Origin of the sequence: Chryseobacterium aquifrigidense (assembly GCF_006716485.1) — a bacterium.
GTDB lineage: Bacteria > Bacteroidota > Bacteroidia > Flavobacteriales > Weeksellaceae > Chryseobacterium > Chryseobacterium vietnamense.
The window spans coordinates 814,161-929,503 of sequence record NZ_VFPD01000001.1; the positions used below are offsets into that span (position 1 = coordinate 814,161).

The 115,343-nt window shown below is 34.8% G+C and carries 107 protein-coding genes and 1 riboswitch (1 of these 108 only partly in view); of the genes, 63 read left to right on the forward strand and 44 right to left on the reverse strand.

Annotated features, from left to right (window positions below):
- Positions 1-373: 373 nt before the first annotated feature.
- The 8 genes from FB551_RS03610 to FB551_RS03645 are packed head-to-tail and all read left to right on the forward strand — an operon-like array spanning position 374 to position 11,202.
- Complete coding sequence (locus FB551_RS03610) at positions 374-778, forward strand: very short patch repair endonuclease (protein WP_142015129.1); 405 nt, start codon at positions 374-376, stop codon at positions 776-778.
- A 56-nt stretch (positions 779-834) separates the two neighbouring features.
- Positions 835-2,205 carry a DNA cytosine methyltransferase gene (locus FB551_RS03615; RefSeq protein ID WP_167497819.1) on the forward strand — a complete coding sequence of 457 codons (1,371 nt, stop codon included), beginning with the start codon at positions 835-837 and terminating at the stop codon, positions 2,203-2,205.
- The gene (locus FB551_RS03620; protein WP_142015134.1) at positions 2,202-3,257 is read left to right on the forward strand and encodes a DNA cytosine methyltransferase; all 1,056 of its coding nucleotides are present in this window, start codon (positions 2,202-2,204) and stop codon (positions 3,255-3,257) included. Before FB551_RS03615 ends, FB551_RS03620 begins: the two co-directional genes overlap by 4 nt.
- Entirely contained in the window at positions 3,254-3,949 is a 696-nt protein-coding gene (locus tag FB551_RS03625; RefSeq protein ID WP_142015137.1) for a hypothetical protein, read from the forward strand. The genes FB551_RS03620 and FB551_RS03625 overlap by 4 nt, the downstream gene beginning before the upstream one ends.
- Positions 3,946-5,406 (forward strand): ATP-binding protein, encoded by a 1,461-nt coding sequence (locus FB551_RS03630; RefSeq protein ID WP_142015139.1) that lies wholly within the window; start codon positions 3,946-3,948, stop codon positions 5,404-5,406. The genes FB551_RS03625 and FB551_RS03630 overlap by 4 nt, the downstream gene beginning before the upstream one ends.
- 7 nt (positions 5,407-5,413) lie before the next feature.
- Complete coding sequence (locus FB551_RS03635) at positions 5,414-8,182, forward strand: Z1 domain-containing protein (protein ID WP_142015142.1); 2,769 nt, start codon at positions 5,414-5,416, stop codon at positions 8,180-8,182.
- Positions 8,175-9,176: a PD-(D/E)XK motif protein gene (locus tag FB551_RS03640; RefSeq protein ID WP_142015145.1), complete on the forward strand. Its 1,002-nt coding sequence runs from the start codon at positions 8,175-8,177 to the stop codon at positions 9,174-9,176. Before FB551_RS03635 ends, FB551_RS03640 begins: the two co-directional genes overlap by 8 nt.
- Before the next feature lie 7 nt (positions 9,177-9,183).
- The gene (locus FB551_RS03645) at positions 9,184-11,202 is read left to right on the forward strand and encodes an AIPR family protein (protein WP_142015147.1); all 2,019 of its coding nucleotides are present in this window, start codon (positions 9,184-9,186) and stop codon (positions 11,200-11,202) included.
- A 338-nt stretch (positions 11,203-11,540) separates the two neighbouring features.
- Here FB551_RS03645 and FB551_RS03650 read toward each other — a convergent pair whose 3' ends face one another.
- Complete coding sequence (locus tag FB551_RS03650) at positions 11,541-11,849, reverse strand: helix-turn-helix domain-containing protein (RefSeq protein ID WP_142015150.1); 309 nt, start codon at positions 11,847-11,849, stop codon at positions 11,541-11,543.
- Positions 11,850-12,552: 703 nt separating this feature from the next.
- Between FB551_RS03650 and FB551_RS03655 the strand changes: the two genes are divergently transcribed.
- From FB551_RS03655 to FB551_RS03665, 3 genes are read left to right on the forward strand one after another with little or no spacing between them, the layout of a single operon-like run.
- Positions 12,553-15,699, forward strand: coding sequence for a SusC/RagA family TonB-linked outer membrane protein (locus FB551_RS03655; RefSeq protein WP_226798610.1), 3,147 nt, complete (start codon positions 12,553-12,555; stop codon positions 15,697-15,699).
- A gap of 42 nt (positions 15,700-15,741) precedes the next feature.
- On the forward strand, positions 15,742-17,100 hold the full coding sequence (locus FB551_RS03660) for a RagB/SusD family nutrient uptake outer membrane protein (RefSeq protein ID WP_226798611.1): 1,359 nt from the start codon (positions 15,742-15,744) through the stop codon (positions 17,098-17,100).
- A gap of 48 nt (positions 17,101-17,148) precedes the next feature.
- Positions 17,149-19,629, forward strand: coding sequence for an alpha/beta hydrolase family protein (locus FB551_RS03665; RefSeq protein WP_142015155.1), 2,481 nt, complete (start codon positions 17,149-17,151; stop codon positions 19,627-19,629).
- 28 nt (positions 19,630-19,657) lie between these two features.
- On the opposite strand, the gene FB551_RS03670 is transcribed toward FB551_RS03665, so the two are convergent.
- From FB551_RS03670 to FB551_RS03680, 3 genes are all read right to left on the reverse strand, one after another.
- Positions 19,658-19,930 carry a DUF6520 family protein gene (locus tag FB551_RS03670; RefSeq protein ID WP_142015158.1) on the reverse strand — a complete coding sequence of 91 codons (273 nt, stop codon included), beginning with the start codon at positions 19,928-19,930 and terminating at the stop codon, positions 19,658-19,660.
- 33 nt (positions 19,931-19,963) lie between these two features.
- The gene (locus FB551_RS03675) at positions 19,964-21,466 is read right to left on the reverse strand and encodes a MauE/DoxX family redox-associated membrane protein (protein WP_142015161.1); all 1,503 of its coding nucleotides are present in this window, start codon (positions 21,464-21,466) and stop codon (positions 19,964-19,966) included.
- A gap of 198 nt (positions 21,467-21,664) precedes the next feature.
- Positions 21,665-21,901 carry a hypothetical protein gene (locus tag FB551_RS03680; protein ID WP_142015164.1) on the reverse strand — a complete coding sequence of 79 codons (237 nt, stop codon included), beginning with the start codon at positions 21,899-21,901 and terminating at the stop codon, positions 21,665-21,667.
- Positions 21,902-22,174: 273 nt separating this feature from the next.
- Here FB551_RS03680 and FB551_RS03685 point away from each other — a divergent pair, with 273 nt between their 5' ends.
- From FB551_RS03685 to FB551_RS23465, 3 genes are all read left to right on the forward strand, one after another.
- The gene (locus FB551_RS03685) at positions 22,175-23,881 is read left to right on the forward strand and encodes a helix-turn-helix domain-containing protein (RefSeq protein WP_142015167.1); all 1,707 of its coding nucleotides are present in this window, start codon (positions 22,175-22,177) and stop codon (positions 23,879-23,881) included.
- 120 nt (positions 23,882-24,001) lie between these two features.
- Positions 24,002-24,853, forward strand: coding sequence for an RteC domain-containing protein (locus tag FB551_RS03690; protein ID WP_142015170.1), 852 nt, complete (start codon positions 24,002-24,004; stop codon positions 24,851-24,853).
- A gap of 183 nt (positions 24,854-25,036) precedes the next feature.
- The gene (locus FB551_RS23465; RefSeq protein ID WP_449384930.1) at positions 25,037-25,273 is read left to right on the forward strand and encodes a helix-turn-helix domain-containing protein; all 237 of its coding nucleotides are present in this window, start codon (positions 25,037-25,039) and stop codon (positions 25,271-25,273) included.
- A 99-nt stretch (positions 25,274-25,372) separates the two neighbouring features.
- Here the strand turns inward: FB551_RS23465 and FB551_RS03700 are convergent, their stop codons facing one another.
- Positions 25,373-26,125, reverse strand: coding sequence for an SDR family NAD(P)-dependent oxidoreductase (locus tag FB551_RS03700; protein WP_142015175.1), 753 nt, complete (start codon positions 26,123-26,125; stop codon positions 25,373-25,375).
- A 192-nt stretch (positions 26,126-26,317) separates the two neighbouring features.
- Positions 26,318-27,229, reverse strand: a complete 912-nt coding sequence (locus FB551_RS03705) for a helix-turn-helix domain-containing protein (protein WP_142015178.1) — start codon at positions 27,227-27,229, stop codon at positions 26,318-26,320.
- A 155-nt stretch (positions 27,230-27,384) separates the two neighbouring features.
- On the opposite strand from FB551_RS03705, the gene FB551_RS03710 reads away from it, so the two are divergent.
- The 6 genes from FB551_RS03710 (at position 27,385) to FB551_RS03735 (ending at position 33,305) form a co-directional block, all read left to right on the forward strand.
- The gene (locus FB551_RS03710) at positions 27,385-28,335 is read left to right on the forward strand and encodes a ketopantoate reductase family protein (protein ID WP_142015182.1); all 951 of its coding nucleotides are present in this window, start codon (positions 27,385-27,387) and stop codon (positions 28,333-28,335) included.
- Between the two features lie 214 nt (positions 28,336-28,549).
- A complete protein-coding gene (locus FB551_RS03715) occupies positions 28,550-29,089 on the forward strand; it encodes an OsmC family protein (RefSeq protein ID WP_142015185.1) in 540 nt (179 codons plus the stop codon).
- A 78-nt stretch (positions 29,090-29,167) separates the two neighbouring features.
- Positions 29,168-29,569 carry an OsmC family protein gene (locus FB551_RS03720; RefSeq protein ID WP_142015187.1) on the forward strand — a complete coding sequence of 134 codons (402 nt, stop codon included), beginning with the start codon at positions 29,168-29,170 and terminating at the stop codon, positions 29,567-29,569.
- A gap of 33 nt (positions 29,570-29,602) precedes the next feature.
- Entirely contained in the window at positions 29,603-29,995 is a 393-nt protein-coding gene (locus FB551_RS03725) for an OsmC family protein (protein WP_142015189.1), read from the forward strand.
- A gap of 717 nt (positions 29,996-30,712) precedes the next feature.
- Positions 30,713-32,056 (forward strand): TolC family protein, encoded by a 1,344-nt coding sequence (locus tag FB551_RS03730; protein ID WP_142015192.1) that lies wholly within the window; start codon positions 30,713-30,715, stop codon positions 32,054-32,056.
- Positions 32,043-33,305: a hypothetical protein gene (locus FB551_RS03735; protein ID WP_142015194.1), complete on the forward strand. Its 1,263-nt coding sequence runs from the start codon at positions 32,043-32,045 to the stop codon at positions 33,303-33,305. The genes FB551_RS03730 and FB551_RS03735 overlap by 14 nt, the downstream gene beginning before the upstream one ends.
- A 74-nt stretch (positions 33,306-33,379) precedes the next feature.
- Here the strand turns inward: FB551_RS03735 and FB551_RS03740 are convergent, their stop codons facing one another.
- Both FB551_RS03740 and FB551_RS03750 read right to left on the reverse strand, forming a co-directional pair.
- Positions 33,380-36,058 carry a DUF4365 domain-containing protein gene (locus tag FB551_RS03740; protein WP_142015197.1) on the reverse strand — a complete coding sequence of 893 codons (2,679 nt, stop codon included), beginning with the start codon at positions 36,056-36,058 and terminating at the stop codon, positions 33,380-33,382.
- Positions 36,059-36,985: 927 nt separating this feature from the next.
- Positions 36,986-37,294, reverse strand: coding sequence for a putative quinol monooxygenase (locus tag FB551_RS03750; RefSeq protein ID WP_142015200.1), 309 nt, complete (start codon positions 37,292-37,294; stop codon positions 36,986-36,988).
- Positions 37,295-37,875: 581 nt separating this feature from the next.
- Between FB551_RS03750 and FB551_RS03755 the strand changes: the two genes are divergently transcribed.
- Together FB551_RS03755 and FB551_RS03760 are read left to right on the forward strand one after the other, a co-directional pair.
- Entirely contained in the window at positions 37,876-38,445 is a 570-nt protein-coding gene (locus FB551_RS03755) for a Crp/Fnr family transcriptional regulator (RefSeq protein ID WP_226798612.1), read from the forward strand.
- Positions 38,446-38,517: 72 nt separating this feature from the next.
- Positions 38,518-38,907 (forward strand): RidA family protein, encoded by a 390-nt coding sequence (locus FB551_RS03760; RefSeq protein WP_142015202.1) that lies wholly within the window; start codon positions 38,518-38,520, stop codon positions 38,905-38,907.
- A gap of 80 nt (positions 38,908-38,987) precedes the next feature.
- Here FB551_RS03760 and FB551_RS03765 read toward each other — a convergent pair whose 3' ends face one another.
- The 3 genes from FB551_RS03765 to FB551_RS03775 all read right to left on the reverse strand — a co-directional run bounded on the left by FB551_RS03765 (position 38,988) and on the right by FB551_RS03775 (position 41,624).
- On the reverse strand, positions 38,988-39,899 hold the full coding sequence (locus tag FB551_RS03765) for a helix-turn-helix domain-containing protein (RefSeq protein ID WP_142015205.1): 912 nt from the start codon (positions 39,897-39,899) through the stop codon (positions 38,988-38,990).
- Between the two features lie 73 nt (positions 39,900-39,972).
- Entirely contained in the window at positions 39,973-40,710 is a 738-nt protein-coding gene (locus tag FB551_RS03770; RefSeq protein WP_142015208.1) for an SDR family oxidoreductase, read from the reverse strand.
- An 11-nt stretch (positions 40,711-40,721) separates the two neighbouring features.
- A complete protein-coding gene (locus FB551_RS03775) occupies positions 40,722-41,624 on the reverse strand; it encodes an NmrA family NAD(P)-binding protein (RefSeq protein ID WP_142015210.1) in 903 nt (300 codons plus the stop codon).
- An 83-nt stretch (positions 41,625-41,707) separates the two neighbouring features.
- On the opposite strand from FB551_RS03775, the gene FB551_RS03780 reads away from it, so the two are divergent.
- The 3 genes from FB551_RS03780 to FB551_RS03790 all read left to right on the forward strand — a co-directional run bounded on the left by FB551_RS03780 (position 41,708) and on the right by FB551_RS03790 (position 43,860).
- Positions 41,708-42,340 carry a TetR/AcrR family transcriptional regulator gene (locus FB551_RS03780; protein WP_142015213.1) on the forward strand — a complete coding sequence of 211 codons (633 nt, stop codon included), beginning with the start codon at positions 41,708-41,710 and terminating at the stop codon, positions 42,338-42,340.
- A gap of 63 nt (positions 42,341-42,403) precedes the next feature.
- The gene (locus FB551_RS03785) at positions 42,404-43,033 is read left to right on the forward strand and encodes an NAD(P)H-dependent oxidoreductase (protein ID WP_142015216.1); all 630 of its coding nucleotides are present in this window, start codon (positions 42,404-42,406) and stop codon (positions 43,031-43,033) included.
- Positions 43,034-43,080: 47 nt separating this feature from the next.
- Complete coding sequence (locus FB551_RS03790) at positions 43,081-43,860, forward strand: SDR family oxidoreductase (protein WP_142015218.1); 780 nt, start codon at positions 43,081-43,083, stop codon at positions 43,858-43,860.
- Between the two features lie 137 nt (positions 43,861-43,997).
- Here the strand turns inward: FB551_RS03790 and FB551_RS03795 are convergent, their stop codons facing one another.
- Positions 43,998-44,741 (reverse strand): SDR family oxidoreductase, encoded by a 744-nt coding sequence (locus FB551_RS03795; protein ID WP_142015221.1) that lies wholly within the window; start codon positions 44,739-44,741, stop codon positions 43,998-44,000.
- Positions 44,742-44,843: 102 nt separating this feature from the next.
- Between FB551_RS03795 and FB551_RS03800 the strand changes: the two genes are divergently transcribed.
- On the forward strand, positions 44,844-45,203 hold the full coding sequence (locus tag FB551_RS03800; RefSeq protein WP_142015223.1) for a winged helix-turn-helix transcriptional regulator: 360 nt from the start codon (positions 44,844-44,846) through the stop codon (positions 45,201-45,203).
- Positions 45,204-45,676: 473 nt separating this feature from the next.
- On the opposite strand, the gene FB551_RS23175 is transcribed toward FB551_RS03800, so the two are convergent.
- Together FB551_RS23175 and FB551_RS23180 are read right to left on the reverse strand one after the other, a co-directional pair.
- Positions 45,677-45,823, reverse strand: a complete 147-nt coding sequence (locus FB551_RS23175; RefSeq protein ID WP_165835290.1) for a bacteriocin-like protein — start codon at positions 45,821-45,823, stop codon at positions 45,677-45,679.
- Positions 45,824-45,850: 27 nt separating this feature from the next.
- Positions 45,851-45,994 (reverse strand): bacteriocin-like protein, encoded by a 144-nt coding sequence (locus FB551_RS23180; protein ID WP_002980068.1) that lies wholly within the window; start codon positions 45,992-45,994, stop codon positions 45,851-45,853.
- Positions 45,995-46,268: 274 nt separating this feature from the next.
- Between FB551_RS23180 and FB551_RS03805 the strand changes: the two genes are divergently transcribed.
- From FB551_RS03805 to FB551_RS03830, 6 genes are all read left to right on the forward strand, one after another.
- Positions 46,269-47,129: an alpha/beta fold hydrolase gene (locus tag FB551_RS03805; protein WP_142015226.1), complete on the forward strand. Its 861-nt coding sequence runs from the start codon at positions 46,269-46,271 to the stop codon at positions 47,127-47,129.
- 7 nt (positions 47,130-47,136) lie between these two features.
- The gene (locus FB551_RS03810) at positions 47,137-47,505 is read left to right on the forward strand and encodes a VOC family protein (RefSeq protein ID WP_142018061.1); all 369 of its coding nucleotides are present in this window, start codon (positions 47,137-47,139) and stop codon (positions 47,503-47,505) included.
- A 100-nt stretch (positions 47,506-47,605) separates the two neighbouring features.
- On the forward strand, positions 47,606-48,148 hold the full coding sequence (locus FB551_RS03815; protein ID WP_142015228.1) for a hypothetical protein: 543 nt from the start codon (positions 47,606-47,608) through the stop codon (positions 48,146-48,148).
- 211 nt (positions 48,149-48,359) lie between these two features.
- Entirely contained in the window at positions 48,360-49,100 is a 741-nt protein-coding gene (locus tag FB551_RS03820) for a hypothetical protein (protein WP_142015230.1), read from the forward strand.
- A 69-nt stretch (positions 49,101-49,169) separates the two neighbouring features.
- The gene (locus tag FB551_RS03825; RefSeq protein ID WP_142015232.1) at positions 49,170-50,192 is read left to right on the forward strand and encodes a sensor histidine kinase; all 1,023 of its coding nucleotides are present in this window, start codon (positions 49,170-49,172) and stop codon (positions 50,190-50,192) included.
- 3 nt (positions 50,193-50,195) lie between these two features.
- On the forward strand, positions 50,196-50,963 hold the full coding sequence (locus FB551_RS03830) for a LytR/AlgR family response regulator transcription factor (protein WP_142015235.1): 768 nt from the start codon (positions 50,196-50,198) through the stop codon (positions 50,961-50,963).
- Between the two features lie 23 nt (positions 50,964-50,986).
- On the opposite strand, the gene FB551_RS03835 is transcribed toward FB551_RS03830, so the two are convergent.
- Positions 50,987-51,448 (reverse strand): Lrp/AsnC family transcriptional regulator, encoded by a 462-nt coding sequence (locus FB551_RS03835; protein ID WP_062670399.1) that lies wholly within the window; start codon positions 51,446-51,448, stop codon positions 50,987-50,989.
- Positions 51,449-51,643: 195 nt separating this feature from the next.
- A riboswitch (cobalamin riboswitch) is annotated at positions 51,644-51,829 on the forward strand.
- Positions 51,830-52,004: 175 nt separating this feature from the next.
- On the opposite strand from FB551_RS03835, the gene metE reads away from it, so the two are divergent.
- Together metE and FB551_RS03845 are read left to right on the forward strand one after the other, a co-directional pair.
- On the forward strand, positions 52,005-54,308 hold the full coding sequence (gene metE / locus FB551_RS03840) for a 5-methyltetrahydropteroyltriglutamate--homocysteine S-methyltransferase (RefSeq protein WP_142015237.1): 2,304 nt from the start codon (positions 52,005-52,007) through the stop codon (positions 54,306-54,308).
- A gap of 206 nt (positions 54,309-54,514) precedes the next feature.
- Positions 54,515-55,225: a hypothetical protein gene (locus tag FB551_RS03845; protein ID WP_142015240.1), complete on the forward strand. Its 711-nt coding sequence runs from the start codon at positions 54,515-54,517 to the stop codon at positions 55,223-55,225.
- 1 nt (position 55,226) lies between these two features.
- Here FB551_RS03845 and FB551_RS03850 read toward each other — a convergent pair whose 3' ends face one another.
- Both FB551_RS03850 and FB551_RS03855 read right to left on the reverse strand, forming a co-directional pair.
- Positions 55,227-56,024: a helix-turn-helix domain-containing protein gene (locus FB551_RS03850; RefSeq protein WP_047431501.1), complete on the reverse strand. Its 798-nt coding sequence runs from the start codon at positions 56,022-56,024 to the stop codon at positions 55,227-55,229.
- A 116-nt stretch (positions 56,025-56,140) separates the two neighbouring features.
- Positions 56,141-57,556 (reverse strand): aldehyde dehydrogenase family protein, encoded by a 1,416-nt coding sequence (locus tag FB551_RS03855; RefSeq protein ID WP_142015242.1) that lies wholly within the window; start codon positions 57,554-57,556, stop codon positions 56,141-56,143.
- A gap of 495 nt (positions 57,557-58,051) precedes the next feature.
- Between FB551_RS03855 and FB551_RS03860 the strand changes: the two genes are divergently transcribed.
- A complete protein-coding gene (locus tag FB551_RS03860; RefSeq protein ID WP_142015245.1) occupies positions 58,052-58,696 on the forward strand; it encodes a DUF1062 domain-containing protein in 645 nt (214 codons plus the stop codon).
- Between the two features lie 192 nt (positions 58,697-58,888).
- Here the strand turns inward: FB551_RS03860 and FB551_RS03865 are convergent, their stop codons facing one another.
- The 3 genes from FB551_RS03865 to FB551_RS03875 all read right to left on the reverse strand — a co-directional run bounded on the left by FB551_RS03865 (position 58,889) and on the right by FB551_RS03875 (position 60,583).
- On the reverse strand, positions 58,889-59,290 hold the full coding sequence (locus FB551_RS03865; RefSeq protein WP_142015248.1) for a DoxX family protein: 402 nt from the start codon (positions 59,288-59,290) through the stop codon (positions 58,889-58,891).
- A 13-nt stretch (positions 59,291-59,303) separates the two neighbouring features.
- On the reverse strand, positions 59,304-59,918 hold the full coding sequence (locus tag FB551_RS03870) for a hypothetical protein (protein ID WP_142015250.1): 615 nt from the start codon (positions 59,916-59,918) through the stop codon (positions 59,304-59,306).
- Between the two features lie 65 nt (positions 59,919-59,983).
- Entirely contained in the window at positions 59,984-60,583 is a 600-nt protein-coding gene (locus tag FB551_RS03875; RefSeq protein ID WP_142015253.1) for a Crp/Fnr family transcriptional regulator, read from the reverse strand.
- 209 nt (positions 60,584-60,792) lie between these two features.
- Between FB551_RS03875 and FB551_RS03880 the strand changes: the two genes are divergently transcribed.
- Together FB551_RS03880 and FB551_RS03885 are read left to right on the forward strand one after the other, a co-directional pair.
- Complete coding sequence (locus tag FB551_RS03880; protein WP_142015256.1) at positions 60,793-61,848, forward strand: helix-turn-helix domain-containing protein; 1,056 nt, start codon at positions 60,793-60,795, stop codon at positions 61,846-61,848.
- A 118-nt stretch (positions 61,849-61,966) separates the two neighbouring features.
- Positions 61,967-63,607: a serine hydrolase domain-containing protein gene (locus FB551_RS03885; RefSeq protein ID WP_142015258.1), complete on the forward strand. Its 1,641-nt coding sequence runs from the start codon at positions 61,967-61,969 to the stop codon at positions 63,605-63,607.
- A gap of 76 nt (positions 63,608-63,683) precedes the next feature.
- Here the strand turns inward: FB551_RS03885 and FB551_RS03890 are convergent, their stop codons facing one another.
- The 3 genes from FB551_RS03890 to FB551_RS03900 form a co-directional block, all read right to left on the reverse strand.
- Entirely contained in the window at positions 63,684-64,097 is a 414-nt protein-coding gene (locus FB551_RS03890; protein ID WP_047431480.1) for a hypothetical protein, read from the reverse strand.
- Between the two features lie 197 nt (positions 64,098-64,294).
- On the reverse strand, positions 64,295-65,497 hold the full coding sequence (locus tag FB551_RS03895; protein WP_142015261.1) for an MFS transporter: 1,203 nt from the start codon (positions 65,495-65,497) through the stop codon (positions 64,295-64,297).
- A 115-nt stretch (positions 65,498-65,612) separates the two neighbouring features.
- Positions 65,613-66,569 carry a helix-turn-helix domain-containing protein gene (locus FB551_RS03900; protein WP_142015264.1) on the reverse strand — a complete coding sequence of 319 codons (957 nt, stop codon included), beginning with the start codon at positions 66,567-66,569 and terminating at the stop codon, positions 65,613-65,615.
- A 270-nt stretch (positions 66,570-66,839) separates the two neighbouring features.
- On the opposite strand from FB551_RS03900, the gene FB551_RS03905 reads away from it, so the two are divergent.
- The gene (locus tag FB551_RS03905; RefSeq protein WP_142015267.1) at positions 66,840-67,685 is read left to right on the forward strand and encodes a hypothetical protein; all 846 of its coding nucleotides are present in this window, start codon (positions 66,840-66,842) and stop codon (positions 67,683-67,685) included.
- 132 nt (positions 67,686-67,817) lie between these two features.
- Here the strand turns inward: FB551_RS03905 and FB551_RS03910 are convergent, their stop codons facing one another.
- From FB551_RS03910 to FB551_RS03920, 3 genes are all read right to left on the reverse strand, one after another.
- Entirely contained in the window at positions 67,818-68,429 is a 612-nt protein-coding gene (locus FB551_RS03910) for a response regulator (RefSeq protein ID WP_047431472.1), read from the reverse strand.
- Positions 68,430-68,434: 5 nt separating this feature from the next.
- A complete protein-coding gene (locus tag FB551_RS03915; protein ID WP_142015269.1) occupies positions 68,435-71,425 on the reverse strand; it encodes a ligand-binding sensor domain-containing protein in 2,991 nt (996 codons plus the stop codon).
- A 747-nt stretch (positions 71,426-72,172) separates the two neighbouring features.
- On the reverse strand, positions 72,173-72,820 hold the full coding sequence (locus tag FB551_RS03920) for a DUF1349 domain-containing protein (protein WP_142015272.1): 648 nt from the start codon (positions 72,818-72,820) through the stop codon (positions 72,173-72,175).
- An 89-nt stretch (positions 72,821-72,909) separates the two neighbouring features.
- On the opposite strand from FB551_RS03920, the gene FB551_RS03925 reads away from it, so the two are divergent.
- The 9 genes from FB551_RS03925 (at position 72,910) to FB551_RS03965 (ending at position 81,857) form a co-directional block, all read left to right on the forward strand.
- Positions 72,910-73,647, forward strand: coding sequence for a LuxR C-terminal-related transcriptional regulator (locus FB551_RS03925; protein ID WP_142015274.1), 738 nt, complete (start codon positions 72,910-72,912; stop codon positions 73,645-73,647).
- Between the two features lie 93 nt (positions 73,648-73,740).
- Entirely contained in the window at positions 73,741-74,097 is a 357-nt protein-coding gene (locus FB551_RS03930) for a helix-turn-helix domain-containing protein (protein WP_142015278.1), read from the forward strand.
- 429 nt (positions 74,098-74,526) lie between these two features.
- Entirely contained in the window at positions 74,527-75,783 is a 1,257-nt protein-coding gene (locus FB551_RS03935; protein ID WP_047431456.1) for an aminotransferase class I/II-fold pyridoxal phosphate-dependent enzyme, read from the forward strand.
- 5 nt (positions 75,784-75,788) lie between these two features.
- Positions 75,789-76,421, forward strand: a complete 633-nt coding sequence (locus FB551_RS03940; protein ID WP_047375406.1) for a TetR/AcrR family transcriptional regulator — start codon at positions 75,789-75,791, stop codon at positions 76,419-76,421.
- 97 nt (positions 76,422-76,518) lie between these two features.
- Positions 76,519-77,604 carry a DNA polymerase III subunit gamma/tau gene (gene dnaX / locus FB551_RS03945; protein WP_142015281.1) on the forward strand — a complete coding sequence of 362 codons (1,086 nt, stop codon included), beginning with the start codon at positions 76,519-76,521 and terminating at the stop codon, positions 77,602-77,604.
- A gap of 38 nt (positions 77,605-77,642) precedes the next feature.
- Positions 77,643-78,218, forward strand: coding sequence for a hypothetical protein (locus tag FB551_RS23470; RefSeq protein WP_226798613.1), 576 nt, complete (start codon positions 77,643-77,645; stop codon positions 78,216-78,218).
- 401 nt (positions 78,219-78,619) lie between these two features.
- Positions 78,620-79,699, forward strand: coding sequence for a chorismate mutase (locus FB551_RS03955; RefSeq protein WP_047431451.1), 1,080 nt, complete (start codon positions 78,620-78,622; stop codon positions 79,697-79,699).
- A 161-nt stretch (positions 79,700-79,860) separates the two neighbouring features.
- Positions 79,861-80,787, forward strand: a complete 927-nt coding sequence (gene rsgA / locus FB551_RS03960) for a ribosome small subunit-dependent GTPase A (protein WP_034698541.1) — start codon at positions 79,861-79,863, stop codon at positions 80,785-80,787.
- Between the two features lie 653 nt (positions 80,788-81,440).
- Positions 81,441-81,857 carry a nucleoside-diphosphate kinase gene (locus FB551_RS03965; protein WP_034687444.1) on the forward strand — a complete coding sequence of 139 codons (417 nt, stop codon included), beginning with the start codon at positions 81,441-81,443 and terminating at the stop codon, positions 81,855-81,857.
- A 64-nt stretch (positions 81,858-81,921) separates the two neighbouring features.
- Here the strand turns inward: FB551_RS03965 and FB551_RS03970 are convergent, their stop codons facing one another.
- Positions 81,922-83,769, reverse strand: coding sequence for an alpha-L-fucosidase (locus FB551_RS03970; RefSeq protein WP_142015283.1), 1,848 nt, complete (start codon positions 83,767-83,769; stop codon positions 81,922-81,924).
- Between the two features lie 154 nt (positions 83,770-83,923).
- Between FB551_RS03970 and chrA the strand changes: the two genes are divergently transcribed.
- The 3 genes from chrA to chrI are packed head-to-tail and all read left to right on the forward strand — an operon-like array spanning position 83,924 to position 85,769.
- A complete protein-coding gene (gene chrA / locus FB551_RS03975) occupies positions 83,924-84,145 on the forward strand; it encodes an MNIO class RiPP chryseobasin precursor ChrA (protein WP_142015286.1) in 222 nt (73 codons plus the stop codon).
- 3 nt (positions 84,146-84,148) lie between these two features.
- Positions 84,149-85,246 carry an MNIO family chryseobactin maturase gene (gene chrH / locus FB551_RS03980; protein ID WP_142015289.1) on the forward strand — a complete coding sequence of 366 codons (1,098 nt, stop codon included), beginning with the start codon at positions 84,149-84,151 and terminating at the stop codon, positions 85,244-85,246.
- 37 nt (positions 85,247-85,283) lie between these two features.
- On the forward strand, positions 85,284-85,769 hold the full coding sequence (chrI, locus tag FB551_RS03985; protein ID WP_226798614.1) for a chryseobasin maturation helper ChrI: 486 nt from the start codon (positions 85,284-85,286) through the stop codon (positions 85,767-85,769).
- Between the two features lie 305 nt (positions 85,770-86,074).
- On the opposite strand, the gene FB551_RS03990 is transcribed toward chrI, so the two are convergent.
- The 3 genes from FB551_RS03990 to chrP form a co-directional block, all read right to left on the reverse strand.
- Entirely contained in the window at positions 86,075-87,406 is a 1,332-nt protein-coding gene (locus FB551_RS03990) for an IS1182 family transposase (RefSeq protein ID WP_142018062.1), read from the reverse strand.
- 124 nt (positions 87,407-87,530) lie between these two features.
- Entirely contained in the window at positions 87,531-88,181 is a 651-nt protein-coding gene (gene rpe, locus FB551_RS03995) for a ribulose-phosphate 3-epimerase (protein WP_047431435.1), read from the reverse strand.
- Positions 88,182-88,521: 340 nt separating this feature from the next.
- Positions 88,522-89,595: a chryseobasin maturation metalloprotease ChrP gene (chrP, locus tag FB551_RS04000; RefSeq protein WP_047431432.1), complete on the reverse strand. Its 1,074-nt coding sequence runs from the start codon at positions 89,593-89,595 to the stop codon at positions 88,522-88,524.
- Positions 89,596-89,646: 51 nt separating this feature from the next.
- Between chrP and FB551_RS04005 the strand changes: the two genes are divergently transcribed.
- Positions 89,647-90,351 (forward strand): DUF4294 domain-containing protein, encoded by a 705-nt coding sequence (locus tag FB551_RS04005; protein ID WP_047431430.1) that lies wholly within the window; start codon positions 89,647-89,649, stop codon positions 90,349-90,351.
- Positions 90,352-90,372: 21 nt separating this feature from the next.
- Here the strand turns inward: FB551_RS04005 and FB551_RS04010 are convergent, their stop codons facing one another.
- Both FB551_RS04010 and mnmD read right to left on the reverse strand, forming a co-directional pair.
- Positions 90,373-90,789, reverse strand: a complete 417-nt coding sequence (locus FB551_RS04010) for an NUDIX domain-containing protein (protein WP_142015296.1) — start codon at positions 90,787-90,789, stop codon at positions 90,373-90,375.
- A 208-nt stretch (positions 90,790-90,997) separates the two neighbouring features.
- On the reverse strand, positions 90,998-91,672 hold the full coding sequence (gene mnmD, locus FB551_RS04015; RefSeq protein WP_047431425.1) for a tRNA (5-methylaminomethyl-2-thiouridine)(34)-methyltransferase MnmD: 675 nt from the start codon (positions 91,670-91,672) through the stop codon (positions 90,998-91,000).
- Positions 91,673-91,757: 85 nt separating this feature from the next.
- On the opposite strand from mnmD, the gene FB551_RS04020 reads away from it, so the two are divergent.
- The 8 genes from FB551_RS04020 (at position 91,758) to FB551_RS04055 (ending at position 99,678) form a co-directional block, all read left to right on the forward strand.
- A complete protein-coding gene (locus FB551_RS04020) occupies positions 91,758-92,828 on the forward strand; it encodes a branched-chain amino acid aminotransferase (protein WP_047431422.1) in 1,071 nt (356 codons plus the stop codon).
- Positions 92,829-92,999: 171 nt separating this feature from the next.
- Positions 93,000-93,512, forward strand: coding sequence for an FKBP-type peptidyl-prolyl cis-trans isomerase (locus FB551_RS04025; protein ID WP_047431418.1), 513 nt, complete (start codon positions 93,000-93,002; stop codon positions 93,510-93,512).
- An 82-nt stretch (positions 93,513-93,594) separates the two neighbouring features.
- Positions 93,595-94,632, forward strand: coding sequence for a peptidylprolyl isomerase (locus FB551_RS04030; RefSeq protein ID WP_226798708.1), 1,038 nt, complete (start codon positions 93,595-93,597; stop codon positions 94,630-94,632).
- A gap of 167 nt (positions 94,633-94,799) precedes the next feature.
- Complete coding sequence (locus FB551_RS04035) at positions 94,800-95,375, forward strand: hypothetical protein (protein WP_142015298.1); 576 nt, start codon at positions 94,800-94,802, stop codon at positions 95,373-95,375.
- Positions 95,376-95,522: 147 nt separating this feature from the next.
- Entirely contained in the window at positions 95,523-95,744 is a 222-nt protein-coding gene (locus tag FB551_RS04040; protein ID WP_142015301.1) for a hypothetical protein, read from the forward strand.
- A gap of 185 nt (positions 95,745-95,929) precedes the next feature.
- Complete coding sequence (locus FB551_RS04045; protein WP_142015304.1) at positions 95,930-97,633, forward strand: DNA cytosine methyltransferase; 1,704 nt, start codon at positions 95,930-95,932, stop codon at positions 97,631-97,633.
- Positions 97,590-98,843, forward strand: a complete 1,254-nt coding sequence (locus FB551_RS04050; RefSeq protein WP_142015306.1) for a hypothetical protein — start codon at positions 97,590-97,592, stop codon at positions 98,841-98,843. The genes FB551_RS04045 and FB551_RS04050 overlap by 44 nt, the downstream gene beginning before the upstream one ends.
- Before the next feature lie 7 nt (positions 98,844-98,850).
- A complete protein-coding gene (locus tag FB551_RS04055) occupies positions 98,851-99,678 on the forward strand; it encodes an esterase/lipase family protein (protein WP_142015309.1) in 828 nt (275 codons plus the stop codon).
- 60 nt (positions 99,679-99,738) lie between these two features.
- Here FB551_RS04055 and FB551_RS04060 read toward each other — a convergent pair whose 3' ends face one another.
- Positions 99,739-99,969: a hypothetical protein gene (locus FB551_RS04060; RefSeq protein WP_142015312.1), complete on the reverse strand. Its 231-nt coding sequence runs from the start codon at positions 99,967-99,969 to the stop codon at positions 99,739-99,741.
- A 656-nt stretch (positions 99,970-100,625) separates the two neighbouring features.
- On the opposite strand from FB551_RS04060, the gene FB551_RS04065 reads away from it, so the two are divergent.
- A complete protein-coding gene (locus FB551_RS04065; RefSeq protein ID WP_142015315.1) occupies positions 100,626-101,078 on the forward strand; it encodes a hypothetical protein in 453 nt (150 codons plus the stop codon).
- Positions 101,079-101,407: 329 nt separating this feature from the next.
- Here FB551_RS04065 and FB551_RS04070 read toward each other — a convergent pair whose 3' ends face one another.
- The 7 genes from FB551_RS04070 to FB551_RS04100 all read right to left on the reverse strand — a co-directional run bounded on the left by FB551_RS04070 (position 101,408) and on the right by FB551_RS04100 (position 109,440).
- A complete protein-coding gene (locus tag FB551_RS04070) occupies positions 101,408-102,766 on the reverse strand; it encodes a M20/M25/M40 family metallo-hydrolase (RefSeq protein ID WP_142015317.1) in 1,359 nt (452 codons plus the stop codon).
- Between the two features lie 3 nt (positions 102,767-102,769).
- Positions 102,770-104,128, reverse strand: coding sequence for a M28 family peptidase (locus FB551_RS04075; protein ID WP_142015320.1), 1,359 nt, complete (start codon positions 104,126-104,128; stop codon positions 102,770-102,772).
- A 2-nt stretch (positions 104,129-104,130) separates the two neighbouring features.
- On the reverse strand, positions 104,131-105,534 hold the full coding sequence (locus FB551_RS04080) for a M28 family peptidase (RefSeq protein WP_047431399.1): 1,404 nt from the start codon (positions 105,532-105,534) through the stop codon (positions 104,131-104,133).
- A 54-nt stretch (positions 105,535-105,588) separates the two neighbouring features.
- The gene (locus tag FB551_RS04085) at positions 105,589-106,833 is read right to left on the reverse strand and encodes a DUF1015 domain-containing protein (protein ID WP_047431396.1); all 1,245 of its coding nucleotides are present in this window, start codon (positions 106,831-106,833) and stop codon (positions 105,589-105,591) included.
- Positions 106,834-106,835: 2 nt separating this feature from the next.
- Positions 106,836-107,801, reverse strand: a complete 966-nt coding sequence (locus tag FB551_RS04090; RefSeq protein ID WP_142015322.1) for a D-2-hydroxyacid dehydrogenase — start codon at positions 107,799-107,801, stop codon at positions 106,836-106,838.
- A 112-nt stretch (positions 107,802-107,913) separates the two neighbouring features.
- A complete protein-coding gene (gene serC / locus FB551_RS04095) occupies positions 107,914-108,978 on the reverse strand; it encodes a 3-phosphoserine/phosphohydroxythreonine transaminase (protein ID WP_142015325.1) in 1,065 nt (354 codons plus the stop codon).
- Between the two features lie 111 nt (positions 108,979-109,089).
- The gene (locus FB551_RS04100) at positions 109,090-109,440 is read right to left on the reverse strand and encodes a 4Fe-4S binding protein (RefSeq protein ID WP_034698512.1); all 351 of its coding nucleotides are present in this window, start codon (positions 109,438-109,440) and stop codon (positions 109,090-109,092) included.
- Between the two features lie 59 nt (positions 109,441-109,499).
- On the opposite strand from FB551_RS04100, the gene FB551_RS04105 reads away from it, so the two are divergent.
- The 3 genes from FB551_RS04105 to FB551_RS04115 are packed head-to-tail and all read left to right on the forward strand — an operon-like array spanning position 109,500 to position 111,746.
- On the forward strand, positions 109,500-110,534 hold the full coding sequence (locus FB551_RS04105) for an acyl-CoA reductase (RefSeq protein WP_142015328.1): 1,035 nt from the start codon (positions 109,500-109,502) through the stop codon (positions 110,532-110,534).
- A 47-nt stretch (positions 110,535-110,581) separates the two neighbouring features.
- On the forward strand, positions 110,582-111,019 hold the full coding sequence (locus tag FB551_RS04110) for a peptidylprolyl isomerase (protein ID WP_226798615.1): 438 nt from the start codon (positions 110,582-110,584) through the stop codon (positions 111,017-111,019).
- A gap of 37 nt (positions 111,020-111,056) precedes the next feature.
- Positions 111,057-111,746, forward strand: a complete 690-nt coding sequence (locus FB551_RS04115; RefSeq protein WP_142015333.1) for a Bax inhibitor-1/YccA family protein — start codon at positions 111,057-111,059, stop codon at positions 111,744-111,746.
- A 986-nt stretch (positions 111,747-112,732) separates the two neighbouring features.
- On the opposite strand, the gene FB551_RS04120 is transcribed toward FB551_RS04115, so the two are convergent.
- The 4 genes from FB551_RS04120 to FB551_RS04135 all read right to left on the reverse strand — a co-directional run.
- Positions 112,733-112,981, reverse strand: coding sequence for a DUF6952 family protein (locus FB551_RS04120; RefSeq protein WP_002980002.1), 249 nt, complete (start codon positions 112,979-112,981; stop codon positions 112,733-112,735).
- Entirely contained in the window at positions 112,981-113,289 is a 309-nt protein-coding gene (locus FB551_RS04125) for a thioredoxin family protein (RefSeq protein ID WP_034698499.1), read from the reverse strand. The genes FB551_RS04120 and FB551_RS04125 overlap by 1 nt, the downstream gene beginning before the upstream one ends.
- 113 nt (positions 113,290-113,402) lie before the next feature.
- The gene (locus tag FB551_RS04130; protein WP_034698496.1) at positions 113,403-114,035 is read right to left on the reverse strand and encodes a peroxiredoxin; all 633 of its coding nucleotides are present in this window, start codon (positions 114,033-114,035) and stop codon (positions 113,403-113,405) included.
- Between the two features lie 148 nt (positions 114,036-114,183).
- Positions 114,184-115,343, reverse strand: the end of a protein-coding gene (locus FB551_RS04135; RefSeq protein WP_142015336.1) for a M16 family metallopeptidase. It continues 1,780 nt past the right edge of the window; the window shows 1,160 of its 2,940 coding nt (coding positions 1,781-2,940); its start codon lies beyond the right edge, outside the window; the stop codon is at positions 114,184-114,186.

The window sequence follows — 115,343 nt, forward strand, 5'->3', positions numbered from 1 at the left end:
ATAGTTGGATCGAAAGAAGCAAATCGGCAAATTTAAATAAACTTGAGATTTATGGTTTTCCGTAAGCAGATTACCGGTAAATTATTTAATTTGCGATCTGAAAGAACGTTAAAATATAATTGACTTTGAATACACCTTACAGATCGATTACTGTTTGATAATGTTTGTATATTTGTTCAATAATTTTAATATAATTTTCAATTTAAAAAATGTAAATTGCAATAACCAAGAAAACTAATATTCATGAAAAATAAAATCAAATTTTCTTTTTGTATAAGTACCATATTTATACAGTATTTTCTACATTGTTAATGTTATACAATCCAAATATTTTGAATTATTTGCCTACATTATATTTTGTATTTTTGCATAGATGGACAGACATAGCAAAGAGACGAGAAGTTATAATATGAGCCAGATTAAAGGAAAAAATACTAAACCCGAAATTCTGGTTAGAAAATTTTTGTTTGCAAATGGATTCCGTTACAGACTGCATGACAAAAAATTGTTGGGCAAACCTGATATTGTTTTACGTAAATATAATGCTGTTATTTTTGTTCATGGTTGTTTTTGGCACGGTCATGGCGGATGTAAAAAATTTGTAATTCCAAAAACTAGAACTCATTTTTGGCTTAATAAAATAAATACAAATATCTCAAACGATAACAAAAATATTGCAGTGTTAAAAAAAGATGGATGGAATGTCATTATAATTTGGGAATGTGAAATAAAAAGCGAGATAAGAATGCAAAAACTTTTAAAACAAATAACAAACTGATGCTTGAATTTTATTATAATTTTCATTTGAAATTTTTCAAAGGTAAAGGGAGACAGATGGCAGATGAACTTGCATCTGTTTTAGAAAATGAAAAAATAAAAATAATAGCAACGGACCAACTCAATATTCCAATTGAATATAAAGAAAAATTAGGTGAAGAGTTATTTACCAGATTAAATAATATTTATTTTACAATTAGACAAAATAAAGGATTAAATCATCCATTATTAAAAAAATATTTACCAGAAACAAGGCAAAAACCTGAAGGATTGTTATTTGCGGATTTTTTCAGTGGTGCAGGAGGATTAAGTCAAGGGTTAATCAATGCTGGGTTTTATCCCACATTTGTTAATGATAATAAAACTGAAGCGTTAGAAACTTATTATTTTAATCACACTCTCCCTCTTGATAATTTTTATAATGGGGATATAAAAGTATTGGTTGAAAATTTTTCTGAATATAAACATCTTTTTAAAAATGTAAAAATTATCTGTGGAGGGCCCCCTTGTCAAGGATTTTCGAACGCAAACAGGTGGAATTTTGAAGTCGAGGAATCAACTCAAAAGAAACGTTTTATCGAGGACGAAAGAAATGTACTTTATAAGTACTTTGTAAAATTATTAGGTTTGATTCAACCTGATTTTTTCATCATGGAAAATGTAAGAGGTATGATGAAGGTTGAAAAACAGATTGAAGAAGATATTCAGAAAGAAACTAATGAGGAATTCTTTTTCATTCCTCTCGAATTAGATTCTCAAAATTTTGATATTCCACAGAGCAGAAAAAGGTATATTCTTATTGGCGGAAAAGATTTTATGTTTATTGAGCAAGTAAAACAAACAATTTACAACAAAAAAAAAGGCACTAGTAAATATAAGCTTATCGATGCTCTTTTTGGCCTTCCTGAAATATTAACCAATCCATATAAGCTTAGAGTTGATTATGAAAGTAATATTCATGGCTACAAAATAAGGAAGTTAAAAACAGAACAAAATGAGTTTTTGAAAGAAATAAACGGAAATAAAGAAATTGATTATGTTTTTAATCATAAATCAAGATATAATAATGAGAACGATCTGGAAATATTCAGAACCTTACCAGAAGGCGAAAATTCACTTCACCCAAGTGTTCAAAAATTAAGCAATTATAATAACCGTAATCACATTTTTAAAGATAAATATTATAAGCTAAAGCAAAATGAAGTTTGTAAAACAATAACTTCTCATATGAAATATGATTGTCACATGTATATTCATCCGATACAAGCTCGCGGGTTAAGCCCAAGAGAGGCTGCAAGGATTCAAACTTTTCCAGATGATTACGTTTTTAGAGGTTCTTTGAATGCTTGGTATCAACAAATAGGTAATGCTGTACCAGTAAAACTTGCGGAAATGATTGCTAAAGAAATAAAAGAATATTATTTATGAAATATGCAGAATTGTTTTCAGGCATAGGAGGCTTTAGAAGTGCAGCAGAAAGTATTTCGAGCGATACTGATATAAAACTGAAATGTGTTGGATTTTCTGAGATTGATAAATTTGCGGTTTCTACATATAATAGTAATTACAATCTGAATGGAGAAATGCGAATGAATGATATCATAGAATTTGTTGAAGATAAGGAAAAACTTAAACAGCTTAAAGATTTTGAATTATTACTTGGCGGATTTCCATGTCAATCATTCAGTCTGTTAGGTAAAAAACTAGGACTTGAAGATGAAAGAGGAAGAATTTTGTTTAGTATTGATAAACTTTTGACAACAAAAAAACCAGAATTCATTGTATTAGAAAATGTAAGAAATATTATTAATCATGATAAAGGTAAAACATTAAATCAGATTCTTGAATATTTTAAAGAACATAAATATAACTATGTAAATTACGTAGTCCTCAACACTCAGAATTTTGGATTACCACAAAAAAGAGCTAGGATTTTTTTTGTTTGTAGTACAAGAAAAATTGACATTGATTTAACCGAAGACGCAATTATTGAGAATTTTAAAAATATAAAAAAGCATTCTCTTAAAACCTATAATAATGTCTTAGATATACTGGAAAAATCTGTTGATAAAAAATATTATCTTTCAGAAAAAATTAAACATACTATTCTTGCTGATGGTTCTAAAAATTTTAAAAGTAAATCACAAATAGATCTTGAAATAGCAAGAACACTGACAGCAACAATGATGAAAATGCATAGAGCTTGTCAAGATAATTATTATTCTGATGATTTTATTATCAATGGGGAATCTCATAAAAATACTTCAAAAGAAATTCTTTTTAAAAAACCAGTTCGAAGATTAACTCCAAAAGAGGCTTTACTGCTGCAAGGATTTAATGAAACATTCTATAATAAAGCTATAGCTGCTGGAGTTAGCGAACATCAACTTTATAAGCAGGCAGGAAATGCCCTAAGTGTAAATACAGGCTATGCTCTTCTTCACTATTTATTTGTGCATCTAAAAATTCAAGAAAGATGAAAAAGAATCCCAACTTTAATAGAGAAGAACTTATACTTTGCTTAGACTTATATTTTAAAATGGATTATGGCCAAATGCATGGTAGTAATCCGGCGATTATAAAGTTAAGTGAAGATTTAAGAGCGTTGGATTTACATAAAAATATTGCAAATATTAATACTTTTAGAAGTATTAATAGTGTTTCCCTCAAATTAGCAAATTTTAAAAGATTAGATGGAAATTTCAAAGGTAAGGGTATGAAGATGGGGGGGGAAATGGATAAAGATATATGGAATGAATTTTATAAGCATAGAGAAAAGCTTAAAAATGAGGCAGACATTATTCGGCAGGTTTATCTAAAACCAAAATCCAAAATACAATCTGAAGTAAAATATAAATCTGAGTTTTTTTTTGATTTTCATAAAAACAGGGAAACAGATCCATTATTTATGAAAATAAAAAAAGAGATGGCATTGGCTACTACAAATAAACTTAATTGTGAAGTTTGTGGTTTTGATTCACAATCTTTTTATGGAGAAGTAGGAGATGACTTGATGGAAGTACATTTTGAGCTTAAAAATGAACCTACATTGGACTCGACGGAAATAAAAGATTCAGTAATTGTTTGCAGCAATTGTCATAAAGTATTGGACAAAAATTTTGGACTTCTTTATGCTTCCGACTTAAAAAAGCTAATAAAAAAAACTAAATGAAAAAACAGAATCAACAATATGATATTGTAAGACCGCAGCCTGAAAGCTTGCTTCAGTCAGCAAGATCTTTTGGGTATTCTGTTGAAACAGCTCTGGCAGATTTAATTGACAATAGTATTACAGCCGGAGCAAAGGAGATAAAAATTACTTTTGGAATTGATCGCTATTCTTCATATATAAAAATTGAAGATAATGGAAAGGGGATGAATGAAAAAGAATTGCTTAATGCAATGAAAATGGGCAGTTTTAATCCTCTTGATAATAGAAACAATAATGATTTAGGACGATTTGGCTTGGGGCTAAAAACCGCATCATTCTCTCAATGTAAACGACTTACTGTAAAAACAAGGAATAAATCAAAAAATGAATTTATTCGATGTTGGGATTTGGATATTGTAAAAGAAAAAAAAGACTGGATATTGCTTCGGAACTGTGCAGATAAAAACTCTGAACAGCTTCTTGGTAAATTTCCAGATATTGGTTCGGGAACAATAGTACTTTGGGAAAAACTTGACAGACTAGTTGAGTCCGAGGAATTAAAATCAGATAAAGAACATTTTTACAGAAAATTTGTGAATGTTCGTAAGCATTTGGGTCTGGTATTTCATCGTTTTATTGAAGAGAAAAAAATCAGAATTTTTATTTTCGATGAAGAGTTACAAGCTATTAATCCATTTTATATTTCTAATGAGTATCCTTCAGTAGAACTTGCGGAAGAGCAACTTTCAATAAAGCAACAGAATATATGTATACAGCCATTTATACTTCCACATGAATCAAAACTTTCTAATGTTGAAAGAAATAATCTTGAGATTACAAAAGGATGGATAGAACACCAAGGAATTTATCTCTACAGAAATAAACGTCTTATAGCAGATGGAACCTGGCTTGACCTTGGTTTTAAGAAAAAAGAAAATCAGCGTCTGTGTAGAATCAGAATCGACATACCAAACACTCTTGATTCTGAATGGCAAATTGATGTAAAAAAAGCTTCTGCTAAAATCCCGGATGTCATTCGCAAAAGAATTAAGACAATATGTATTATTTCTATAGAAAAAGCAGTAAAGGTCTATACCCATAGAGGGGCATATCTCAGACGTACAGAACTCAAAAAAGAAATTGTCTATTTATGGAAGGCTAGACAAAAAAAGGGTAAAAGATTTTATGAAATAAATAAAGAGCATCCGATTTACAATCTGATTGCAGACAATCTTGAAGAAGAGGCATATATTTTTTATGATTATATGAAATTAGTTGGCGAATCATTGCCGATCAGTTTTATAGTATCAGATTTTTCTGATCATTCAATTGTAATGAAAGACTTCTTTGAAGATTCAAAAAAAGAACTAAAACTAATATATGAAAATACTTTGTCAGCACTTATCAATGCTGGCTTCTCAGAAAAAGAAGCAACTGAAAAAGTAAACAGTATCGAGTGCTTTCAACAATTAAAATGAATTAAAAATGAGCAGACCCTACAATTTTATTAAAAGTATTGTTAAGGATAACTATGAGCTTTTCAAAGATTCAATGTCTTATGAAGATGCAATGGATATGGCAGTGTCAAATGTTTTAAAGCCATTGGATGTTAAAAGTGTTGATCATCCATCAATTACTTTCAGTTCTAAAGAGGAAATCAGAGACTTTTTGATTTCGGAATTACAATATGAAGTAAATATAAATCAAGGTGTTGAAGCTGGAGAATATCACACACTCACAGATGATTCGGGGCATATTCCTTGGTATCGAGATAAAGTAGCAACAGATAAGATTGATTTTAAATTTTGGAAACGTTATAGAAAATACCTCCTAAATATAAGGCAATGGCCTGTACCAACAGTAGATCGACTTGATGAAATTACTGATGATATCATAGAGAGGTTAGAAGATCCAACAATAAAAGATAGAGCATTTGATAGAAGAGGTTTGGTGGTTGGATATGTTCAATCAGGAAAAACTGCAAACTTTACCGGCTTAATTAATAAAGCAATTGATTCAGGATATAAAGTGATAATTGTTCTTAGTGGAATGCATAAAAATTTAAGAAGTCAGACCCAGATGCGAATTGATGAAGAAGTAATTGGCAGAGATACAAGTGATCAGGCACAGGTAAAAAGAATTGGTGTTACAACTTTACCAGGTGAAGGATACATTAATGTAGATACCTTTACTACTCAAAATGACAGTGGTGATTTTTCAAGAAGCTTTGCTCAACAGGTTGGAGGAGTTCAACCCGGATCTGACAGACCAATGATTCTTATTGTAAAGAAAAATGTTTCAGTATTAGGAAATCTTATAAGATATTTTCGTGAGAGCTTAGATACACTTAGTGATGAATACGTTTTACAGAATTCAGAAGGTGAATCAATATTAAATAATCTTCCGTTACTTTTAATAGATGATGAAGCAGATCAGGCAACACCTAATACAAGAGCTTCTGCAAACGACACAGGGGAGCTTGATCCAACATCAATCAATAGAAATATAAGACAGCTCTTAAATATTTTTAATCAGAAGGCTTATGTTGGATATACAGCCACTCCTTTTGCAAATATTTTTATGCATCATGATAATGAGCATTCATTGTATGGTAAAGATTTGTTTCCATCGTCTTTTATTATTTCAATGGAAGCACCATCTAATTATTTTGGTCCTGTTCAAGTTTTTGGCTTAAATGAAAGTGAAACAGAACATGGGTTGCCAATTCATATAACTGTTGATGATGCTTCAATGACCAATTCTGATTTCCTTCCATTGCGTCATCGTGCTACAGATGTACCTGACCATATACCTGAATCAATGAAAGAGGCAATCAAATGTTTCATAATAAGTTCTGCAATCAGAAGATTAAGAGGACAGGGTAATAAACATAATACGATGTTAATACATTGTACAAGATTTAATGATATACAAAATGCTGTAGGAAGATTTGTTGAGGATGAGTTTAATCGTCTGAGAGAAGGTATTGCTAATGATGACAATGATATAATTCAAGAATTCAAAATTTTATTTGAAAGAGATTATATAAGAATAACAACCCAAATGGAGCGGGTATTACATAATTGGGATGAAGTAAGAGCTAATTTAAAACCCGCTGTTTTAAAAATGGAAAGAAGACCACATATTATAAATGGAACAGCAGGAGATATTCTTGATTACAAAAACAGAGAAGGGTCTGGACTGAGTGTTATTGCGATCGGCGGAGATAAACTATCGAGAGGATTAACTTTGGAAGGTTTGACAATTAGTTATTTTACAAGAGCAAGTACATTATATGATACTTTGATGCAAATGGGAAGATGGTTTGGATATAGAACCGGATTTGAAGACCTGTGCAGAATTTACACAACTGATGATTTGTTTAGTTGGTATAGGCATATTTCAACTGCATTTGAAATTTTACGAAAGGAATTTATGGAAATGAGTCGTCAAAAATCTACTCCGATGGAATTTGGTTTACGAGTTTTATCTCATCCTGATATGATGGCAACAAATGCAATGAAAATGAGACATACTACAACTTTACCATTGACATATAAAGGAAAACTTACAGAAACATCTTCTCTTTCTGGTGACAGATCAATATTAGTAAACAATTCTAATGCTGTCGAAGATTTTATTCAAGCATTAAGTCCATTTCCAATAGCACAAAAAGAAAACACTTATTTATGGACTGGAGTTCCAAAGGAAATAGTTATTTCATTTTTGGATGCATATATTTCATACAGAGGAGCGCCAGCATCTAGTACAAAAAGAATAATTGAATTTATTGAGAAACAAAAAGAAGATGATAGTCCAAATGATATTCTTGACATCTGGAATGTAGCTTTGGCATCACTTATAAGAAATACACAGGAAGATTTAGTGCAGATTGCAGGATTAGATATTAAACCTTTTACAAGATCGATTAAAGAAGAGTTTATTAATAATAGATTGTTTATTCAAAGATTAGTCAGTCCTGAAGATGAAAAAATAGATTTTGAGATAGAAACAACAGCTACTAGTAAAGACTTGAGAGCATTATTACCACGATTAAACAGGCCGCTTATTACTATATATCCTTTACTTATTGAAAATTACAGAGAAACTAGTGAAGATCCTGTTGAATTATTATCTCTTGACAAGATGCCATTTGGATTTGCAATTAGTTGGCCAAATAATCATAATCTTAAACAATCAACCTACGATATAAACAGTGTATATGAAGAGTTAGAACTGGCAAATTATGATTAACTATAAAGAAATTTGGGAGTCAATTAATAATGAATCCAAAAATAATCCTATGCAATCTCAGATTGCAAGGAGAATTCCTTCAGAAGGTTTATTTAGTTCTTTTTTGGCAACTGATTTTAGAAGATATATTCGTATATTATATATTAAGCTTGATAGCGATCAAGATATTTTAATTGATTCTTTGCCAAAGTTTAGAGGACTTGACATCTCTAAAATTGTTCAAAATCTTGGTGAATTTTCCAATGCAGTTTTTCTAAAATTAACTCAGTCGATACCTAACACTGATAATATTTTTGAGTTGGTTATTTCAGATTTATGTGATAAGGTCATTCAGTTACAGAATAAAAATAATCTTTCTGGCACATTAATAAAAGCACTATTAGAATGGAGAATATTTTTTGAAAAACATGAAAAAAAAATTCTTTCTATTTCTGCACAGAAAGGGCTTTTTGGTGAACTGCATTTCCTAAAAGATTATCTTTTTAAGAAGTATTCTTTTGCTGAATCGGTTTTATATTGGACAGGTTCAGATAAAACTACTCATGATTTTCAATTAATGAAAAAAGTTGTTGAAATAAAAACTACTTCGGGTAAACAGCATAAGAAATTTAGTATAGCTTCTGAAAAACAGCTTGATAACACAGGGGTCGATTATCTTTATCTTTCATTGTTTTCAGTGAATCTTCATAGCAATTTGCCAAACTGCACATTACCTGCATTGATACATGAAATCCGTACGCAAATTCAATGTGATCCAGTTGCAACGTTTCAGTTTTATATAAAACTTTTGAAATATGGATATAATGAAACCCTTGCGGACAAATACACTGTTGGATTTTCCATTTCTGAAACTAAATTTTTTGATGTGAAAGAAGGGTTTCCTAGGTTACTTCAAAAAAACTTACCTGATGGAGTTGGGGACTTGCAATATTCCATTGTCGTTGCTGCCTGTGCTCCTTTTGAAATAACAACAGACATTTTAAATTATATATAGTAAGATTATGAATCTGTCAGAATTTGGAATAGATTTTTTAGAAAGTGCTTTAATTACTGTTGAAGAAGACAAAATTTCGCAGGAAGATGCTATCACTAATGATATACTTGAGTATGCAATCGATTCAGGGGAAGTAATTGCACATGAATTGTGTCACTATAAAGTAAGAGGCATAAAAATAAATGCATGGAATTACGACGAAGAAAATGCATCGATTGACTTATTTGTAACCATTTTTAAAGGGGAGCCAAGATTGACTAAAGTTTCTGATAGGGATGTTTTGGATGCATTTAATAAGGCCGAAAATTTTTTTTGGCAAGCTAGGGATGGTAAACTTTCTGCAAAAATTGATGAATCCGATATAAATGTATTTGATCTGGTTCAAATAATTGAACAATCGAAAAACGAAGTGAAAAATGCAAGAATTTTTGTTCTTACAAATGGAGAAGCTTCAGCTGAGATTATTCCGGAGGCATTAGAACAAAACGGTGTCTACATAGATTTCCAATTATGGGATATGGAAAGGGTTTATCAACAATACCTTATACGTGCTGGCAAACAAAAAATTGAAATAGACTTTTTGAATGATTTTAACCATAAACTAAAATGTTTGCATATGGAAAAGGTAAGTGAAAAAGTAGATGCATATATCGCTATCATTCCAGGAAGAATTTTAGCTTCTGTTTATGAAAAATATAGACAAGGACTTTTAGAGAAAAACGTTAGAACATTTTTACAATTTAGAGCACGAGTGAATCAGGGGATACGAGAAACTATCCGTAAAGAGCCAGATATGTTTTTTGCATATAATAATGGTATTTCAACAACAGCCGAGAAGGTTGAAGTCGAATTTGAAGATAATATACCTTATATTACAAAGATTGAGAATTGGCAAGTTGTGAATGGAGGTCAAACAACTGCGTCAATTTTCGCCACATCAACAGAGAAGGATATTGATTTGTCGAAAGTATTCGTACAAATGAAAATTTCAGTTGTTCGACAACAGGATGAAGTGGGAGCTATTGTTGCGAAAATTTCGCGTTTTGCAAATACACAAACAATTATTAAAGATTCTGACTTCAGCTCTAATAACAAATATCATATTGCAATCGAAAATTTTTCTAGAACAGAATGGATGCCAACAAAGACAGGAGGTAAGGCAACGAACAAATGGTTTTATGAGAGAACCAGAGGACAGTATCTTGATGAGAGATCCAAAAAGACCGTTAAAGAAGCAAAAATATTCGATCGTGAATATCCTAAAAAACAAAAATTTATAAAAACAGATTTAGCAAAATATGAAATGAGTTGGTTACAGCGACCTTACGATGTAGGAAAAGGTGCTGAAAATAATTTTAAACTCTTTACTAAAGAGCTTGCAAGCCAAAAAAATGAAATTAGCAAAAAGTATTATCAAAGGCTTATAGCAAAGGCAATTTTGTTTAAGGAAATTGATAGGATAGTAGCCAAGAAAAATCTTGGCGGATACAAAGCAAATATGGTATCATATATTTTCTCCTGGTTATCCTTTAAAACCAACAAAAAATTAAATCTTGATACGATATGGGAAAATCAAGGTATAAATGAAACCCTAAATAATATAATTGAACAGATGATTACTATTGTTTGGGATCATTTGAATAATCCTTTAAAAGTAGGTATGAATATTGGAGAATGGTGTAAAAAACCAGAATGTTGGCTAACACTTAAAGATAAGTTTATTGACACTAGTATTATAAATGAGGAAATAAAAAAATTAGATTCGTATATTGAGAATGATTTAATTGGTCAAGAACTTTCCCATTTAGAATTGAAAATAATACAGGAGGCGAGTAATGTGAAAAGTGAAACATGGTTCGCTCTTGCTAAATGGGCAAAAGAATATAGTAAATTTACCCCTTTTGATAGAAAACTATCTTATAATCTTGGTGTTCTTGCAAATAGAAAAAATACTCTAACAGTTAAACAATCGAAAAATGCATTAAGATTATTAAAACAGGCTGCTGATGAGGGATTCTCGGAATAGACACATTAATGTTTAAAATTACTGAATAAATATGTAAGTAGGAGGCATCGTGAATATGAGCTCATTTTATTAGAAATATTTAGATATGACTCAGCACAGCATTAAATCAGCTCCTATAAAAGTACAATAGCAAATTGCTTATAATATGGTGTAAGAAAAGATTTAACCACCATCATTAAAAGTAAATATTAACAAATTGGTGTAAATAAAAGTTATTTAAAGACATAAGTTCTTTTCATTTTAATTTTTTCTTGAATCTTCTGATTAAATTATCCAAATATATTATTTCTTTAAGCAGTTTTTAAAATCAATTTAATAAGAGAAAATCTTGACTCTCGTCAGGATTTTCTCTTATTTTTATTTTTAAACTCTTTTTGTAAATAGTCAATTTCAAATTCTATTTTTTGCAATTCTTTTGCATTCAATTTTGTAAAAAGAGATAATAAATCAATGTCTAAAAAGTTGCTAAGTTTTACAATATTTTCAATTGTTGGATTTGTCAATCCCCTCTCAATTCTACCTACATGATCTTTAGAAATATTTAATTCCAATCCTAATTGGAATTGGGATAATTCTCTCCTTAATCTATAGACTTGAATTAACTTACCAATTTGAAACTTTAAATCTTCTACCTGCCATTTATACATGTAGTAAATTTTGATCTTTTAAATACTTTTCATGAAGATATATATGTCGTCTATTGTTTTTTTTATTATATTTGTAAGATAAGTTACAGATAATGTAACTTTGCGATACTTCAACGAAATATTAGAAGCTATTGCTTAGAATCTCGAAGCAGAAAACTGGTAATTTTCAAATAACAACGAGATGATAGGCTTGAAGCTCACGACCTAGGCGTGGGCTCTCTTATCTGTTGTTATGGGTATACCAGTGCCTCTGCTCGGATAATGTAGAGTTCCATGCCATTTTATTTCATGCTGTTCGCTTTATCTCTACATTAAAATCTAAGCCCGCTTACAACATAAGTATCAGAGTGCACGATACAATAGGAGGGTACAGCCTATTGTGGCTTTTTAAGCTTACATGGGACAAATTTTTTCATTCATATGCTTTCCGGTGTCTGAGGTCACTGAGCTCTTTTGGACCACACACCCTTTGTTTATACCATGGGCACCTGGAAAGTTTTAATTTATCCTGATTAAATAGAATCTTAAACGACGAAAATTTACGCTATTGTTTTATAGGAGCCCTATCATATATAATGACTGGAAAGAAATACTGATAAACGAAATATAAATGAAAATATAAAAAAAGCCCTTTCCCTTAAAGTTTGACGACATCGGGAAAGAGCGTGAGAATTTAAAGTTAATTAAAAACCTTTACAAAGCTATGAAAAAATCCTATATCAACATAGGAGGCATTGGTCTTACCCTAATGTTAACGGTAGTGTGTACGCATGTCAATGCTCAGACTCAAGTTATCTCAGGTACGGTCACTGCAGGAAATAAACCTCTTTCCGGGGTGACTGTTTCAGAGAAGAATTCCAATCAAACCACCCTAACCAATTCCAAAGGTGTTTTTATGCTCACTTTGAAGATGAGTGATCGTAGTAAAAACAAACAAAAACCGGTTCTTTTGTTTAAACATCCTCAATACAAAGAGAGAGCGATTCCTGTTATTTTGGATGAGAAGGCTCGTAATACTGGTTCAGCAGGATTAGAACAAATGGTCATTGATATTGACTTGTTGCGTGATGAAGTGGGTGGTGATAGTCATGTTAAGAATGGTGATTCTGATTCTGATTCTGATACCGTTGCTAATAATAGTACTGATCGTAATGCTGACGACGATACTAAGACCAAAGGAATTGAGGAAGTGGTCATCAATGCAGGGTATTATAAAGTAAAAGATAAAGAGAGAACGGGAAGTATTGCCAAGGTATCAGCTAAGGATATTGAGAACCAGCCCGTCACCAATGTGCTTTCTGCAGCGCAGGGACGCATGGCAGGGGTTAGCATTACACAGAACTCAGGGGTTCCCGGAGGTGGTTTTGATATTCAGATCCGGGGTAAGAACAGCCTGCGAAAGGAAGGAAATGAGCCACTCTATATTGTTGACGGGGTGCCCTTAAGTGCTGAGACACCTTCTTTATATGCTGTAACGATTCTGCCTTCAGCCTCAATTAATCCATTGAATGCAATTAATCCCAATGATATCGAAAGTTTTGAAATATTAAAAGATGCTGATGCAACGGCTATCTACGGTTCGCGGGGAGCCAATGGGGTTGTAATTGTGACAACCAAAAAAGGTAGGAAAGGCAGAACGGAACTGAAACTGAACACCGCCTATTCTTTAAGCAGAGTAGCCAACCATATGGAGATGATGAACACTGAGCAGTATCTCAATATGAGACGTCAAGGCTATGCCAATGATGGAGTGACAACGATTCCTGCTTCTGCATATGATCTTAAAGCATGGGATCAGAATCAATACACAGACTGGCAGAAAACACTGATCGGAAATACTGCCGATGCTTCGGTTCTACAGCTGTCTCTTAGTGGCGGAGCAGAGAATTCATCATACCTTATCAGTTACGGACATCAGGAGCAGAGCACGGTCTTTCCGGCGGATTTCAAGTATAAAACGAATAACCTGACGGGTAATTTTTCCTTCAGATCGCCTGATAAAAAACTGGAGGCTAACATGAACAATACGTTTTCATTTCAGAAAAATAATGTTCAGAATGATGATATGACCAAAAAAAGTCTTCAATTAAGCCCCAATGCTCCGGCCTTATATGATACTAATGGAAATCTGAATTGGGAAAACAATACGTTTACCAATCCCGTCGCTTCCTTTAACAGTCAATATCTGAATTCAACAACATTCATCAATAACGGGACAAATATTTCATACCGCCTGTTTCCGTTCCTGTCTCTGAAATTAAATGGAGGGGTGACTTATCAGGATTTTGAAGAAAGAAGTTTGAAACCTCATACTATGTATAATCCCGCATCCGGATTGACCAGCGCAAATTCTATTTCATCTCTTAACCGTCAGACCGTGTTTTCTTATCTGTTGGAACCACAGATCAACGCAGATTTTAAATGGAAAGATCACCATTTTGATGTCCTGGTGGGAACAACTTTACAGCAGACTGAAACAAAGCAGGGCTCGATACAGGGCGTGGGCTTTGAAAGCAATGCACTGATTCAGAATCTGGGGGCTGCCAAGACAAAGACGGTATCGGATCAGTTGGTCAACCAGTACTATTACACCGCTGCTTTTGCCCGGTTCAATTATCAGTTTAAAGGTAGGTATATTCTGAATCTTACGGGTAGGAGAGACGGATCCAGCAGATTCAGTCCTGAAAATCGTTTCGGAAATTTCGGTGCTTTGGGTGCCGCATGGATATTCTCAGATGAATCATGGATGAAGAAACTATCATGGCTGAGTTTTGGAAAGCTTAGGGGAAGCATCGGAACAACAGGGAATGATAAAATCGGAGATTACCAATACTTGAACACGTATTCGGTAACAACCAATATCTATAACGGCATTACAGGATTGTCTCCCTCAAGGTTGTACAATCGTGATTTTAGCTGGGAAAAGACGACTAAAAAAGAGATCGCTCTTGAATTGGGGTTTCTGAAAAACAGAGTCAATCTGTCAACCGCTTACTACAGCAATACCTCCTCCAATCAATTGGTGGGTATTCCGCTACCGGCAACAACGGGATTTCCAACTATTCAGTCGAATCTTCCTGCAAAAGTCAGAAATACCGGATGGGAATTTGATCTCTCAGCACAGATACTTAGAGCAGGGGAACTGCGACTGGAATCATCCTTTAACCTGTCCATACCCCGAAATACCTTGTTAGAATTTCCGAATCTTGAAGGTTCAACCTATGCTAACCAATACGTCATCGGATATCCCATGACCCTGGTTAAAGTATATCAGTTTGAAGGGGTCAACCCTCAGACAGGGCTCTATAGTTTTACCGACTTTAATGGTGACGGAAAGATCAGTTCACCCGATGATAATAAAGTGGTAGAGAAAATTGGTGTCGAGTTTTTCGGAGGATGGACCGCTACTATGAAATATAAAAGGTGGTCAGCATCATTTCTTTTCCAGTTTGTCAAACAAAGAAACTGGAACTACAATAAAAGTATGCTGATTCCGGGAATGATGAGCAATCAGCCTGTGGAAGTATTAAACGCATGGTCGCCCTCAAATACGGGAGGAACATATATGCAGTACAGTGCTGGTACAGATGCACAGAAAAATGCTTTGCATTCTTATTTCCAGAATTCGACGGCAGCGATAAGCGATGCATCTTTTATACGTCTCAAAAATATACAGATCAATTACAGTATTCCTGTTCAGAAGATGGGAATCAAGGAAGCAATGATTTATGTGCAGGGACAGAATCTTCTTACTCTGACCAACTATTTTGGGATTGATCCTGAGTTTACCGTGTTAGGATATCTTCCTCCGCTGAAGACCTACTCATTAGGATTTCAACTCACTTTTTAACCTCTATGTTCTATTACAATGAAAACATTATTAAAACCATATATGATCATAATTGCTGTTTCTGCAGCATTGACCTCTGTTTCCTGTGAACAGTGGATAGAAACAGATTTTCCTTCCAATCAATTACCCACAGAACTGGTATTTGAAGATGAACAGACCGCCGAGGCAGCTTTAGCCGGGCTTTATGCTAACTTATGGAATAATTCTCTGATCTCCGGAGGATCAGACGGTATGGGGCTCCTGTTGGGACTCTATACCGATGATACTGCTTCGGTATCTGCACCGGGAAGTAACAGCATTATTGATTTGTACTACAATCAGCAAATATCAAGCAACCTGATTGTATCCAATGTGTGGACAAATGCTTATCAGCATATCTATGCAGCAAACAGCATCATCGAAGGGGTACGGAATTCCAAGACCCTTTCTCAAAGCGCCAGAAACCGTATTACCGGAGAGGCTCTCCTTATCCGATCTTTACTGTATTTCTTTTTACAGCAGATCTATGGGGATATACCCTACACCGACACGACAGATTATCAGATCAACAGCAAACTTTCCAAACTTTCAGCAGATGATCTGTTAAGCCGTATAGATGCTGATCTGGAGCAGGCAGTAAATCTTTTACCCTCTGTATACCGGAATGCTGAACGTATTTATGTGAATAAGAATGTCGCAAATCTTCTTTGGGCAAAATTGAAAATGCTCCGTAAACAATGGACTGAGGCTGAAAATCTTTTGAAATTGGTATTGCAGTCATCGGATTATACTTTTCAAAATGATATCACCAAAGTCTTTCAGAAAACAGGTACGCACATCATCTGGCAACTGAAACCCAAAAACAGCGGCGATGCTACAAAGGAAGCAGCTCTTTATAACTTCTCAGGAATTCCGACAACCTATATGCTCAATGTAGATCTGGTAAATAGCTTTTCGGCAAATGACTTGCGCAAGCAGAATTACATTGCTGCGGTGACCTCTCAAGGACAAACAAATTACAGGTCGGTAAAATATAAAAACCTTGCCGGAGCCAACACTTCAGAAGACTCCGTGATTTTCAGGTTGGAGGAAGTTTACCTTCTGTATGCCGAGGTTCTCATTCAACAAAATAAAGTTGCTGAAGCGATTCCTTTTATCAATAAGACCCGGCAAAGAGCTGGCTTGTCCGCCCTTTCAACGGGAATGAATGCCGCTTCTGCAAAGGAAGAACTAAAACAGGAGAAAAGAAAAGAGTTTTTCTCTGAACATGGAACCCGTTTTTTTGATTTAAAAAGATGGGGGCAATTGGATCAGCTGACGTCGGTAAAAACAAACTGGAAACCTTACCATGGTCAATGGCCGCTGCCTCAGAAAGAACTCCTTTTGAATCCTAATCTGAATCCTCAAAATGAAGGATATTAAAGAAAGGAGTATTGATGAAATGATTAAAATTAAACAAGAAGTAATACAATGAAAATATTGAATAGGCTTATAGAACTGCTCATCATTATTGTGATGGCGTTGTTACAAAAGATTCCCGCACAAAGTAATATTGAGAAATTAGAGAAAATAGTTCAGCAATCTGAAGAAATTCGTTTATTGCAAGTATCCAGAGACGGACGGTGGATGATGTGGCAGGGAGTATACGAATCAGAACCTTCGGAAATGAAGATTATCGATACAAAACATCCTGAAAAGATGATGAAGTTTAATGCTAAAAATATGCTGTTTATCCATGATCATAATCTGCTGATCCAAAAGGGAAATGCAGTAGAGTTTAAAGACCTGGAAAAAGGAATAACAAAAGAGTTTCAAAACGTACAGGCATTCGGATCCATTGAATCAAATGATCTTTTTTGGATCCATTATGATGCAAAAAAGGCTAACGCGGTTGATGTGTACAGTAAAGATTTGAAAGTGATTTACAAAATGTCTGAAGTTGACCGGGTTAAGCCGTTAGATCAGAATTTAGCATTCTACACGAGTACTAATGAATTGAAGGAAATTTCAATTTTCAGCAGTGTTCAAAAAAAATCAGAAAAAATATACAGCGGAAAAAGTGAGGTGTATTCACTGGCGGAATCTAGAATGGCTGCAGGCGGATGGTTGATGACTATAATGGAAAAGCAACGTTTGAAAGCTATCTACGTGGATAAAAATCATCATTCGAAAGAACTGGTAGTGAATGGTCAAAAGTACTTTGATGTAATTAGTAATAAACCTTCGGCTAATGAAGATGGATTGTTTTTGATTGTAGGGAACTACGAAAAAATGACCAATGATGGACTCGATATTTGGTATGGCAATGAATATAATCTTACAGGACACTTTCGTAAGGTTTATGAACCTCATCGTGTGATCTGGTTTCCTGAAGAAAATAAAATTCAGCAAATAGACAGTCGGTTTATCGATGGTATTGCTGCAGGAAAATCGGGGATGTACCTGTCGATCGAAAAGAATCCTGATCAGGTCGATTACAGGGATACTGAAATCAGTCCTGTCTCTGAAAAGACCTTTTTATATGATGCGAAAACCGGATCAGATATTTATGTTGACGAAATTCTTAAATATACAATGGTTGATCCTTTGGGCAAAATATTGCTGTATAAAAAAGGGGGTCAATGGATAAGCTACGAAATAGCTACAGGGAAAAAAACAGCTCTTTCTATTGGAATTGATGCTTCTCCGTATTTCGCAGGCGAATCAGTATTATGGACTTTAAACAACGAATTGTGGTCTCAGGACATGAAGAGCTCAAAGTTGCACAAGCTAAAGACTTTTGAGGGGAAACTGGAAGTCCTGAACGCAAGGAAGGATCCTGTCTTTAATGATAAAAATATTTCAGGGTTTGTTGTCGATTTACATCAGGAACTGCTGTTAAAAGTTATTGCTGAAGATGATGTAAAACATTCGGTTATCAGTTGGAAAAATGGAGTTGTCAAAACGGTTATCAATCAGACGAATGATAAAATTAGTTCCCTGTCCGGGAATAATACCTCCAAATCATACTATTGGATTACCGAAAATTACAATAAAAATCCAGTGATCATGAAGAAAGGGTATGCAAAAAAGCGAATGGAGCAATTGTATGAATCAAAACAGCCGGATACTACGGTAAAAATTGGGATGAAGCGATTACAGTACAAAGGACCTAATAATGAAGACTTAACGGCATTGTTATATCTACCACCGAACATAAAGAAGAATGAAAAACTGCCTGTAGTAGTATATATCTATGAACTTCAGAGAAAGTATCACAATGATTATTTGTTGCCCACTTTCAAAAATCAGGATGGATTCAGCATTCGGCTATTGCTGGAAGCAGGTTTTATGGTGATGTTGCCGGATATTACAAAAGGATCTGAAGGTCCGGGAATTTCAGCGCTCTATTGTGTGAATCAGGCAATGGATCAGCTTTCGAAAATTGAGGAGGCTGACATGGCTAAAGTAGGACTGATGGGAAGGTCATTTGGAGGATACGAAACCAATTTTATTGCAACGCAATCGAACCGATTTGCAGCTTATGTTTCAGGAACTGGTTTTTCAGATCCAACGCATTCGGCATTTGCGTTTAATTATGGAACTTATGGACCTGATTACGCCCGTATTGAGTCTGGGCAGTATCAATTGGGGGATTTTGTGGCAAATAAGGAGAAGTATATTAAAAACAGCCCCTTATTTTATATGGAGCAGGTTAAAGCTCCGATGTTGTTGTGGTCGGGTTTAAAGGATAAGAACGTCAGTCCCGAAGGAAATAAATCAACATTCAGTGCTCTTAGGAAATATAGAAAACAGGTCATCGCATTGTTGTACACAAACGAAAATCACGGTATTATAGATGCCGGACTTCAGAAAGATCTTACAACGAGAATAATAGAGTGGTGGGAGTATTTTTTAAAGGAAAAAAGAAATGTTCCGTGGATATTGAAACAAACGAAGGATGCTGTTTAGCATCCTTCTTTGGTTAATTATTTGATGGTTAAGGTACTTTGAACAATACATTGACACAACCTTGATCAAAGAGATTGTGCTGTCCCGAAGAGTCTGTATAAGTACAGATTTCATCGTTAAATTCTGTGCTGCAAGAATTAGTGGTTTCGACACATTCTTCTCCTACCGGAGCCATTGGATCATAACGGAATCCGTTTTGAATTGCACTTTCTGTTTTGTCTGACGCTGTTGAAGCGTACGCACTTCCGATTCCTAAAGCGAAAATAGCTAAAGGGAGTGCGATTTTTCTCATTTTTTTCATGATGTAAAATTTGTTTTGGTGCCTACTCTTGGATCAGGTTTTCGGCTTCCCCTGAATGAAATGTTGAGTAATGTTTTGCGCTAAACGATATCTGATCAATTCATTTCCGATAATTGTAAATAGGGTATTATTACTGACCATCAGCCCCGTCATCGACGACTCAGAGATTTTCGGCAGGTAAAAACTACCCAGGTATTTTTGCTCGCTGATTGCATACAGATCAATGCTAAAAGATTTTTTCCATTGCTTTTTATCTTCGGATTTTCCCATACGCGGTGATTCGATAAAAAGAACACCCTTATATATAAATGCATTTTTGTTAACAATTGTTGAAGGATTTGTCATTTTCTTAGTTCCGTCTGGTAGGTGGGTGACCTCAATCTTTGGAATCTGGAGATTGTCAATGGTATGATAAGTATAGCTGTGATCAAGGTTCTGGTCTGCGACGACAAACTGATTCCTGTAGTTGTAGACATACACCAACTTTTGCGCACTCTCATCAAATAACAATTTACCATCGGTATCAAAGATTCCGTCATTGATTTTCTCCAAAAGATTTGGCTTCAGCACTGCTGAAGGGTAAAAGCCTGTTGATAGCAACCCTAAAGCCTGAATATCTTCTTTTTTAGAATAACCCGTCATTGCAAAATGATCTTCTCTCATCGGTTGAAGTTGCAAAAAATAGCTTTGATGAAAACTGATGGTATGCATCTTTTCTTTTCCCACAATCCCCTGATAAATAACGGGTACTGTTCCATCGAAAAAATAGAAATCCGGGTAGTTAACTTTTATCCGAGGACTCTTAAATTCAAAGTTAAATTGATCGGGAGTAACGGGATGCTGTTTTAAATAGTTGAGTTTCGGATCAACACTGTAGTATACAAACGGTGTTTTATTATTCCCCAGATAAATTGAATCTCCGCTGGAACCCGCAAAATAATACGAATCAAGTTCAAGGTTATACTTTTTTTCCAAGTCGAAAGGATGTTTCAGCAATCGGCGGGTAAAATTGTTTTCTTTAATCAGCATATATTCGGATCTCTGATAGAGTAGTACCAATGAAATTCCACATACAACTGAAATTAGAGATAGTAGGATCACAGGTCTCATAATGCGGTGGCCCGAGATCTTTATTTTTAAAATAAGCACAGTGCCTGCGATAATCACACAGGTGATGTTGAACAACAGATGGGTATTCCAGTCCATCTTCTCCAGAATACCACCACATGAACAAGGAACAAACTCACTGTAATGTAAAATAATATAAATGTAAAAGGTAAATAAGATCATTAAGGTAAATGAAGCATATAAGCCCAAAATTCTTGAGCGTTCAAAAATAAGAAGTCCGCAGACAATAAGTTCAACGGCTAAAATTCCGTACGATACCAAACCTGAAATAATATTCAATAAAGGCGATTGGGTAATCTGAACCTGAAACGTTTCAAAGTCCATGATCTTGCTGATGGCAGCATAGCAAAATAAAAGGATGAAAAAGAAACATACCACAGTATACAAACGTTCAATAAATTGTTTCATAGTATTAGTTTTTTGTTCAGTTTAGCAGGCTATCAGTAATTTCCAGAGAACCTTTCTGCCACAGTAAGGTGGCATTTCAGCACCCTCCATGAGAGCGATGGTCGTTTTAAAACTCCCCACACTCTCCCAAATACCACTGGTCGGACATGGTGACCCTGTGGCAATTGATAAAGAAGTGTGAGGATTAGTCATCATTCTTTATTTTGTTGAACTTTGCCGCCAGTCGTCTCCGTCACGAACCGGAGGATCTTTTACAATGACTATTTCAGATCCTGACTTCGTAGAATCTTTGGCGGAGTTCTGTTCCTTTTCCTGTTTGACAAGTGATCTGTCCAACTGTAATTCGGTCTGCTCAAGATTAAGGTTACGATCAGTGCATTGATGTATAACCAATGCGCAAAATATTGCGCTGATAAGTAAGATTAGTTTTTTCATTTTTTAATTTTTTTGAGACTTGATCCGGCCGGATTCAATTGAATTGTTGAACCAAAATTAGCTGCTTTAGCAATCTGCAAACAGTCTTTGAAGGTGCGATTTTAAAATTGAGACGTCTCAATTTTAAAATAGAGACATGAAGAAAATGCAGTAATAGTCCTACTGGAGACAGTTATTTGATTCTGGCTCTTTCGTTTTCTGTAATTCTTTGAAATTGGAATTATTACATCTTAAAATGTTTACTTTTGAAAGGTGTGGTTAATATAAAGAGCTATGAAAAAGTGTAAATACTTCGTATTTGTATTTTCGCTGTTTTCACTGTGGGTATATTCTCAAAAAAGCAGTGCTGAAACATACGGCGATATTCGAAAGAATTATGAAAAAATGTTAAATGACGATCGGAGAGCGCTTCCTTTCGTTAAATTGTACATTAATAAAGCTAAAAAAGAAAAGAATCAGGAAAAACTGGTTCAGGGGTACCGTGATGCCCGTCAGTACTGCATATCGCTGGATAAAAAATTTAAATATGCCGACAGTACAATTCAGGCAGCGATCGATTTGAATGATTCTGCCGAAGTCAGCAAGGCTTATCTCAGCAAAGGAATCTTATTTTACTTTAATGCGAAAAAGTATAAACCAGCTTTGGATCAATATCTTAAAGCATACCAGTTTGCTGAAAATTCTAAAGATGAATATCATAAATACAAAGTGATCTATCACATGGGAATTGTCAAAAGTCATCTTGGGTACTATGAAAAAGCAGTACAGCATTTTTTAGATTGTGCACAATTTTATCAAGCCTCGTTAGAAAAAAAACTGCATGAAAATGAAGTTTATAATTATAATAAAGGGTACTATAACAGTTTGCATCAGTTGGCGGTTGCCTATCGATATTTGGATCAGTTCGATAAAGTGGATAGCTTAGCGGAACTCGGACTTAAAAATACGGTCAATAAGCCGGACTACTTCCTTGAAAACAGCTATTTTCTGAAAAGCAAAGGACTCGTGTACTTTAATAAGAAGGATTATAAAAAATCAGAAATAAGTTTAACAAAAGCATTGCCAGGAATAGTAAAAAGAAATGACTTCGCCACCTGCTCCATAATTTACCTGTATCTTGGGAAGATTTATTTTGCAGGAAATGAAATGGAAAAATCAATGAGTAATTTCATGAAAATCGATTCCATTTTTAATAAACAGCAATTTATTCTGCCGGAAGCAGCCGATTGCTATCGCTATCTGATCAATGATGCTTCAAAAACAAATAATGTTGATAAGCAGTTATATTACACCAATCAACTTTTAAAAGCTGATCATATTATCAATAAAGACTTTTCATACATCGCTTCGAAAATCTGTAAAGAATACGACGTAAAGTCGCTGAAAAAAGAAAAGGAAAATCTGGAGAGAAAAGGAAAGAGAAAATTGCGTAATGCATTCGTTCTTATTGTAATTGCGGCAATGATTATCATTATTTTCTGTATTCGCTTCTATCGTGATCGTAAGATCAGGATTCAATATGAAAATTTACAGCAAAAACTTAATAGCAGTGAGCCGGGAAATAATAAAGAAGCCGTTGATGATATTCCTATACGAAAGAATTCTTTATCACCGGAATTGACTAAGGAATTACTTGAAAAACTGAAGATCTTCGAAGAGACGCTATATTTTACTAAGAAAGGGTTAACCCAGAAAAGTGTAGCTACAAAACTGGGTACCAACTCTTATTATTTATCTATTTTAATCAATGAAAATAAAGGAGTGAACTTTACACGGTATATGGCGGAACTCAGAATCAATTACATCACTAATCTACTGAATACCAATAAAAAATATTTAAACTATACCATTGAAGCTTTGGCAGAGGAATGCGGAATTGCGGCAAGGCAGAATTTTTCGGCATTGTTTTATGAAATAAACGGAATCCGACCAAAAGATTATATAAAAAAGAGAAAGGAAGATGTCGGTATGAATATATAATGATCAATTTATTTAATGGCTATGAATCTTAGCATAAAAGTAAATATAGGTAATTGATTTTTAGTATTTTAATTCTTTACTGTTTGAATAAAAGTTTGTAATTTCCTTTAAAAAAGGGACATGGAACATATTGATATCTTTAAACAGATTGCAGAAATGCGTGAGAAGCTTAAACAGAGACTCAGTGAAATTGAATTAGAAGAGCAAGAGACTATTGCAATTTCAGAACGTAGCCTAATGGAAATAGATGAAGTGACAAGGAGCCTGAAAACATTGATTTCAGATTATAATTTTCGAAATATCGCTGAGGAGATCTATTTCTTTAAAGAAATAAAGCCACAGTTTATCTCTCTTTACATCTATCATTCAACGGTACTGAACGTGGAAACATCCCGTCCTATAGCAGGCCAGAAGATATTACGAAAGTATTATGAAAATGAAATTGAAAAACTTAATGTCTTTTATGTCGAAAATGCTGAATTTTACAGCTATTGTCGACGGAAAGCTACTTATATGGATCATAAGTATTTTGTTCGGAATGCTTTTGATATAAAAATGAAAATGCCACAAACGTTTTATAATTACGATGAATCGTTTACCACTTCTCATGATCATCAGGCAGCACAGATTCTTGCATATAAAAAACTGGAAATATTTTATAAGCATATGGCATCAAAGGCTGTAGATGGGATTGCAGTTGGTCCATTGGAAAATCAAAATATCGTCTGGTCCGCAACAAAGGTCGCATTGATTGAGTTGATCTACGGGCTTTATAAGATGCGTTGTTTTAACGGAGGTAATATCGAACTGAGTGAAGTTATGAAGTTTAGTGAGAAGGCGCTCAATATTGATCTTGGAAATTACCATAAAACGATATTTGAAATCAGAAGCCGGAAAAATGGAACAACTAAATTTCTTCAGTTACTGACGGATAATCTTAACCAGCATTTTATTGACAGTGAAAATATTTAATTTTTTTTATCGGTAGTACGAAAAAGTAGTGATTTTTTTACGATGTACTTTGTCAATTTTGTAAGGTAATATCTAGAACCGGAGGAATGTTTACTTCTGGGAAAGCTAGTTTCTGTAACCTTATTAAATAGTATAAAAATGAATCTTGAAAGAGCCGAATTTGTCAGATGGATGGAGAAAATCATGAATAGATTTGATATTCTTCACGAAAAATTGAATGCCAAACACAACGAATTGACAGCTATTGATGGAGAGCAACTACTCGACAATCAGGATGTACTTCAATTGCTTAAAATTAGTTCAAGATCCTTACAGCGATATCGGTCTATGAAAAAGCTTCCTTATTATACAATTAGTGGGAAACTGTACTATAAGCTTTCAGATGTGCATCAGTTAATCAGAGATAGTTTTAATCGTTAGGATAAAATCTCCACCTTCATGGATAGTAAGAACATACAGATAAAAAAGCTGTTGATCAAAATCAGATCAACAGCTTTGTGTGAAATATTTTACCGAATATTAATTTCTGCCCGCCATTACACCACCATCAATATCCCAGATAGCTCCTGTTACCCAGCTTGAATCATCGGAAAGTAAGAACGTAATTGTTTTTGCAATATCTTCTGCTGTACCCACACGACCGATAGGGTGGAAGTCATTAAATCCTTGTAGTGATTCTGTAATTTTATCTTTTTCAATAAATGATCCATAAATTGGAGTTACTACTACGGCAGGAGACACAGCATTTACACGAATTTTAGAATCTGCCAATTCCATTGCCAAATGCTGAGTCAGACTGTGCAGACCCGCTTTTGCCATTGAATAAGCGGATGAAGGGGTAGCCTTGATAGCTTGTTTAGCCCACATTGATCCAATATTCACAATAGAACCACCACCATTTTCTTTCATAACTTGAGCGGCAGCTTGCGTAATAAAGAAAAACGCTTTGTTAAAATCATGATAAATTTCGTAATCCTCCTCTGTGTGCTCAAGGAATGATTTAGGTTTGAAATAACCTGCGGCATTCACCAAATATTCTAAATTCGGTAGTTCAGTTGCAAGAATTGTTGTGAATTTTCTAACTTCCTCCAACTTAGAAAGGTCAACAGGATAAACTTTTACACTTCCTTTTACACTTAACTCTTTTGCTACTTCATCAAGATTCTCACCACCTCTGGCAATAATTGCAACCTCTACACCTTGTTCTAATAAACGTTCTGCAGTTGCTTTACCCATGCCTGTAGAACCTCCTACGATTAATGCTTGTTTCATTTTTTTATATGTATTTAATTAATATATACTGATGAGAATCTATACATTTTAGACTGTCATTATTTACAATGCAAAGTTGCTACAATAGGGTAAGCTAAAAAATGGGCGGATTGGAAAAAGATTGGTAGAAATAGGAAATGGGTATATCTATTGAGTGAGATTGTTTATTAATTATATTGTACAATTAGAGAGTTAAAGAATGGATTTCTTAAAATCAGAAGGAGATTGTTGCACATGTTTTTTAAAATATTTTACGAAATAAGAAGGGTCCTCAAATCCTAAATGATCGGCAATCTGACTGATGTTGAGATCAGAATGTAAAAGCATGCGTTGGGCTTCAAGGATCATTCTCTCCTGTATCATCTGAGATGGCGTTTTATTCAGGAAATTGTTGGTTAAATCAGAAAGAGTTCTAGATGAAAAATTCATTATCGAGGCATATTCAGAAACAGGGAGCCCTTTTTTGTAATTTTCGTCGATTAAATTGATGAAACGCATCAGCTGCATTCTTTTTTCATCGGTATGGAAAGGGAAGTCAGAATTATTGAGCTCAAATTCATTTTTTCTTCGCTGCACCTGTATCAGGAAAGATTTGAGATATAATCTCAGTAATTCTTCACGTCCGAAATGGTCAGTATTTTCTTCATTATTTGCAAGTTCTTGTTGCATCAGATTTAAATATAAATCTAATGTAACTACGATGTGATCTCCAATACAACAAGACGGTATTTGATAGGGATTATTAAATAAACTGCATTTCAGGAAAAATTCTACTTCACTGTCTTTCTGTATTATAAATGATTCATTGAAATGGAGTAGAATACCTTCATAATCCGTGCCTTCATCAAAATAATGCACCTGATCCCGTGCAATAAAGAAAATTGAATTGTCAATAACATCATATTGCTTAAAATCAACAAAATGCCTTCCATTACCTTTTTTAAACCAAATAATTTGGTAATAGCTGTGAATATGTGCTTTACTTGCATTTTCGCCGTGTTTTTGCAGGTAATTTTGCAGGTCATACATAGCAAACTGAGGTTTAGTAGGTTGATGGGCATTCAGGTGATACTCCTTGATAGCATTGATACCTTTTCTTGACATGATAACTTTCTAAATTTTTTGTGATCAAAAATAAGCTTAAATATAAACAGATTTGCGTAAAAAACGTAATCTTAAATTTACCATAAAAATTCAGAATAATGAAGTTTGAAATTGCTGAATATTAATCAAATTACAATCTTAAAAATAATAATATAATGGATACAGTTCGAGTGTTGATAATTGGAATAGGGGGTGTAGGTGGATATTTTGGAGGACATCTGGCTGATCACTATGCTGATCATGATGAAGTTGAAGTGATTTTTATGGCGAGAGGATTACACAAAGAAAAGATGAAGAACAACGGTCTTGAACTTTTAGATGGATCTTCCCGTATTATTTGTAAACCTTCACTGATTACGGAAAACAGTTCAGAGATCGGAAAAGTCGATTATATTATTGTTTGTACAAAATCATCTGAACTCTCCGCTACAATGAAAAGTATCAATAACTGTATTGATGAAACTACAGTAATTATTCCTTTGCAAAATGGCGTAGTGAGCACAGAAATTATTCAACAGATTTATCCTCATAATTTGGTAACCTATGGCTGTGCATACGTTATATCCCGGATTGTAGAGCCTGGAAAAATTGTCGCTTTAGCCTATGACAACAGAATATATTTTGGATCCGATAATCCTGGTGATAAACGACTGATTCACTTAGAGTCTATTTTGAGAGATGCAGGAATCAACGCAAAAAATTCACAAAATATAAAAGAAATAATATGGGAGAAATATATTATGGTTGCTGTAATGGCTACAGCTACCAGTTACTTTGATGAGAATATTGGTGAAATTCTAAATGATACTGAAAAGAGGGATTTATTGATAAGACTAATCCACGAAGCTGTAAAAGTGTCGGAAGCACTTCAAATTGAGTTTACTGAAGATATCCACCTGTTAACACTTAAGAAATTCGAAGCTATGGATCCTGCAGCCTCTACTTCATTACATCATGATCTTAAGAATAAAAAAACTGCTAATGAGCTTGAATACCTAACAGGATATATGGCTTCAAAGGCTCGTCAATTTCATGTCGAAACTCCTGTTTTAGAAAAAATGTACAATTACTTACAGTTATCAATGAGTTCTTTCAGTAAAGTGTAGGGATTACAAGCGTTCCTATTGATCATAAATATTGATAGAATAGTAAAGTCAGTATTGCAAAGGTTGTTAAAGTGATTTCGTAACAACCACCTAAAACTACCATTTGTTTTCTTTTTTATCCATTGTTTGAAAATCTTCAAAATGAGAATTTTGTACCACTAAAAAGTTAAAATTCAAACAAAAATTAAAACAAGTATTATCAAAAATTAGAATTATGATTAATAATGTAGACATTCAGGCTTTGCAAAAATACACAGCTGTTATTACTGAAATTCCGGAAGAGGCAATATCTTCCTATGGTATCACTGCAGTTTGGAAAGGAGGAACAAAAACTGAAATCAGAACCCACAATCAAAAAGTCGGTTCAAAAAAGATTGTGAAAAATTTTAATTTCATGATAGATGAGCCTCAAGAGTTGCTGGGTTCCAATGAATATCCAACGCCACAAGATTATCTGCTTGGAGGTATGGCTGGATGTATGATGGTGGGTTTTGTGATTTTAGCTTCAGATAGAGGAATCAATCTTGATAGCGTAGAGCTTACAATTACCGGAGCATTAAATTTAAGAGGTATGCTGGAATTGGATGAAACAGTGCCTGTAGGATTTGGAGAACTCCAGTTTAACTTTAATGTAAAGGGAAGCGGGGCAGACTCAGACTATAAAGAAATTATTGAACACGTTCAGAAAATATCTCCCAATTACAGAACCATCATAGATCATGTAAAAGTTGTAATGAATGATGATGCAATATAATTAAGAGTATTGCATGGTTAATGTTTTGTCCGGGAAAATTACTGTTGAGTCATAAAAATAACCTTTTAAAAAGCGCACATGATACCACATTTAAGTCTGATAAGAACAATAAATTCCAGCAATTTTTTTTCTGAATCTACTGTCAGACAATTTACAATAGAAGCTGATGAACCAATTGCCAATAATGGAACTAATCTTGCTCCCAGTCCATTAGATCTTTTAAATGCAAGTCTTGCAAGCTGTACTTCCTCGTTTTTACGCTTTCATGCCAATAAGAAAGAAATTTCTATAGGTAAGATAGAAGTTAAAATTAAGGTGAGATTCGATGAAGAAAATATGCTTGTGTTTGAGCGCAGTATAACTTTCGAAAACACTATCAGTGATGAAGACGAGCAGTATTTACTTGAAAAAACACAACATACTCCTATGACTAAAATTATTATGAATACACAAAAAATTACAACTACGATACTGAGGTAGTTGAGGAAGATTTTAATATATAAAAAAAATAAAATGTCAAAAATAGTATCAACAAATTACGAAGGAAAGTATAAATCAACAACAAGTACTCCACTGAATAATGAAATTCCGATTACGGTTAATGCCGGTGTTTTTACCCCGGTAGATTTATTGGCAAGTGCATATGGCAGTTGTCTTTTAGGAACCATTGATTATGAAGCGCAAAAAAAGAATTTTTCTACGGACGAATCAAGAAGTGAAATTGAATACGAAATGGGAGCAGGAAATAAAATTGCTGCGATCAGCATCAAACTATTCTTCAAAAATAGTTATAATGATGAGCAGAAAAATATTATAGAAAATGCTGCTAAAGAATTGTGTCATGTGGGAAACAGCATTGACCAATCCATTGCGAGAAGATATGAGTTCTTTTACAGTGCAGAATAATATGCTGACGACCTGTTTGTTGTAATTCATGCAACTTACAATACTATATATAAAAGCTAGTAGAAAATAGTTCCGGTAGCTTTTATATATAGTACTATTTAAGATATTAACCTTGTATAGTAACTTTTTAATCCAGAAAAGACTTTCTTTGGGCATAGATTTATAAATTCTGTTAACATCTTTGATATTGTTATTTAAAAATTATACTTTTGTTCGATGAGTCTTAAGAATTTGAATACAGATAAATTCACGAAAAACCTGCTTGCAGTGTTTTTTGCATTCTGTATTATAATTTCTTCCTGTGCGATTAAGAACAGTATCAAACAATTTTTAAATTTCGATACACCGACTCACTCTCATATAAATTCAGCTTCCAAAGGTAAATTCTATTCACTTTCTTCATCTTTAAAATGTAAATTTTGCAAAGAGAAAGAGGTTTTAGTTAAAGACCATAGCATAAAAGATTTTTCTTTATCCGATGTACAGGAGCTGATAGCCTTTACTTTTATTGTTCTTTGTGGTGCTTTTTTATTAGTAAAAGTCTCAGAACATCCTTTTTACAATACTTCTAAAATACGGGGAAGACTACCTATTTTCCTGCAATACCGAAAACTTATCATTTGATTCAGCAGTACACGTATTGAGTTACGTGACCTACTGATTTTACAAAAGAAATATTAATACTACCAATGTCTTTGGTAGTCAATACTCTATAAAATGATAAGAAAAACATTTTTAGTCATTCTCTACGGATGGCTAATGCTGAGCTGCCTCAATTTATATGGACAGCAGGTATCATTGCTCCGCGATATCTGGTCAGAAACGGAGAAAAATTATTCGGGAATTCTTGCTTCCCAATCTGCGGTTGAGTCTTCTGAAATTAATGAAGCGGTTGTTAAAAGTAATGCTTTACCACAGATCAAAGCCCAATTTCAGAATACTTACGGTACATTCGAAGGAAGTAATGGAGCTTCCTTTCCGCAACAGGGATTTTTTACTGTAAGCGGAAGCAGAGTAGGTTCTGATGGTTCCGCATTATCAGCAAACACTTTTGCTTCGATGGTCACAGAATATGAGATTTATAATTTCGGCAGACAAAAAACTGATGAAAAAGCAGCTTCTTTATTAACTTCAAAGGCGAAGACCAATCAAAGTGCCTACTTGCTTCGTCTTAAAAAAACTGTTTTCGAAAAATACCTGGATGCTGTATTTGCCGTTTCAAAACTTCATTGGGCAGATAAGAATACAATCAGAATACAGAAAATTCATAGACTCAACAGTGCACTTTCCCGTTCAGGTTTAAGACCGGAAGCGGACAGTGTTTTAACGTATTCTTCATACCTTCAGGCTGCTGCGGTGCGGGATAATACTGGTGGGCTGATGCTATCTGCAGTAGAAAAACTAAAAGAGTTTTATCCAAAGAAGATAGATGGAGCACAATTAGCAGCGACTCATTTCCTTGATCCTTTTCTTTTATCTGAAATGAAACTGGGTGGAAATATATCTCATCCCTTTATCGAAACACTTAAACTTGAAGCTGAATATTTTGAGAAGAAGGCAGAGAGTCAAAGAAGGTCTTCACTGCCATCCATTAAAGCTTTGGCAGGCTATGCCTATCGGGGATCGGGGATCAATAATCAAGGATATTCCTCAGGCAATTGGATCGACGGATTTTCAAATCCCGCCAATAACTTTTTGGTAGGCTTAGGCGTTACTTGGAATTTGACCAGTATATACACCAATAATAAGAAAGCTGAAGCTTTCAGAAAAGAATCTCAACGGTTCGCTTATCTGGAAGAACAATCTAAAACGGCTATCCTGGTTGAAACCAGTGCTCTGGAGAAAACTATTTCTGCACAATTTGATGAGCTTGGTAAACAGGCTGAAGCCGTTAAAAAAGCTGAGTCAGCGTACGAAATGTATTTCGCCAGATATAAAAGCGGATTAATAGGTTTAACTGAACTTCTTCAGATCCAGCAGATATTGGAAACAGCAGAAAATAATCAGATCAATGCTGCTAAAGACTATTGGAGGCAGGTGATTAACCTTGCCGATATCTAAGGTAATTCCTGAATATGATGAATTAAATTATATTCAAATATTAGGAGAACTTGGAATTGCCTATTGGTTAAATGGAGAGTTTGAAAATAGTTTTGTAATATTTGAAGATGTTGTAAATAGGCTTTTAGAAATTAAAGAAAAATCCTTTAATAAAGAATGGATAAGAATTTTTTCTTGGACTGGACATACTTTAGGATACATTTCAGCTGAAGTGTCAAAGGATAAAGTACCAACTTATGTTAGTGACGGAGGAGATTATATAAAACCATATCTCGGTATTTATATGTTCAATACAAAGGATTTATCAGATTTATATTTACCTACCAAGGATGCTATTATTACAGCAAATATGTCTGTATTTGCAGATGGGGTGAATGATATTTATAAAGCCTATTCTTGGTCATTAAAAGCATTTGATATTGCAAGAAATTCTGGTGATGAGCAAACCTTTTTAATGATTTCTGCTATTTGTGGACAATATTCTACTATTAACTTTAAGCTTGAAGAATCTTTAGAAGCATCCCTTTTATTTTCTGCTTTAACATCACATTTAAGTGGTACTCCGGCAGAAAAAATAAGTGAATTAGAACGTATAGATCTCAAAGATTTACTTCATGAAAAGCCAAGCGAAAAATGGAACATTGCAGAAGAAAATACCGTTCTAATAACTATAATCCCATTATTCATAATCGTCTTAACGAACTATCTTGAAAATAGAAATAACAAAGAAGAAAGTTTTTACGCTTTCCAAAAATTAATTTCTAATTATATAAAAGATGCATCAGACAAACATTTATGGAATGATTTATTAAGTGTAGTAACTTCAATAATTGAAAAGAAAATTTCTAAAAATGAATTGATCCAAAAAGCTAATCAGTACGGCGACGAGGATAAGAAAAACTTCCAAATTATTTGTCTTTTAGGTCATATCTTTTATTCGAGAAATGAAGAAAATGCAATAATCCAGTTGATTAATGCATTTCCATACTTAACAAAAACTTATAAACAAACTAATAGTTTAATAAAATTTATATTAGTCCCTTTTGTTAAATTAATTGCAATAGATTTATTAAAAACATCTTTTGTTGGTAGTAGAACCGATTTGGAAAAGATACTGAACCAAATAGAGTCATTTAATATTTCCACTCAGAATCCAATTCAAAAAATATTACAACCCGTTGTTGATGAATTTGATATTAAGATATCAGATGATAGAAAATTATGGTTGTATAATTTTAAAGAAATATAATTTTTGCGAATAAATCTTTTAATGTTTCATAAAAGTTACTCTATAGCTATTTGTTTAATTTCTAAAATATTTTATTAAATCAAATTCTCAAAGTAAAATTTTGCAATTTCACTATCATAATTTTTTCTTAGATATTTTTTTAGATAGTTAAGTAGCGGTTTGGACTTTTTAAATTCTTTAACGTAATATTTAAGATTGTTTCCTATTAACCAATAAGGATTAAATTTAGAATAATCAAATGTATCTAAATGCAAAAGCCAATTGTAATATTCCTTTTTAGAAGAAATATTATATTCAATATATTTTTCCAATTTTTCCACTGGAAATCCTAGCTTAAAAAAAATATTAATCACTTGATCAAGTGTAAAATTATCAGGAGAACCAAATGGACCTCTATCTTCATTTTTTGATAGATCCGGAATTCCCTCTATGAATTTATTTAAAAGATTGTCATTTAATTGAGGCTTAATTGTATCAAGAATAACAGCTGTATTAAACAATTCAGGATTAAAATTTTCTTCTAATTCTTTGATAACTTTTTGTTTTATTACTGCCTGTAACTCATGGTCTAAGAAACTTAACCCATACCAATATTTAAAATAATTATCCTTCTTAGAAAAATCAATATCCTCAATATTTGAAATACCATTAATATTCTTAATTACATCAATTATTTCTCCTGAGGTTGCTTTTTCAAAGTAGTACTTTGCAATTAACGAAGAGTTGTGTATTCTTAAATTGCTATCAATGCCTAACTTAATAAACTCTAACAGATTGTCTTTAGATATTGAATATTCTTTTTCTGTTACAATTTTCATCAAATCCGCTACAAGTGAAAGCCTTTCAGTTTTATTAATCCGGATGAAATTTAAAACTTTTGAGAATAAGGCATTTAGGTTAACATTATCAATATCAATTTTGGAAAGAATTAAACAAAAGTTTTGAATAGTATTGCTTAGTCGCTGAACAATTCTATAATTATCTTTATTTTTTTCTATACTTTTATTAGATTTTGTTAGGTTATCAATGTATATATTAAATTGTTGAAAAACTAAATCTGTGTTATGTATTGTAATTATTTTGATACTATACTTATTAAATAGAAAAACAGCATCTTTATTTTTGACATAAAAAAGCCACATTTCAATAGTCCTAAAATCAAACTTGTACTGCTCATAATCAGGATTTTTTAATGTGTAAATAATCAAAAATCCTTCTAATATTTTTCTACACAATTGTTCATATTCTTGATACTGGTTCAGTATAATAAAATTAAATTCAAAAAAATTATGAACTCTAACAAAATTGCTTTCCAAATCAAAAAGTTGGTTATCAGAAGTCCAACCGCCTTGTTTATCATTTAATCTCGTTTTTTGTAGCTCAAACAGCAAATTATCTATGTAAACAATATTTCTGTAAACAAATCGAAAGTCTCTTAATGTTTTGTATATGTCCAAGAAGTGTTGAGCGTTGTCAAGAATAAATTTTTCTTCTGACTTATCTTCGATATGTACAAACTTCTTTTTTATTTCATCATCAAAATGAAAACTATTTTCACACAATTGTTTCAGTTCCAATAGATTTAATTTTGCAGTTAGATAGGTGATAGGATTTTTATTTTTATCTTCATTATTGTAAATATCCAAAAGTATATCAATTGACTTTTCCACATCTCCAAACAAGAATGATGCATAACCCTTTCTTAGTTTTTCATATCCTGAATAATTAGGCTTGTTCTGTTTTAAGAGAAATTCTGTTTTTTTAATATCTAATCTTTCAAATGTGCATCTTTCACAATTGCAAGTTCCGGAAATAAAAAGGTTATGAATACAAAATCTGTTTCCTTCTTCTAATCTCCGTCCTCGAAAAAATATATGCTTAATTGCGTTAGCAATAAAGAAACTAATTATTGATTTTAATTTTTCCTTTTGATTTTCAACAAGTATAAGATTATTTGAAATTCCATAAGATTTTTTTCTCCTATCAACATGAATACTTTTAATAAGGTTATACAAATCCTCATTGTCGGTAGATATACTCATATCACCAACATAAGTGCTTTCCCCAAAAGTATAATACAATATCTCACTCAATATATTTTTCGGAATGACTTTTATGCATTCAAATTTTTCAATTATGTAATATAATTTATCTATGATATGCAATCCTTCAGTTTCTTTTCTAAAAACAGAATAGTCTGATTTATGAGACTCAAATAAATTTCCGTGTAATTTTTCTACTTGTTTAATCCTTGCAGTTCTTATTTGTTCAAGAAACTTGTCAAAATTTTCTTCATTCAGAATATTATCTTTCGGGATATATACTTGGAAATTTTTTACATTTTTATTTTTTTGCTCGTTAATCCTATTCGGAACAGTATCGTCATTTTGAATAAAATAGTAATAAACCTTATTTGATACAATATCACAAAGGGTAAATACAAATGGTTCGGATACTTTATAATACCATGAAAAAGGATGTCTTAGACTTTTTAAAGGATAAGAAATAAAATCCGTGTCTTTATTTGGCCTTACAATAGCATTTTTTCCTTTGTTTTGATTAACAAAAGATATTTCATCAATTAATGTTTCTCTATCAACAACTTGATAGTAAAAATCTGTTCCAATTTCTCTTTTACCAGATTCATTATCTACCAATTTATAATTTTTATTTCTAAACAGTTCAGACAAGGTGTCATTTAATAAATTGTTTGCTTGACGCTCAATTTCATCATTATGTAATTTTGGTGGCATGCTATTATTTTAATAATTGATAAATTTAAAGATAATTTATTTTTTAAGTAATTATAACAATTTGCATTATGCCAAATTAACATACTACTAACAATTATATATGTAAGTAATATGTCAATCAGTAAAAATCTTTTAACTTGAGTTTTATAATATTATTTTAATAATTGAGTGATGATAGTTGAGCCAGTTTATTCAAATCTTCAACAAAATTTTTCGAAAAATGTACCGCTGAGTCACTTAAGGAGACAACTAATAAAAAATTGTCTCCTTTTTTCACACATAAATGCTTGTTAATCAAATCTTTATAATGTGACACTTTGTGTTCGATATTTTAAAAGTAAATTGCTTAGTCTGTTTGAAGTAAAGAATCTGAAAGCGTCAAAGGAGGCTTATAATCTACAATCATTAAGAGTTCGAAATCTCCTTAAGGTTAAAGCTTTTTTTCTCTTTTGACTTATTATAATTCTTTGCTACTAAATATAGCTTCTAATATAACTTCAGCTTCCTTCTCATTTATCTGAACACCATTCTTAGCCAAAATAGTCGCTTGTTCAACTGAAACATTCCTTCAATGAAGTTCATTTTTCTTATTATTTTTTCGGTTACTTTTTTTTGAAAATATTTTTGAAAATGCTGGCTTAAGTTCTAAAAAAAGATCTCCACTTTTATAATCAATATTGGGTCCATCAGAATATATCTGAAACTTTTTCGCAGATGAATTGACGTGATTCTATTTGGAAACATATTATGGTTCAAAGCCAAATTTTGAAAAGTTTCCCTCAATGTATGAGTGGGGCAAGAAGCATCGTGAAAAAATTTATCGAAGGCATTTAATTTCTTTATCATATTATTTGAAAATCAGAAAATTTATTTCAACAATAATCTGATATGAAAAGCGTCTCAAAGATATTTTTTGAGACGCTTTTTTTATTTTTTAAATTTTGCAAAAGACTGGTAGACCGATGGTTCACGTTGTATTTCCAAATCCAATAACAACTGTTCCCATTCAAGAACGTAAGGTTGCTTGAGGGTAACATTCATAAAGTGCTCAATGTCTTCATTCCACACTTCATAAACAAAAAATTCTTCGGCTTTTTGAATATTCTGATGAATAGTGGCTTGAACGAAATTTTCCTGTTCGCTCACCGTTTCAAAAAGGTCGGCAAGGGCTTTTTTAAATTGTTCGTAATTGTCAGGTTTTGCAGTAAATTTGATGGCTAATGTAAATTGTTCCATTTTATTAAAGGGTTAAAATTTAATATTATAATATCTTCTTTCTAGAATCATATTATCTTCTTTGCAAATTTACAATTGATTTGTTTAAATTTGTAACAAAGTATCAAAAAGTAACTGTAACATTTGGGTAACAAGGTAACTTATGGAAGATGATAAAATTCTAACCAGCAAGTGTGACGCACACGTAAGAGTCATATCAAATGTAATGTGTGCGTTGAGCGGAAAGTGAAAAATTCCCGTTTTAGCATCCCTCTGCTTTAATGAGACAAGACGATTCACCAATTTATTGAATGATGTAAGTGGAATCTCCTACAAAATGCCGAGTAAAGGCTTAAAAACTGGAAATTAATAAAATTAATTCCAATAGATATTATTAAAGCGCATCCAGTTATTGTTTTTTACGAACTCAAAGCCCACTGTAAAAAACTAATTTAGGCAATGCGAAGTCTTTTGGGCTAGGGAACTGAACATAAGAAAGAAATTATTAAGTAATTTGCAATGTTTTAATGATGTTATATAAGAAACAAGATAGAAATTAAAGGTAACTTCTGAACAAAATCATAATTTTATGAAATAAGAAATTGGATATATTAGCCCATCATATAAAGAAAACTGTAGAAATTTCCGAAAACGATTTGGAAAAAGTGATGTCTTTTTTCGTCAAAGAAACTTTTAGAAAAAAAGATTTTATCATCAGTGAAAATGATAAGGTAAAGCACTTGTATTTTATTGTATCTGGCTTAGTAAAGCTTTCCGTTTTGGATAGTAATGCTAATGAGCATATCATTTCTTTCGCAATGGAAGATTGGTGGGAAAGCGATTATCAGGCCTTTTACACGCAGACAAAAGCAACACAAATTATGCAATGTATCGAGAAAACTGAGGTCTTGAAATTATCTTACAATCATTATCGTCATATACTTAAAGAAATTCCTATTATGAGCAATTTTTTTCTTCATAAGGCAGTAAACGGTCATATCTCCAATCAAAGAAGAATAGTATCTTTAATAGCTTTGAACGCTCGGCAGAAGTATGAGCATTTTCTCAAATACTACCCACTATTATTGCAGAGAATCCCAAAAACTACTTTGGCACTTTATCTTGGAGTTTCAAGGGAAACATTAAGCCGTTTTTTCTCGGAATCCAAATAATTGTGACAAACATCACAGAAAATCCAGTCTTTCATTAACGAACTTTGCTCTCTTGTTAAACAAAAAAATAATATGGAAAAGAGAGTAATCAATCCTTGGGAATGGCAGGATGCGAGGAATTATGTTCAGGCTGTAGAAGTGAAAAATGTGCAGAGTACGCTGTACGTGTCTGGTCAAACAGCAATTGACGACGACGGAGTTTCAAGTGAAGCCGATATGAGGATCCAAATTGAAAAAGCATTGGGAAATCTAGAAAAAGTTATTCTTCAGGCAGATTTTGAAATGCAAAATATTGTCCGTCTCAATGTCTATACAACGGAGCATAGTGAGCTATTTAAAAATTTTGATGTTCTTCAAAATTGGATTTCCAAACATCAAATGCAGCAGGCCACAACTGTGATGGAAGTCAAAACACTTTTTGAAACATTAAAAGTGGAATTTGAAGCGACAGTCGTAAAATAGAAAGTCAGCTTAGTTATTAAAAGGCGATTTAGGATTTAATTTTACACCTGAATCGCCTTTTAATTTTCTTTCTGAATCTGTCAATTAAATGATTGTCTGAATTTGGCCGGAGTCATAGAAGTTTTGGTTTTAAATAGTCTGCTGAATGACTGCGGATATTCAAAACCCAACTGATATGCAATTTCAGCGACTGATAAATCTGTTGTCGACAATATCTCTTTTGCAAGCTCAATGAGTTTATTGTGGATGTGTTGTTGGGTATTCAATCCCGTCAACGAACGGAGCATATCACTTAAATAGTTGGCTGATACATTCAGTTGCTCTGCAATATACTGAACAGAGGGTAAGCCTTTCTGAATAGCCTGTTCATCATTAAAATAGTGATTTAATATATCTTCAAACTGTTGAATGAGACCATTATTCAAAGCTTTTTCCGTAATAAATTGTCTTTTATAAAATCGTTCGCAATAAGTAAGTAAAAGGCCAATTTGTGAAATTAGCACATCGTGACTGAAATTATCAATCCTGCTATCCAGCTCCTCTTTAATGATATTAAATACAGAGAATATTGTTACCTTCTCTTTTTCGGAAAGATGCAATGCTTCGTCTGTAGCATATGTAAAATAATTATATAGCTTTACTTTTTTGGCCAAAGGATAGGACAATAAAAAGTCAGGATGTATCAGCAAAATATAACCTTTGCTTTTATTGTTTTTAGGTTTTTCAAATAGCTGTCCGGGAGCTGTAAAAACCATCCCGCCTTCACCGAAATCATAATGACTCTGTCCATATTTTGCGCTCCCAATAGTATCTTTATACGCTATCTTATAAAATTCCATTACCATAAAGTCGGGCAGAATATCCTCAGGCATCGACATTTCTTCTATGGAAATTAAACTGATTAAAGGATGTTCAGGTTTTGTCAAACCAAATTTATGATGAAACTCGGACAGCGAACTGAACTTATGGAATTTGTTCTTTGTATCTTTCATAATAGCCAATTTTATATTTCAGGCTAGCGTTGAGCTAAATTACACCAGAAATTCTTATAAAAATAATGAATTATTACCAAGGCGTTTCACCTGTTTGGGGATTGTGTTCTTCACTGATAAACTTTCCCGAAGGACCGTCTTTGTCAATCATTGCATATTTGGAAATTCTTACTCCTGCTTCCTGTACAGTACCCGTACCACGGTGATGATTAAAATCTGTAGCCACAAATCCGGGGCAGACTGCATTGACCTTAAAAGCAGTGTCGCGAAGTTCATATGCAAGATTGATGGTGTACATATTCATTGCTGCTTTGGAAGCAGTGTATACAGCCCCTTTGTGCTGGTAATATTTCCAGGTCGGGTCGCATTGCAGTGTAAGTGAGCAACCACTTGATGATACGTTGACAATCCTCGGCTCATCAGATTTGTCTAGCAAATCAGTAAAGGCTTGCGTTACCCGGATAACACCATATAAATTGGTATCCATTACTTTATGGAAATTTTCGGCTGGCGCTTCCAGGGCTGCTTGGGGCAATCCACCATTTATTCCTGCGTTATTGATAAGTACATCCAGTGTATCTGTTCTGCTTCCAATTTCTTTTCTGGCTTGCGTAACGGATAGCTGGTCTGTTACATCCAGCTGAATAGCTTCCACATTAGTGTAACCAGCTTTATTGAGTTGCTGTACTGCTGATTCTCCATTATCTAGATTTCTGCTTCCTATGAAAACATAATATCCATTTTCCAGAAGTTGTCGGGCAGTTTCAAACCCAACTCCCTTATTAGCTCCTGTTATCAATGCTTTTTTCATTTTAAAATTATTTATTGGTTGTATACTTCTGCGAATTCTTTCGCAAAATCATTAAGTTTTATTATGCCTAACTTAGGTTTGTTCAAGTAGAAATCTTGATACAGACTTCCATCAGCCTGTGCTTGCTGCATTGCTATCATACCTTTTACAATCCATTCATTGACACCTGCAGAAAGCATCTGATTACGCAATTCTTCAGCTGGGATTATTCTCCACTGTAAATCTGTATTTCCGATCGCTTTTCCCAAAGCATCTGCAATTTCGTCCGGCGAAACTTCATCACTTGCGACATACTGTACCGTTCTACCGACAAAAGGTTTTTCCATTTCATCTGCAATGGTTGTTGCTATATCTTGAGGAGACACCCAAGGTTCTTTTATGCTGCCGCCATAACTTTGGATAATAGCTCCCTGAGATTTTATAATTGGCATCCATCTGTAGATATTGCTAAAGAAACCTACGGGACGAAGAAATTTTATGGAAAAACTTTCTGGTAATGTCCGCAAAATATTTTCTACATTGTGATGCACGAGAAGGCTTCCTGTACCTTGCTCCGAATGAGCACCAACACTGCTTAGGTGGATAATATTTTTTACTCCGGAATCTTGAATAGCTTGCACATAATTTGCGGCTATTTTTTTAAACTCTTTTAAGAAGTCAATATCCTTATCGAAGATACTTCCAATTCCTTCCCAAGCTTCCATCAAATAAATTGCGTCGGCACCCTGAAAAGTTTCCGTTAAAAACTGAACGTCCTGAATTGTTCCAATAGCAGGCAATGCGCCCAATTTTTCTATTTCAACTTTTCTTTCAGTTTTACTGCTGATGAGTGTCACCTGATGCCCTCTTGCTACTAATAATTTTGTAAGTGGTTTTCCTATATTCCCTAAAGAACCTGTTAATACGATATTCATTGTACTTATATTTATAAGAACAAAATTGCGGCAACCACAGGAAATAGAAATAACAGAATCAGGGAATTGATTAACAAAAACGTGTGAAAAAAAGTTTTTTAAAACAATCATTTCAAAATAAATATTATCTTTGCATAGTTATGGCAAGAAATGTAGAGTTCAACGAAGAGCAGGCAATTGATAAAGCTATGGAAGTATTCTGGAAGAATGGTTACACAGCTACCTCGATGCGTGACTTGACTGATGCTATGAAAATTAACAGTAGCAGTTTATATAACACCATTGGAGATAAACATACTTTATTTATTAAATGTTTGGAGCAATATACCGCTCAACGTCAACAAAGGTTTCTGGAGTTAGTACAAGGAGACTCGTCACCATTGGAACGATTAAAATATTTAATTAACGTAGTGGCCGAAAGCATTGATCAGACTCCTGCTGCCTGTATGGCGATAAAAGCTTCTTTCGAGCTGGCGGAACAGGATACTGCGGTACATTCTATTCTAAAGAAAGATTTAAACTTTTCTTTTGAACAAGTTAAAATGCTCTTGGAACAAGCTTGTATCGTTGGTGAAGTGGATGCTGATATGGATATAGATGCTACTGCTCATTACGTTGTAAATAGTTTTACTGGCTGGTACGAGATGTATGTACTTTATAAAAATAAAGATCTTATCAGAAATATGAGTAGTTTCTTAATAAAAACCTTACTCTAAATTTTTTTTTTCATTAAATCTGAAACAATCATTTTAAAATAAACATTTGTTAAATTTTTGAATATGAAATCATTAGAACATTTAAGCTGGCGGTACACTGTAAAGAAGTTCAGCAACCAAAAGGTAGATCAAGAAAACGTCGAAAAAATTGTTGAGGCAATCAATCTTTCCGCATCCTCGGGCGGACTTCAACCCTATAGAGTAATTGTAGTTGAAAACAAAGAAGTGCAAAAACGCTTAAGAGCAGACTCTTTCAATGCGCAAATAGAAGAAGCTTCTCACTTATTAGTTTTTGCATCTTATAAGAAAATGACAAAGGAATATATTACAGAATTCATGGAGTTAAATTCCAAAGTAAGAAATATGCCAATGTCTGAATTAGAAGATTATAAATCAGCGCTAGAGTTCTATCATTTGAATAAGACTGAAGAAGAAAGTGCGATATGGGCGGCCAAACAAGCATATATAGGTCTGGGAACTGCATTGATTGCGGCAGCTGAACTACAGATTGATACAACACCGATGGAAGGTTTCGATCCCGAAATTGCAAACAAAGTATTGGGTCTGAAAGAAAAAGGTTTGCAGAGTGTTCTCATATTAGCATTAGGATATAGAGACCTAGAAAACGACTGGAACATTGAACTCAAAAAAGTACGTTTGCCAATCAACGAATTTTCCACCATTATCAAGTAAATTTTTTTCATTTAATCTGAAACAAACATTTTAAAATATTATTAATTATGTCAAATCAAACATTATTAGGAAAGGTTGCTCTCGTCACTGGCGGAACCAAAGGAATAGGGAAATCTATTGCCAATCAACTTTCAGAGCAAGGTGCCACTGTTATCGTCACGGCTAGAAATGCACCAGCAACGGCAATTCCACAAGAGTTTATAGCAAGCGATATTACGAACCCTGATTCTGTAAAAGTTTTAGCAGAAAAGATTTTAGGTAAATATGGTAAAGTTGATATCCTCATCAATAACGCCGGTGGATTGACTGGGCCCGGCGGCGGTTATCAAACTCCAACAGATGAACAATGGATGAACGAATTTAATTTTAATGTACTTTCATCTGTTCGTATAGACCGTGCATTTATTCCAAGTATGGTCGAACAGAGAAGCGGTGTTGTAATTCACATCACTACAGTTTCTGCTTATAAACCTTTTTACAGTTTTAATTTGACCTATGCTACTGTAAAATCGGCATTAAATACTTACAGCAAAAGCTTAGCAAATGAACTGGGCCCAAGTGGCGTACGTGTCAATTTGGTTTCTCCAGGAATAATCAGTACGGAGATGACGGAAGCCTTTATCGAAAGTAGAGCGAAGGAAAATAATATGTCGTTGGATCAGGCAACACAAGACTTTATTAACGCGGCCGGAGGTATTCCGTGTGGTAGGATGGCTACAACTGACGAAGTCGCCAATGTAGTTTCTTTTTTAGTTTCTGACGCTGCTAGCTATGTTACAGGATCTAACTATTACGTAGATGGCGGTATATTTCCAATAGTTCATTAATAAAAACGTATTGACAGGTTGATTGATTGATACGTCCAATAAATTTTTGTACTGTTATTTTCTCTAAGATCGACAGATAAAAAACGGGAGAAGTGGCATTTGCCGCTTCTCCCGTTTAATGCTTTAAAATCTGAAGATTATTTTAAAAGGTAATTGAGGTAACCACCATCGGCAACAATCTCCGTACCAGTGATGAAGCTCGCAGAGTCAGATGCCAGAAACATCACGGTTTGCGCAATCTCTTCCGGGCGGCCCAATCGCTGCAATGCTGTAACACTTGCAAAATAGTCTTTGATTTCCGGAGTGATAACACTATTCAATCCAGGCGTTTCCGTTGAACCAGGACTCACAATATTAACACGTATCTTTCTGCTTGCTAATTCGTTTGCAGCAACGTGTGCAATTTTATTGATTGCACCTTTTGTAGCTGAATATACAATTGCGCCAGCGTTTGCAGCCGTAGCTACTGTAGAGGATGTGAAAATAACTGATGCTCCGTCAGCTAAATGAGGAATTAGTTTTTGTAGGGTAAAGAAATTTCCCTTGACATTAGTATTAAACTGTGCATCAAAATTCTCTTCGGTAACTTCTGCTATCGGCTCAAATTTTCCAATCCCGGCATTTAAAAATAGCACATCCAGTTTATTTCCTGTTTCAGCAATTGTTTTTTCCAAGATTGCAATCTCGCTGATTTTTGACGTGTCCGAAATCACTGTTTTCAAATTAGGATTATTAATCTCTGTAGCAGCTTTTTCTAAATTGCTTGCACTTCGACCTGTAATCCATACTTGTGCTCCTGCATTAATAAAAGCTTTTGCTGTTGCTAATCCTATTCCGGTAGTTCCCCCGGTTATTACAACATTTTTATTTTCAAAATTCATAGTAAAAAAATTTATTTATGCTGCAAATTTACGAGGAAGTAATTAATTTCAGTAACTTTGTAACGTAAAGTAACAGTAACATTTGAGTAACCAGATAACATCATGATTGGAACAAACGCAGTAGCAGAGCACAAAAGAGAAATTATGGCAGTACACGACGCGATGGATGTACTGAATGGTAAATGGAAAATATCTATTTTATCTTCTATTTGCTATTATAACAAAAGAAGATTTTCTGATATCTTAAATGATGTAAAAGGGATTTCTAATAGAATGCTAAGCAAAGAATTGAAGGAATTAGAAATCAACAAACTTGTTACACGGACTGTTTTGGATACTCAGCCAGTTACAGTTCAATATGAACTTACAAAATATGGTCTATCCTTGAAAACCATTATAAATAATCTAGCAGATTGGGGAATAGAGCATCGTAAAATAATAACTGGTAAGCAGGGAGAGTAATAATCATCTGTTTTTTGAGATTTTTTATTTAAATTTATATAACCACCATTTGATGGTAGCATTATTTTTTATTTCAGTTGTTTCAAATAATAAATGAATTAGTTTTATAAGATTGTAAGCTCAACAAGTTTATTCAAATCTTCTAAGAAAGTGTTCGAAAAATGTACCTCTGGGGTCCCTTAAAGGATTTTGTAAATATTGTAAAAAGTTTTATTTTTGTAAAAGATTAAGTTACTAAAAAGTTAAGTTTGATAATAACTGAAACTGTGGCAGAAACATGGCAGTAGTTATTTTGAAAAATGAAAATATTAGGCAGAGTGCGGATTATAGAATTTAGGTTCGAATCCCTCACTCTCCGCAAAAAAACCTTAAATCAATTGATTTAAGGTTTTTTATTTTTACATCATGTGACTTAATAATAAAAGCCCTGCAATTCACAAAATTGCAGGGTTTATTTTGAGCATAAAGTCTTTTTAACTTAAAATCTCACATGGTGCTATACAGATTACCCACGGGCATCTTTTAATTCCCGGAGGTGGACAGCATGCTTCAGAGCAGCTTACCGCTCCGCCATTAATGCTCTTCAATTGGTCTCTTGAAATTTTTTTAGAATTTTTCATAGTCAAGTAATTGCGTTAAACTTAAGATTAAGGCTGGTTTCCACCACCACATCCGTCGTAAGGCATACATTGCCACTTACCACCGATTAAACATAGCTGACCACCTCTGCAGTCAATGCCTCCCTTAATTGTTTTCAATTCCTGTCTTTCGATTTTCTTTAAATTTTTCATAATAATTTTTACGTTTAGTTCAATTCGAAATTAATAAAATTTTATCAACTATTGTAGAATTATTGTAAAAATATTTATTTTTTAATTATTTACTTGTAGGATGTTTTGTAATTATTTCATGGAATTAAGTAAAATTGTTTTACAGAAAAAGCCTTGAAATCTGTACTTAAAGAGTTGATTTCATTTTAATAAAATCTTGCCCTGTGACAAGTCCGTTTTCAGATTGACTTGGTAATTTTGATTAAAAGTTTAATTCACCAAACCTGATAATATTATGAAAAGTTTATTCAAATTCTCTGCATTATTGGTCTTAGCTGTTTTTCTTACAGCATCGAAGGCATATGGACAAAAAATAAAACCTTCTGAAAGTGGTTATGCCCCCGTAAATGGGATCAAAGTTTACTACGAAGTTTATGGTAAAGGAAAACCTATTGTACTGTTACATGGTGCCTTCATGACGATTGATATGAATTGGGGTGAGTTGATCCCGGAATTATCCAAAAACAGGAAAGTAATAGCACTTGAACTACAGGGGCATGGGCATACTCCGTTTTCGGAAAGAAAATTATCACACGCTACTTTGGCCAGTGATGTTACAAAGGTAATGGACTATCTGAAAATTGATAAAGCAGATGTTGCAGGCTACAGTTTTGGAGGAGAAGTGGCTTATCAGCTGGCTATACAAAGTCCGGAAAGAGTGAACAGACTGGTTATTATTTCTTCAACTTATAAGAGCAAAGGCTGGCTGCCTGAAGTCAATAAAGCCATTGAAGGAATGAAACCCGAATTCTTTACAAACAGCCCTATGCATACTGCCTACGACGCCGTTGCACCGGATAAAACAAAATGGACACCATTTCTGGAACACATGATGGCTTCTGCCCGAAAGCCTTTTGACCTTGGTGAAGACAATATCTCTAAAATTCCGGTACCTGTCTTAATCATTGCCGGAGATAATGACGGATTGGATAAAACAGAGCTTTCAAAAACCTATAAATTATTGGGAGGTGACGTTTTTGCCGATATGGGCGAATTACCAAAATCCCAGCTGGCTATTGCTCCTGGGCAAACCCATATAAGTCTGATGATGCAGACGGCAATGATTCTGAACTATCTGAATAACTTTTTAAAATAGCTTGATGATGAATACAAAATTTGAAGCAGGAATAAATATTGCCATAAAAATTCCAAAAAGTACATACGAAAAAACGGTTTCTTTTTATAGGGATATTTTAAAATTGGAAGTTGAGGAAAAACCAATTAATAACCCTACGGTTTCAAGAACTCACGAGGTAAAGTTCGGAAATAATATTATTTGGCTGGACTGTGTCGACAACTATACTCATTCCGAAACCTGGTTACAGCTTACTGTCCCCGATGTAGAAATTGCTACCCAATATTTGCAGTCAAACGGTGTGGAAACCTGTGATGAGATTGAAGAGCTACCTGAAAATATGCACTGGATTACTGATCCTGCTGGTACAGTGTTCAATTTGCAGCAAAAGAAGTAAAAGTAAGATGTGGTGAGTAGGCTCTTTATGAAATTATAGTGAGCGAATTGTATAATTTTAATACCTTAGCTATTAAATCATTAAAATTTTAAATTATTCCATGAAGACGAAAACATTCAATTTTATTGCAGCCCTCTTTTTTCTTGTATTAAATGTGACGGCTTTTTCACAAAAAACAGCCGCTTTAAATTCTTTACTAGACAAAAACTCAGAATTTGTATTCCCACAAACCCCTGATAAAATCTCAAAAGCACTGAATGTAAAGACCGTTTTTTATGAAGATGCCAATGGAGAAAAATATGCAAAATGGCCAATGAAAACAGGACTGGAACTTTATTGCGGTCTTGAAAAAGATAATACTGTTAATGAAATTTTTTTCGCAACTGCAGATAATAAATCTTTAGTGGTGGAAGGACTTCCTTTCGGCCTTGTTCTGAATAAAAGTACATTACAGGATAGCAAAAATAAGTTCAGTAAATACCATGCTAAAACACAAAAGTTAGGAGCTGACAGTGAGTTTCCAGGTGGGTCAAAACTGGTTTTTAAAAAAGGAAAACATTATGCAACACTGTTTTTCGACAGCAAAAACCTTTTAAAGTTATTAGGTTTAACAACGGCACTTATTGATCCGGCCGCCAATTAATTGATAAAAATTACCGTCATATCACATCTGTCATTTCTTGATGGATGTTTTTATTTACCGGATAAAGTAAGAAAAGAGACCTGGTAAATAATGCTCAATGGCAAAAATCCTTCATTGATGTCTTTATTTCCTTAGTTCATTGTTTTCTGATTGAATAGCAGATGGGGTTATCATAGCTTTGACCTGTCAAAACAATTAACTCAATAATATTATGAACAGGGAACTCATTTTTTTAAGAACATTTGCCTTTACAGCAGTTATTGGAATTATATTTTTAACAGCTTCAGCCTTTAAAACAACCGGAAATCAGAGATTTACAGAAATAGATGTGGAAAGAATTAATATCGTTGAAAAAGACGGGACTGTAAAAATGATCATTACCAATGTCGGGAAATTTCCTACGGGAGAAGAAAAAGTAAACGGTAGCCCCACCAATAAAACGAGAAAGAAACGTTCCGGTATGCTTTTTTTCAATGAAGAAGGAATAGAATGCGGCGGTTTTATTTATGACGGACAGAAAAATCAGAACGGCCATAGCTCAGGCTTATCTCTGACGTATGATCAGTATGACGGAGATCAGGTGATGCAGCTTTTAACGCAGGATTATAAGAAAGGAGATAAAAGAGTAGTGTCCAGCGGGCTTTACTTTAATGACCGTCCTTCCAAAGAATCACAAATCAAAACAGGAGAAATCTTTGCGGAACTGAATCAGATAAAAGATCCTGTAACGGCACAGAAAAAATATAAAGAATATGAACAGCAGGGCCTCATTGGAGGAGCACCAAGAATGATGCTTGGAAAAACCAAAGATGAATATAACGGACTGTTTTTATTCGACAGTAAAGGAAAGCCAAGAGCCAGATTCTGTGTAGATAAAAATAATGAAGCAAAACTGGACTTTTTAGATGATAACGGAACTGTTACCGCATCATTTCCTGATAATAAAAAATAATACTGCAAAAAACAGCCCTGTAAAAATATAGGGCTATTTTTGTAAAAAACTGATCCTTCATAAAAGCTGATGAATAACATTTTAAAACAGATTAATCAAAACAGATATTTTCTGCTGTTTATCCTCTTGTTTGCCTATGTACAGTCTATTCATACGCGAATAGGTATCAGAAGAACGCTGGATTGGTATATTTTTACACCTGAAGCAGCGGTTGTTACCCTCATCAGTGCGTGCATCCTGTTTTTTGTTATCGATTTTTTTATTAAAAACTGGCAGAGATCATCAACGTTCAGCGTATCAGAAGTTCTAAAAATATTCAGTGTTTCATTGCTGACCTACCTTTTGGTAATGAAAATAATAGGTTTTATAATTGCTTTTATTTTTGGAAAAGTTGAGAAAAATTTTAATCAGGAAGTTGTTATTCTTTCTACTTTTTCAGATTTGATAGGAGGTTTTATTTATGGAAGTTTTTTTCTGGCCTACCGTTATTACAAAAGAAATACAGAATATCAGAAGCAATTGGCTCTGTATGATCATGCGTTGTCTGAAAGTAAAATTAATCAGTTGAAAACACAGCTTAATCCTCATTTTTTATTCAATAATCTCAATGTCCTTGATCAGTTGATAGAAGAAGACAAACACAAGGCTTCAGATTTCCTGAATGAATTTGCCGAAATATACCGTTATGTTTTGGATGTTTCTGATAAAAAAATAGTGTCTGTGGAAGAAGAACTGGCCTTTGCAGAGAAATATTTTAAGCTGATACAATACAAATATGGAAATGCTTATTCATTAAAAATAAATCCTGTCAAATCACCCGGTCGTATCATTCCCCTTTCATTACAGCTGCTGCTTGAAAATGCAGTTCAGCATAACCTCGGTACTATTGATAAACCTGTCCTGATCACAATAAAAATAGATAAGGCAATAACCGTTTCGAATAATGTAATCCCTAAACGAAACCGAAAAAAGACTTCAGGAAGGGCGCTGAACAACCTTAAAGAGCAATATAACCTGTTAACGGATCAGCAGGTAGAAATTATAAAAACAGAAACTGAGTTTTCAGTTATTATTCCCGTAATTCCCACATAAAATATGATAAAAGTTGTCATCATTGAAGACGAAATTCCTGCAAGAAGCAAATTAAAGCGTTTCATCAGTGAACTGGAAAATCCTGTTGAAATTGTTGCGGAAACAGGCACTGTAGAAGAAGCCGTTACTTTTTTAAAAAGCTCAGCAGTTGATCTGATCTTTTCCGATATTGAATTACTGGATGGAAATGCCTTTGAAATCTATGATCAGGTGAATATTTCATGTCCGGTTATTTTTACCACAGCATATGATCAATTCTGGATGAATGCTTTTGAAAGCAATGGAATTGAATATCTTTTAAAACCATTTTCACAGAGTCGTTTCCAAAAAGCATGGGACAAATTTCTTTTATTGAGAAAAGCACCTTCAGAATCTCAGCAGGTTTTGGAAAAACTTCAACAAATGATCAGTAACGGACTTGCAGAGAAAAGTTATAAGAAAAGATTCACCGTCGGCTCACATCAGGGGCTCTATTTTATCAATACGGAAGAGATCTCTTTCTTTGGGGCAGAAGAAGGAGTTGTCTTTGCTTTTGATACAGCAGGAAAAAAACACCTGTTAAATGAATCTACTTTAAAAGAAATTGAAACCCAACTCAATTCTTCAGATTTTTTCAGGATCAACCGGAGTGAGCTTGTTCAGAAAAATCATATTGAAAGGATAGAACGTTACAATAAAAATACACTTTCCGTTCAGATAAAAGGGCAGAAAGATCATCTTGTCACAAGCCAGAGCAATACAGCTGCTTTCAGAAAATGGATTGAAGAATAAACAGGTTCTCCGGTTTTATTCCTTTAAATGGTAAGCCCATGGTTATTTTTTACCTCAGCCATCACAAAAGTACTGTGGGTACTCCCGATAGAATCTACTGATCCCAGCTTATTGAATACAAAATCCTGGTAATGTTTCATATCCCGTACCTGAACTTTCAAAAGGAAATCAAAATCCCCGGAAATATTGTAACATTCGGCAACTTCTTCAATTTCTAAAATCTCCTTTACAAAATCATAACCCACCGATCTGTCGTGAATTTTGAGCTTGATCTGGCAGAAAACCGTAAATCCGCGATTCAGTTTTTCAGCATCAAGAACAGCTGCATACCTTTTAACAAAACCTTCCTGTTCAAGCCTTTTTACCCTTTCAAAAACCGGTGAGGTAGAAAGGTTTACTTCTTTCGCAAGTTCCTTAACAGTGAGTTTAGCATTTTTCTGGAGCAGCCTTAGCAGCTGTAAATCCTTATCATCGAGTTGTTCCACAGAATATTATTCTTTTAAATGATTAAAACGATCAAATGTACAGAATTATATGCTTTTATTGGTGTTTTATAAAGTTTAATTTGCTTAATTTTTAAACATTGATTGTATTTTTATTCTGTATTGTTAATTTTACACAAAATTAAAAACTTTTACTGATGACAATAGTTAAAGGTAAAAGTATAGTTCTTTACAGATACTTCATCAGACAGGAAAGGTTTTACTTAAGGTAGATTAATAGGGAATCGTGTGCAAATCACGAGCTGTCGCGCAACTGTAAGTAACACACCAAAGGTTTCTGTCCTTGCAGATCCACTGCCAGAAGCGGGAAGGATGACGGAAACTGTTACAAGTCAGGAGACCTGCCTTTACTGAATTGACAATGCTTTCGCGGGCTGAAGCTTTGGGTCATACAGATGATATATCAGATTTTTGTGTTTTCTCCTGAAAGGAAATGCACTGTCTGCTATATCACTACTTTCCTGAAACTTCTTCCGTAAAACATAACGAAGCCTTTTAAAGGACTTTCCCAATAAGTTTAATTAAAAAGTTTAAAAAAATGCAAACTCACATTCTTGGCTATCCGCGTATTGGTAGCAAAAGAGAACTCAAAAAAGCCTGCGAAAAGTATTGGTCAGGTAAAATCCTTTTGGAAGAACTTCTGAATACCGGAAGAACGCTCTGCAACCAAAACTGGACTATTCAGAAAGAAGCAGGGATAGATCTTATCCCATGTAATGATTTTTCATACTATGATCAGGTATTGGATATGAGCCTTGTCGTAGGAGCCATTCCAACACGTTACCATGAAGTGGTACTGAAAAAGAACAATACGGAGATGGACCTTTATTTTGCGATGGCAAGAGGATATCAGAAAGACGGACTGGACATTACCGCCATGGAAATGACCAAATGGTTCGATACCAACTATCATTATATCGTTCCGGAATTTTATAAAAATCAACAGTTTAAACTGAGTTCAGATAAAATTTTCAATGAATTTGCCGGAGCAAAACAGGCTGGAATCAATGCGAAACCGGTTATTATCGGGCTGGTCTCTTATCTGTTATTAGGAAAAGAAAAAGAAGAAGGATTTGATAAGCTGGATCTGGCTGGGAACCTTCTTCCAGTCTATACAGAGATTTTAACCAAACTTCAGGACCAGGGTGCGGAATGGATTCAGTTTGATGAACCTTTTCTGGCATTGGATTTAAATGAGAAAGCCAAAGAAACCTACCTTTCTGTGTATGCGGAAATAAGAAAACGTTTCCCAAAACTGAAATTTATTGTGGCAACGTATTTTGACGGATTAAAAGATAACACATCACTTGCCGTTTCCCTTCCTGTAAATACATTGCATGTTGATCTGGTGAGAAATCCTGAACAGCTGGATGAAATTCTGAATGGTATTCCGGAAAATTTAAGCCTTTCATTAGGTGTAATTGATGGTAGGAATATCTGGAAAAATGATTATGAAAAATCATTGTCTTTCATCAGAAAAGCAGTTGAAAAATTAGGATCTGAAAGGATTCTGATTGCACCATCATGTTCATTGCTTCATTCACCTTGTGACCTTGATTTTGAAACCAATCTCAATCCGGAAATTAAAAACTGGCTGGCTTTTGCTAAACAAAAAGTAAAAGAAGTCGTAACGCTTAAAGAACTTGCTTCCGGAACAGAAAATGAACAGATTCTTAAAGCATTCGAAGAAAATAAAAAAGCAATTGAGAGCAGAAAAACTTCTCCTCTTATTCATAATCACCAGGTAAAGCAAAGAGCAAATGCTGTCACTGAAAAGGATGCCCAAAGAATAAATAAATTCAAGATCCGTAAAGAAGAACAGCAGGAAGTATTGCAGCTTCCATTATTCCCAACCACCACAATCGGGTCATTCCCACAAACCACAGAGGTCAGAAGCTGGAGAGCCAAATTCAAAAAAGGAGAACTTACAGCAGAACAGTATGATGCCTTGCTGAAAGAGGAAACGCAGAGAACAATCCGCTGGCAGGAAGACATTGGAATTGATGTATTGGTTCACGGTGAATTTGAGCGTAATGACATGGTAGAATACTTTGGAGAACAACTGGAAGGATTTGTATTCACCAAAAACGGATGGGTACAGAGCTATGGAAGCCGCTGTGTGAAACCTCCTGTGATTTTCGGTGATGTTTCCCGCCCAACTCCAATGACGGTTTACTGGTCTCAATATGCCCAATCCCAGACTGAAAAATGGGTAAAAGGAATGTTGACAGGTCCGGTTACGATTTTACAGTGGTCTTTTGTACGTGATGATCAGCCTCGCTCAGAAACGTGTAAGCAGATTGCGTTGGCAATCCGTGATGAAGTGGTGGATCTGGAAAAAGCAGGAATCAGAATTATTCAGATTGATGAACCTGCGATCAGAGAAGGACTTCCGTTAAGAAAAACAGACTGGCAGAACTATCTGAAATGGGCCGTAGAAGCTTTCAGAATTTCAGCAAGCGGAGTGGAAGATGCTACCCAAATTCATACTCATATGTGTTATTCGGAGTTCAATGATATTATCGAAAACATTGCTGATATGGATGCTGACGTAATCACGATCGAATGCTCCCGCTCTCAAATGGAACTGCTGAATGCTTTTGCAGACTTCAGATATCCGAATGAAATTGGCCCCGGAGTATATGACATCCATTCACCAAGAGTACCATCGAAAGAAGAAATGATTGAACTGCTGAGAAAGGCTCAGAATGTCATTCCTGCCAATCAGCTTTGGGTAAACCCGGATTGCGGACTGAAGACAAGACACTGGGAAGAAACTGAAAAAGCTTTAATCGCAATGGTTGCAGCAGCTAAAGAAGCTTCAGTAGAATATGCACTTTAGAAAACTTTTAAAATAATTAGATTTAATAATTCAGATCGTGTTATGATTTTCATGGCACGATCTGTTATTTTCAAAGGATTAAAACATAAAAAAATAATATTCTATTCATTTTTATATTCTATTTTTGCTGCTCGGCAAATTTTGACATGTTATCTTTTAAATACATGTTAAAAGCTGATCAAACTAATAAACTATACATTCAAACCATGAAAGAAGCATTTCCTGAAATGAGATCGGAAACCTATAACCCTCAATACATCGCCGGATTGAGGTGGAGTATGGTGGTTCTTTTTGCTGCCATTGCTGTTGTTTTACTGAAGTTTTTTATCGATGCCCTTTCAGATCCTGCTACGGATACAGCTTCTGATATGATCTTCTTTTTGCTGTTTCTTATTGCTGGTTCGCTGTCAGGTTGGCTGGTGTATGAAATGATGAAGAATCAGGACGAAAAAATCAGTGGTCTCCTTATCAATCATCAGGGAATTCTGTTTCTCAACAGGAATGATAAAGTGCTGTCAGCAATCAAATACTATGATTTGGTAAAAAGTGACAATCCTTATACAAAAGATATATTTTCAGAATCCCGAGCTTCCGGAAAGTACAGCGATTTCAGAAAGAATCTGTATGTTCATGAAAAAGATGAAAACAGAAACCCTCAGAAGAAAATGGTCAGTCTGGATGTGATTCCGCTTAAAAACCGATATGATCTTATCGGGCATTTTCTGAAAGGGGTGCACGTGTTTCGTCCGGATCTGAAAATCAATCCTGAAGTATACAAAGACTTTTATCTTGATGAAAAAACAATGCGTTATGCTCCGGAAAATCTAAAGAATGATATGAAATTGAAAATCATTACAATAGCAGTCGTTATTCTGGTGATTCTTGCTTTTAGATACTTCTTTTTAGAGGAGATCTAAGCTATTTTGCCTGTAAAGCACTTGGCGGGTAGCCAAACTGTTTTTTAAATGCAAATGAAAAATGGGATAGATTTTCAAATCCAAGATCCAGATAAATATCAGAAACAGATTTTCCTTTTTGGGTAAGCAGAAAATGGGCCTCCTTTAATCTGCGAAGCTGAAGCCACTGTCTTGGCGGAACTCCGAATATTTTTTGAAAGTCTCTTTTGAATGCAGACAGGCTTCTCCCCGTTAAGTAAGCAAAACGCTCTACATTGACATTGAAATGAAAGTTTTTATTCATAAAAGTCTCAATATCTATCTTATAAGGTTCAGAAAAATCAAATAAAATATCCTTAAGACCCGGATCATAATTCAACAGCAGGAGGAGAGCTTCTTTTTGCTTAAGCCGAAGGATTTCTTCGGAAGCAGGAAGATCTTCATAGGGTAATAATGAGTACATAAAAGAATGTAATGCCTTCTGCTCCGGTTTTATATAGGCAGGAACATTGTCTTTCTTTTCCGCCTGATAGCCATACTCGCGGCTGAAATCATGAAGCATGGCATCATCAAAGTAGATGGATATGGTTCTGATTTCTCCGTTTTTAGGAGGATATTTTGCGAATTTCAATAAACTGTTTTTTCTTGCTGAATACAGTTCTCCTTCCTTAAATATCGTTTTTGTGATCCCGTCATTCAGTTCCATTTCCCCGGAAAGCACAAGACCGAGGCTGTGAATTCGCGCAAACTGTTCTCCTTCCCTGAATTCTGAAAAATGACAGGAATAATTGATGGGAAAAGGAATATTATTTTCGTTCATAGCTCAGGCAGGTATTTCTTGATCAATTCTTATTCAAACTTACAAAACTTTTTTAGGATCATAGAATCTTCACAGCAAAACAATCATGAGAATATTTTGCTGTGAAGAATATCATATTAAGCCAGAATTGCTTTGGGTTCCAGATACGCTTCCAATCCGAATACTCCAAACTCACGCCCGATACCGCTTTGTTTAAAGCCTCCGAAAGGAGCATAAGGATCGTGGGCAAACCCGTTAATACAGATTCTTCCGGCATCAATCTGTGCGGCCACACGTTCCGCATGTTCCTGATCAGCAGAGCTGATATAAGCTGCAAGACCATACGTAGTGTCATTGGCAATGGCAATGGCTTCTTCTTCATCAACATAAGGAATAATAGACAATACAGGCCCGAAAATTTCTTCCTGCGCAATACGCATATCATTACGGACATTGGTAAAGATGGTTGCCTTTACAAAATTGCCACTTTCAAGACCTTCCGGTTTGCCTTCACCACCTGCCAGCAGAACAGCACCTTCTTCCTGTCCCAGACGGATATAACTTTGTACTCTTTCAAATTGTCTGGCACTTACCATAGGGCCTACAAGGGTATCTTCTTCATTGGGGTTTCCTACTTTTACCTGTCCGGCTGCCTTTCTGGCAAGTTCATTTACTTCCTCCAGTCTGCTTTGAGGAACCAGCAATCGGGTAGGAGCAATGCATGCCTGGCCATTGTTCATATAAGCCCCGAAAACAGCCATAGGAATTGCTTTATCAAGATCAGCATCTTCGAGAATAATATTGGGAGATTTTCCTCCGAGCTCTAAGGTTACTCTTTTCATGGTGTCTACCGCTCCTTTGGCAATTGCTTTACCTGTCAGTGTAGATCCGGTGAAGGATATTTTAGCAATATCAGGATGCAGCGTAATTTCGTTTCCCACTACACTTCCTAATCCGTTAACGATATTGAAAACACCTTCCGGCAGACCTGCCTCATGAAAACATTCGGTAAGCAGTTGGGTTTGTACTGCACTCATTTCACTGGGTTTGATGACAGCCGTACATCCGGCAGCAATAGCCGTGGCAAGTTTATTACAGATGAAGCTGTTGCTGGCATTCCATGGAGTGATAATTCCAACGACCCCTAAAGATTCAAAACGTACTTTAGAATGTCCCACTGTTCTTTCGAAATCATAAGATTCTAAAGTATTGATAGTGGCTGTAAAAGCAGAAATTGCATTTTGAACACTCATTCTGCAGAATTGCAATGTTCCGCCATATTCATTCACCATAGCAGAAACCAGTTCAGTTTCTCTTTTGCTTACGGCTTCGTGTAGTTTTCTAAGTAGACCGATTCGTTCCTCTTTTGTTGTTTTTGAAAATGTTTTAAAAGCTTTTTTCGCAGCTGCAACAGCCATACGGGTGTCTTCTTCATTTCCCAGAATTACTTCTCCTGTTTTTTGATTGGTAACAGGGCTTATAAGATCAAAAGTTTCTGTTCCTTTTGGCGTAACAAATTCGCCGTTGATGTAAATTTTATTAATCTGTATCATTTTGATGATTTTAATACCACAAAGTTCGGCAGAAAGAGAAAAGACAGGTTTGTTGTATAGTTCAATTTTTCTTTGTTGTATGGTTCATCTTAAAGGCTGTGAATTTTTATTTTTTTGAATTTAAATGTCAAAAGGTTCTCTTCTTCGATAAAATTGACTACTTTTATCATAACCAAGTAAATAAATCGATTTGAGAACGACTCTTAAACTTATTTTCGCTTAGTATCAGTCTCAGTAACCACAGGCTGATCGTTCTTTCGTTTGGGTAATTCTACCCGAACAGGTTTTTATTTCATCATATTATTTATCGTATTACCTGCTAAAGGTGACTTTATCTGCTGTTTTTCCTTTGAGTATTGATCAAAACCGAAATATACAGCAAGACCATGGCTTAAGAAATAATCTTTAAGCCATAATCCAGATATATATAACCCTTGTAATGCGTGAATAGTATGGAAAAAATCCAACAAAGAATATTAAGCACGATTATAAGTAATGAATACCCAACATATCTGGGAGATAAAAGCGAAAAATACTCCCTTACTCAAAAAGAAATGCAATCAATGTAACAGCGACAGATTTCAATGCAGCGATAAATTCAGACTGAATGCTCAGAAAAAGAATATTGATATATGGCTGATCTACCGATGCGTAAAATGTAACAACACCTATAACATGACGGTGTTTTCAAGAATCAGAACAGAATCTGTCAGTAAAGAAATATTCAATAAATTCTCAGAAAATGATACGGAAATTGCATGGCAATATGCCTTTTCGCGGGAAATGATGGGAAAAAATAATGTGGAAGCCGACTGGGAAAGTGTACACTATGAAATTATATATCCGGACCTGACGGTAGAAGATCTTATCAATATGAAGAATGAAACAATCTCGTTTCAAATACAGTCCCTGTCTGATTTTAATATGAGAGTTTCAACAGTACTCCGGACCTGCTTAGGTCTTTCTTCCTCTAAATTGAACCTATTGCTTGGTTCAGATGCGGTTTATTTTAATCAAAAACCGCTGCAGAAGAAATATAAAATTACCAACGGCGATCGTATCGAGATCAACAGGCATGCACTGATTAATATTTACCTTATGGGAAAAGCAGACGTTTGTCTCAATATGGTAGATGATTAATAATTGAAAAAAGCCTTCCGGTTATTGATCGGGAGGTTTTTTATTTATCTTCCACTTTCGTTGTTGTAAAAGATGAATAGTAAGCTCAGAATATAATGAGTAGGAAAGGTAAAGAATTTTTTATTCAGAAAAAAAATAAACCAGAATCCTGAGACTCTGATTTATCAATAGGGAATAGAAAATTCTGAGGATTTAATCCCACTTATTTTGGGTTGAAACGGCATGTTTTCCGGCACCGGTAAAGAAAAAACTGAGGCTTACAAGCATATAAATCACAAGCAGTTCCAATGCCCAGCCTCCGAATTCATTAAGCTTGAAAATATTGGCTGTCTGTGCCAATATGGTAGCCGTAAAGCAATTGGCAGCAAAGATTAGTCCTGCCAGACGAGCCCGGAATCCTATGATCAGCAGTACAGGAGCTATAATTTCTCCCGCAAATACACCGTAGGCAAAAAATGATGGTAAACCGTGCATGGTCATTATGTCTTGAATAAACCCAATCCCGTGAATCAACTTACTGATTCCATAAACAGACATGGGAAACCCGATTGCTATTCTTGTAATCAGCATTCCTAAATCAATGTTCTTTTTCATTTCTTATCATTATTTAAAAATTATATTTTACAAATGCCCCGATATTTTCCAGGGTCTTTTTTCCGTTATTAAACTGATCAAAATTGGAAGCAAGTCCGTACATCATTTTATCCCTTTTTACGCCTAGTCTGATAAACTGCAAACCTCTGGGATATCCACTGTCATCAAGGTTTCCAATTGCCAATACACTGAAGTATCCCTTAAAGTTTTCTGTCAGATAAGGAGTATATTCAAATGAAATGGACTGTTCAAGAGAAAATCCTTTCTGATAAGTGGTTCCTATAGAGTAAGACAGAGAGTAAGCGGGCTGAATAATTTTATATTGCAGGTAAGCACTGAAAAATGCTCCGGGATTTTTCATTCCAAATGCCGCATTGGCACTAAACCTCTTGGTAAGCGCATAGGATAGGGTATTTCTGATGAAGAATATATTTTCTTTGTCTTTGGTATATTCTGTATCAAATAAGGTAAGATTGTTCAATTTCAACCGTTCATTCAGCTGATAATTGACATTGTGCATATAAGTATAGGAACGATGTCCTAAAACAATATCCGGGGTATAGGAAAGTTTCTGCGCATTCAGAGAAACTGATGTAAGGGCTGTTATGGCGATGAATCTGGCCTTCATATTTCACTCATTAAAATTCTGTAAGCAAAATTATTCAGGCGGGAATGGAATAAACTTAAGAAATCTTAAGAAACGTCAGACAGGTGTTTTTTTCTCAGATAGCTCAGATATTCTACCGTTATTCCAAGGTAGGATGCAATCATGTATTGAGGGAAACGCTGTTCAATATTGCGGTAGGTGGTGACAAATGTTCTGTATTTGGTGTAGGCATCCACACGGGAATGTTCAAAGGTTCTTTCCTGTAAAGTAACATAGGCCGACTGCATTTTCAGACGCCAGAACTCAGACACAGCCGGAACTTCTTTGTACAATGATTCCAGATTATTTTTACTGATCTGTACAATCGTTGTATCTTCATTAGCCTGGATAAACATTCTTGAAGGTAACTCGCTCAGATAGCTGTAAAGATCATTTACCCACCAGTTTTCAATACCAAGCTGAGTGGTATTTTCCTTTCCTTTTTCATCAATATGATAAGCAAACAGGCTTCCCTTTGCAATGAATCTCATGTGTCTTGAAGTCTGTCCTTCGCGAAGCAGAAAATCTTTCTTTTTAAGCTGAATGATTTCCAATTTGGAAGTAATACGGTCAATATCGTGATCTTCTAAAGTAACTATTTCTTTAAAATGTTCTATCAGCTGTAAAAGAATTGGATCTGTTTCCATGGTGAAATAGGCTTTTTCCTGGGATGATGATCAGGGAAAGTATATAAGCTGCAAATTTACTTAAATAATAAAAAATATAAGATTAAAAACCTTTTGATTATAACAAGATGAGACTATTGCAGAGCGAAACAATGTAATTTTGAAAAAATATCCATCTATTGGTTTAAAATACTCAACAAGAAACTATTATTTGTAGTTTTGTGAATATCATGAAAATAGAGAATATGTCATTCATCAACGACTTGGGTAAAATTATTTTTTTCCTGTTTCTGCTGTTAAGTGCTTTCCTTCTTACAGCAAAATCTGAAAGAAAACTACCGAATTATTTATTTGCAGCCTTTCTGTTGATTTCTGTCATTGATCTTTCCGGGTTTTTTCTGCCACCGCCAGATAACAAAATAATCAAAGGATTCAAACTGGCCAGTGTCCTGCTGCAGATGCCTTTATATTATTTGTATGTCAATGCGGCCTGTTATTATAATTTTACCCTTCGTACCAAACATCTTCTGCACGCAGTACCGTTTTTGTTCTTTCTGGTATGGTTTGGTATTTCAGGGGATTCTGAGCAAAAAGATCAGGCATTTGATGTCGTTTCCACTGTACAGTATTATTTTTATATTGTTGCCATATTTCTGGTTTTGAGAACATTCAGAAAACTGTATCAGGAAAACTATTCCAGTAATCATCACCTTACTTATAAATGGCTGATGCAGACAACGATTCTCTTCCTGATCGGGAACACTTTTGTGTTGATCAGGGAGTTTTTGAAAGATAATGAAACTGCATTTTTATATTTATATACACTGAACTCAGTATTTGTATTATTTGTTATCAGTTGGTTTGTATTAAATGCTTTATACCGGCCCAATCTTCTGGCTGGAATCAATAAAGACCTGATTCCTGTACAATCTGTAGAAAAGCTTCAGAAAGAAGATCCGGAGCAGTTAAAAACCCTTCTGAATTATATGGAAACCGAAAAACCTTATCTGGATGATAAACTTACCTTACAAAAACTGGCAAAGCTGATCGGTATGCAGGAAAAGCCCCTGTCAGTATTGATCAATCAGCATACCGGTAAACATTTTTTTGATTTTATTAATGAGTTCAGAATTAATCAAGCCAAGACTATTCTTAAAGAGCAGCCTCAACTTACAGTGCTTGAAGTTCTGTATGAAGTGGGTTTCAATTCCAGATCATCCTTCTATACAGCCTTCAAAAAAGAAACAGGGGTTACTCCCACAGATTACAGAAAATCAATAGTTTAAAAAGTGTCCGATTTTAAGTCGGACTGATTTTTCAGATAAAAAGAGTCCGGTTTCCGGTAGTCGGATATTTTAATCACTGCAAAATCTCAGATTTGCTTCATCATTAAAATTTATACAGATGAAACCACAAATCAGATGGGTATTGTTTCTTTTTACAATCCTGAATTCCGGATTCTTTTTCGGACAATTGATTCAGCAGGAAAAAATCCTAAAAGCAGATTCTTTAGTGAACAGTTATTCCAGATCCAATGCTCCGGGCATGGCTGTAGGTATTATACAGGAAGGAAAAATAATTTATAAAAAAACTTATGGGCTGGCGAATCTCGAAGACAGGATTCCTGTAACGGATTCTACAGCTTTTGATATTGCATCCGTATCAAAACAGTTTACGGCTTTGGTAACGCTTATGGCTGAAAAAGAAGGTAAACTTTCGTTGGAAGATGATATCAGAACTTATCTGCCGGAACTTAAGCATCTGCCATATAAAATTACCCTCAGACAGCTGGCCAATCATACCCATGGATTACCGGATTTTACAACTATCAAAAGACTTCAGGGATTCGGAGACGAGTTTCGCGTGACTAATACAGATGCTGTAAAAACAGTTTTGGCTATTAAAAGGATCAATTTTAAACCTGGAGATCAATACAGATACAATAATACAGGCTATATGCTGTTGGCTGAAATTCTCCGCAGAGTTTATAAAAAAGATTTTGCAGAGCTGCTCGAAGCGTATATTTTCGATCCACTGCGTATGAATCACTCGATGGCGGTAGATGATCCGGTGAAAATTATTCCTAACAGAGCAGAATCTTATCAGGAAGCCCATTCCGGTTTTATAAAAACTCCTCTTGGCCAAATGGAAAATGGGTCTTCCAATATTTTTATGACCTTGAATGATCTTTGCATTTGGGCTGCCAATTTCCAGAAACCCTTGGTGGGAAGCCGTGAGATGTATGATAAGATGCAGCAAAATACGCTATTAAATAATGGAGAACAGATAGGATACGGGTTGGGACTGCAAACCGGAAAGTATAAAGGGCTGGATATTGTTTTTCACGGAGGAGGAACAGCCAGTTACAGATCCTATATTCTGCATATTCCTGCTTATAACCTGTCTGTTGTATTAGCTGGAAATAAGAGTACTTTTGACGGATTGCTGGTTGCCTACGGATTGGTAGATGTGCTTCTGAAAGACCACCAGATTCTCCCGGCATCTCCAAAGAAATTAGCTTACACTGCAGCTGAACTACAATCATTTGAAGGAACTTATGAAATTAATCCCGGAAATTATCTGGATATTAAAACAGATGGCAGAAACCTGTACTGGGACAATAATAAAACGCCTTTAAAGGCCGCAGGAGATTATAAATTTGACATTTCTTTTCTTCCCACCGGAAGCTTCACATTTCATCCCGGGAATTTAACGTACAGGATTGGTGACTTTACATTTATCTGTAAAAAAGTAATATTAAAGCCCTTGAAGGAAGACAAAGTTGATCTTAATAAATATGTGGGATTCTATAGAAATGAAGAATTTAATACCATTTACCAGTTGGTTATCGAGAATGATAAGTTGGTTGCCAGACATGCTATCAATCCTGATATTCCTTTGTATTTCCTAAGTGAATCGGAAATGTATTCTTATAAATCAATTTTTGGAAGGCTGGGTTTTACCTATGGCAACAACAAAAGTATTTCTGGGTTTGTGCTTTCAGGAGCTAATTTTACTCAAATAGAGTTTAAGAAAATAAAATAATCTCTTCCCATCCAAACATAGGAAGACCACAATTTACGGGCTAAATTGTGGTCTTCCTCAACTAAGAACTATTTAACTACGATTCTGTTTTCAAATAACCATAATGTAAAACAGTTTCTTTTCCAAATAAGCTTGAGAAAATATTCTGAAACTCATGGATGTATTTACACTTTATGGCGTTCCCGTATATTTTCAGACCTTCCAGTATTTTTCTGGAACTCAGGTCTATATCATATTTTATAAACGATTCCGGTCTTTCATATCGGATGCTCTGCTCTGAACTGTAAGTTCGTGAGAAGCCTAGCTTTTCAAGCCACTCTTCAGTTATCTTAATAGGTTTGATGGACGCTGCCGGAACTGAAATACTTTGAATATCATTTTCAATTTTAACAAAATAAGCCTGCTCAGGATTTTGAAAGATCTCAGTAATCGTATAAATCTGATTTTTATACTCGACTAAGTTCTTGATTTTTAGATCTGCTACGTTCATAATATTTTGGTTTTTAGTTGATGATATGGTCTCAGATAAACAGCAAATAGTATGCCCGGCATTGTAGTATCAAGCCTAGTTTTGGGAAAGATTAGGTTAAATTTTTACTATAAAAAATTAATGATATGTTAAAATAGTACGTCTGCAAAGGGTTTGTCACATGATCATGAAATATAGGGTGTGGTATGTATGTGGTACTAGTTTTTTACTCTTGCTTTTGGAACTGTATTAAAAGTAGTCAGAAGTAGAGCTAAAATAACCGATAGGAGAAGAACTGCGATGAAAATATTCCATGAAAAAGCATGAAGCAGATATCCGGTACCACTTCCCAGAATACTTGAACCGAAATAGTAAAACAGCCAGTAAATGGAAGTGGCTGAAGATTTTCCACGCTTGGCATACAACGCAGTCATCTGGCTGGCCATAGTGTGGGCAGCAAAGAATGAAAGAGTGAAAAGGCCAAGCCCGAAAATAAGAATATAAATATTTTCAGATAATAGCAGGGCTGCTCCGGTAAGCATAAACAGGATAGAGCCTTTCAAAATGGTATTCATCGGAAACCTTCTGGAAAGACGGCCAACGATCATCGTTCCGAAAACACCGAAAATATACATCAGAAAGATAAAGGCAATGATAAAATGGCTTAATGAAAAAGGTGCTGCTTCCAATCTGAATGTAAGGTAATTATAAACACTCACAAAAACGCCCATCAGCAATGCAGCAGTACAGTATAAACGGAGCATATAAGGATTGGTAAGAAAAAACTTCATCTGTTTTACCTTAAGGTGGTAATCTGTTTTCTGAGGATTAAAAAACTTTGATTCCGGAAACAGTTTCCAGAATACAGCGCCGAGAATGAAACTTTCTATGCCAATCAGAAGAACAGCATTACGCCATCCGAATTCACCTGCAAACAAAGTAGCCATTATTCTTCCGCTCATCCCTCCAATTGTATTTCCACTGAGATACATACTGATGGCAGCAGGTACTGCCAGAGCATCCACTTCCTCCATAAGATAGGCAAGGGCCACTGCGGAAACGCCGGAAACAACAAAACCTTTCAGTATTCCAATCGCAATCAGAAGGCTTAAGCTGGGAATCCAGGTAGAAATAATAGTAAGGATGGCAGATGAAATCAATGAAAACACCATGAGATTTTTCCTGGAATAGCTGTCAGCTTTAAAGGCAAAAAACAGTAATCCCAATGCCATACCTATCGTGGATGATGATACCAAAAGGGACGTGTCGCCTACAGATACCCCAAACTGTTCTGCGGCCATAGGCAGCATCGGCTGGAAAAGATAGAGCTGTGCAAAAACCGAAAGTCCTGAAAAGAAAATACAAAGTTTTATATATCGGAAACGTGAGCTTCCCTGAATGGCTTTTTCAGATGAATCCATGATTTTTTGCAATTACAATGCAGTGGTTGTACAGAAAATTTAAGCGCTGTAAATTTCCTGATTATTTTCCGAATTAAAAAATCATAATCTCAATGATATTAATTGGTGAAACAAATCAGTGAAATTGTAGGCTGCTGATATATTCGGAAGGGGTAATATTCTCCATCTGCTTGAAAACCCTGTTGAAAGTAGATTGGTTAGAAAATCCTGCCTCTGTATAAATATACATGAGGGTTACTTTTTCAAGGTCATTTTCATTAAGCAGTTTTTTTACCCATGCAATCCTGTGCATATTCAGGTAATTATTGAAGTTGGGATATCCTTTTGCACGAATTGATTTCGAGATATAACTACTGTTGATTTCCATTTCTGTAGAAAGCTTAGAAATATTGAAATTAACATCTTTATACAGCTGTTTTTCTCTCATCACAGATTCAATTTTGTCAAACAGTTCATCTGCAAAAGGTGCTTTTTCTGGTGTAGGAACCGGCTGTATTATTGTACTCTGAGCCTTCTCCTCAATTTCATGGTAAATTTCAACACGCTTTATTTTATCCTTAAAATAGAGCAGGAGTGCAATCACAGCTACATTGGAAATCATCAGGATGGTATCTGTAAGTCTTACATCTTCCGGCCTGTGTATTGGAAAGTTAAAGCTGAAGGATTTGGAAATAAGGTATCCTGCAACAATATTCAGTAAAGCAAATACACTGTAAATATAAACATACTTCCTCTGAAAGAAAACATAGGCTGCCAGCGGGATCGGAATAAGCCAGACAAAACTCGCTATAGAGTTGTTCCAGAAAGCCAGCATGATGTAAAAATTATAAAGTGTTGCAATAATGATATAGGAATGCACCATTACATTCACCGAGTAGGTTTTACGGACAATAAGGTAAGTATAATCCAGTAAAAAAAGCCCTCCGACAAGATACCACGCCATTATTTTATCCGGAATGATAAAAGTAAATATCAAACCAAATAGGGCAAGAATAACAGACATCAGAATATTATAATAATACACCAGTTGTCTTTTGTACTGTTCAATTTTTATGTCTTTTTCGGTGGTCATTTGTGGCAGAAAGTAATTTTAAATCATTCCAATTTGTTCGCATAACAGTCATATTTTAGAAAATGACTGGGTTAAATATTTGATTGTTAGTTATTTGTGTTTTGTGAGTGGTTTCCTGTTTTTCATTGATTATGGATGAATTTGATTTATCAATGCGGATAACTTTGCACCAGCTAGCTCAACAAAGGCTGATTGATGATAGTCAATTAACCCCGCATGATTTATTCAATTCTTAAATAAATCAACAAAATTTTAAACAAATATACTAAAATGAAAAAAATAAAATTACCTCTTGCCAGCATAATGATGTGTTTTTCACTAGCGGCATATTCCCAGGTTGGGATCAATACAGATTCTCCTAAAGTAACATTGCATGTAGAAGGAAAACCTGACGTGACTACTGTGGCTGATGGAGTGATGGCTCCCAGAATGACAGGAGATCAGTTAAGAGCTAAAGATGATGTCTATCTGGCAGCACAGACCGGAGCTTTGGTTTATGTCACTCAGGCTGTAACTGCTCCTTCAGTAAAAACAGCAAAAGTAGACAAAGCCGGTTATTATATGTTCAACGGAACTACCTGGAAATTTGCTTTCGGAGGAAAAGATGACGACATTACCATTGGAGACCTGATTTACTATCACGGAAGCATTCCTGCTGGTACTTCCGGTGCAAACACCTTAGCCAGTACTTATCTTACCGATCTTCCTGTTTTAGGTGGTTTTCTGAGACTTGATGCCCAATTTAACAGTAGTTCAGCAGGAACTGGCGCAGCTACTACTTTTAATCCAAGACTTTATAATGTGGGAACTTCAGATGTGAAAATATGGGTTTCGGAAATGTCTACCCATACCGGTGATTCTGATAATGGAAATATTAAACTATCACCTGGAGCCTACAGACAGTTTGATGACGGTGTTTACCTTACTCAGACCCATAATGAGACGGTAACCTTTGATATTACCATACAGGAACCGGAGCCAAGATGGTACAGAGTGTATTATGCATTCCGTGTTGATAATAAATCTGCAGCGGGAAGCAGTGATGCCACAACCACAGATTCCAATACATCTGATAACACAAGAGAACTGTTCCTTTCCGTACAGAGGTTGTACTAATAAACCGTCTTATGATTCTAAAAATACAATGATATAAAAGTTTACAAAGTCAACGGGGTTAGCTATTTAAAATCTCAGGAGATTTGTGTTTTTTCCGGGGCAGGAATACTATTAAATTCCGGCCCCGTTTTCTTAATGCATCATTTCATAGACTTTAATCAGTTCTGCAATATTACCGACATTAAGTTTTTGAAAAATCCTTTTTTTGTAAGTGCTTACGGTAGACATCTGAATATTGAGCCTGTTGGCAATTTCCAGATTACCGTTACCATCCGCCAGAAGTTTGAAAATTTCGTATTCCCTGGATGATAACTTTTCTACGGGATTGTTTCTTTTATTCTGAATGATAAGACCAATCAGTTCTGCAGGGTAGAAATATCCCTTTTCAATGACAGTTTTCACGGCATTTTTTATTTCTTCTTCACTGCTTTGTTTATTCAGATAGCCTTCAGCTCCTTCTCTGATGTACTGGATCGCAACATCTTTGTCATACCCTGAGAAGATGAGAATCTTAAGGTCATTCTGTATATCTTTAAGTTCAGGAACCATTTTCTTATACTGGGTTCCCGGCATATCAATATCTAAAATAATAAGGTCATACCGTTGATTTTCCAGCTTCTTTTTCACCTGATCATAATTTTCAGCAAAATCTATATTCAGTGCGGGATAAGCTGTTTCAAGAACCAAAGAGGTTCCTGCCCTTACCACATAATGATCATCAGCGATTAAAATTCTTTCATTCATAGAGATTAGTTTTTATTGAGTGTTATTTCCACAACAGTTCCTTTAGGATGATTTTGTCTGAAATTCATTTCAGCATTGATCTTTTTTACAAGATGTATAACCATATGAAGACCCAACCCTTTTCCTTTAAAACTAGGGGTTTCCAGTTTAGGATTTCTGAACAGGTTCATATAAACAGAAATTTGCTCTTCAGACATTCCTGTTCCTGTATCAGTAATTATTATGGTGGTTTTTTGCAGATTTTCCTTTACAGTAAGGGTTATATTTCCTTCAAAAGTATTTTTCACCGCATTATCAAGAATGTTATGAATAATAGCTGTTAAAATACTTTCACTTACCTTAGAATAGATGATCCCTTCAGTAAGATTGGTAATTGTGGTTCCTTTTTCTTTTGCAATTTCACAGAATAATTTATTCTTGATTTCAAGGATTCTATTGATAGGATATTCCTTTTCTTCAAAAATATTTTCAGCCTTATAAAGTTCAGTATACTCTTTCAAATTCAGAGTAAACTGATACAGCTGTTCTGAAGATTTATAAATACTGTCAAAATACTTTTTCTGAAGTTCCACATCATCAGACTCGTGTAGTTTCTGGGAAAGCATGGCAATAAATCTGATCGGCGTGGTGATATCATGGCTGATGGTTTCCACCAGCTTTTTTTGATATTCAGTTTCTTTCTGCAGGTTATTTTTTACGACCTCCAGGTGAAGGGAGGTTTCCTTCAGTTCAGAATTTTTATTATGAACAATCTGTTTTAAAGCCTTATTCTTAATCCTCAGAAAATTGGTCGTTAACTGAACGATCACGATAATAATGGTAAGGATAATAATGGAAGCAGACACCCTGAATAGCAATGTCTGATAAAAAAGAGGCTGGATTTTGAAACGTACTGTCTTCTCTTCATATTTCCCATCTGAAGAGATCAATACTCTTACGCTCAGGGTATAATCACCGGGAGAAAGATTGCTGATGGTGTACTTTAATTCTTTCCCTGCTGTGATCTTTTCCCACTCAGTGTTTTCTTTTCCTGATATTTTGGCCTCAATATAAAGGTTTTCAGGATTGGAAAAATAAGGAATATCAATAAAGACATCCGCTGTTTTGTAATTGTTTTTCAGATCAAGAATCTGATGAAAATACTGAGGCTCGGAATTTCCGATTTTTACCCGCTCAATGTAAATTTTATTTCTCCCCGGATAATAAGTCTGAATATTCTCAGGATTAAAAAATACAAAACCATCCATTGAAGGAAAGACAAAATCCCCATTCTCAAGAGCGTAAGCATTAGGTTCTGAACTTCCATTAAATTCATTGGTCAGAAAACCGTCTTTTTTGGTAAAGCGGTAATAAAAAACCGGAGTATTTTTGTTTTCTGCATACTGAAGTAATTGTTTTTTGGAGACCTTAAACATTCCATTATTCGAAGAAATCCAATAATATCCCTTTTGATCTTCAAGAATATAATGAGCAGACTGTAAATAATCATTGATGTCATTGGGCATCTTGATAAGCTTATGATTCCTGAAAAGATAGAAGCCGTTTTTCTCCGTAGTTATCCATATCAGGTTATCTTTTGTTCTGATAATACTTTTGACATGAATGTTTTTGATTAAAGGCGTTATGGTATTGCTTCCCAGTGCTATGGAATAAAGACCATCGCTGTTTCCAGTCAGAATTTCATTCCTGTTGTATTGATAAAAAGTATTAATAAAACTTTTAAAAGTATAGGTGTAATCCGGCTGGCTGAATATATCTTTTTTGTATAAATGGAACTGGGTGCCCGAAAGATCTGTAAAAGTGGTCCCGTAAAGAGTTCCGCTTTTCATAAATGTTTCAAGTCCTTTTTTTACAAAAGTGGAGTCCTTCTTTTTATATCCTGAATTTTTATAAAACCTGATGATACTGTTTCTTTTTTTGATCAGAATATTTCCGGAATTATCATACGTCATCAGATAATTATCATTATTTCCGAAAAGATGGTTGTTGACAATCCCGTTTCTCCCGAATTCTGTTCCATCCTCAGTGATGATTGTGTTTCGGCTGAAAGGAAGGGAGGCGAAATATACATTGCTGGAAAAATCAGCCTCTTTTCTTGAAACATAGAAATTGGAAAACTGAAGTACGTTCAGTCCATTATTGAGAGTCCCCAGATACAATTTGTTGAAACTCTCATCATAATACATAGAGCAGTAAGAGTGATTACCGATTTCTTCAAAATTGACAAGAAATTTCAGGCGGAGATCCTTTTCATTTCCTTCTAAAAGGTAAATGTTGTCATGGTTGATAATAAAAGTCTGATTGGTAATCTGTTGCCAATAGATTTTAGTGTCCGGGTGATTAAAAAGAGTAGGTTTCTCAGAAACAGAAAGGTGTCCCTTGTAGATTGAGTAGGTTTTTCTTTTTTTCAGATCATTGATGAACAGATGATTATTCAGTACAAAAATGTAGTTCAGATCTTTATTGGTAAAAGGGAGATCAATTTTTATTTCCTTTTTCCCTTCCTTGTAAATGATGGCATTCTTTTCTGTAAAATGATAAACAGAATTTCTAAGCTGAATAAAATATTGAACGTCATTATAGAAATCTGACGTAATGATGTTATTCGCAATACGGTGCAGAATATCGGTACCATTAGAGTAGGTCATTTTGTCACCGGCAGTAAGACTTGCGATTTTTGGAAATCTGTTTTTAATAATGATTTTATTTTCCTGGAAATTATTTAGAACCGTTATGCTGTCAAGGCACGGATCTCCGATGAATTCACCAAAATGCAGATTATTTACCCTGAAATTATTAAAGGTAATAAAAGAACTTCCGTCATACCTTACCAGTCCGTTTTCGGTAGAAATCCAGATGAAGCCATATTTGTCTTTCACAATAGCTTTTGCACTGCTTTGTGGAAGTCCATTGTCTATATTGTACCATGTAGAGGTATAGTGCTGCCCGGAAATGTTTAGATAGATGCAAGCAAAAATAAATGCCCAAACTCTCATATATGTGCAAAACTGATCTATATCTGCTGCTAATGCAATAGACGGTTAATAATAGTATTTGTACAAGTCAAAGTTTTTTTAAAGGGCAGGAACGATTGCAAATAAATTTTTATCATTGAAGTTTTCTGGTCTTTTGTGTTTTATATTTTTTGATTGCGTAAAAATAGTGAAATTATAACGATAAATTAGTATTGCGTATTTTGTTTTGCCTAAGTTTTATCATGTATTGCGGACCATAAGTCATTCGAAATTTTTCGAAATATTATCATATTTCAATAATAAGTGATAAATTTATATAGCATTCATTTTAAATTATCTTTTACAGATATCTGTATTGTACTGGATTTGTGGTTTGTATTAGAACTGTTATCAATGAGAAATATTGTTATGCCTGAATAATTTTATTATTTCTTTAATTAATGGTTGAAGTTTTATTCAATTATTGATTTTGTAGTAAAAGTTTGACAAAAAAATGACGGTTTATTCTACATGATAACTTTGTCTGTGCCTATGGATATTCATATTTTTGCAAAAATATTTTCACAACAAGTAAAGAAGATTTATTGTTAAAATAATGATTCTAAGAACACAAACGGTTTTTATCTCAACCACAAAAGAGACTGTACTAAAGTAAACAGTCTCTTTTTTTATTACCCAATTCCAGAATATCCTTTTAAGCAAAAAAACCTCCCGGAAATGAGGGGAGGTGAAATAAAATTGACTGTATATTGAAGTGTAATTCAATCGTTATTGATGGCTTTCAAGCCACTTCAGTCTGCGCTGATCCGGAAGATGTTTTACCGTGAAGTTTTCAAATACAGCATTGAAACCTTTTCCGTCCGGGCAGGCTGCCATTAATCCAACCATTACGGGGGTGTTGTCCTGAAGAGGAGCATTTCTCATCATGATATAATTTTTATCATCAAAAGAATAAAAAATCTCAACAGCATCCAGTCTTCTCACTGCTTTTATCCAGATAGCAGATGGTGTTTTTTCCAGTGTAATGACACTCCAGTCGCTTTTATGGTGGGTTACCACAGTGCTGAGATTGTATTGGCCATCTACAAATTCTACTCCGGCTTTGATATAGTTTTCCTGATCTGTTCTCAGCATAAGGCCCATCTGGTCAAACCTTGTTTTGTAACTGCCGGTTATTTTTACTTTTGCCTCAAATTCACCACCATAGGTAGCGTAATAGAAAGGAGCGTCATCTACGGTGAATCCATAATGTGAAATCCTCCAGTAATCGCTCTGTGGCGTTACAAACATAGAAAGGCTATTGTTTTTGATCTCCCATTTTTCAGGTTCATTAAACCAGGTCATTTTTTCAAGACTCTGGGCGGAAAACTTTTGAACCAGGAATAAGGTGCAAAAGCCGAAAATCAGTTTCTTCATTTTCTTTGGGGTAAGTTCTAAGGGTAAATTATTATTTTAGCAAAAGTATTATTAAACTTTATTTGCGTCAATACTGATAAATAACCATTATGGAAATCCGTGAACAGCTTAGTGATAAATTACTCGATAATGTCTCGAAAAAATGCCAGCTTAATATAGAGATCTATAAACAGAGCGCATTGGCATATGCTCAGATGGAAGGTGCAATAGTTGTGCTGAGTGATATGCAGGAGAACAAGAGTTTTATTTATAAATCGGCAGCGGCAGACGAACTTGGCTTAAAGATAGATGGAAATCCGGCAGAAATAAACTCCATCTGGGAAGAAGAGATGCTGAAAAAAATACATCCTGATGACCATTTGAAAAAATACATTCATGAGCTCCGCTTTTTCAGATTACTGGATACGCTGGAAATCCAGGAACGTAAGGCATATAGTGTGGTTTCAAAAATCAGGATGAAAGATAAAAATGATACCTACAGATGGGTAAAACATCGTATGTTTTATGTGTATTCACCTGATAACGGCCGATTGAGATTAGCTCTCTGTCTTTATAATATGGCTCTTACTTCACCTGGTGTTCCTGATTTTATGATTGTTAATGTAATAAAAGGGGAAGTGGTGGTAAAAGATAAACTTGATTATAAAAATATTTTAAGCCCAAGAGAATGGGAAGTTTTAAAATTTATCGGGGAGGGATATGCCAGTAAAGAAATTGCAGGTCTTCTTTCTATCAGCATCAATACAGTAAACAGACACCGTCAGAATATTTTGGAAAAGTTAAAAGTGAAAAATTCTACCCAGGCTTTTAAAGACAGTTTTTCGTAAATATTCATCTTGAAACATCCGGAAAGTTCACCGTGTTATTTTGTATCTTATGATTAATTTTATAACTTGAATACAGATTAGCAAGAACCCTACATGATGAAAAGAAGTGAAGAAATTACCCATCAGTATTTTGCCTTTTTAGATCAACATATCCATGAGGTTATTTCAGGAAATGTCCCTGAATTTCTGGAGCTCAATGAAATCGCCAGAGAACTTGCGGTTTCCCATAAACATCTTACTGATACGATCAAAAAAGAAACAGGGCAGCACCCTTGCTTTTTTTATGATGAAAAAATTATTGAACAGGCAAAACAGATGCTTATTATTACCGATAGATCGGTAGCAGAAATTGCGCGTATTTTTACTTATGACCCATCTAATTTTTCAAAATTTTTCAAAAAAATGACCGGTTTTACTCCGGGAAAATTCAGAAATTTCCATACGCTTTAAACTGACTATTTTTTTTCTTTAAAATTGCTACTGAAGGAAGTTGGAGAGAATTTTCGTCTCTGGGTAGGGATTTAATCGTGCTGAAATACCTGCTGTAAAAGGTAATTTAGTGAATTAAAATGTTAAAATTACTGCAAAATAATCTTTTATAAATGAGATGGTTGTAAAAAATAATTGCCTTTTTTTATTATTTTTCTATTAATATTTCTTTATTGTTTACTTTTTTTATTAAATTTAGGTAAGAAAAAACTAATTAATTCAAAAAGGATAAATGTTAAAAAGAAACCTATATAGAGCATTAAGTTTGGTTTCCAGAGAATAAGAATAAATTATTGTGCCTTTAATAATATTTAATCTTAATATGGGAGCTTAAGCCCTTTAAATAGTTATATATTTGTTTTTTTTAAACCACAACAAACAAGATTAAGGATGAGCATCAATTTCACAACAGCAACTATCAAAGACTTTGAGAATATACCAGACAATGATATGGCTCAAAGGGCTGAAATTTTTTATGAATATTTAGACTATGTAAAGTCTAACGGACACATGAATTACAGACTGAAGAATACTTCAGGGACCAATGCAATACTGAATGTAAATATTGCAAACCACAACAGAGAATTTGTTAGTTTTGTATCCAGTGATTATTTAGGGTTTACGCAGCACCCTAAAGTAAAACAAGCTGCTATTGAGGGAATAGAAAAATATGGTACCGGTACAGGAGCAACTCCTCTTATCGGTGGATATTTTGACTACCACAATGCTTTAGAAAAGAAAATTTCAAGCTTCTTTAAAAGAACAGAAGATGAGGCTGTAGTATTTACAACAGGTTATACCGCCAATAGTGCGAGTTTACAATGTTTAATGCAGAAAGAAGACCTTGCTATTTTAGATATGGCTGTACACGCCAGTGTGCATGAAGGATGTGCTTTTACCAATAAAAAAACATTTCCTCACAATAATTTGGAATCTTTGGAACACATTTTGAAGGTATCTGAAAATCTGTACCGTACGAAACTCGTTATTGTGGACGGAGTGTATTCCCAGGATGGTGATACCTCCCGTATTAATGAGATCTATGACCTTGTGAAAAAGTATAATGCCTTTCTGATGGTAGACGACGTACATGGTGTCGGCATCCTTGGAGAAACCGGAAGAGGTACTTTGGAACAGGCTGGGTTATTGGATAAAGTAGACATCATTACAGGTACATTCAGCAAAACATTTGGAAATCTTGGAGGATATGTCATTGCAGATAAAAAAATAGCTGCATTCATCAGATTCCATTCCCGCCAGCAGATCTTCTCAGCTACAGCTCCACCATCATCCGCCGGAATCGTTAAAGCCATTGATTTAATTGACGAAGAACCTATCTGGAGAGAAAAACTCTGGGATAATATCAATTATTTCAAAAAAGGGCTTGACGACTTAGGATTAGATACAGGCGTTACATGCTCTGCAATTATTCCCGTAAAAATTGGAGACCCCTATGTAACAGGAGAAGCCGGAAAACTACTAATAGAAAAAGGAATCTATACCAATCCGATTCTTTACCCGGCTGTACCAAGAAAAGATGCACGTATCAGGATGAGTGTAACGGCAAGACACGAAAAAGAACATCTCGACAAAACGCTTAATGCGTTTGATGATATTAATAAAAAATTGCATATTGCGAAAAAATAATAATTATGCCTAGAAAAGTAGTGCAGGGCCCCATTAGGGACAAAGAAAAAACAAAGCAGAAACTGCTTGCTGCAGTTGGTAAAATTTTAAGAGTAAAAGGATATTCCGGACTAAAAGTAAGCAAGATAGCTGCCGTTGCCGGATTTGATAAAAAATTGATCTACGAGTACTTTGGAAGTACTGATAAACTGATCGATGAGTATATCAAATCTCAGGATTACTGGAGCCAGGTCAACCAGGACGTTGATATGGATTTCTCAGACGGTGGGCACGAACTTACAAAAATGGTGGTATTAAACCAGTTCGAAAACCTGAAGAAAAATAAAGAACTTCAGAAGATTATCCTTTGGGAGCTTTCAGAAAGCAAGCCTATTCTTAAGAAATTAGTTGAACAACGTGAAGAAGTAGGAGAAGTTTTATTTGGAAACATCTCAGATCCTTACTTTGGTGAAGGAGTAGCAACAAGACATAGAGCAATTATGGCTCTTATTGTTTCCGGTGCTTACTATCTTAACCTTTATACAGGATATAACGCAAACAAGTTCTGCGGTATTGACCTGAAAACTGAAGAAGGTAGAAAAGAGATTGAAGGCGCTATCGTTGAGTTGATTGACTTTGCATACAGTAAAAAAAAGTAAGGGTTAAAAGTTTTCCGATTTGAACAGAAATATGTTTTTGTTGATATTTGAAAACTTTTAATTTTCAAATTAAAACTATATTTCTTATTTTTGACCAATGGAAAATTTTATAGTATCTGCAAGAAAATATCGTCCTCAGGAGTTTGATACGGTTGTAGGACAATCCCATATTACGGATACTTTAGAACATGCAATTGAAGAAAGTCAATTAGCTCAGGCATTACTTTTTTGCGGTCCTCGTGGTGTGGGTAAAACTACTTGTGCCAGAATTCTTGCAAGAAAGATCAATGAGAAAGATGGCTCGGTTTCAGAAGACGGCTTTGCTTACAATATCTATGAATTGGATGCTGCATCCAATAACTCTGTAGATGATATCAGAGAACTTATAGATCAGGTACGTTTTGCACCTCAGGTTGGTAAATACAAAGTATATATCATTGATGAGGTTCATATGCTGTCTTCTGCCGCTTTCAATGCTTTCCTTAAAACGCTGGAAGAACCGCCTGCTCACGCTATTTTTATTTTGGCAACAACGGAGAAACATAAAATTATTCCAACAATTTTATCCCGTTGTCAGATCTATGACTTTAAAAGAATTGTCATTGAAGACATTCAGAATCATCTTAGAAACATTGCCCAAAAAGAAAATATCCAGTATGAAGATGATGCATTGTACCTGATCGCTCAGAAAGCCGACGGTGCATTAAGAGATGCGCTCTCTATTTTCGACAGACTTTCTACCTTCTCCCAGAAAAATATTACCCTGGCAAAAGCCGCTGAAGTACTCAATATTCTGGACTATGATCAGTATCTGAACATCGTGGATCTCGCCAAGGAAAACAAAATCCCTGACGTGCTTTTCGCATTCAATGAGATTGTAAAGAAAGGTTTTGATCCTCATATTTTCATTGCCGGATTAGGAAATCATTTCAGAGATCTGATGATGGCGCAGAATGCTTCCACCATGGAACTCATTGAAGTAGGAGAGAAAACCAAGGCCAAATTTGTAGAGCAAGGACAAAAATGGGCCGCCCAGCAGCTTATCGATGGTATTGAAATCTGTAATCATGCGGATATTAATTATAAGAATTCAAAAAACCCAAGACTTACGGTTGAAATTGCATTAATGCAGCTGGCTTCACTGACAGCTAATTTAGGCGATACTAAAAAAAAAAATTCCTGATACTGGCCCCGTTTCTCAGTGAGAAACAGGAGGTAAAGATGCCGGAAAAAGCTCCGGAAAAGAAAGAAGTTAAAGCAGAATCACAACCTGCAGCTTCCCAAACAGTTCAGGAAGTTTCAGTGACAAAAACAAACAAACCGTTATCAAGACCGGGAATTTCTTCCGGTTTCAGCATCAATTCCTTTTTGAATAAAGAAGATAAAGTAGAAACCACAGAAGATGTTGTGGTAAGAACTGATCATCTTCCGCAGAACCATTTTACAGACACAGACCTGCAGATGGAATGGAAAATTATGCTTAAACAGCTTCAGGTAAAAAATAATTTTGTATTTAATGCCGTAAAGACCTTCAAACTGGTAAAAGCTGAAGAGCATAAAATCAAAGTTTTATTCCCTTCAGATTCTGCAAAAGTAGAATTTGATAAAATAAGTGGAGAATTTTTTAATCATTTTAAAAGAAAAATTCAGAATCATAGTATCGAGGTAGAATACGTCAGAGACGTTGAAAATCTGAAGATTGAGGTGGTGACGAAAAGAAAGATGTTTGAAAAATTTATAGAAAAAAATCCACTTTTGAAAGATCTTGATGATTTAATGAAGTTTGATTTGACATAATTTTTATATATTTGTCAAATATTTCTGTCGAAAATAAGTTTTTGACAAAAACAAATTACAACCAGAAACGCTAAATAAAGACATTTCCAGAATAAAATGGAAAAATTGACTAAAACATATCAGTCTTTCTTTGCACCCGCTAATTACTTTTTTAGCGGTTATTTTAGTTTTTCTGCTTCTTATTATAGAAATTTCAGAACGTATTACCGATTTTATTGGTACTGTTAACTGAATTTCTTTCCAAAAAATACAGGAGAAGTAGAGCCCTATTATTTTCCTGATTCCTTTAAACAATTTTGAACGGCATTTTTTGAAAAGAATTATAAATTAAATTTTATAATCCAAAGGGCTATTGCTGTCAATGAATAATTAATATAAAAAAACAATAAAAATTTAGAATAATGAATTTAAATGATTTAAAAAATGAGTGGATCGATGGGCTTACACAGCCTCTAATGATTGCAGGACCATGCAGCGCGGAAAGTGAAGCTCAAATGCTTGAAACGGCCAGGAGAATTAAAGAATCCAATGCTAATGTATCAGTTTTCCGTGCCGGCATCTGGAAGCCCCGTACCAAACCCAACGGTTTTGAAGGAGTAGGAGTGATCGGTTTGAACTGGCTGAAAAAGGTAAAAGAAGAATATGGTTTTAAAACAGCAACTGAGGTAGCTAATGCACACCACGTGTTTGCAGCTTTAGAAGCAGACGTTGATGTTCTTTGGATCGGAGCACGTTCTACAGTAAATCCATTTACAGTACAGGAAATTGCAATGGCTTTAAGAGGGACTGATAAACCTGTATTCGTGAAAAACCCCGTGAATCCGGATCTTGCATTATGGATCGGAGCATTGGAAAGACTTTTAGGACAAGATATTAAAAACCTGGGAGTCATTCACAGAGGATTTTCAACCTACCAGAAAACAAAATACAGAAACAATCCAAACTGGCAGATTGCCCTTGATTTCAAGAGCCAGTTCCCAAATATTCCAATGTTAATCGACCCTTCTCACATCTGCGGAAACAGAACAGGTCTTGCTGATATTACACAGGAAGCCCTTAACGTAGGATACCAGGGAGCAATCATTGAATCTCACTGCAATCCTGATGAAGCGTGGAGTGATGCTTCCCAGCAGATTACCCCTGAAGTTCTTGCAGACCTTATCGGAAATCTGAAAGTGAGAAGCTCTAATCTTGCAGGTTTTGAAGGAGAGATGGGAAGACACAGAACTTTGATCTCAGATCTTGACTTCCAGTTAATTGAACTTCTTTCTCAAAGAATGAAAATTTCTGAGAAAATCGGTAAGCTTAAAAAGGAAAATGACATTGCGATCTTCCAGCCTGAGCGTTGGAAAGTAATCACGGAATATGCAACTCAAAAAGCAAAAGAAACAGGAATGTCTCAGGAATTTATTGAAAAAGTATTCAAAGCGATTCACGAAGAATCTATTGAAGTTCAGAATAATATTATGATCGAAAGATAAATTGCGGATAATAGTAAGAGAAGCATCATTTTTACTATATATTCAGAAAAAAAATAAATCAGGGCTTAGTCATCAGTATGTAGGGCAATTGAAACATTTGTTTTTAAACCTATTTCCTGAATGCTAAGCCCTAATTGCGTATATTTGCACCAGCATTATCTATGAAAGGAAAAATCATTAAATCTACAGGCAGTTGGTACCAGGTTTTGGAATTGGAAACAAATAAAATTTTCGAGGCCAGAATCAGGGGGAAATTCAAATTAATAAAAACCAGACTTACCAATCCGCTTGCTGTAGGAGATTTTGTTGAGTTTCAACTGGAGCAGGATGATATAGCCTGGATCACAAAAATAGAACCACGCTCCAATTATCTGATCAGAAAATCTGTAAACCTTTCAAAAGAAGCTCATATTATTGCTTCCAATATTGATTTGGCATGCTTTATCTTTACCCTGAAACATCCTGAAACATCTTTAGGATTTCTGGACAGGTTCCTGGCGTGCTGTGAAGCCTATAACATTACCCCACTGATTCTTTTTAATAAAATTGATGTTTTACACGAAGAAGAAATTGAAATTGTAAAAGACATTGAATTCTTATATCAGGAAATTGGATATGATACCCTGGAAATTTCTTCCTATTCGAAATTGAATCTGGATCAGCTTCAGGAAATTCTTAAAGATAAAACCTCGGTGTTTTTTGGCCATTCAGGCTGTGGAAAATCTACTTTAGTGAATGCTTTGCAGCCAGGACTGAATTTGAAGACGTCTGAGATTTCTGATACGCATCTGAAAGGAAAGCACACAACAACTTTTGCCCAGATGCACTTTTGGCATTTTGGCGGAAACGTTATTGATACTCCGGGAGTCCGTGAATTTGCAATGATTGATATTGAAAAAGAAGAAGTACAGCATTATTTCCCTGAAATTTTCAAAAAGAGAGAAGAGTGCAAATTTCACAACTGTCTTCATATCAATGAACCGAAATGTGCCGTTATCGATGCTCTTGAAACAGGCGAGATTCAACATTCCCGCTATGCAACTTATATTAAATTGATGGATGAAGCAGAAGAAGCCTCCCAAAAATAATTAATAAAACCTTTTTAGTACATATTTTGTTAGAAATACAGAGGCTGTCAGCGGATGGTCTCTTTTTCTGTTTTAAAAATTACTGAAAATGATACCCTTATCAAGATGTTAATCCCTGGCAAAGGTGCTTTCTTACTATTACAGGATAATATTTACTGTTATTATTTTTTTAAAGATTAATTTAATGTATTCTGGATGTTTTATTTCTAGTAATTATTTTTTTTGATTTTTAAATAAAAAAATATTCGTTTTTAGATAACTCTACTTTTCACTTTTACAGTTTTGGCAGATAACTCCACTTTTGTCACATTTTGGGCCATCAAATAATTGGATTTTCAGAAAATGAAATTATTTCACCAATTGAAACAAAATGGAGGAAATCATTAAATATGATCCAATATTAATTGTAAAATTATATAATTAATAAAAAATAATGCTATTTTTTGAAAATAAAAAACCCAGCCGAAGCTGGGTAAAAACTAATAACCATGAAAACTCAAATTAAACATGAGAATCGCAATAGAATAAACAATTACTGTGCCAAAGTTTGTGTTACAATTTCTTAATAAAAGTTATTTTTATGTTAAAAAAAAATTAAAATAAAAATCAAAGATATTTTTTGTAATTTTGCGCCATTAAAAAAATATACATTTATGTCTAACATTACATTCACTATGATTAAGCCTGATGCTGTTGCTGACGGACATATCGGTGCTATATTGGGTAAGATTGCTGAAGGAGGTTTTAAGATCAAAGCTTTAAAATTAACTCAGCTTACAGTTGCTGATGCAAAAAAATTCTATGAAGTACATGCTGAGAGACCATTTTATGGAGAATTGGTAGAATTCATGAGCTCTGGTCCTATCGTTGCAGCAGTTTTAGAAAAAGACAATGCAGTTGAAGACTTCAGAACATTAATTGGTGCTACTAACCCTGCAGAAGCTGCAGAAGGTACTATCAGAAAAATGTTTGCAAGAAGCATCGGAGAAAATGCTGTTCATGGTTCAGATTCTGACGAGAATGCATTAATCGAAGCTCAATTCCATTTTTCAGGAAGAGAGATTTTCTAAGAAAATCATCTTACAAAATAAGAAATCCGGAGAAAATTCTCCGGATTTTGTTTTTAATGGGGATTTAAAGATTATTTTCAAGGGCTCCCACATTTTCTCTGTACAGTTCAACAGGTTTATTAAGCAAAACTGCAATCACCGTCATTTGTTTATCCAGTCTTTCTTTAGGAATATCAATATAAACAATTCCCGGGCGGTCACTCCAGTAAAGCTTGTTATAAATCGTATGGCTGAGCATGCTGCCTTCTCCTACGATTCTTATTCTGGCAATGTTATTTTTTATCCCTTTCAGAGCAACAGGGCCTGTAGGTACTCCTTCCACAAAAAGATAAAGAGTCTGTTGGTCTTTTGACAGAGCGCTCATTCCTGAGTAATGACCAGCCGGAAGACCTTTTCCTGTTTCAAATAAAGCCTCTGCATGTTTGCTTATCCATTCTATAGTTTCCGGATTTGTTTTAGACGTTTTTTTTATTTTCATCTCAAGGCCATCACTGGTAAGGCCGTCCTGTGTAAGTAAATTTTGATCATAGTTCAGCGCATTGGCAATATCATAGGCTGCTTCCTGAGTATTTTTGTTTTCCAGTATTTCGGGAAGCGGATGCTCCTCTTTCTTAAAATCTTTTAGAAATACAGGAGGTGTGTCGAAAGTAATTTCTGCCACAGTGACATCTTTGTCAAATTTTACATGGGTGAAATTCAGTGTCAGTGTTTTTTCAGCGTTATAATCCATTTTGACAACAGCAGATGGCTCTCCGATTATTTTTACTGAAAGAGGTCTGGTTGCCAATCCGTAAATTTTTGCAAAATTTTTTGTTTCTTCCAGATACAGGAATACAGATTTTTTAGAGGTTGACAAAGAAGATTTCCCTTTATAATTATCAAAAGGAATTCCACGGGTGGTTTCATAGATGGCATGTTCATTTTTGGAGGTCCATCTCCCCAGGTTTTTTAAAATCTCAATTTGTTCTTCGGGAATGGTACCGTCTGGTTTGGGACCTATATCAAGAAGAAGATTTCCTCCCATGCTGATGACGTCTGCCAGTGTTCTTACAATCATATTGGGTGTCTTATAACTTTTGTCAAAAGGCTGATATCCCCACGAATCATTCATGGTGTAACAAAGCTCCCAATATGGATTTTGTGGCGGAACTACGGGAATACCCTGTTCAGGAGTATCGTAATCTCCGTGATTGTTAAGCCTTGAATTAATGATGATATTGGAATTGTATTTCTTGAGTAAATCCAGGGTTTGAGAAGCTTTCCATTCTTCAGCAGTATGTTCCCAGTCGCCATCAAACCAAAGAAGATCCGGAGAATATTGGGTAGAAAGCTCATTGAGTTGACCTTGATAATAGCTTATAAAATTCTGCCAGCGCTTTGGATCATTTTTAAGTTCGTAGCGTTTTTTTGTTCTCGTATTGATGTCATAATAAGGATGGCTCCAATCCGGCAATGAGAAATAAAGGCCTGTTTTCAGTCCCGATTTTTTAAGCGCAGAAACAAATGGACTTAAAACATCTTTTTTGGCAAGAGAATTTTTAGGAATGGTTGTGGCCTTTTCTGCTCTTGAGTCCCACAATGAAACTCCGTCATGGTGTTTGGTTGTAATGACAGCATATTTTGCTCCGGATTCCTTAATAAGATTGGCCCATTGTTCCGGTTGATATTTTGAAGCTGAAAAACCATTTAGCTGCTTCATATAATTTTCGTGATTAATATAATTATTGAAGAAGGACCATGATTCCGAGATTCCATTGACGGAATAGATCCCCCAATGAATAAAAACACCCAGTTTTGCATTTTTAAACCATTCCATTTTTTTGCTGTTGTCAACTGTCTGAACCTGTGCATCAATACTATGTGCAGATAATATTAATCCAAGGAAAACAGCTTTAATCAGACTACTTTTCATATATAGATTTATTTTACCATTAAATATAGATAAAGAAAGCATTATAGTATAGAATAGTTTCTAATATTTACTGATAATTGTTATCAAAACGTTTCTTATTATTGTATTTTTATAAATGGAACGTTTATTGTAAAATTCATCTGAAAGAGAAATTATGAAAATTCCAGCAATATTAATGGCGAGTTTATTAGCGGTAGGTGTTTCCGCACAGACTACTAAGCCGGAAGGTAAAACCAGAAAGCCAGTTAAAAAAGTAAAGAAAGCCAATTCTACAGATACGGTGGATAAGAAAAAACCAGGAACACCCAAGCCTGTTGTTAAAAAAGATACACTTGTACTCCGTGGGCATGGCTGTCCGGCTTGCGGAATGGGGTAGAAGATGAGAAAGCCAATGTTAGGAGTATCAATGATGGCAGAGGCAGATTTTGTTTCTGCTATTTTGCCATTGTTGCAGAATAATTCTATCGAAGTGATGGAATGGTCTTTTGATACCCTTTATCATACCCATGAACCGGAGTGGCTTCGGGATCTGCTGAATTTCTATGCTGAAAATAGCCGCTTAATAGGACATGGGGTTTATTATTCTTTGTTTGATGCGAGATGGACGGAAAGACAGGAAGAATGGCTGAAACAACTTAAAGAAGGAGTCAGTCTGCGCAAATACAACCATATCACGGAACATTTTGGCTTTATGAATACTGAGAATTTCCATCAGGGAGTGCCGTTGCCGGTATCTTTACATTCCAAAACTTTACAAATAGGAAAAGACAGATTATACAGACTTCAGGAAACTGTAAATATTCCTGTAGGAATAGAAAATCTGGCATTTTCATTTTCCATAGAAGATGTTAAAGAACAGGGAACATTTCTTGATCAGCTGACGGAAGATACAAACGGCTTTCTGATTCTTGATCTTCATAATATTTACTGCCAATCCTGTAATTTCGAAGCAGGAATGCAGGAGATAATTGACTTATATCCTTTGGATAAGGTAAAAGAAATTCATCTTTCAGGAGGAAGCTGGCAAGAGAGTGTATATGGAAAGAAGCAGGTGAGGAGGGATACTCATGATGATATTATTCCTGAAGAAATTCTTTCAGTTTTTCCCTCAGTCATGGCGCAATGTCCAAATCTGGAATATATTATTATTGAAAGACTCGGGCATACTTTAAAAACGGAAGAAGAAAGAAATAATTTTCTGGAAGATTTTAATAAAGTGAGAACAATAATTGAAACTTCAGATTTGAAATTGAAAGAAAAAAGCAATTGGTGTAAAAAGGAAATGAAACTTCCGGAGAAACCTTTGGAAGACCTGCTTTTGTATGAAGAACAGTCGAAACTTACAAGGCTTATTTATGATAATGCAGAAGTGGAAACTGTCAAAGATCAGGATTTTCATTATTTTAAAACAGAAAACTGGGACTCCGAAATGATCCTTACAGCCCAGAATATTATTAAAAAATGGAATCCTTATTAATTCTATTCTCTGATAACCAAAATCAAAATATATGAAAATGACAACATTAGTATTGATCATTACCGCCGTCCTCACTGCTCTGATAGGAGGACTTTTCTATGCTTATTCGTGCTCCGTTGTTCTCGGCCTGGGAAAACTTTCTGATACAGAATATCTCAAAGCGATGCAGAATATCAACCGCGAAATTCTGAACCCTGTTTTCTTTATGAGTTTTATGGGAACAGTTCTTCTTCTTCCCGTATCTACGTTTTTGTTCCGGGGGCAGCAGCCTGTCTTTATTTTTCTCCTGTTGGCTACTCTGGCTTATCTGATTGGTGTTTTTGGAGTAACCGTTGCCGGAAATGTTCCGATGAATGATGCTTTGGATAAGTTTGATATATCCGGCTCTACAGCAGAAGCCATCAGGCAGATGCGGGATAATTTTGAAAACAGATGGAATTTTTTGAATAATATAAGAACTGTATTTTCAGTAATTTCTATCATTTTTGTGGTCTGCGCCTGTATCTGGAACAGAGAAGTATGAAAATATAATGGATTAAGTGAAAATACTTACTATTAAATTAAGTATTTCTACGGATGTGTACGTATGGTTTTATTCGGATCTTTGTGTAGTTAGTAAGACAATTTTAAGCATTTTCAATACATTGAAAAAAAGATTATAACCAGGACGACTTAAATTTCCAAACAAGAGAAAAGAGGCTGTCTCAAAAGACGGTCTCTTTTTTTTGTTCAATTTTTTGTGAACGATTTTAATTTAGTGTTTCCACTCTGTCAGAAGTCAGTTTTTCCTATTTTTTTGTGGATATATTTTAAAAAAAAACAGGATTTTCATCCTGCAAGAGCTAATTTCCTTAGATTATGAGCAATAGCTATCAAGCCAGTTTCTATTTCGACTTTACTTTGGCCTCGGAGAAAAAATCTTTTAAATCCTTTGTTATGCTTGATTTGGGCAAAAACTGGTTCTACATCATGGCATCTTTGTTTTCTGAGTTTTATACCCCGTTTTGTATTGAGCAGCTGATGGGCTTTGTGCCGAAGTTTTGAAAGTGTTGGATTTGAGGGCGAAGAAGTTATTGTTTGGGATTTTTGATCCTTATCAAAATAATTATATTTGATGTAAGCTTTAATCTTTCTTTTTTTGAGAAGAATATAATTCTCTTCTGAGCCATATCCGGCATCTGTTACTATTTCTTTGGGGTGTTTATTATAAAGATATTCAAAGTTCTCAATGTGAGGCAGAAGGGTTTTAGTATCACCAGGATTGGGATGCAGGGTATAATTAATAATGAACTGATTCTCTGTACTGAGCTGAAGATTGTAAGCTGCTTTAAGCTGACCGTTACGCATATGATCCTCCTTCATGCGCATAAAGGAAGCATCTGGATCTGTTTTTGAATAGCTGTTTCGCAGGCCAAGAATTTTCTGCTGTTTCTCGTATTTTTCAAGATTATCTGGCCAGTTCTTTTTGGCGTAATTAATCTTCTGACGAACTTTGGAATCGATTTTCTTCTTTTTTAAAGTAGAATCTATCATTTCTATAACAGACTTTACTTTTTCTTTATCCATAGATTTAAAGACCACTTCCGAAATATCCTTCATTTCTTCTTTGGCTACTTGCTCGGTATAATTCCAGAGTTCTTCAAGCTGTGTTTCTATACGCTCTTTGTTATTCTTTATGGACTTGCCCCACACGAATGTATAACGGTTGGCATTGGCCTCTATTTTAGTTCCATCTGTAAAAACAGTTTGTAAACTTACCAGCCCTTCATTTTCTAAATAAAGGACAATCTGAGCAAATATGTCTTTGATCTCGCCTTTTAACCTTTCGCTCCTGAAGCGGTTTAAGGTATTATGATCAGGACGATTCATGGCACTAAGCCACATAAAATGTACATTTTCTTTAAGAGTCTGCTCTAATTTTCTACTCGAATAAATATTACACAAATAGCCATAAACCAACACTTTCAACAGCATCTTTAGATGGTATACTGAGGTGCCTCCAGGTTTGTAATTCCGGATTAAGTTACTGATATCAAGACCGTCTATAACCGCTGAAACAGTCCGGACAGGATGGTTATTTTCTATTAACTCCGATAAATCGGGAGGAAAAAGAAAATTTTGCTTGGGATTGTAATCTTTAAAGACTACTTTTGAATTAATCGACACACAGCAAATTAATCAATTTGCAGATATTAGGAAAGCTTTGGCTTTCCTTTTTTTTTATCCATAAAAAAAGGCTATCTCACTTTTGAGACAGCCTCTTTTGTTTAGTATTTTGATTCTTTTATATCTTTAAAAGTTCAATTGTTCTTTCCGGACTTTCAGCTGAGAAAACAGCATTTCCTGCAACAAGAACATCAGCACCGGCTTCAAATAATTTAGAAGCGTTGTCAAGATTTACTCCACCATCTATCTCGATAAGCGCTGTTGAATTATTGCTCAAGATCAGATCTTTCGTTTCTGCAATCTTTTTGTAGGTATTTTCAATGAACTTCTGTCCTCCAAATCCTGGATTTACACTCATTAACAATACAAGATCCACATCTGCAATAATGTCTTCAAGCATTAATACCGGAGTAGAAGGGTTTAAAACAACACCAGCTTTTGCTCCTTTACTCTGAATGTGGTGAATGGTTCTGTGAAGATGAGTACATGCCTCATAATGTACAGAAACAAGATCAGCACCATGATTGATGAATTCATCAACATATTTTTCAGGCTCCACGATCATCAGGTGAACATCTACAAATTTTTTAGCATGCTGCTGAACGGTTTTCATTACCGGAAAACCAAAAGAAATGTTAGGAACAAATCTTCCGTCCATGACATCAATGTGGAACCAGTCGGCCTGAGAATTGTTCAGCATTTCAATGTCTCTTTGCAGATTCCCAAAGTCTGCCGATAATAGGGATGGAGCAATAAGCTTCGTTTTCATTTTTACTTTTTATACTTTTACTTAGATTTCTTTCTTTAAAATGGATTAACAACCAAAAAATAATACAGGGAAATACCTCCCAATACAATAGCCTCCATGATTGTTAATTTGATATTGTTAATTTTAATAACTAATAATCTGTCAATTATAAATAATCCTAAAGGCACAATACTGACAATTACCAACATCTCAAGGATCATATTATATGCCGACCCTATTTTGGGAGGATCAAATATTTTATATACAGCTAAAAAAATGATGTAACTAAAAAAGACAGCTGTTAAAACCGATATAAAAGTTGGTTTCCGGATCAGATGATAAAAGACGTTTCTCATTTTTATTAATGATACTTCAGTTTCATTTCCGGTTTGATCTTAAGAACTGTTTCATAGATAAGTTTGATCACATTACCTACATCTTCTTTAGATACCATTTCAACTGTAGTATGCATATAACGCAAAGGTAAGGAAATTAAAGCACTTGGTACGCCGCCGTTAGAATGAGCAAAAGCATCTGTGTCAGTTCCGGTAGCTCTGCTGGCTGCAGCTCTCTGGAAAGGAATTTTCTTGGTTTTTGCAGTGTCAATAATTAGTTCTCTGATGGTATGATGAACACTTGGTGCGAAGAATACAACCGGCCCGGCTCCACATTTCTGATCTCCTTCTTTTTTCTTTTCAATCATCGGAGTGGTAGTATCGTGGGTAACATCGGTTACAATAGCAATATTAGGTTTGATGGTATCAGCGATCATATCTGCTCCATATAAACCTACCTCTTCCTGTACAGAGTTTGTAATATAAAGTCCGAACGGGATAGATTTCTTATTTTCTTTTAAAAGTCTCGCAACTTCAGCAATCATGAAACCGCCGATTCTGTTGTCCAGGGCTCTGCAGACAAAATATCTGTCGTTCATTTCAAAGAATTCATCCGGGTAAGTAATCATACATCCTACATAGATCCCCATTTCTTCCACCTCTTTTTTAGAAGTAGCACCACAGTCGATAAAGATATTTTCTATTTTTGGAGTAGGCTCATTTTGATTGGTTCTTGTATGAATAGCCGGCCATCCGAATACTCCTTTTACAATTCCGTTTTCACCATGGATATGCACAACTTTTGAAGGAGCAATCGTCTGATCAGAGCCTCCGTTTCTGATCACGTAGATCAATCCGTCGTCCGTAATATAATTGACATACCACGAAATTTCATCAGCATGGGCTTCAATCACTACTTTGAATTCAGCTTCCGGATTGATGATCCCATAGCAGGTCCCGTAATGATCTACTTCTATTTTGTCCACATAGGGTCTGATGTAGTCCATCCAGACTTCCTGTCCTTTATGTTCGTAACCTGTTGGTGATGAAGTGTTTAAATATTTCTCTAAAAATTTCAAAGATTTCTTTTCAAATTTCATAAAAAGGAATGATTTTTGCGTTTAATTTTTCTTCTTATAAGTGTAAAAATAATGAATTTTAGTAAGATTATCTGCCTTTTTGTTTTCTTTTTTGGGGTCAGTGTTTTTGGCCAGAAGGATGGTATAGTGGCAAAACCGCTCAACCAGTATCCGCCTGAATCCCTGAAAGTGGATGAATTTGGCAATAAGTATTATTATGACGAACAGCAGAAGATTAAGGTGTATGAAATCAATGGGGAGCCTGTAGTTGTATTGGATGAATTGGTTTTAGTGAATAAACCGAGATTTAATAACCAGCTGGATAAGAATTACTATTATTTTCTGAATAAAAAACTTTACAGGGTATATCCGTTATTTGTTACCGCATTGCAGCAGTACAGGGATATCCAGAAAGATATGACTGATCTGGACAGCAAGGCCAAAAGAAAGTTTGTAAGAGAAAGACAGAATATGCTTGCAGATCAATATGAAAAGCAACTAAGAGATCTTACTACTACCGAAGGACAGGTTTTTGCAAAGCTGATGAACAGGGCAACCGGAAAAAATGTATTTGAAATTATCAAAGAATTAAGAGGAGGATGGAGTGCTTTCTGGTGGAATGTAAAAGGAAAAATGGCTGATATTGATCTTAAAGAACGTTATGATCCTCACACTAACAGAAGTGATGAATTTATAGAATCATTACTGCAGTCTAACTGGAACTCAGGCTATCTGCAACCTTATCCCGGAGCCAATGATTTTAAAGTAAAGAAATAATATAAATTCCTGTAAGTCATCTTACAGGAATTTTTCTTTTAATTTATCGAATACAATTTTATCTATTGGCAGAGGAAAAGGATTGTCTGGCCTGTCGATATCAATCCATTCTGTTTTTTCAATGCAGGGATCCAAAATAATAAAGTCTTCCTCGTTGACGATGTCTACTATATAATATATGGTAAGAAGCTGCTCATTTTCTTTGAAACGGGATACCAGAAAATTTTCCTGAGTATAGAAATGTTCCAGAATATTGATCTTTACATTCAGTTCTTCATCAAACTCACGATGCAGACATTCCAGTACTCCTTCACCGTATTCCAATCCGCCGCCCGGAAATTTCATTAAAGGTTCGCCGGCATATTCTTCAAATAGGGTCAGAACTTGTTTGTCTTTTACCGCACACGCATACACTCTAATGTTGATCTTATCTATCATATATATAATGTATAATATTTTGTATAGCTAATGTAAGGAATTTTGTTGAGAAAAAGCTGGAAGTAGGAAGTATGGAGCTGAAAGTTAATACGATCTATTTTTAATAATACTGCTCAACGTATCTTAATTGATTATTATTAAAATAAAAAATCAAAATTAATTAAGCAGCTGGTTCTAACCATTCAGTTTCTGTCCTCAAGCTTCCATGTTACAATTTAATTGCATTAATCATCTCTCTTTTTCCCGGAGGTCCCTGTTTTTTCTCCACCTGGAAATTTAATTCCTGAAGAATTCTCCTTACGCTGCCTTTAGAAGAGTAGGTGGTTAATAATCCATTAATGGCCATTTTGTCAGAAACGAGTTCAAATAATGGCTTTTCCCATAAGTCTGGCTGTACTCGGGCTCCAAAACAGTCGAAATAAACAAGGTTGATTTTTGGCAAGTCAATGTCTTTCAGGTCGAAAAAGTCACATTCTATCTTTTTTAGATTGAATCCACTAATGATTTCTACTGACTTTTCCCAATCTGCCAGATGAATTTTCTGATAAATATTTTTAAACTCAGGGTTATCGAAAAGTTCAAAGTAAGCCAAATCCTTAACTTCGGATTCATTTATGGGGTATTTTTCGAGCGAAAAATAATTGATGACATGATTTTTGTCAGTTTTTAAATATTCATTAATTGTTACCAAAACATTCAAACCTGTTCCAAAACCGAGTTCTAAAATATTAATTTCGCAATCATTTATTAAATTTAGTCCATTTTTAATAAACACGTGTTCGGCTTCCTGTAGGGCTCCGTGATGAGAATGGTAGTTTTCATTTAAATCATTGATAAATAATGTTTTACTACCGTCGTTGGTGGTCTTTATTTCTCTTTTCAAGCTATTTTTTTGTCAAATTTACTCTAAAATTTTTATATTTAGAAAATTATGTTAAATTTGTAGAACATCGTAAAAATTTTAAAAAATGATAATTCAAAAAACTGAAAACTCCAGAATTTCTACATTTGACCCTAACAATTTTTCATTTGGTGGTACTTTTATTGATCATATGATCATTTGTGAGTACGAAAACGGAAAATGGGGTGATGTAAAATTAGTTCCTTACGGTCCGATTCCATTTACCCCAGCTATGATGGGAGTAAACTATGGACAAGCTTGTTTTGAAGGTATGAAAGCCTATAAAGACAAAGACGGGCAGGTTTTCCTTTTCAGGCCTGAAAAGAATTTTGAACGTATCAACAAGTCAGCGAAGCGTCTTGCTATGCCGGAAGTGACTGAAGAAATGTTTTTAGACGGATTGAAAGCTTTGGTAGATATTGACAGAGAGTGGATTCCACAGGGGGAAGGAATGTCGCTTTATATCAGACCTTTGATTTTTGCTACTGAAGAAGCTTTGAAAGCAAGAGTATCTAATAAATATATGTTTGCCATTGTTGCAACACCTGCAAAGAGCTATTATTCTGAGCCGGTATCTGTGAAAATCTCCGATCACTATTCGAGAGCTGCAAACGGAGGAGTAGGTTCTGCAAAAGCTGCAGGGAACTATGCTGCTTCTTTCTATCCAACTCAGTTAGCAATTGAAGAAGGATATGAGCAAATCATCTGGACAGATGATGCTACTCACGAATATTTCGAAGAGAGTGGTACAATGAATGTATTCGTAAGAATTAACGATACCATTTATACCCCTCCAACATCTGAAAAGATCCTTGACGGAGTAACAAGAGACAGCTTTATCCAGCTAGCTAAGAAAAGAGGTATTGAAGTAAAAGTAGAGCCGATTCCAGTGAAAACAGTTATTGAAGCTTTAAAGAACGGTGAGCTTAAAGAAGTATGGGGAGTAGGTACAGCTGTAGTAACCACTCAATTCCAGGCGTTAGGATATCAAGGTGAAAAACTTGAGCTTCCAAGATTATCTGATGAAGAAAGCTATGCAGCTCTTCTTAAGAAAGATCTGGTAGACCTTCAAAACAACCTTTCTGAAGATCCGTTCGGATGGAGAGTGATGGTAGATCACGCTTTGGAAACAGTATAATAGTGTTGATATAACGATATGAAAGCCGGGTTTTCCCCGGCTTTTTCGTATCTATGTATTTGTGTAAAATATACGAAGCGTTTCGGCGGAGATCAATACCTTACAACATTCACATATTTCTGTGTCAAGTTTTGTAATTGATTCACGAAATGTGTATTTTCGCAAAAGTTTATGAGAAAAATACTCTTCATATCAGCCATAAGCCTGTTGAGCTGCAACAGAAATGCACAGACGGCCCATCCTCCTGTAGGCGGTGTTTTAAGCCAAAAAGATCTGGATGTTTCTAAGAACAGGATGAAAAATTTGAATGTCATAGAAAGAGGGCAGATTCAGGATTGGATCAGCGGTCAGTCTGTGAAGTATTATCCTACGCAGCTTAATTATTGGGTAACGGTGGAAGGCTATGATCAGAGAGAAAAAAGGAAAGATGAGACTTTGATTTCTTATTCTTATGATCTGTATGATTTTGACCAGACTAAAATCTATGATCAGCCATTTGAGAGAAGAGATGCCAGATTCGGGCACTTTGATGAACTGAGAGCAGTGGAGAACGCTTTGCGTTTTATACATGATGGAGAGGAAGTAACTCTTTTGGTACCGTCTTCTTTAGCCTACGGAACTTACGGAGACGAAAAAAAAATAGACAACGACATTCCATTAATCATAAAATTAAAAGCTTTATAAATACATGAAATTGTTTAACAAGAATATAATTCTGGCAGCGGCAAGTATTTCGCTGATGAGTTGTACCCCAATTTATAAAAAAATGAACGTAGACAAAGAAACTTACGAAGGTCTTAATGACGGACTTTATGCCAATCTTCAAACTACAAAAGGTAACTTACTTGTAAAGTTTGAGGACAAGAAAGCACCAGTAACTGTAGCCAACTTTATCGGTCTTGCAGAAGGGAAAATCGACAACAAAGCTAAGGCTAAAGGAGTTCCTTACTATGACGGAACTATTTTCCACAGAGTAATCAAAGATTTCATGATCCAGGGAGGTGATCCTCAGGGAACTGGAATGGGAGATCCTGGGTATAAATTCGAAGATGAAAGAAACGATCTTAAACACACAGGGAAAGGTATTCTTTCTATGGCAAACTCAGGACCTAATACAAACGGTTCTCAGTTCTTCATCACTGAAGTTGCTACACCTTGGTTAGACGGAAGACACACAATTTTCGGAAAAGTAGTAAAAGGAAACGATGTAATTGATGCTATTGCTAACGTTGAAAAAGGAGCCCAGGATAAACCTAAAACTGATATCGTTTTAGAAAAAGTTTCTGTTTTCAGCAAAGGTGATGAATACAAACACTACGATGCAGCTAAAACTTTCAATGAAGGAAAAGCTAAAATCGCAGAAAACAATAAAGCTTTTATCGCTAAAGAAGAGGCTGAAAAGAAGAAAAGAGAAGAAGAATTCAAAGCTAACCAGGAGAAAATGGTGGAAAACCTAAAAGCTGGTATGCAAAAAACTGAATCAGGTCTTTACTATAAAATTACAAAAACAGCTGACGGAAAAGCTCCAAAGGCTGGTGACAACATATCTGTTCACTATGCAGGTAAACTGGTAGACGGAACTGAGTTTGATTCTTCATTCAAAAGAAACGAGCCTATCGAAATTCCAATCGGAATGGGAAGAGTAATCAAAGGATGGGATGAAGGTATCCTGTTATTGAAAGAAGGTGAAACTGCTACATTATTGATCCCGCCTGCAATGGCTTACGGAGAAAGAGGAGCAGGAGGAGTGATCCCGCCAAACTCATGGTTGGTTTTCGATGTTGAGCTTGTAAAAGTAAAATAATTGAATCTTCAAGATATTATCAAAAAGCCGTCCGGAAGGATGGCTTTTTTTATTGGTTCAAATACATTCTGTAACGATTGGCGTACAGGTTACGACACATTTTATGCTCTGGAAAGATTAACTGTTTTCCAGTAAAGTAATCTTCAAATTATAATAACCATTCAACCATGAAAACCAAATCACTTCTGTTTCTGTTCGTTCTGCTGTCGTTGATGACTTTTTCGCAGACTAAGGCTAATCCTGATGATTCAACGATAAAAAAATCACTTACTTATTTTGTAAACAGTATTCAATCTAAACAGATAGATCAGGCGGTAAGCTGTATATATCCCAAATACTTCAATGTCGTTTCAAAAGAGCAGATGACGCAGATTTTAAATATGACTTACAATAATCCATTCATGAAAATTGAAGTACAGGATCTGAAGTTTGGAAATATTGAGAAACCTGAACTCATTACCGGTGAATATTTTTCTATTATCCAATATTTTTTGAAGCTGAAATGTAATGTCAGTTCATTAAATGATGAGATGAAAAAGAAAATGAACAGTGCTTTAACAGCCAAATATGGTGCAAATAATGTGAAGTATCTGGCCAACGAGGGTTCGTATCTCATCAACGCCAATATGAAAGCCTGTGCGGTTTCAAAAGATAAAAAGGTATGGAAATTTGTGATTCTTGAAAAGCAATATAAGAAAGAACTTTTGACCGTTTTACCGAAGAAAATTCTGGATAAACTCTAAAGGGTTAAGTATTAACTTTTATAGTTGAGATTATACGTCTTGAAAAAGCTATTTTTTTGTTTTGTAAATACCGTAGAAATACGGATTTCGGCAAGGCTTTATTACCTCTATCTTTATCATGCACTTAAAAGAATAAAATAAAGGAATATGTTTAACCTGAATTACGACCAGATAAAGAAGGAAATAGAATCTGAAGTATGCGGAGAACACGGCATGCATCCGGAATTTGTAAAAACAGAAGAAGGCTTTGGAATAAAGGCTTGCTGTGAACTTTTCAGAGAAGAACTTGTTGAAAAATCAGGAAAAATGATTGAAGAAGAAACCCAAAAGATCCTTGAAGAAATGATGAAGGATCTGTTTAAAGAATAAGTTTTTACGATGTTAAGATAACTTTGTTATCACCAGAGCTGCTCCGGAAGGGGTGGCTTTTTTGTTGGAAATGTATTTACCTTACGGATTCCCGTAATTTTTATAAAATCTATATTCATAATTTTAAAACCCGAAATATACTATTTCAAATAGAATATTTCGGGTTTTTATATAGAACTAATTTAATGACTGTTGTAGATTTTTTTTGTGGAGCAGGAGGTTTTTCACAAGGTTTTAAGCAAAATGGATTTGAAATAATTTATGGATATGACTATTGGGAGCCAGCCATAAAAACTTTTAATTATAATTATGAACTTAATTGTATAAGAAAAAATATTTTAGACTTTCATAATAATATAGAGGAAATAGAAAAAATACCAAATACGGATATAATTTTGGGTAGTCCACCTTGTGTGAGTTTTTCTAGTTCCAATAAATCAGGAAAAGCAGATAAAAAGTTAGGTGTTAAGCTTACAGAGGCCTATTTTCAAATTATAGCTATTAAAAAGTATCAAAAGAAATCCGTATTGAAAGCTTGGTTTATGGAAAATGTCTCGAATTCATTTAAATATTTACAGGACTATTATACTTTTCATGATTTGAATTTATCCGAATGGGCTAGAAAAAATAAAATTAATCCAAAGCAAATAGCAATAAACTTAAAAGATAATTACTCTATTATTAATTCTGCTGATTATAATTCATATCAAAATAGGAAACGGTTTGTTTGTGGAGAAATAGTTTCGCATAAAGGATTTATTAATCCAGAAAAAATTAGTCACCAAAATGTTAAAAAAATTAAAGACCTGAAGGATGCATTTATATCTCCTTTTGATTTTTTAGATAAAAACAGAATAATAAAGGATCCAAATTATAATTTTTTCTTAAATATTTATCAGGTTTCTGATCATTTTTATGATACAGGAATTGATAACAAAGATATTAAGTTTACAAAATTTTTGAAAACTAATCATCCTTTTATGGGGAAAATGTCATTTCCAGAAAATGAAGAGAACCCCAGTCGAACTATTACAGCAACTTTAATTGCAAGTTCTAGAGAGGCAATAATATACAAATCTGAAATAAATAGGAATAATGGAGTTTATCGGTTGCCAACTATTCGCGAAGCTGCTATTATTATGGGGTTTCCAATTAATTATCAATTTCTAGGTAGTAAAAACACAAAATGGAGATTAATAGGAAATGCTGTATGTGTAGAGGTGAGTTATAGCTTGTCAGATACTGTATTAAAATATTTGGGAATAAATAAACCTCAAAGAAATATTGATTTGAGAAGAGATGCTGTTGACAATTTGAATGATTTTACAATAAGAAAAACATTTAAAAAAACAATGAAAAAAGTGAATGCAAGATTTAGGTGGCATATTTTAAAAGATAATAATCTTACAGTAACATTAAGTAATTATGATATGGTTTCACAAAGTCAAGTTAATATGGAGAGCTTAAAATGGTATTGTTCAATTCAATATGGTACGGGAGATGGATTTCCGACCAAGATTTTTGATGATTATGATTATTTAAAAGTTGAAAACTTTCTCTTAGAAAATGAAAGTACTGCCGAGTTTATTAGAGATTTTAATTTTAAAACTCTATCTAAAATTGGAGATTCACTCGAAAATCAGGAGATGTTTACGCGCCAGATAAAAATCAATGATAAGTTAGAATTAAGTGATTTACTAGTCAGTTTAAGATCTGCTATTGATGAATTGAATATTAGTAATGTTCAAGTTAATAATTTTCATTTTTTTAAAAAAGCTGGAATTCCTTTAAGCCAAGTTTTGTGCTTTTATATAATTAACAAAATAACTACTAAGATAAATAACAATGGAAAGTTCAGAGAGAATCAAACAGATTTTAGATGCCAATAGAACTGGAGAGAAGAAGGCTATAAATTATGATGGTAAGCCACTTCTACTTGATGTAAAAGAAATACCGCTTGATGTATTATTGTATAATCCATATAATGGAAGAATTAGAAGTATGGTTAAATCATTTGAGTCTTCTAATGGAAGAAATATAAATAATGAGGATGTAGATGATATTAATATAATAGAACAATTTTTATGGGATTCAGCTAGAGGTAAAAATGAAAAAACGTTAGAAAGCTTAAAAGATATTGGCCAACAGGAAGTTGGAATAATTACTAAAGATGGTGTTATTATTGATGGAAATAGGAGAACGTGTTTGTTAAATGTTTTAAGGAGAAGGTATAATGAACCTATTTTTTTTAAAGCTGTTGTTTTAGATGATAATCTAAAAGATAATGGAAAAGCTATTACTGTACTAGAAACGAGATATCAAATGGGTGTTGATAGTAAAGTTGACTATAATCCTATCGAAAAATATATAAAATGTTTTGAACTATTAAATGAATATAATTTTACCATTCCGGAAATTGCGGATTTAATGACTGAGTCTGAAACTGATATCTCAAAATGGCTTAATATATTTCAATTAATGGAAGAATATTTGGAATATGTAGGAACAAAGCAAATCTATACAAGGTTAGAAAAGAGAGAAGGGCATTTTGTTGATCTATATACTTATATTAATTTATATAAAAGAGGTGTTGTAGCAGATTGGGAGTATGATAACCATGATATTTTAGATATGCAAAATGTTTACTTTGATTATATTCGTTTAGGTATTCCAGTTCAAAGAGCTAGAGTTATTTCGAAGCCTTCTGGACAAAACAGTTTTTTTTGTAAAAAAAATATATGGACAGAATTTATAGAAGAGCATAAAGAAATAATAGAGCAAATTGATGATTTATCTTTTCAAGAATTGAAATTAGAAGAGTCTAAAAAGAGTAATGAAGATTTAATTAAAATAATTGATTTTTCATGGAGAGAAAAAGCTGCAGATTTATTAATAGATAACCTTTCTTACAATGAAATTATCCTTAAAGAGATTAGTGAGTCTTATTTGCCATTAAAGATTCTAAAGCGTGTTAAAAATAGTATTAATAATATCAAAGTGAATAATATTAGTGAAGAAACCATTCCTGAAGTTATGTTGATTATTAATGATATTGAGAATAGGTTAAATGAAATCAAAAATATCATTAATATTAAATAAATAATAGATGAAAGCAAAGTTACCTACTCATCTATTAGATGAAAGTTCCGAAACGGCAGTGTTGTTTATTCATGGACTAGGAGGAGGGTATTCAACATGGAATAAATTTAGTAGTAAGTTGCATAGTATTTGGACAGAAAAAGATGCATTTTCTTTAGAATATGATAACTATTATAATTCAAGAATAAACATTCCAGGATATACATTTTTAATAAAGTCAATTTTTGGTAAAAGTATTGATGATTTAGCAACACATTTAAACTCTATTATTGAAACAGTATGCGAAAAATATAAGCACATAATACTAGTTTGTCATAGTATGGGAGGGCTTGTTGCTAGAAAGTATATTATTAATAGATTGAAAGACGAAAAAAATATAGGAAAAATAAGAGCGTTAATTACTTATGCAACACCCCATAAGGGGTCGTCATGGGCTAATTTGGCAAAAGCGATTACTCATACTCCATCAAGTCTTTTTTCATTTAATTATTTTAAGGCCTTCATTCAAATCAAAGATTTGTCCAGAGATAGTGACTTTATTAAATCATTGAATGAAGATTGGAATAATTTAAATGTAAATTCAAAATTAGACTTCCATAGAGTTGTGGGTTTAGCAGATCCAATTGTATCTCCTGAGAGTGCTGAATATGAGAGAGATAAATTTTCTCACAGTTTTGCAGACAGGAATCATTTTACAATCATAAAGCCTTATAAAGATATAAAGGATGGAGCATTAATGGTTACATATAATTACTTAAAAAAATTTAATGAGAAAAATGAGTTTAAAGAGCTACTAGAAGAGGATTATAGTGAAGAAGATGAATTTGAATACTAAAAAACCGCCCCAAACAGGGCGGTTTTTTCAGTAAAAATAAATTGAAAGTTATATGTTCTGTTATCTTTTCTTCATACTTGTTCCGGCTAAAGAACTGATGAATACAAGGCCAAACCCGATATAAGCGGCAAATGCCGTCAGGTATATAATTAAGCTGTTAAAGCTTGGTTTTAAGGCGTATACCAACACTGAAAATGCAGCAAAACTTAACACCAGCAATAGGCTCCATACATTCAATTTTGCAGCATCTTCATTTCTCTTAAAAATCATTTCAAAAAAGGCTCTCATCATTACTAACATTTTAAGGGTTATACATTAATTTATAGCATAAAGGCGCACTCATCACGGTAAAAAGAATATATTCCTTTACTGGGCTAAGGTTCACGATGACTTTGCCATTTATTTATATCGCAACACCGGGCTGAAAGTCCGGGATATTTTTGTTCTTTTTGAATCAATAAAGATTCCTGTTATTGTGATACCAGTCAGATACGGGGTGCAAAAGTGCAGTGAAAAACTAACGGGGGTTAATTAATCACGAACCCGTATCTTTTACGGCATCGTAGAAAAAAAAGGATTCATATACTAGATATGAACTTGAATCAGTGGAAAAACTGAAAATCCACAGAAAACCTTTTTTCTCATCCTTAGTGTTTTTTTAAATTTTTTCTCAATATCTTACATGCCAATATTATGCCAAAGTAAAAGTTTCGCGATTAACACTTTGTTTCACGGGATTGATGAAGCTCCTGATGAAGCGTATTTTCATCTGTTATTTCCTTAAACAAAGAAAAATTTTCTGTTTTTAAGGGTGAGTTGTTCTAAACAAAGAAAATATTACGGTGCAATTATTTTTTATATATTTAAAATACTTTAAAATTACTTAGAACGTGCATCGGGAAAGTTTAAAAGACAGCATCAATATCTGTATAACCAATCTTTTAGGGTTGGCGAAAATTAATTGTTGGAATAGTATTTCGCCCAACTTGTTTTTCATTCTGTCTGATTTTAAAGGAGTGAATTTCACTGAACATAATATGTCCCGGAATAGGGCAAATAATTCAAAAAACTTACTCACTTTAGATTCAGCAGTGGAGATTTTACAAAAAGAGTTTAATGATCTTTATGATGTTACTCTGTATATTTTTCGGGCAAATACAAAAGAAACTATATTAGAAATTCAATATTACAGAAAATCAAATTTTGATGCTGATTACTTTGCTGCAATAAAAAATGATCCTCCGAGGTTTCATTCGAAAATTGCAATGCCTGGATATGCATTAGAAGGAGAGAAATTTGATGTCAATTGGGAATCTGGAGGTGGGATACATCATGTTTGGAGAAACTTTTTGTGGAGAAATTTTTTGTGTAAACGTAAAATTAAAAATCTCAAAGGATAATTTTGTAGGATATATTTTATTAATGGCATCATCATGTTTAATTTTAAAACACAAATGCCACAAATATCTCGCACAAAGTTCACAAATAGAATCGTCACAATCAATTTATCAAAAAACAGGAACAATCATCTGTGTGAATCTGTGAAATCCGTGGTTATAAAAAATAATCACTATAAGTTTTGGCTAAAGCCCTTGGGAGATAATCATAAAAGATAAACGAGGCTCGCTTGATCTAGGCTCAGGATGATAGCCCGTTCCTATTGAATTGAAATAATGAAAAGCACCATTAAAAAACAAAAACCGCCTCTAAAGACGGTTTTTTATATTTGTTACCAGTTTTTATCAATCATGTAGATAATCTGTGTTAAAGCTGTAGCACCTAATAAAAGCTCCCTTCGGTTCACCTTTTCAAAAGTATCTTCTTCTGTATGGTGGATATCGAAATAGCGCTGAGAATCCGGCATCAATTCAGCGGCAGGAATTCCCATGTCATGAAGCGGGTAGAGGTCTGTTCCGGAAAACCGTTCTTCAAAATTATACACTCCGTAAGGAAGGAATAGATTTGACCAGCTTTTGATCTGATTTCTTTTGGCATCATCCATATCCAGGGCAATTCCTCTCGGTGCAAAACCTCCGGCATCTGTTTCTATCGCAAAAAGATGTTTTTCATTCTTCTCTTTTACCGTTTTACCGTATTGAATTCCGCCTTTTACTCCGTTTTCTTCATTGGCAAAGCAGACCACTCTGATGGTATGGTTATTTTGTATTCCCAGCTTTTTAAAAGTTCTCAAAACCTCTATACTTTGAACAATTCCGGCTCCGTCATCATGAGCACCTTCACCTACATCCCAGGAATCAAGATGTCCGCCGACAACAATAACGCTCTGGTCTTTTTTACCGGTAATTTCCCCGATTACAGAATGGGAAAGCTTTTCGCCTTTCATACCGCAGTTGGAGTTAAGTTTAGCGGTGATTTTCTGGCTTTTCAGTAAAGCTTCCAGTTCGTCTGCTGTTGTGCTTCCGATAGCTACGGCCGGTATTTTGGAGACTTTGTCTTCGTAGCGCATGGCTCCGGTGTGAGGGACATCATCAAAAGCAGAAGACAGAGATCTTACGATAGCAAATTTACCTCCTTTTTTAGCTGTTAAAGATGCTGCTGTCGTTCTGTATTTTGCAGCATCACCATAGGCTTTGAAAGTTTCTATAAAAGACTGGCTGAAAGCATAGTTGAAGAATACAATTTTATCTTTCACTTTTTCAGCTGGAAGTTTTTCATATTCTTCCATCGATTTTACCATGATGATTTCTCCAGAAACATCTTTTCCTCCGGTTCCTTCAGAGTTTCCAAGAGAAACCATTTTAAGGCTTTTCCATTTTCCATTGGAAGTCTGGATGTTTAGAGATTCTTTTCCTCTTTCCCATACCGGGATCATCACTTCCTGAAGCCATACTTTATCAGCACCGGCTTCCCTAAGTTTTTGTTCTGCCCATTTTACCGATTTTTCATAGGCTTCTGATCCGCTTAAACGGTGACCTATGTTTTTTGTAAGCTCTCGCAGCTCACTATATCCTTTTCCGTTGTTCAGGATTTCTGTGGAAATTTTTCTGAACTGGATAGAATCTTCTTTAGACTGGCCAAAAGCGACCATTCCAAAAAGTAATAATGAAGTTCCTAGTATCTTTTTCATTGTTTACCAATTTTTGTCAATCATATAAATAAGTTGTGTCATTACCGCAGAACCCAGTAAAAGTTCTCTTCGGCTGACTTTTTCAAAAGTGTCTTCTTCGGTATGGTGAATATCAAAATAGCGTTGTGGATCTGGCACCAGTTCAGCTGTGGGAACTCCCATTTCATGAAGCGGAGCAATATCGGATCCGGAATATTTACCTTCAAAGTTATAAACTCCATAAGGTAAAAAAAGATGTACCCAGCTTTTGATCTGGTTTTTTTGCGGTTCATCCATTTCAAGGGAAATTCCCCGTGGTGAAAAACCTCCTGCATCTGATTCTATAGCAAATATGTGCTTCTCATTGTTGTCTTTGGCAACTTTGCCATACTGTTTTCCGCCTTTCGTTCCGTTTTCTTCGTTGGCAAAACAAACTGCGCGGATGGTATGGTTATTCCCAATTCCCAATTTTTTAAAAGTTCTTAATACCTCAATACTTTGCACAATTCCGGCTCCGTCATCATGAGCACCTTCACCAACATCCCAGGAATCCAGGTGCCCACCAACAACAATAACGCTTTGGTCTTTTTTACCTGTGATTTCCCCAATAACAGAATGGGAAAGTTTTTCGCCTTTCATTCCACAGTTTGAATTGAGTTTTGCTGTGACTTTCTGATTTTTTAATAATGCTTCAAGTTCATCGGCTGATGTATTTCCAATTGTTATGGCAGGTACTTTGGAAATGTTTTCGTCATAGCGCATGCTTCCAGTATGGGGAACATCGTCTAAGGCAGAGGAAAGAGATCTGATGATGGCAAATTTTCCTCCTTTTTTGGCTGTTAATGAAGCTGTAGTCCTTCGGTAGGGGCTTGCATCGCGGTAAGAAATAAAAGTCTGCACATTTCCCTGATCAAAAGAATAGTTGAAAAACACAATTTTATCTTTCACTTTTTCAGCAGGAAGTTTGTCATATTCTTCCAGCGATTTTACCATGATGATTTCTCCGGAAACATCTTTTCCTCCTGTCCCTTCAGAGTTTCCAAGGGAAAGCATTTTTATACTTTTCCAATTTCCGGCAGAAGTTCTGATGTGTAATGATTCTTTTCCTCTTACCCAAACCGGAATCATCACGTCCTGAAGCCATACTTTATCAGCTCCGGCATCACGAAGTTTCTGCGCTGCCCATTGTACCGATTTTTCATAGGCTTCAGATCCGCTTAAACGGTGGCCTATCGTTTTGGTAAGCTCTCTCAGTTCATTGTATCCTTTTCCGTTGTTCAGAATTTCAGTGGAAATTTTTCTGAACTGGATGGAATCTTCTTTAGACTGCCCAAAAGCAGCCAGTCCAAAAAGCAATAATGAAGTTCCTAGTATCTTTTTCATTGTTACCAGTTTTTATCAACCATAAAGATCATCTGTGTGATGGCAACCGCTCCGAGAAGAAGTTCCCGTTTATTGACTTTGTCAAAAGTATCCTGCTCAGAGTGGTGATAATCAAAATATCTCTGAGTGTCTACTACAAGTTCTGCTAAAGGAATATCCAGTTTTTTTAAAGGTGAAATATCCTGAATAGCTTCTGTCTGGTCGAAGTCATAAACGCCATACGGAAGAAAATATTCTTTCCAGGGATATACCAGTCTCCGTCTTTGAGGTGACATATCTAAAGAGAATCCTCGTGGAGAATATCCTCCGGCATCAGTTCCTAAGGCAAATACATGTTTTTCGTCTTTCTTTTTTACGTACGCTGCATACATCTCACGGCCTTGTCCTCCGTTTTCACTGTTGGCATACAAGACGACGCGTATGGTGTGATTATTTTCATATCCAAGAGCTTTGAGCGTTCTTAGCACTTCGATACACTGCACAACTCCTGTTCCGTCATCCACTGCACCTTCACCAATATCCCATGAATCAAGCTGGGCACCTAAAACAATTACTTTAGAATCTTTTTTGCCGCCAATTTCAGCAATAATATTGGGATTTGTAGTGTCGCCTTTAGATTCGGCGGTCATGTTGATTTTTGCTGTGACTTTTTGTTTCTTTAAGGTTTTTTCCAATTCATCTGCTGATCTTACTCCAATTGATAATGCCGGAATTTTAACTTTATCATCAGGTTCGTAATAAATCATCTTAGCATGTGGAGTATCGTCATTAGCAGTGGTGAGTGATCTTATAATTAATGCTTTTGCACCTGTTTTAGCAATTACGGAAGCGGAAATTAATTTTGATTTTGCGGTCTGCAAATAGGAATCGCTGGTATTAATAATCTTCGGATCCATAGGAATATTTACGAAAACTATTTTGTCTTTTAGTTGTCCTATTGACATGGCATTAAGCTCTGTGGTGGAATTGATTAAAACGATTTCCCCTACCAGATCCTTTCCGCCTGTTCCCTCAGAGTTTCCAAAAGAAAGCATTCTGATGTTTTTCCAATCTCCATTTCCGGATCTGATTTGTAAAGATTCTTTTCCTCTGATCCAGACGGGTGCTTTCGCCTCCTGTCTCCAGATCATATTAATGCCAATTTCCTTGAATTTTTTTTCTGCCCATTCTACAGCTTTGGTATAACCGGGAGTTGCACTAAACCGTGGACCAATTCTTTTGGTAAGTTCCCCGAGGTTATCATAAGCAGTGCCGTTGGTCATAATTTCATCTGAAATTTTTCTGAATTCATCATGATAATTGAATCTGGCAACAGTTCCTTTTTTTGCCGGGCTTTTTTGTGGTTTTTTTTGAGAAAATAAAAATCCACTCAAAAAGAGTGGAAGTATAATGAATATTTTTTTCATTTTTTATTTACTTATCTTTTCCGTTGATAAAAGTAGGGAAAAAATAGGAATTTATTAAGGTTTCATATCGTACATTAAAAGGGCTGTAATTAATTTCGGCTCAATAAATGTACATTTTGGAGGCATACTTAATTTTAGATCTGAAATTTTAATCATATCATTAAAACTTACAGGATAAATTCCGAAACCGACCTTACCTTCTCCGTTGTCTACTTTTTCTTTTAAAAGATTGATTCCGTTAATGTTGGAAGTTCCTTTTACGTAAGAAATAAGTTCAGAGCTATCCGGATCTTCAATTTTAAGGATACTTTTGAAAATATACTTGTCTAAAAGATGGTGATCCAGATTATCCAGAGACATTTCTTTGGAACGAAGATCATGCTTTACGTGAAGAGAGTAGAATTTTCCATCCATATACATTGAGATATGGAATTTCTGAGAAGGGTAGTAGGATGCTTCTCCTTTTTCGTGAATCAGAAAATATTTATCAAGTTCTTTCAGGAAATCTGCCGGTGAAATACCATTCAGGTCATGTAAAATTCTGTTGTAGTCATGAATCTTTATTGACTGGTTGGAAACAATAAAACTGTATACAAAGTTGTAAAGCTCTGTACCATTATGTTTTTTATTTTTCTCCTTATGGTATTTTGCGTTGATTGCCGTGGAACCAATTCTGTGGTGTCCGTCAGCAATATAAAACGAATCAATCTGATCAATCACTTCTTTAAACTGCTGCAGCTTCAGACGGTTGTCTATTCTCCAGATTTTATGTCTGATACCCATAGAATCTACATGATTAAAGATAGGAACATTTTTTTCCTCATGGTTCATCAGCAATTCAATTTTTGAATTGGCAGGATAGGTAAGAAGTACTGGTTCTGCCTGCAGGTTTACTTTTTCAAGGTAGTGGGCCAGTTTTTCCTTTTTCTGTGGAATGGTACTTTCATGTCTCTTGATTTTTCCATTCCAGAAATCTTCAATACTTGCCAATCCCAGAAGTCCTCTGAACATCTGCTTGTTGGGGTAGATCTGCTCATAAAGATAGTAGGCTGAATTGTCCTGGACCAATTTCTTTTCTTCCAGAAGTTCTTCAAATGTAGAACGGATCTTTCGCAGATTCCGGTCAATATCTTTAGATTTACTTACAACATAGGGTTTAATCATATTGATGTAAGTATTTTCAACTTGAGCTTTCTCTGCAATCTCTTCCTGGGTGAAATTATCCAGTGGATGGGTAGGGAAAGTACTCTCAAAGTCTCTATGAGGTCTTATTCCACGGAAAGGTTTAAAAACAGGCATATTTATCTTATAGTTTCTTTTTGTAGCTTAATAATTTGTTCAGCAAGTTCGATACCGATTTTTTCTTGCGCATCCACAGTATTGCCGCCTACGTGAGGGGAAAGTGATAATGCAGGGTTCATCAGTAAAGGCAGTTCCGGGTTGGGTTCGTTTTCAAAAACATCCAATGCAGCTCCGGCAACTTTTCCTGATTCTATAAAATCGATAAGGGTCACTTCATTGATGACACCTCCTCTTGCGGTATTTACAATATAGACCCCGTCTTTCATTTTTTCAAACTGAGGGGTATCTATGATATACTCATTCGTTTTCGGCGTATTGATACTGATGAAATCTGCCTCTTTAAGGAATGCATCCATATCATTGGTAGAGGTGATTTCAAAGTTCACAGACTGTCCGTCGAAAAAGTTCAGTGTAAGAACTTCTGTTTTCGGGCTTCTTGTCAGAACGGTTACTTTCATTCCTAAAGCAATTCCTATCTTTATGACTTCCTGGCCAATGCTTCCAAAGCCGATTACTCCTAATGTTTTTCCTGAAAGTTCATACGCATTACTGAATGACTTTTTCATGGCATTGAAGTGAGTTTCTCCTTCCAGAGGCATCAGTCTGTTAGATTCGTGAAGGAATCTTGCCAGTGAAATGAAGTGTCCGAAAACCAATTCTGCCACTGATTTTGAAGATGCTGTAGGGGTATTGATTATCTTGATGCCTTTACTTTTGGCATATTCTACATCAATATTGTCCATTCCGATACCGCCTCTTCCAATGATTTTAAGGCCCGGGCATGCATCAATCAGATCCTGTCTCACTTTCGTTGCACTTCTTACCAGAAGAACATCCACATTATTATCGTTGATAAAATTAATAACGTGATCCTGAGCCACTCTATTGTCCAGAATATTAATTCCGGCTTCTCTTAGGGTATTTTCTCCTGCTTTTGAAATTCCGTCGTTTGCTAAAACTTTCATGAGTATTTTATTACAGATGTTAGATTGAAGATGTCAGAAGCTAGATTTTGAGGTCTGTTATCCGACATCTGTTGTCTGATATCTTTTTATTTTTTCGGTCGCCTAATATAAGCTATTTTATTGACTTCATTACATCCACCAAAACCTGTACACTTTCGATAGGTAAAGCATTGTATAAACTAGCTCTGTACCCGCCTAAGCTTCTGTGTCCGTTTAATCCACTGATTCCTGCCGCTTTCCATGCATTGTCAAATTCTTCTTTTTTGCTTTCGTCTGTAATTTTGAAAGAAACATTCATCAATGAACGGTCTTCTTTTACGCAGAACGTTTCGAATAACGGATTGCTGTCGATTTCGTCATATAAAAGTTTTGCCTTAGCTTCGTTTCTCTGTTCTGCAGCCGCAATTCCTCCATTTCTTTCAAGATACTGAAGGGTAAGTAAAGAAGCATATACAGGGAATACCGGTGGTGTATTGTACATAGATTCTTTAGCAATGTGCTGAGAGTAATCGAGGATAGAAAACATATTTTCTCTTCCTGTTTTACCAAGGATTTCTTTTTTGATAACCACTAAAGTAACTCCTGCAGGTCCCATATTCTTCTGAGCACCGGCGTAGATCAGGTCAAATTTAGAAAAATCAAGTTGTCTTGAGAAAATATCAGAACTCATATCACATACCATCAGTGTATCCACTTCCGGGAAAGATTTCATTTGAGTTCCATAAATGGTGTTGTTGGAAGTACAGTGGAAATAATCGTATTCTGCACCTACCGTATAATCTTTAGGAATAAAAGAATAGTTTTCTTCTTTTGAAGAACCTACTACCTCTACTGTTCCTACTTTTTTTGCTTCTTTAATGGCTCCGGCCGCCCAAGTTCCCGTATCCAGGTAAGCTGCTTTTCCTCCTACTTTCATCAGGTTGTAAGGAACCATTGCAAACTGCAGGCTGGCACCACCTCCTAAATAAAGTACTTCATAATCATCACCAAGATTCATCAATCTTTTTACAATGGCACGCGCTTCGTCCATTACCGCAACGAAATCCTTACTTCTGTGGGAGATTTCAAGAAGAGATAATCCAATACCGTTAAAGTCAAGGATAGCCTGTGCTGATTTTTCAAAAACCTCTTGTGGTAAAATACATGGTCCTGCGCTGAAGTTGTGCTTTTTGTTCATATTTTTATTTTTTGGGTGCTTCGGGAATTGAAATATCCTTCTGCTTTATTTTGATTTAATTGGATTTTGGGTTAAAAAAAGCCGCCTCACAGATCATGAGACGGAATTTTTTTATTCGCCGTGTAAGAATGCTTTTTTATTAAGAAGAGCTTCTTCAGATTCTACGTGATCTTCATCAGGCACACAGCAGTCTACAGGGCATACAGCTGCACACTGAGGTTCTTCGTGGAATCCTTTACATTCTGTACATTTATCTGTTACAATGAAGTATACATCATCACTTACGGGTTCCTGTGGTGAATTGGCATCTACAGTAAGTCCTGACGGCATCGTAATAGTACCTTGAAGAGCCGTACCGTCAGAAGCTTTCCAATCTACAGCTCCTTCATATATTGCATTGTTTGGGCATTCCGGTTCGCAAGCCCCACAGTTAATGCATTCATCAGTTATTTTAATAGCCATCGCTAATTTTTTTTAAATTTGCACAAAATTACAAAATTTTACCCAATTTTAAAGTAATTATGAATACCGAAAATCAAGTTTTAGGACTTATTAAATTAAGTGGTTATATAAAAGCGTTTTTAGCGAAGAAACCGGAGGATCACAATGAAGATGATTCTGATATTGAATTATTATTAAAAAGATCTGAAATAGAGAATCCATGGTTTACTATTGATAATCAGAAATTTGCTTTGCAGCAATGGACAGATCTTCTGACTGAAGAAAATATCAAAAACTGGCTTGGAAATTATTCAATCTCTAAAATTTCTAAAAGAGTTGGACTTATTTTAGCCGGAAATATCCCTTTGGTAGGATTTCATGATGTCATGTCTGTTGTTTTAAGCAATCACATTCCTGTCATTAAGCTGTCTTCAAAGGATAAGTATATGATTCCGTTTTTATTAAAGAAGTGGAATGAGTTTTCCAATGAGAATGTAGCTTTTGAATTTGTTGAAAAATTAGAGAATTTTGATGCAGTTATTGCTACCGGAAGTAATAATACGGCAAGATATCTGGAATATTATTTTAAAAATCATTTAAATATTATTCGTAAGAACAGAACTTCTGTGGCGGTGTTGAAGGGAGATGAAACGGATGAAGAACTGCAGCTTCTGGCAAAAGATATTTTTCAGTATTTTGGATTAGGATGCAGAAATGTGACGAGAATTTTCATTCCGCAGGATTTTGTAATTGACAGGCTGTTTGAAAACTTTCTAGGATTCCAGGATATTATCAATCATAATAAATATGCCAACAATTATGATTATAACAGAGCCGTTTATCTTTTAAATCAGGATAAATTCTGGGATAATAATTTTGTAATGCTTAAAGAGGATGACAAGCTGTTCAGTCCACTTTCTGTAATCAATTTCAGCAGATATGAATCATTGGATGATGTAAAAATTTTCATCGCTGAAAATGAGGAAAATATTCAGTGTGTCGTTGCAAAAGAAGAGGTAGGGTTTGATGCAATTCCGTTTGGAGAAGCGCAAAATCCGGGGCTTGATACCTATGCAGATAATGTGGATACAATGAAATTTTTAGAACTGGTCTGATTTTCGTATCTTCCATCACTTATTTCACCAGAACAAAAATGAATACTATGAAAAAATTATTGCTGGGACTTGCTCTTGTGGGCGGACAGTTGATTTTTGCACAGAAAGTAACAGGTGCAAAGGTTGAAAGCAGTCCCAAAAAAGAGCAGCAGGCTAGTATAAGCAAGGAGAAGGTTAGTTTATATAACGATAACTTCCTTAAGTTTGTTGAGGCTTTACAGGCTTCCGACCGTACAACCAGTGATGGATTACTTTCTGAAAAAGTGAAGGAAATTGTTACGGATGATGTTCTTAAAAAAGTCAAAGAGGGTATTGATCCGAATAAAAAGCTTGAAATCTTAAAAGCAGGATATTATAAAACGATGGATGGCACCAATCATCCAAGTATCAAATATAAATATGCGGGAGAGTCATCTTCGAAAGAGGCTATTACCGCTGTATTTGAGGATGATGGTAAAATTCTGGGTGTGCTGCCAGCGAAATAGATCAAATGTATTTTCGATTAACTAAAAAATATTAACTATGATGACAGATGTTTTAGTCGCTCATTCTTCGGACGTGGAGAAGGCGAATTTTTACAAGAAGACGTATTTGCATGTTGCATTATCTATTCTTGCATTTATTGGAGTTGAAACGATATTATTAAAAACTGTTCCGGCAGAGCTTATTGCAATGATGTTTGCACAGAGATATATCTGGCTGCTGATTATCGGGGTCTTCTGGCTGGCTTCTGTTTTAGCCTCCAAATGGTCACTTTCACAAAGTAAATCTACTCAGTATCTGGGATTAGGATTTTATATTTTATTGGAAGCAATTATCTTTTTGCCTCTGCTTTTTATTGCAACCAATATGACAGGTGGTTCAAACGTAATCTTCCAGGCGGCTACTTTAACGATTGCGATGTTTGCTGGTATTTCCGCAGTGGCATTCACTTCTAAAAGAGATTTTTCCTTCTTAAGAAACATCATTCTAATCGGTGGATTTATTTCCATTGGACTGATTGTGGGAGGAATGATCTTTGGTTTTAACCTTGGATTGTGGTTCTCAGTTGGAATGGTGATTTTAGCATCAGCTACCATTCTGTATCAGACAAGCAAATTAAAAGACTCTTATGGAACTAACCAATATGTAGGGGCAGCATTGCAGCTTTTTGCTTCGATTATGCTTTTATTCTGGTATATTCTAAGTATTCTGATGAGCAGAAGAAACTAATTGATCATTAGATTTTATCTTTTTAAAATATAGTCCCGGTGATTCTTCATCGGGATTTCTTTTTTTAACACAAATTGCACTAATGGTTTCACAAATAAGCACAATTTAATGATGTAAATAGGAACGAATATTTTGCAGAAACTTATGAATATCCCACAGATTCCACAGATTCCACAGATTCCACAGATTGACACGGATGATTGTGTATATTTATTTGTGAAGGGATATTTGTGTTACTTGTGTTTAAAAATTAAACACTAATTGCAAGAATGATTTCACGAATAACACGACTTCAATAATATCAGTAGGAACGGGAAGTAATCCTGAGCCTAGACGAAGGAAGCCCGTTTTACTTTAAATAAATCTTTTCCAATGGCTTTAGCCGAAACTTATAATAATTTTAGAAATATTTTTTAACCACGGATTTCACAGATTGACACGGATGATTGTGTACATTTATTTGTGTTATTTGTGAAGGGATATTTGTGTTACTTGTGTTTAGAAATTAAACACAAATGTCACTAATGTTTTGACGAATAAACACAATTTAATAATATCAATAGGAACGGGAAGTAATCCTGAGCCTAGACGAAGGAAGCCCGTTTGACTTTAAATGAATCTTTTCCAATGGCTTTAGCCGAAACTTATAATAATTTTAGAAATATTTTTTAACCACGGATTTCACAGATTGACACGGATGATTGTATATATTTATTTGTGAAATTTGTGCAAAAACATTTGTGTTATTAGTGGTTTAAACCAAACCCAAAAAATCCTGATGAAAATATCACCCGGATTTTAATTGGTTATTCTTTACAATTTTTCATACAACTTCCAGCCTCATGTGACCGGTTACAGTCCTTTGAAGTACATTTTACAGTTGAAATAAAGATTCTAAAGAATAGAAAAAAGTATAGTAATGAGGAAAACCTCAGGTATTGTATATTGTGTTTTTTTAATCTTTTGATCAGAATAATCGCAAGATATTATTTGTCGATTGATCCTAAAACCTTCTGAGCAAAAGAGTTTAAAGCATCTTTTTCGCTCATTCCGTTCTGTACGTTGGCGTGAACTTCCAGAGCTCCGCAGATGTTGGTGATCAATTCTCCTGCAACATTAAGGTCTTCTTCACTTGTTCCTCTGAATTCACAGAAACTTTCCAGTACTTCCAATGTTTTTTCAAGGTTTTCAGGAGTCTGATTCTGATAAAACTGTCTGATTACGGGTAATTTCATTATGCTAGTTCGTTAAAAAGGTTAATTAAACTTTCTGCCTGGTTAGATTGAACCTGGTTGACCAATTCTCCATTTTTAAAGATGGCGAAAGTAGGTAAGTTGTCTACTTTTGCTAATTTTCTGCTTTCAGGAAGCTTTTCAGCATCTACATACAAAAATGGAATAGAATCATTTTCAGATGCTAATTTTTTAAATTTCGGCTTCATGATTCTGCAGTTTCCGCACCATGTTGCGCCATATTGAACAACTACTTTTTCGTTGTCGTTAACTATATTTTGTAATGTATCTTCGGTTAATTCTGTGTACATGATTGTAATTTGAAAATTTGTTAATTTGAAATGTACTAATGCTTTGTAAAGAAGAAAATGAGATAATTTTTGATAATTCTCCAATTATCTCATTTTCAAATTAACACATTATATTAGTTCTTCGCTAAGTATTCTGCTGTAGAAGTTCTGTCAGCTTTCATAGCGTCTTTTCCTTCTTCCCAGTTTGCAGGACATACTTCACCGTGCTTTTGTACGTGGGTGTAAGCGTCGATTAATCTTAAGAATTCTTTTACGTTTCTACCAAGAGGCATATCGTTTACCGCTTCGTGGAAGATTTTTCCAGTTTCGTCGATAAGGTAAGTTGCTCTGTAAGTTACGTTAGAACCTGTGAAAACTTCGTTTCCATCTTCATCATATTCGAAATCCTGATCAACAATTCCCAACGTGTTAGCCAATTGTCTGTGAGTATCAGCTAAAAGTGGGTAAGTTACTCCTTCAATTCCTCCGTTATCTTTTGGTGTGTTCAACCAAGCGAAGTGTACTTCGTTAGTATCACAAGATGCACCGATTACTTTAGTGTTTCTTTTTTCGAACTCACCTAAAGCCTCCTGAAAAGCGTGAAGCTCAGTTGGACATACGAAAGTGAAATCTTTAGGGTACCAGAATAAAAGAACTTTTTGCTGGTTGTTTACTGCTTCATCAAGGATGTTGATTCTTAAATCGTCACCCATCTCAGACATTGCGTCAATTGTTAAATTTGGGAATTTTTTTCCTACTAAAGACATAATTTTTCTGTTTTTATATTTAAATTTCTTATGCAAATATATAAAAGATTCATCTATCGAACAAACTAAAATCGATAAATAAAATCTATAATTGTTTTTGGTGTGTTGTTAAATAAAAAAGCCCTGAGAACAGGGCTTTTTGTTTATTTTAATAACCAAATATTTCAGTTAGATTAAGTTTTTTTACTTCGCCTAATTTGTTCATATCGGCCTCATTCACTTTGTCTTGAGAGGCAACAAGACAGTAGGTGTAGTTTTTATTCTTCATTTCCTTGTCATGGAATGAGTTGATGTCTGTGAAAGATAGTTTGGGTGCCTGTTCATAAACATTCTTTCTCATATCAAAGTTGTTTCCAAGCTTTTGAGATTTCAGATAAGAGAAGATGATTCCGTCCTGAGTAATTCTTTCAGAAGCAATTGATTTTTTCAATCCGCTTTTCGCTGTTTCGAATAACTGCTCAGACTTTGGAAGGGTAGTTAAAAGCTCATTCATAGCCGTTGTAGACTCATTGAATTTGTCCGCTTGTGTTCCTACATAAGCCATAATCATGTCCTTATCTGTTTTCTTGCTTGGAAGTGCAAAATAAGAATACGTAGAATAAGCCAGCGCTTTGGATTCTCTGATGGTCTGGAAAACGATAGATCCCATTCCGCCTCCGAAATAGTTGTTGAATAAACTTACTGTTGGAGTCGTAGAAGGATTGTATTGGTCAGAATTTCTTACCCAGAACACTTCAGCCTGTACCATGTCATAATGAGCAAACAATACTTTGTTCTTATCAGTCGGGATCTGAGCGAAAGTTTTTGATTTAGGAAGATCTTTCAGGGTGGCAGGAATTTTGTGGATAGGTTTCAAAGCTGCTACCACTTCATTTCCTGATTTTGGTCCGTAATACAGTACTTTATGTTTGAAATTGAACAGATCATGAAGAACATTGATCAAGTCTTCTGCTTTTAAAGCATCAAGTTCAGCATCGCTCAGTACATTGTTGAAAGGATTCTGAGCACCATATTGAGCATAACTTCTCAATCCGGCCATGATTACTCCTTTATTCTGTTTTGCATTGGCTCTCGCTTTTTTCAGCCTTGTTTTATAAGCATCAAGAGCAGCCTGATCTGCCTGACAGTTTTTAATCAAATCTTCAAATAAAGAAATGGTTTTATCAAAGTTTTCATTCAAACCTTCCAGTGATACGTAAGTTTCCTCGTTTCCTGCACTCACATTGAAGCTTGAGGCAAGTTTATAGAATTCCTTACTGATGATTTCCGAAGATTTGTCTTTCGTTCCTAAGTACTGAAGATATTCTG

Excerpts from the sequence above, each read along its gene's own strand:
- FB551_RS03610 (WP_142015129.1), top strand. The coding sequence starts at position 374 with ATGGACAGACATAGCAAAGAGACGAGAAGTTATAATATGAGCCAGATT.
- FB551_RS03615 (WP_167497819.1), top strand. The coding sequence starts at position 835 with ATGGCAGATGAACTTGCATCTGTTTTAGAAAATGAAAAAATAAAAATA.
- FB551_RS03620 (WP_142015134.1), top strand. The coding sequence starts at position 2,202 with ATGAAATATGCAGAATTGTTTTCAGGCATAGGAGGCTTTAGAAGTGCA.
- FB551_RS03625 (WP_142015137.1), top strand. The coding sequence starts at position 3,254 with ATGAAAAAGAATCCCAACTTTAATAGAGAAGAACTTATACTTTGCTTA.
- FB551_RS03630 (WP_142015139.1), top strand. The coding sequence starts at position 3,946 with ATGAAAAAACAGAATCAACAATATGATATTGTAAGACCGCAGCCTGAA.
- FB551_RS03635 (WP_142015142.1), top strand. The coding sequence starts at position 5,414 with ATGAGCAGACCCTACAATTTTATTAAAAGTATTGTTAAGGATAACTAT.
- FB551_RS03640 (WP_142015145.1), top strand. The coding sequence starts at position 8,175 with ATGATTAACTATAAAGAAATTTGGGAGTCAATTAATAATGAATCCAAA.
- FB551_RS03645 (WP_142015147.1), top strand. The coding sequence starts at position 9,184 with ATGAATCTGTCAGAATTTGGAATAGATTTTTTAGAAAGTGCTTTAATT.
- FB551_RS03650 (WP_142015150.1), bottom strand. The coding sequence starts at position 11,849 with ATGTATAAATGGCAGGTAGAAGATTTAAAGTTTCAAATTGGTAAGTTA.
- FB551_RS03655 (WP_226798610.1), top strand. The coding sequence starts at position 12,553 with ATGAAAAAATCCTATATCAACATAGGAGGCATTGGTCTTACCCTAATG.
- FB551_RS03660 (WP_226798611.1), top strand. The coding sequence starts at position 15,742 with ATGATCATAATTGCTGTTTCTGCAGCATTGACCTCTGTTTCCTGTGAA.
- FB551_RS03665 (WP_142015155.1), top strand. The coding sequence starts at position 17,149 with ATGAAAATATTGAATAGGCTTATAGAACTGCTCATCATTATTGTGATG.
- FB551_RS03670 (WP_142015158.1), bottom strand. The coding sequence starts at position 19,930 with ATGAAAAAAATGAGAAAAATCGCACTCCCTTTAGCTATTTTCGCTTTA.
- FB551_RS03675 (WP_142015161.1), bottom strand. The coding sequence starts at position 21,466 with ATGAAACAATTTATTGAACGTTTGTATACTGTGGTATGTTTCTTTTTC.
- FB551_RS03680 (WP_142015164.1), bottom strand. The coding sequence starts at position 21,901 with ATGAAAAAACTAATCTTACTTATCAGCGCAATATTTTGCGCATTGGTT.
- FB551_RS03685 (WP_142015167.1), top strand. The coding sequence starts at position 22,175 with ATGAAAAAGTGTAAATACTTCGTATTTGTATTTTCGCTGTTTTCACTG.
- FB551_RS03690 (WP_142015170.1), top strand. The coding sequence starts at position 24,002 with ATGGAACATATTGATATCTTTAAACAGATTGCAGAAATGCGTGAGAAG.
- FB551_RS23465 (WP_449384930.1), top strand. The coding sequence starts at position 25,037 with ATGAATAGATTTGATATTCTTCACGAAAAATTGAATGCCAAACACAAC.
- FB551_RS03700 (WP_142015175.1), bottom strand. The coding sequence starts at position 26,125 with ATGAAACAAGCATTAATCGTAGGAGGTTCTACAGGCATGGGTAAAGCA.
- FB551_RS03705 (WP_142015178.1), bottom strand. The coding sequence starts at position 27,229 with ATGTCAAGAAAAGGTATCAATGCTATCAAGGAGTATCACCTGAATGCC.
- FB551_RS03710 (WP_142015182.1), top strand. The coding sequence starts at position 27,385 with ATGGATACAGTTCGAGTGTTGATAATTGGAATAGGGGGTGTAGGTGGA.
- FB551_RS03715 (WP_142015185.1), top strand. The coding sequence starts at position 28,550 with ATGATTAATAATGTAGACATTCAGGCTTTGCAAAAATACACAGCTGTT.
- FB551_RS03720 (WP_142015187.1), top strand. The coding sequence starts at position 29,168 with ATGATACCACATTTAAGTCTGATAAGAACAATAAATTCCAGCAATTTT.
- FB551_RS03725 (WP_142015189.1), top strand. The coding sequence starts at position 29,603 with ATGTCAAAAATAGTATCAACAAATTACGAAGGAAAGTATAAATCAACA.
- FB551_RS03730 (WP_142015192.1), top strand. The coding sequence starts at position 30,713 with ATGATAAGAAAAACATTTTTAGTCATTCTCTACGGATGGCTAATGCTG.
- FB551_RS03740 (WP_142015197.1), bottom strand. The coding sequence starts at position 36,058 with ATGCCACCAAAATTACATAATGATGAAATTGAGCGTCAAGCAAACAAT.
- FB551_RS03750 (WP_142015200.1), bottom strand. The coding sequence starts at position 37,294 with ATGGAACAATTTACATTAGCCATCAAATTTACTGCAAAACCTGACAAT.
- FB551_RS03760 (WP_142015202.1), top strand. The coding sequence starts at position 38,518 with ATGGAAAAGAGAGTAATCAATCCTTGGGAATGGCAGGATGCGAGGAAT.
- FB551_RS03765 (WP_142015205.1), bottom strand. The coding sequence starts at position 39,899 with ATGAAAGATACAAAGAACAAATTCCATAAGTTCAGTTCGCTGTCCGAG.
- FB551_RS03770 (WP_142015208.1), bottom strand. The coding sequence starts at position 40,710 with ATGAAAAAAGCATTGATAACAGGAGCTAATAAGGGAGTTGGGTTTGAA.
- FB551_RS03775 (WP_142015210.1), bottom strand. The coding sequence starts at position 41,624 with ATGAATATCGTATTAACAGGTTCTTTAGGGAATATAGGAAAACCACTT.
- FB551_RS03785 (WP_142015216.1), top strand. The coding sequence starts at position 42,404 with ATGAAATCATTAGAACATTTAAGCTGGCGGTACACTGTAAAGAAGTTC.
- FB551_RS03790 (WP_142015218.1), top strand. The coding sequence starts at position 43,081 with ATGTCAAATCAAACATTATTAGGAAAGGTTGCTCTCGTCACTGGCGGA.
- FB551_RS03795 (WP_142015221.1), bottom strand. The coding sequence starts at position 44,741 with ATGAATTTTGAAAATAAAAATGTTGTAATAACCGGGGGAACTACCGGA.
- FB551_RS03800 (WP_142015223.1), top strand. The coding sequence starts at position 44,844 with ATGATTGGAACAAACGCAGTAGCAGAGCACAAAAGAGAAATTATGGCA.
- FB551_RS23175 (WP_165835290.1), bottom strand. The coding sequence starts at position 45,823 with ATGAAAAATTCTAAAAAAATTTCAAGAGACCAATTGAAGAGCATTAAT.
- FB551_RS23180 (WP_002980068.1), bottom strand. The coding sequence starts at position 45,994 with ATGAAAAATTTAAAGAAAATCGAAAGACAGGAATTGAAAACAATTAAG.
- FB551_RS03805 (WP_142015226.1), top strand. The coding sequence starts at position 46,269 with ATGAAAAGTTTATTCAAATTCTCTGCATTATTGGTCTTAGCTGTTTTT.
- FB551_RS03810 (WP_142018061.1), top strand. The coding sequence starts at position 47,137 with ATGAATACAAAATTTGAAGCAGGAATAAATATTGCCATAAAAATTCCA.
- FB551_RS03815 (WP_142015228.1), top strand. The coding sequence starts at position 47,606 with ATGAAGACGAAAACATTCAATTTTATTGCAGCCCTCTTTTTTCTTGTA.
- FB551_RS03820 (WP_142015230.1), top strand. The coding sequence starts at position 48,360 with ATGAACAGGGAACTCATTTTTTTAAGAACATTTGCCTTTACAGCAGTT.
- FB551_RS03825 (WP_142015232.1), top strand. The coding sequence starts at position 49,170 with ATGAATAACATTTTAAAACAGATTAATCAAAACAGATATTTTCTGCTG.
- FB551_RS03830 (WP_142015235.1), top strand. The coding sequence starts at position 50,196 with ATGATAAAAGTTGTCATCATTGAAGACGAAATTCCTGCAAGAAGCAAA.
- metE (WP_142015237.1), top strand. The coding sequence starts at position 52,005 with ATGCAAACTCACATTCTTGGCTATCCGCGTATTGGTAGCAAAAGAGAA.
- FB551_RS03845 (WP_142015240.1), top strand. The coding sequence starts at position 54,515 with ATGAAAGAAGCATTTCCTGAAATGAGATCGGAAACCTATAACCCTCAA.
- FB551_RS03850 (WP_047431501.1), bottom strand. The coding sequence starts at position 56,024 with ATGAACGAAAATAATATTCCTTTTCCCATCAATTATTCCTGTCATTTT.
- FB551_RS03855 (WP_142015242.1), bottom strand. The coding sequence starts at position 57,556 with ATGATACAGATTAATAAAATTTACATCAACGGCGAATTTGTTACGCCA.
- FB551_RS03860 (WP_142015245.1), top strand. The coding sequence starts at position 58,052 with ATGAATACCCAACATATCTGGGAGATAAAAGCGAAAAATACTCCCTTA.
- FB551_RS03865 (WP_142015248.1), bottom strand. The coding sequence starts at position 59,290 with ATGAAAAAGAACATTGATTTAGGAATGCTGATTACAAGAATAGCAATC.
- FB551_RS03870 (WP_142015250.1), bottom strand. The coding sequence starts at position 59,918 with ATGAAGGCCAGATTCATCGCCATAACAGCCCTTACATCAGTTTCTCTG.
- FB551_RS03875 (WP_142015253.1), bottom strand. The coding sequence starts at position 60,583 with ATGGAAACAGATCCAATTCTTTTACAGCTGATAGAACATTTTAAAGAA.
- FB551_RS03880 (WP_142015256.1), top strand. The coding sequence starts at position 60,793 with ATGAAAATAGAGAATATGTCATTCATCAACGACTTGGGTAAAATTATT.
- FB551_RS03885 (WP_142015258.1), top strand. The coding sequence starts at position 61,967 with ATGAAACCACAAATCAGATGGGTATTGTTTCTTTTTACAATCCTGAAT.
- FB551_RS03890 (WP_047431480.1), bottom strand. The coding sequence starts at position 64,097 with ATGAACGTAGCAGATCTAAAAATCAAGAACTTAGTCGAGTATAAAAAT.
- FB551_RS03895 (WP_142015261.1), bottom strand. The coding sequence starts at position 65,497 with ATGGATTCATCTGAAAAAGCCATTCAGGGAAGCTCACGTTTCCGATAT.
- FB551_RS03900 (WP_142015264.1), bottom strand. The coding sequence starts at position 66,569 with ATGACCACCGAAAAAGACATAAAAATTGAACAGTACAAAAGACAACTG.
- FB551_RS03905 (WP_142015267.1), top strand. The coding sequence starts at position 66,840 with ATGAAAAAAATAAAATTACCTCTTGCCAGCATAATGATGTGTTTTTCA.
- FB551_RS03910 (WP_047431472.1), bottom strand. The coding sequence starts at position 68,429 with ATGAATGAAAGAATTTTAATCGCTGATGATCATTATGTGGTAAGGGCA.
- FB551_RS03915 (WP_142015269.1), bottom strand. The coding sequence starts at position 71,425 with ATGAGAGTTTGGGCATTTATTTTTGCTTGCATCTATCTAAACATTTCC.
- FB551_RS03920 (WP_142015272.1), bottom strand. The coding sequence starts at position 72,820 with ATGAAGAAACTGATTTTCGGCTTTTGCACCTTATTCCTGGTTCAAAAG.
- FB551_RS03925 (WP_142015274.1), top strand. The coding sequence starts at position 72,910 with ATGGAAATCCGTGAACAGCTTAGTGATAAATTACTCGATAATGTCTCG.
- FB551_RS03930 (WP_142015278.1), top strand. The coding sequence starts at position 73,741 with ATGATGAAAAGAAGTGAAGAAATTACCCATCAGTATTTTGCCTTTTTA.
- FB551_RS03935 (WP_047431456.1), top strand. The coding sequence starts at position 74,527 with ATGAGCATCAATTTCACAACAGCAACTATCAAAGACTTTGAGAATATA.
- FB551_RS03940 (WP_047375406.1), top strand. The coding sequence starts at position 75,789 with ATGCCTAGAAAAGTAGTGCAGGGCCCCATTAGGGACAAAGAAAAAACA.
- dnaX (WP_142015281.1), top strand. The coding sequence starts at position 76,519 with ATGGAAAATTTTATAGTATCTGCAAGAAAATATCGTCCTCAGGAGTTT.
- FB551_RS23470 (WP_226798613.1), top strand. The coding sequence starts at position 77,643 with ATGCCGGAAAAAGCTCCGGAAAAGAAAGAAGTTAAAGCAGAATCACAA.
- FB551_RS03955 (WP_047431451.1), top strand. The coding sequence starts at position 78,620 with ATGAATTTAAATGATTTAAAAAATGAGTGGATCGATGGGCTTACACAG.
- rsgA (WP_034698541.1), top strand. The coding sequence starts at position 79,861 with ATGAAAGGAAAAATCATTAAATCTACAGGCAGTTGGTACCAGGTTTTG.
- FB551_RS03965 (WP_034687444.1), top strand. The coding sequence starts at position 81,441 with ATGTCTAACATTACATTCACTATGATTAAGCCTGATGCTGTTGCTGAC.
- FB551_RS03970 (WP_142015283.1), bottom strand. The coding sequence starts at position 83,769 with ATGAAAAGTAGTCTGATTAAAGCTGTTTTCCTTGGATTAATATTATCT.
- chrA (WP_142015286.1), top strand. The coding sequence starts at position 83,924 with ATGAAAATTCCAGCAATATTAATGGCGAGTTTATTAGCGGTAGGTGTT.
- chrH (WP_142015289.1), top strand. The coding sequence starts at position 84,149 with ATGAGAAAGCCAATGTTAGGAGTATCAATGATGGCAGAGGCAGATTTT.
- chrI (WP_226798614.1), top strand. The coding sequence starts at position 85,284 with ATGACAACATTAGTATTGATCATTACCGCCGTCCTCACTGCTCTGATA.
- rpe (WP_047431435.1), bottom strand. The coding sequence starts at position 88,181 with ATGAAAACGAAGCTTATTGCTCCATCCCTATTATCGGCAGACTTTGGG.
- chrP (WP_047431432.1), bottom strand. The coding sequence starts at position 89,595 with ATGAAATTTGAAAAGAAATCTTTGAAATTTTTAGAGAAATATTTAAAC.
- FB551_RS04005 (WP_047431430.1), top strand. The coding sequence starts at position 89,647 with ATGAATTTTAGTAAGATTATCTGCCTTTTTGTTTTCTTTTTTGGGGTC.
- FB551_RS04010 (WP_142015296.1), bottom strand. The coding sequence starts at position 90,789 with ATGATAGATAAGATCAACATTAGAGTGTATGCGTGTGCGGTAAAAGAC.
- FB551_RS04020 (WP_047431422.1), top strand. The coding sequence starts at position 91,758 with ATGATAATTCAAAAAACTGAAAACTCCAGAATTTCTACATTTGACCCT.
- FB551_RS04025 (WP_047431418.1), top strand. The coding sequence starts at position 93,000 with ATGAGAAAAATACTCTTCATATCAGCCATAAGCCTGTTGAGCTGCAAC.
- FB551_RS04030 (WP_226798708.1), top strand. The coding sequence starts at position 93,595 with ATGAACGTAGACAAAGAAACTTACGAAGGTCTTAATGACGGACTTTAT.
- FB551_RS04035 (WP_142015298.1), top strand. The coding sequence starts at position 94,800 with ATGAAAACCAAATCACTTCTGTTTCTGTTCGTTCTGCTGTCGTTGATG.
- FB551_RS04040 (WP_142015301.1), top strand. The coding sequence starts at position 95,523 with ATGTTTAACCTGAATTACGACCAGATAAAGAAGGAAATAGAATCTGAA.
- FB551_RS04045 (WP_142015304.1), top strand. The coding sequence starts at position 95,930 with ATGACTGTTGTAGATTTTTTTTGTGGAGCAGGAGGTTTTTCACAAGGT.
- FB551_RS04050 (WP_142015306.1), top strand. The coding sequence starts at position 97,590 with ATGGAAAGTTCAGAGAGAATCAAACAGATTTTAGATGCCAATAGAACT.
- FB551_RS04055 (WP_142015309.1), top strand. The coding sequence starts at position 98,851 with ATGAAAGCAAAGTTACCTACTCATCTATTAGATGAAAGTTCCGAAACG.
- FB551_RS04060 (WP_142015312.1), bottom strand. The coding sequence starts at position 99,969 with ATGATGAGAGCCTTTTTTGAAATGATTTTTAAGAGAAATGAAGATGCT.
- FB551_RS04070 (WP_142015317.1), bottom strand. The coding sequence starts at position 102,766 with ATGAAAAAGATACTAGGAACTTCATTATTACTTTTTGGAATGGTCGCT.
- FB551_RS04075 (WP_142015320.1), bottom strand. The coding sequence starts at position 104,128 with ATGAAAAAGATACTAGGAACTTCATTATTGCTTTTTGGACTGGCTGCT.
- FB551_RS04080 (WP_047431399.1), bottom strand. The coding sequence starts at position 105,534 with ATGAAAAAAATATTCATTATACTTCCACTCTTTTTGAGTGGATTTTTA.
- FB551_RS04085 (WP_047431396.1), bottom strand. The coding sequence starts at position 106,833 with ATGCCTGTTTTTAAACCTTTCCGTGGAATAAGACCTCATAGAGACTTT.
- FB551_RS04090 (WP_142015322.1), bottom strand. The coding sequence starts at position 107,801 with ATGAAAGTTTTAGCAAACGACGGAATTTCAAAAGCAGGAGAAAATACC.
- serC (WP_142015325.1), bottom strand. The coding sequence starts at position 108,978 with ATGAACAAAAAGCACAACTTCAGCGCAGGACCATGTATTTTACCACAA.
- FB551_RS04100 (WP_034698512.1), bottom strand. The coding sequence starts at position 109,440 with ATGGCTATTAAAATAACTGATGAATGCATTAACTGTGGGGCTTGCGAA.
- FB551_RS04105 (WP_142015328.1), top strand. The coding sequence starts at position 109,500 with ATGAATACCGAAAATCAAGTTTTAGGACTTATTAAATTAAGTGGTTAT.
- FB551_RS04110 (WP_226798615.1), top strand. The coding sequence starts at position 110,582 with ATGAAAAAATTATTGCTGGGACTTGCTCTTGTGGGCGGACAGTTGATT.
- FB551_RS04115 (WP_142015333.1), top strand. The coding sequence starts at position 111,057 with ATGATGACAGATGTTTTAGTCGCTCATTCTTCGGACGTGGAGAAGGCG.
- FB551_RS04120 (WP_002980002.1), bottom strand. The coding sequence starts at position 112,981 with ATGAAATTACCCGTAATCAGACAGTTTTATCAGAATCAGACTCCTGAA.
- FB551_RS04125 (WP_034698499.1), bottom strand. The coding sequence starts at position 113,289 with ATGTACACAGAATTAACCGAAGATACATTACAAAATATAGTTAACGAC.
- FB551_RS04130 (WP_034698496.1), bottom strand. The coding sequence starts at position 114,035 with ATGTCTTTAGTAGGAAAAAAATTCCCAAATTTAACAATTGACGCAATG.